Raw genomic sequence first — 82,119 nt, forward strand, 5'->3', positions numbered from 1 at the left:
CCAGTACCATTCCCACGCTTCGGGATTGATCGGCTCGCCGACGGAACCCAGAATGCGTAGTGAAGAACGGTCGGTGCCTTCAATGGCTTTATCGCCTTCCGCCATCAGCGCGCGGATGGCCGTCGGGGCGGTATAGAGAATGTTGACCTGGTGTTTGTCGACCACCTGGCACATGCGAGCGGGCGTTGGCCAATTCGGCACGCCTTCAAACATTAAGGTGGTCGCGCCGCAGGCCAGCGGGCCATACAACAGATAGCTGTGCCCCGTCACCCAACCCACATCGGCGGTACACCAGTAAATATCGCCAGGGTGATAATCAAAGACATACTTAAAGGTGGTCGCGGCGTAGACCAGATAACCGCCGGTGGTGTGCAGCACGCCTTTCGGCTTGCCGGTGGAGCCGGAGGTATAAAGGATAAACAGCGGATCTTCGGCATTCATCGCTTCAGGCTGGTGCTCAGGGCTGGCTTTTTCAATCAAATCGCGCCACCACAGGTCGCGGCCTTCTTGCCAGTCAATGTCGCTGCCGGTGCGCTTCAGGACGATCACATGCTCAACGCTAGTGACATTCGGGTTTTTCAGCGCGTCATCGACATTCTTTTTCAGCGGGATACTGCGTCCGGCACGTACACCTTCGTCAGCGGTGATCACCAGCCGCGAACTGGAGTCGATAATGCGTCCGGCGACGGCTTCCGGCGAGAAGCCCCCGAAGATCACCGAATGCACCGCACCGATGCGGGCGCAGGCCAACATTGCCACCGCCGCTTCCGGCACCATCGGCATATAAATCGCTACCACATCGCCTTTTTTAATGCCCAGATCCAGCAGCGTATTCGCGAAACGGCAGACATCGCGATGCAGTTCGCGATAAGAGATATGTTTACTCTGCGACGCGTCATCGCCTTCCCAGATAATGGCGGTGCGATCGCCATTTTCCTGCAAATGGCGGTCAAGACAGTTCGCCGCCAGATTCAGCGTGCCGTCCTCGTACCATTTAATCGACACATTGCCTGGCGCAAAGGAGGTGTTTTTCACTTTTTGGTACGGCGTGATCCAATCGAGAATTTTTCCCTGTTCGCCCCAAAACGTATCGGGGTCGTTAATAGACTGTTTATATTTAGTCTCATACTGCTCTGGATTTATCAGGCAACGATCCGCAATGTTGGCGGGAATGGCGTGTTTATGTGTTTGGCTCATGCTGTTGTTCTCCTTGTAGGATGTTAATAATATGTCGCATAAACGTTAAATGTAGGGTCTTAATAAGTTTTGTTTAGTATTTGGGCGACAGATCACGCAAAAAGGGAACTGTGCAAATAAGCAGCAATCTATTTTTTGATTGTGTCCCGCAAAATTAGATAAATTTTCGGGATAACATGACGTTATATGAAATTTTTTAAAAAAGTGATCCGTGTCCGGAAATCAGAAAAGAGAGGGAGTTTTGTCCAGGTTACTAACTCTAAAGTGGTATTTTACATACACTTACAATTGATTAAAGACAACATTTTAAGTGTGGTTATTTGTTACACATAGAGGAGATCAATGTAATAACAGTATTTGTGCGGTTGCTGTTATGGAAAACGATAAAAAATCGCCATTAAAGATAATGGCGCAATCTGGATGAGACCTCTATGGCAAGGAAAACACTACGCGCACGCCGTTTCTTCAGCCTTATATTTCCTTTTTTCTTCATTACCTCTGTTTACGCTGAGCAAACGCCTGAATCCGCAAAAACCGTTACTGTTGAAGCGAAAAATGAAACGTTCGCGCCTCAACACCCCGACCAATATCAGTCATGGAAAGCGACGTCAGAACAGTCTGCCCGTGAAGATGCGCTGGCGGAAGACCCTCGTCTGGTGATCCTGTGGGCGGGCTATCCCTTCTCCCGTGATTACAACAAACCACGCGGCCACGCGTATGCGGTAACCGACGTGCGCGAAACGCTGCGTACCGGCGCGCCAAAAACGGCGGAAGACGGCCCGCTGCCGATGGCCTGCTGGAGCTGTAAAAGCCCCGATGTCGCGCGCCTTATCCAACAAGAAGGCGAAGACGGCTACTTCCATGGCAAATGGGCGCGCGGCGGCCCGGAAATTGTCAACGATTTGGGCTGTGCCGACTGTCATAACACCGCGTCGGACGATTTCGCCCAGGGGAAGCCAGCGTTAACGTTGTCGCGCCCCTATGCCGAACGGGCGATGGAGGCTATCGGCAAACCGTTTGATAAAGCGGGACGATTTGATCAGCAATCGATGGTCTGCGGTCAGTGCCACGTGGAGTACTACTTTGACGGTAAAAACAAAGCCGTTAAGTTCCCGTGGGATGAGGGCATGAAGGTCGAAAATATGGAGCAATACTACGACACTATCGCCTTCTCTGACTGGACTAACTCTCTGTCGAAAACCCCGATGCTCAAAGCGCAGCACCCGGAATATGAAACCTGGAGCGCGGGCATTCACGGTAGGAACAACGTGACCTGTATCGACTGCCACATGCCGAAAGTACAGAACGCCGAAGGCAAGCTCTACACCGACCATAAAATCGGCAACCCGTTCGACAATTTCGCGCAAACCTGCGCCAACTGCCACACCCAGGACAAAGCGTCCCTGCAAAAAGTGGTCGCCGAGCGTAAACAGGCGATTCATGACCTGAAAATCAAGGTTGAAGATCAGCTGGTACATGCGCACTTCGAAGCGAAAGCCGCATGGGATGCGGGGGCGACAGACGCGGAAATGAAACCGATTCTGAACGATATTCGCCACGCGCAGTGGCGTTGGGATCTGGCGATTGCGTCACACGGTATTCATATGCATGCCCCGGAAGAAGGTCTACGGATGTTAGGTAGCGCGATGGATAAAGCCGCGGATGCCCGTACTAAACTGGCGCGACTGCTGGCGACCAAAGGTATTACCCATGAAATTCCGCTGCCGGATATTTCAACGAAAGAGAAGGCGCAGAAAGCGATTGGTTTGAATATGCAACAAATCAACGCGGAGAAGCAGGACTTCCTGAAAACGGTCGTACCGCAGTGGGAAGATCAGGCGCGTAAAAACGGTCTGTTAAGCCAATAACCCCATTCCGCCCCATAAGGGGCGGATAACTCAACGGAGTGAATATGAGCGTATTACGTTCGTTATTAACTGCTGGGGTGCTGGCGTCAGGCCTGTTCTGGAGCCTGAGTGGAATTACTGCCACGCCAACGCCGCAGGAGTCGGATCAACGCTGGACGGTCACCCAGCAGCGTAATCCGGATGCTGCCTGTCTGGACTGTCACAAACCGGACACCGAAGGTATGCACGGTAAACATACGGGCGCTATCAACCCGAACAATAAATTGCCGATAACCTGTACCAACTGCCACGGTCAACCGTCGCTTCACCACCGTGAAGGGGTGAAAGATGTGATGCGTTTTAACGACCCGATGTATACGGTAGATCAGCAGAACAGCGTCTGTATGTCCTGCCACTTGCCTGAACAACTGCAAAAAGCGTTCTGGCCGCACGATGTTCATGTTACTAAAGTGACCTGCGCCAGTTGCCATTCCCTGCATCCGCAGCAAGACACGATGCAGACGCTAAGCGATAAAGGACGGATCAAGATTTGCGTCGATTGCCACAGCGATCAGCGTACTAACCCGCACTTTAATCCGGCGTCCGTTCCGTTGCTTAAGGAGCAGCCATGAGTTGCACCCGACGTCAATTTATTACCCGCGTCGGCGCGCTGGCGGCGGTCAGTGGGATGGCAGGACGCGTTGTAGCGAACACGTTGAATATTAATGGCGTGCGTTATGGCATGGTACACGATGAGTCATTATGCATCGGCTGCACGGCCTGCATGGATGCCTGTCGGGAAGTCAACAACGTGCCGGACAGCGTATCGCGCCTGACGATTATTCGCAGCGAGCCGCAGGGGACGTTTCCTGATGTGAAATATCGCTTCTTCCGCCACTCGTGCCAGCATTGCGACCATGCCCCCTGCGTTGACGTCTGCCCGACCGGCGCATCATTCCGCGATGCCGCCAGCGGTATTGTCGACGTGAACCCGGACCTTTGCGTCGGCTGCCAGTACTGCATTGCCGCGTGTCCCTACCGCGTGCGCTTTATCCATCCGGTCAGTAAGACGGCGGATAAATGCGATTTCTGCCGGAAAACCAACCTGAAAGCGGGCAAACAGCCCGCCTGCGTTGAGTCATGCCCGACGAAGGCGCTGACGTTTGGTAATCTGGACGATCCCAACAGCGATATCTCCCGTTTGTTGCGGCAAAAAATCACCTATCGTTACAAGCTGGCGCTGGGCACAAAACCGAAGGTCTACCGCGTTCCCTTTAACTATGGGGAGGTGAGCCAATGACATGCGCTTCTGCATTTCATTTTGCATCACTGGTGTGGGACTGGCCCATCGCCATCTATCTGTTTCTGATTGGCATCTCCGCCGGACTGGTTACGTTGGCGATTCTGCTGCGCCGCTTCCATCCGGAGGCGGGCGGTTCGGACAGTACGCTGCTGCGCACTACGCTGGTGTTAGGGCCGGGGGCGATTATTCTTGGTCTGCTGATTCTGGTCTTCCACCTGACGCGGCCATGGACCTTCTGGAAGCTGATGTTCCACTACAGCTTTACCTCGGTGATGTCGATGGGGGTGATGCTGTTCCAGTTGTACATGGTAGTGCTGGTGCTGTGGCTGGCGAAAATCTTTGAAAAAGAGGTGATTGCCCTGCAGCAGCGTTGGCTGCCGCGGTTAGAGATCGTGCAGAAAGTGTTGGCGCTAATAACGCCGTTTCATCGCGCGCTGGAGACGTTAATGCTGGTGCTGGCGGTCCTGCTCGGGGCGTACACCGGCTTTCTGCTGTCGGCGCTGAAATCCTATCCGTTCCTGAATAACCCGATCCTGCCGGTACTATTCCTGTTCTCTGGAATTTCCTCCGGCGCGGCGGTGGCGCTGATCGCTATGGCGTTACGCCATCGTAGCAACCCGCACAGCACCGAGGCGCGCTTTGTACATCGCATGGAAACCCCGGTGGTATGGCTGGAGATCTTCCTGCTGGCGGCCTTTTTTATCGGGCTGGCGCTGGGCGATGACGGCAAAATGCGCGCGCTGGCGGCGGCGCTGGGCGGCGGATTCTGGAGCTGGTGGTTCTGGCTTGGGGTCGTAGGGCTGGGATTGATTATCCCGCTGCTGCTGAAGCCCTGGGCAAACCGTAGCGTCACGTTTCACGGCGTGCTGGCCGTTTGCGGCGCCAGTTTGACCGGCGTGCTGTTGCTGCGCTTTTTCATTCTTTATGCGGGACAGCTAACGGTTGCATAATCTGGACATCTTCCTTCCTGAAGCCGGATTTCTGGCGCTGTTGTTGGGTCTCGGGGTCAACGTGCTGACCCCGCTGGCGACGTGGTGCGGGATGGGGCTGCACTGGCGCGGCGTCATGCGCCTGACGACCTGCGGCGCGTGGACGGCGTTCACGCTGCTGCTACTGGCGTTTGCGATTCTGGTTAGCTGTTTTCTGACCAGCGATTTTTCGGTCGTTTATGTTGCGCAGCATAGCCATAGTCAGTTGTCATGGGGACTGAAACTGGCGGCGGTATGGGGCGGTCATGAAGGCTCGCTCCTGCTGTGGGCGCTGCTTCTTTCGGGATGGACGGCGCTATTCGCCTGGCGCTCCCGGCATGAATCTGACGCGCTTTTTCCGCTGACCCTGAGCATCTTGTCCCTCATTATGGCTTCGCTGCTGCTATTTATTGTGCTGTGGTCCGATCCGTTCCTGCGTATTTTCCCTCCCGCCATGGAAGGGCGCGACCTTAATCCCATGCTGCAACATCTGGGGCTGATCTTACATCCGCCGCTGCTCTATCTGGGTTATGGCGGCCTGATGACCGCGGCGAGCGTAGCGCTGGCCTCGCTACTGTGCGGCGGCTTTAACGCGGCAACCGCCTGGGTGTGCTGGCGCTGGGCGTTACCCGGCTGGTGCGCTCTGACGCTGGGGATTATTCTCGGATCGTGGTGGGCGTATTGCGAACTGGGCTGGGGCGGCTGGTGGTTCTGGGACCCGGTGGAAAATGCCTCGTTGTTGCCGTGGCTTGCCGCCAGCGCGTTGCTGCACAGTCTGTATGTCAGCCGCCAGCGCGGGAGCTTCCGTCACTGGTCGTTGCTGCTGGCGATACTGACGCTGATCCTCTCGTTGCTGGGAACGCTGATTGTGCGTTCCGGCATTCTTGTTTCGGTACATGCTTTTGCGTTAGATAACGTGCGCGCGGTGCCGCTGTTTACCCTTTTTGCCGCGTTAAGTCTGGCATCGCTTGCTCTGTACGGCTGGCGGGCGCGGGAGCCGTATCCGGCGACGCGTTTGGGCGGCGGAAAGTGCGAAACGCTCATTCTGACGACGCTGCTGCTCTTTAGCGCCGTCTTGTTGATCGTGCTGGTCGGGACGCTCTACCCCATGATTTATGGTTTGATGGGCTGGGGAAGGCTTTCGGTGGGCGCGCCCTATTTTAATCGCGTCACGCTGCCGTTTGGCCTGCTGATGCTGGTGGTTATCGTGCTGGCGACAATCAGAAGCCGCAAAGTCTCTGTGCATCGTCAGCTTCCGGCGTTGCTGGCGCATACGGGCGTATTTATCTTCGCCGCCGGGATCATGGTTTCCAGCGGCAGTCGGCATGAAATCAGCCTTAACCTCAGCCCCGGTCAGCAGGTGGTACTGGCGGGCTACATTTTCCGCTTTGAGCGTCTGGATCTGGAAGCCAAAGGCAACTACACCAGTGAAAAAGCGCGGATCACGTTGTGGCGGAATGAAAAACGCATTGGCAGTCTGCAGCCTGAAAGGCGCTTCTATGCCGCGCGTCGTCAACAGATGATGGAGCCGGGGATTCACTGGAACCTGCTACATGACTGGTACGCGGTGATGGGCGAAAAAACCGGACCGGATCGTTACGCCATGCGCTTATACGTGCAGACCGGCGTGCGCTGGATCTGGGGAGGGGGATTGTTGATGGTGTGTGGAGCGCTGCTGAGCGGATGGCGGGGGAGGAAGCATCCTGAGTTATTGCCTGATGGCGCTGCGCTTATCAGGCCTACGAGTGAAAAGCATGGTAGGCCGGATAAGGCGTTTACGCCGCCATCCGGCAAGACGATGTTACTTGTGGCTTTTCTGATTTTTCTGCCTTTTAGCACCCACGCCCAGGTGGTGGATACCTGGCGCTTTGACAATCCACAACAGCAGGAAAAAGCGCTATCTATTGCCAGTCAACTGCGCTGTCCGCAGTGTCAGAACCAGAATTTGCTGGAATCCAATGCGCCCGTGGCGGTCAGTATGCGCCATCAGGTTTACAGCATGGTGGCCGAAGGTAAAAGCGAAGCGGAAATCACCGCCTGGATGACCGACCGTTATGGTGATTTCGTGCGCTACAACCCGCCGTTGAATGAGCAAACGCTGCTGTTGTGGGCGCTGCCGTACCTGCTGTTATTGCTGGTGGGCGTGGTAGTCTGGCGGGTGAGAAAGCGTCAGCACGCAGGAGAGGGGGAACAATGAGCCAGTCTGAACACTCCACTGCGCCGTTACGTCCCATGCCCGTAAAGCGTCTGGCGGCTGCGGCGGTGTTGATGGTGGCTGCCTGTGTCGGCGGCTATCTGTTGACGCCGAAATGGCAGGCTGTGCGTAGCGAGCAACAGCGTCTGGCCGATCCGCTACGTGACTTTACGAACCCGCAAACGCCAGAGGCGCAGCTTTCCAGGCTGCAAGAAAAAATCCGCGCCAATCCGCAGGATAGCGAGCAATGGGCGCGGCTGGGCGAGTATTATCTCTATCGCAATGCGTATGACAATGCGCTGCTGGCATATCGTCAGGCGTTGCGTCTGCGAGGCGATAACGCGCAGCTTTTCGCCGCGCTGGCAACGGTGCTGTATTACCAGGCCGGGCAACATATGACGCCTGCGACGCGTGAAATGATTAATAAAGCGTTAGCGCTGGATGCAACAGAAGTGACCGCGCAGATGCTGCTGGCGGCGGATGCGTTTATGCAGGCGGATTATGCGCAAGCCGTGTCGCTGTGGCAAACCTTACTGGATGCCAACTCGCCGCGAGTGAACCGCGCGCAGCTGGTAGAGGCCATTAATTTGGCTAAATTGTTACAAAATCGGCAGAAATAATTTTTTCTTTTTTGTGACTTTTGTCATGTGTGCTGTTTAAAAAAACGGCGAATGAGACACAAGTAAAAATTAATTACCTCAGTGTATTATTCGTTTTTGACGAAGTAAAAAACTTTCCATAACAAATAGTTATTCATCATTAACGCCATAAACTCGCGTTATTATGCATAAAAACAGCCAAAAGCCCTGTTATGAAAGGGTTGCGCAAGACGCTATGCAAATGATACTGATTATGCGCGTTAAAAAACTCTACAAACCAACGCAACACAAATCATACCCTTTCAGTATGTATTGCTCTCATGCTTTCGGCGGAGAGCAACGCTTCATCGAGGAAGTCTGTTGTTATGAAAAATTTGAAAGTCAGCCTGGCCTGGCAAATTTTGCTGGCTATGGTGCTGGGCATTCTGTTGGGCAGCTATCTGCATTATCACAGTGACAGTCGTGAATGGCTGATTGCCAACCTGCTGTCGCCTGCTGGCGATATTTTTATCCATCTGATTAAAATGATCGTCGTGCCGATCGTGATCTCGACTCTGATTGTCGGCATCGCCGGCGTTGGCGATGCAAAACAGCTAGGCCGTATCGGCGCCAAAACCATTCTCTATTTTGAACTGATCACCACGGTGGCGATTATCCTCGGCATTACGCTGGCGAATGTCTTTCAGCCAGGCTCAGGCATTGATATGTCGCAACTGGCGACCGTCGATATTTCGAAATACCAGAACACCACGGCGGAAGTACAAAGTCATGCGCATGGGCTGATGGGGACGATACTGTCGCTGGTGCCGACCAATATCATCGCATCGATGGCCAAAGGGGATATGCTGCCAATTATCTTTTTCTCGGTCCTGTTTGGACTGGGGTTGTCATCCCTGCCGGCAACGCACCGCGAACCGCTGGTGACGGTATTTCGTTCCATCTCTGAGACCATGTTTAAAGTCACCCATATGGTGATGCGCTATGCGCCAGTGGGCGTTTTTGCGCTGATCGCCGTCACGGTGGCGAATTTTGGTTTCGCGTCGCTGTGGCCGCTGGCGAAATTGGTGCTGCTGGTACACTTTGCCATTATCTTCTTTGCGCTTGTAGTGCTGGGCATCGTGGCGCGCCTGTGCGGGTTAAGTATCTGGATTCTGATTCGCATTCTGAAAGATGAATTGATTCTGGCGTACTCGACCGCCAGCTCCGAGAGCGTGCTGCCGCGCATTATCGAGAAGATGGAAGCTTACGGCGCGCCAGCCTCTATCACCAGTTTCGTGGTACCGACCGGTTACTCATTTAACCTCGACGGCTCCACGTTATACCAGAGCATCGCCGCCATTTTTATCGCGCAGCTATATGGTATCGACCTGTCGCTGTGGCAGGAAATTGTACTGGTGCTGACGCTGATGGTGACGTCGAAAGGGATTGCCGGCGTGCCTGGCGTTTCCTTCGTGGTGTTACTGGCGACGCTGGGCAGCGTGGGCATTCCGCTGGAAGGGCTGGCGTTTATCGCCGGTGTCGACCGTATCCTCGACATGGCGCGTACTGCGCTAAATGTGGTGGGGAATGCGCTGGCGGTGCTGGTGATCGCCAAGTGGGAACACAAGTTTGACCGCAAAAAAGCGCTGGCCTACGAGCGCGACGTGCTGGGCAAATTTGATAAAACCGCCCAATAACGGATTGCCGGATGGCGCTTTGCTTATCCGGCCTACAGCGAAAGAGAATGTAGGCCGGATAAGGCGTTCACGCTGCCATCCGACAACCTGCTCCGGGTTGCCTGATGGCGCTACGCTTATCAGGCCTACAACGACTACGTTCATCCGACAATAAACATCAGCCATTTGTTAGCGTTTCGAACTCTTCGCAACCGGTATCAAACCCTTCCAGACAGCTTAGATTCAACCAGTGCAACGCCTTCTGCTTGTTCTTTTCAATAAAGCCCGGTTCACCGTTTAAAAACATCATTCCCGCCCAGTATTCTGAATAGCCGGTACGGGAAATGGCGGAACTGCGTTTGAAATACCAGGCGGCTTTTTCATCATCGGCGGCAATGCCCACGCCGTTGGCGTAAATCAGGCCAAGCAACATTTGCGCATCCACCGCGGAGTCGTTATCCAGATCTTCAGAGGCCTTTTGCAGCAGCGAGATGGCTTTTGGGTAGTCCGGACGCCCGGCCTGGGTGTTGACCAGGATCCGCGCCAGCGTAATTTCGCCCGCTTTACTGCCCGCGTTAGCCGCCTTTTCAGCCAGCTTTTTCGCGTCGGGATAATCCAGGCTTACAGGATTAGTGATTTTGATTTGCGCCAGTAGCGCGCAGGCGTCGGCGTCGCCATTGTCGGCGGCTTTTTGCGCCCAGTATTCAGCTTTGTTCAAATCGCCATAGCTCAACCAACTGTCGGCCAGAAAATATTGCGCGCGTCTGTCACCTGCCTCTGCTGCCTGCAAATACTGGCTACCCGGCTCAGGATCTGCGGCATGGGCAAAGAATGTCATAAACAACATCAATGCAAGAAGTGGTTTCATTTTGAATTTTATTTAGGGTACGGAAAAGACAGTATAAAGAGATCGTATGGATAAAAAAACAGCCTCCGGGCGGAGGCTGTTATAGGGAAAATGCCTGATGGCGATGCTAATGCATCTAATCAGGCCTACAGTAGACGCAGGCCGAATAAAGCATTCTGATGCCGCCATCCGGCAGATCAACCCATTGCGCTTTCGCGCAGGCGGGTTTTCAGTTTGTTGTACTCATCAATCACATACTGCTCGGCGGCTCGCTGATCGGCGATCGGCTCAACGCGTACGGCGCAGTATTTGTACTCCGGCGTTTTGGTAATCGGGCTGAGGTTTTCAGTCACCAGCTCGTTACAGGCGCCAATCCACCACTGGTAGGTCATGTAAATTGCCCCTTTGTTCGGGCGATCGCTGACCTGCGCGCGGGTGATGATTTTGCCTTTGCGCGAATGAACCCACACCAGCGCTTCATCTTCAATGCCCAGACGCGCGGCGTCGGCGGTATTGATTTGCGCATAGCCCGGTTCATCGGCCAGCGCGGCCAGCGCCGCACAGTTACCGGTCATTGAGCGGCAGGAGTAGTGGCCGACTTCGCGCACCGTCGACAGTACCATCGGGTACTCTTCGGTGAGTTTATCGATAGGCGCTACCCAGTCGCAGGTGAAGAACTGCGCCAGGCCGTTGGGGGTATCGAACTTCTCTTTAAAGAGGTACGAGGTTCCCTGATCGGCATCCGACGTGTCGCGGCATGGCCACTGGATATAGCCCAGCTCGCCCATTTTCTCGTAAGTGGCGCCGTAGAAATCCGGGCACAGATGACGCAACTCATCCCAGATCTCCTGGGTGTTGTTGTAGTGCATCGGATAGCCCATCCGGGTGGCGATTTCACTGATAATCTGCCAGTCGGTTTTCAGGTCCCACTTCGGTTCAACGGCTTTAAAGAAGCGCTGGAAGCCACGGTCAGCCGCAGAGAAGACGCCTTCATGCTCGCCCCAGGAGGTGGAGGGTAAAATCACATCCGCCGCCGACGCGGTTTTGGTCATGAAGATATCCTGCACGATGACCAGTTCCAGATCCTCAAACGCTTTACGTACTGCAGAGAGTTCCGCATCGGTTTGCAGCGGATCTTCACCCATAATGTACGCCGCGCGCACTTCGCCATGCGCCGCACGGTGCGGCAGCTCGCTGATGCGATAGCCGGTATGCGCAGGCAGACTTTCTACGCCCCAGGCTTTAGCGAACTTCTCGCGGTTTTCCGGGAACTTAACGTACTGGTAGCCCGGATAAGTATCCGGCAGCGCGCCCATATCGCACGCACCCTGAACGTTGTTCTGGCCGCGAACCGGGTTAACGCCCGCGCTTGGCTTGCCGAGGTTGCCGGTCAGCATCGCGAGGCTGGTCAGTGAACGCACGGTTTCCACACCCTGATAGAACTGGGTGACGCCCATACCCCACAAGATCGCTGCGCTTTTCGCGCTGGCATACATCCGCGCCGCCTGACGAATTTCCTGTGCGCTCACGCCAGTGATCTCTTCGACGGACTCCGGCGTATAGCCTTCGACAATCTTACTGTACTCTTCAAAACCTTCGGTACGGCTGGCGACAAACGCTTTGTCGTACAGGTTTTCTTCAATAATGACATGCCCCATGGCGTTGAGCAGCGCGATATTCGAGCCGTTTTTCAACGCGATATGCATGTCAGCGATGCGCGCGGTTTCAATTTTGCGCGGATCGCAGACGATAATTTTCGCCCCGTTGCGTTTAGCGTTAATCACATGATTCGCCACGATAGGGTGGGAATCCGCCGGGTTATACCCGAAGACGAACACTAAATCAGTGTTATCAATTTCGTTAATCGCATTACTCATTGCGCCGTTACCGACCGATTGGTGCAGACCTGCAACCGATGGGCCGTGTCAGACGCGAGCGCAGCAGTCAACGTTATTGGTACCAATAACGGCGCGTGCGAATTTTTGCATTACATAGTTGGTTTCATTTCCGGTACCGCGAGAGGAGCCGGTTGTCTGGATTGCATCCGGACCGTACTTCGCTTTGATGGCGCTCAAACGTTCAGCGACGTAATTGAGCGCTTCATCCCAGGAAACAGATTCCAGTTTGCCGCCACGCTGGCGACGGATCATTGGGGTTTTCAGGCGCGGGGTCAGGATCTGGGTATCATTAATAAAATCCCAGCCGTAGTAGCCCTTCAGACACAGGGTACCCTGGTTGGTTTTCCCCTGCGCCGCCTCAGCCCGGACGATTTTGCCGTTATCGACCACCAGATTGATTTTGCAACCTGATGCGCAATACGGGCAAACCGTGACGACTTTTTTCATCGGTTTCGCTCCAGTTAATCAAATCGCGCATACGCGCTGTCGCCCTCAGTATGCATGTTTTATGCCACTTTTTTAGTATGGGCTTTCCCTGATATTACGGGCGAATTTTGCTCAAAACCCTGACGAAAAACAGGCTATCGTCAGTTTTGACGTGTCGAAAGAAAATGCCGCATGACATTTATTATGGGGAGAAACGCGGAGCGCAGGCCAGATAAGGCGGAGCCGCCATCCGGCAATCTGCTCTGCCTGAAGTGGAAATTACCCGGATGGATAGATTCAAGGCCAGGGAACGCGTTGAGACTAACGCCAGGATAGAACAGGCCGCGGCAGGCAGTTCCATACCGCGGCCCGGCTTCAGAGGAGGCTGAAAAGGATTATCGCGGCAAAAATAGCGGCAATAACGAGATATTTCAGCGCGTAATAGAGAGTGCGGTTTTTCTTTTTCAGCCGTTGCCCGGCATCGCGTGCTGCGTGAACGTATTTAAAGATGCGATTAATCGCACCGGTGCGATCGTTCTCGTCGTTTGGCGAACTGGCGGCGGACATCAACGATGCGCCGACCCAGTGGTTTACGCTCTGCGCCCAGCGCCATTTCATTGGACGCTCAATATCGCAAAAGAGGATAATACGCGTCTGCTCAGTTTTATTTTCCGCCCAATGAACGTAGGTTTCGTCGAAGATGACGGCTTCGCCGTCGCGCCAGCTATGGCGCTGTCGATCAACTTCAATAAAACAGCGGTCGTCATTCGGTGTGCTTAATCCAAGATGGTAACGTACTGAACCGGCATAGGGGTCGCGATGTTTTCCCAGATAGGCTCCGGGAGGCAACTCGGCGAACATCGCCGCTTTGATAGAGGGGATGCTGTTGACCAGCTTTGTCGTTATCGGGCATAACGTTTCCGCCGACGGGTGGGCATCGGAATACCATTTAAGGTAAAACCGTTTCCAGCCGCGCTTGAAAAAGGTGTTGAATCCGGCGTCGTTATTGGACTGCGCGGCTTTTATGTGATGCTGAAGCCGTAGCGCCTCTTCACGAATCACCTGCCAGTTTTCCGTCAGCTTCTGCAGCTCTGGAAATGCCGTGGTATCAAAGTACGGCTGCTTTGCCGGTAACGTTGAGAAGCGAGTCATGAACATATTGATCGGCGCCATAAACGTCGAGTGGTCAAAGAGCTGACGGGAAAGTTTTTGTTTTTCCACCCCGCGTGAATGCGCATAAATGACGCTGATAATAAAAATACCGATAATGATTGCTGCGAACATAACGTCACTGTCCTTCTAAGAAAACCTCATCCCGGGATTTTCAGGCAACCCTCCCGGTGATGCCAAAGAGAAAAGTGTAGTTCGTTGACAATAAATTTACATTTCTACAACTTAAAAGGGCCATTTTTGCTAAAGAAGCGAGTCAGCCCGTTTAACCTTTATCCAGGCTTGCCGACAGTAGAATTGAGATGACTCCGCTACTTCACCCGGTGACGGTTGATTACGTTATGCCTTATCTCCCGATGACGGCTGCCAGATCACAATGCTTTCGTAAACCGAAAATGACTTTGCTTGTAACCTTCGCGAAGATAAAAACGGTGTGCATCGCGGCGTTTAATATTTGTGGAAAGCTCCGTTAGCTCGGCGCCCGCCTGACGTGCTTCTTCTTCTGCCCAGGCCAGAAGCTGACTGCCAATTTTTTGTCCCCGCATCGGCGGTAATACCACCAGCTCCTGAATTTCGCCAATCCAGTTGGCATGATGGAGATGAAACTGCATATGCAGGCTGATCATGCCGACTACCTCTCCGTTGCGCAGCGCTAAACGATAATGAACGTTGGGGGCCAGTAAATTAGCGGCAAATCCATCCCTGAAAGCCTGATAATCAAGCTCATTTTTAAGTAACTCACAGATAAGCGCGTAAACAGAATCGGTATCCTCTGTTGTCGCGTGGCGTAATTCACAGACTGGCATAATGTCCTCCCGACGCTTCATCAGGATCAACCATCTTTCGACAGACTGTAGCAAACTACCGTCATTATTTATTCTATGGCAGTTAAACGGCGGATAACGTGCAGCCAAAGATCACTCTGATGGCAAGGGGGAGGGCGAGCCTCCCGGGGAGTTAGGTGGCAGGCTGATGTTTAACCACGTTAATCATCCACGGCACACCGAAACGATCGCTGACCTTGCCGAAACCCTGCGCCCAGAAAGTCTCCTGCCAGTCCATTTCGATTTGCCCTTGTGCGGCAAGGTTATCAAACCAGCGCTTCCCTTCTGCTACATCCTGGGTATCAAGCACCAGCGTAAAGCCGGAATAATGCGCCGTTCCCGACGGGCTGGCATCACTCATCATGATATCGCTGCCGGCAATGCGCATGTTGGCGTGGGCGATAGCAGTATCGGGAAAGCGCATTCCTGACGGGCAGCCCTCTTCGTTATCCGCCGCCGAGGGGGGCATTTCACCGAAGCTGAGTTTATAAAGCAGTTCTGCGCCTAACGTTTGTTGATAATACGCGATGGCGTCGGCACAGTTGCCGGCAAAAGAGAGATAGGGACTTAACGGCATGATGGTTACCTCAGGTAAGAGATGCTCGTTAAGTGTAGTTCGAAATTGGCACAATATTGTCGGTGGAAGGGCCGCTCAGGCCCGGTAAGCAAGGCGCTACCGGGCAATGACACGGTAAATCAGTTCTTTTTCACGAACTCGGATTTCAGTTTCATCGGGCCAAAACCATCGATTTTGCAGTCGATGTTATGGTCGCCTTCAACCAGACGAATGTTCTTCACTTTGGTGCCGATTTTCAGCATGGAAGAGCTGCCTTTTACTTTCAGATCTTTCACGATGGTGACGCTATCGCCGTCCGCCAGCAGGTTGCCGTTGGCGTCTTTGACAATCAGTTCATCGCTCTCCTGAGCGGGTTCCGCATCGTTCCATTCGTGAGCGCATTCCGGGCAGATGAACATGCTGTTATCTTCGTAGGTATATTCGGAGTTACATTGCGGGCAGTGGGGTAATGACATGTTGGTATCCTCAAAAAGTCAGCAGGGGCAAACGCGCCCAAAAATGGCAGATCGCCGAAAAAGGCCGCAATTATACACAAAATCCTTAGCGTTGTCGGGACTATTGCCGCTTTTATAAAAGGGTCTGCGCCACGCCAGTCAGCAATGGTTTACACTCGAATAACCGCTTTTTTACTGTCACCACAGCGCATTAGGGCGTCCTTATTTACACCTTTTGACCGAATTGACATATATGTGTGAAGTTGATCACATATTTAAACCCTGTTAGGGTAAAAAGGTCATTAACTGCCCATTCAGGCGTCAACAGGTTCGGTTGTACAGTCCGTAACCGGACAGTGTAAGTAAACCTGCTACGCTTGTATGAGGGATAGCGTTCGCGCCCCTCCCTCCGCTCGACGGCGACGCTGGCGCGGTATGCCAGTGCCCGCCGTATATAGCGCTACAGGGCTTAGCCTATGAGGACAGCTATGCTGAAAAGGAAAAAAATAAAACCGATTACACTGGGCGATGTGACCATCATTGATGATGGTAAACTTCGCAAAGCAATTACCGCCGCCTCGCTGGGCAACGCGATGGAGTGGTTTGATTTTGGTGTTTATGGATTTGTTGCCTACGCGTTGGGTAAAGTCTTTTTCCCCGGCGCCGATCCCAGCGTCCAGATGATTGCCGCGCTGGCCACGTTTTCCGTTCCCTTCCTGATTCGTCCGCTCGGCGGGTTATTCTTTGGTATGCTCGGCGATAAATACGGGCGCCAGAAGATCCTGGCGATCACGATTGTGATTATGTCGATCAGTACCTTCTGTATCGGGTTAATCCCCTCTTACGCGACGATCGGTATCTGGGCGCCAATACTGTTGTTGCTGTGTAAAATGGCGCAGGGCTTCTCGGTTGGCGGGGAATATACCGGCGCGTCGATCTTTGTCGCGGAATATTCGCCGGATCGTAAACGCGGATTTATGGGAAGCTGGCTGGATTTTGGTTCCATCGCCGGGTTCGTGCTGGGCGCGGGCGTGGTGGTCTTGATCTCGACGATTGTCGGCGAGGAGAATTTCCTTGAGTGGGGCTGGCGTATTCCGTTCTTTATCGCCCTGCCATTGGGGATTATTGGTCTCTACTTACGCCATGCGCTGGAGGAGACGCCAGCGTTTCAGCAGCACGTGGATAAACTGGAGCAGGGCGACCGCGAAGGGTTGCAGGATGGGCCGAAAGTCTCCTTTAAAGAGATTGCCACCAAACACTGGCGTAGCCTGTTGTCATGTATCGGTCTGGTGATTGCCACCAACGTGACCTACTACATGCTGCTCACCTACATGCCGAGCTACCTGTCGCATAACCTGCACTATTCTGAAGATCACGGCGTGTTGATTATCATCGCCATTATGATCGGGATGCTGTTTGTGCAGCCGGTGATGGGGCTGCTGAGCGACCGTTTCGGTCGTCGTCCGTTTGTGATTATGGGCAGCATTGCGCTGTTCGCGCTGGCGATCCCGGCCTTCATCCTGATTAACAGTAACGTTATTGGCCTGATTTTTGCCGGTTTGTTGATGCTGGCGGTGATTCTGAACTGCTTTACCGGGGTGATGGCCTCGACGTTGCCGGCGATGTTTCCGACGCATATTCGTTACAGCGCGCTGGCGGCGGCTTTTAATATCTCTGTATTGATTGCCGGTCTGACGCCAACGCTGGCGGCCTGGCTGGTGGAAAGCTCGCAGGATCTGATGATGCCGGCGTATTATTTGATGGTCATCGCGGTGATAGGCTTGGTTACCGGTATTTCCATGAAAGAGACGGCCAATCGTCCGCTAAAAGGCGCAACGCCAGCGGCGTCGGACATCCAGGAAGCGAAGGAAATTCTGGGTGAGCATTACGATAATATTGAGCAGAAAATCGACGACATCGATCAGGAAATTGCGGAGCTGCAGATCAAACGTTCGCGTCTGGTACAGCAACATCCGCGTATCGATGAATAAATTTCGCGCTTAAGGTTCGCTTAATCTCTCGCGGGCATACTCTCCTCCATACCTTTGGAGGAGAGCGTCATGAAAAGCTATATTTATAAAAGTTTGACGACCCTGTGTAGTGTGCTGATTGTCAGCAGTTTTATCTATGTGTGGGTCACGACGTATTAAACGCCTGTTATGCCTTTTTCAACAGCACCCAGGCACGGGTGCCTGTTCTTTCCGTACGGTTTTGCAGGAAAAACTGTCCCTGATGTAGCTGGGTGATGCGGCTGACGATACTCAGCCCCAGGCCAATTCCGCCATAACGGCTGTCCATCCGCACGAACGCTTCGCTTAGCTTCCCGCATTTGCTTTCATCAATACCCGGCCCCTCGTCTTCGACCGCCATAATAGCGTCGGGGTCGGCGCTAATGTGGATAGTGATATAGGTTCCTTCAGGGCTATAGCGATGCGCGTTTTCCACCAGATTTCGCAACAGCATACGCAGTAATGTCGCGTCACCGCGCACCACCACGTCCGCCGCGCTTTCCGGCAGCAACAGAGTTTGCTGGCGCGTTTCCAGCATGGTGTTCAGCTCATCGTAGGAGGGGAGGATCACATCTTCCAGCAGTTTTACTTCCTGATAATTCCCGGAAGAGAATGACTGGCCCACGCGCGCCAGTTGCAGAAGCTGGGAGACGCTATCCATCATCTGGTCAAGACGGGCGATAAGCGGCGCGACATCAACATTGTGGGTTTTTGACAATAATTCCAGGTGCAAACGTACCCCCGACAGCGGCGTGCGTAGCTCATGGGCCACATCGGCGGTAAAAAGGCGTTCATTGTCGAGCGTGGTGGTCAAACGCGTAACCAGTTGATTGATCGCCGAGACGACGGACTCAATCTCAAGCGTGGAGCTGTGAATGGCGATCGGCGCCAGATTATCCGCCGTCCGCGCTTCCAGCTCTTTTTGCAGTTCGGCGAGCGGACGGGTAATACGCCGTACCGCCTGGTAACAAATTAGCAGCGTCAGGCTAACCATAAATACGCCGGGGACGATCAGGCTGGCGACCGCCTCGCGAATTTCGTGCATGATATGGCGATCGTTATTGCGATTATCCCGCAGCGCCTGCTCGAACAATTGGATTTGCTCAGTGCTTTCATGCCATAACCAGAAGGTACTGATTAACTGGAACACCAGCAGAATAAGACCAATTGTCAGCATTAAACGCTGGCGAAGGGTCATCGCTCTTCGCTGAAAACGCATCAGGCTCACTTAGCTTTCCTCAGTGGCAACCAGCATGTAGCCAAACCCGCGAACCGTGCGAATGCGCGACTTGCCGACTTTGTCGCGCAAATTATGTATATGCACTTCCAGAGTGTTGGTCGAGGGTTCGTTATCCCAGTTGTAGATATCGTTATAAAGAATTTCCCGGTGCACCGGACTGCCTGCCTTGAGCATCAACCGTGAGAGCAACGCGTACTCCTTAGGCGTCAGCGTCAGCTCCTGTCCATCCCTCCATGCCTGATGGCGGCCTATATTGAGCGTCAGATTGCCAACCGTCAGTTCACTTTCACCCTGATTATTATGGCGGCGCAGCAGCGCGCGGATGCGAGCGTGCAACTCCTCCAGGGCGAAGGGTTTAACCAGATAATCATCTGCGCCGACATCCAGCCCGGTAATGCGATCGTTGAGCGTATCGCGGGCGGTCAGAATGAGTACCGGCAGGGTGTATTTTTTCTGTCGGATTCGCGTCAGGAAATGCAGGCCATCCTCATCGGGCAGCCCTAAATCCAGCACCATCAGACTGTAATGACCAGACTCCAGACTATGCTCGGCGGCACGCGCTGTCGAAACGCCATCACACGCATAGCCTTCGGTTTGCGCGGCGAGTATTAACCCCTGTAATAATAGCGTGTCGTCTTCAACAATCAGTATCTTCATTCGCTTAGTCTCCTGCACGGTTGCAGAATATCATCTGCGGCCTGGTAATACGTCGTTTGTACGCCGGTTAATCCCAGCATGGTTGAGAAAAGATTGTCCTGTGAATAATCCAGCGTGCTCGCCCGTTTTTGCAGGCAGGCCTGATCCACCTGATAACGCTGTTGATAATCTTTAGAAAGCCAAATGAGCATCGGGACATGTTTTTGCGTATCCGGCGCAATGGAATACGGCAAACCGTGTAAATAAACGCCATTTTCACCCAATGATTCGCCGTGATCGGAAAGATAGACCAGGCTGGTGGTGAATTTATCCTGATGAGATTTCAGCAGGTTAATAGCTTTATCTACAATATAGTCCACGTACAGCACGGTATTATCATAGGTGTTGATCAACTGCTGTTGGGAACAGTTCTGAATTTCGTTAGTGTCACAGGTTGGGGTAAATTTTTTAAACTGCGGTGGATAACGGTTGTAATAGGTTGGGCCGTGGCTGCCGATGGTATGTAATACAATAACGCCATCGCCTTTCAAATGGTCGATATAGTCTTCCAGACCGTGAAATAACACTTCATCGTAGCACTCGCCGTTGATACATTGTCCGGGCAGGTTTAGCTCGGTGACATTTTGATGCGGAACGCGATCGCATGCGCCTTTACAGCCGCCGTCATTATCATTCCACAGTACGTTAATCCCCGCGCGCTGGATAATATCCAGCAGCCCTTCCTGGTGATGCGCCAGCTCTTCGTCATAATGTTTGCGCGGCATATCAGAAAACATGCAGGGAACGGAGATCGCGGTCGCCGTACCGCAAGAGGTGGTATGCGGGAAGTAGATCACATCGTCTTTCGCCAGCCGCGGATTGGTGTCGCGCGGATAGCCGCCAAGAGAGAAATCATCGCCGCGCGAGGTTTCGCCAACGATGAGAATCGTCAGGTTTTTGCGATCGCCTTTCAGCATTAATGGATTGCGATGGGCATCCTCGCCAATGCGTACCAGCGGCAAATTCGCCAGCCGTTGATGCGAATACCATGACCAACTGGCAACAATACTGTTCGATGGGCTTAACGCTTTGATCAACTGTTTATTATTTCGAAATAGCGAGGCGTAATCTTTATAGAAAAAGGCGGCGACCAGAATAACTAATAAAATAGAGATCAGGACGCTGGCCAGGCGGTAAAGCCCGCTACGTAAGCGCGGCGTTGCCGGGCGGATTTTGACCCAGAAGGCAATCACGGCTGCCAGAACGCCGCTTAATCCCAGAGTCAGCACCATTTGCGGCGTCATCAGCGCAAAGGTTTCCGCGGGCGTGGTATCCATCATATTGGCGATCATGGAGCGATCGATGATGATGCCGTAAGTCAAAATAAAATACTGCGCGGCAGCGCCGACCAGAATAAAAACGCAGGCCAGCAGTCGGTTTAGCCAAATAAATGAGGCCAGCGTCAGCACACTATTGACCACGCTAAACGCGACGACCGGCATGGAAATAAACACCAGCACATTGCGCAGCGAGTTTAACGGTAGGTCTTGTAGTACCTGCTTGTAGAACGCAATGTTCAGGCAGACGGCAATATAAAAGGAAAAAAGCAGAAGCCAGGCGATTTGCCCAAGAACAGGTCTTTTAAGAAAGCGCTTTAACATGTTGATGCGTCCATCGATTCGGTGACGCTAATCGTGACAAAGTAAAATTAAGTGAACCTTAAGAACTTAATGTTGGAGGCGGCCGGATAACCTGCGCTATCCGGCCTGTTGCGATAACATTAACTACACGTGGTCAATCCTGTTTAACCGGCGCATCCAGCGGATACGGGTTTTTGTGAATGCGGTTGTAGTTCAACGCATACAGCGCGGTGATCACCATCAACGTGACGAACGACCACATCACTTCTTTGGCGCCGGAACCGATGACCGCCCAGATGCAATACACAAACGCGACGAAGGTGATCAGCAGATACAGCGGGCGCGCTTTACCAAAGTGACCGTGGCCCAACAGCAACAGCGCGGCACAGGTGTAAAGATAAGGCACCAGGGTGAAGATAACCGACACGGAGGAGACCAGACCAAACTCTTTCGCGGCGTTCGGCGACATACTGCTGAACTGGAAGATAGTCATCAGCACGCCGACGATAAGCAACCCAGCCACTGGCGTACCGGCTTTATTAACCCGCGCGAAGATCGGCGGGAAGAGACCATCGTCCGCCGCCGCTTTTGCGGTTTGACCGGCAAGCAGCGTCCAGCCGCCGAGAGAGCCCAGGCAACCCGCTGCCGCACAGAAGGAAACAATAGCCCCTGCGGTATCGCCCAGCGCCATACGCGCCGCGTCACCGAAAGGCGATGCCGACACACGCAGCGCCGCGTTGGGGATCATCCCCATAATCGCCGTTGTGGAGAGCACATAGCAGACGGCGGCGATCAGTACCCCGCCGATGGTGGCGATAGGCACGTTGCGTTTCGGGTTTTTGACCACACCGGCCGCAACGGAGGCGCTTTCTACCCCGATGAATGACCACAGCGTAACGTTCAACGTGCTTTGAATCGCCCCGAAGGTATTCATGCCGCTCACGTTCCAGGCCGCCATATAGGTTTCGCCTTTAAACCAGAACCAGCCGAAGACCGCAATCCCTACGATAGGCACCAGCGCCAGTACGGTGGCGACGGCCTGTACGCGGGTAATCATTTTCGGCCCGACGATGTTCAGCAGAACAAAAATCCACAGCACCGCGACGCAGGTAAGCGTTAATACCAGCGGATCTTTCAGAATCGGGAAGAAATAGCTCAGATAGCCGACGCCGATAACGACCATCGCGATATTACCGATCCAGCATGCCAGCCAGTACAGCACGTTCGTTTGATAGCCCAAAAACGGCCCGAAGCAGCGGCGTGCGTAGGCATAGGAACCGCCGGGACTGGGATCTAAGGACGACATTTTGGCATAAACCATCGACAGCGCCAGGGCGCCGATGATAGTGACCAGCCATCCGTAGATTGCAATCCCGCCAGTGGCCGCCAGGTTGGCAGGGAGTAAGAATACCCCTGAACCCATAATATTCCCCGATACCATTAAGGTGACGGGGATTAGGCCCACTTTGTGAGCATCAGCATCCGAAGACATAATTTGGACTCCTGAAAAGGTGACTTCGTTACGATAAATTACGTCGTATCATACCCCCTCAGAATGCCGCTGAATTATGTCGGAGACGGGTTATCGCCAATGCTGTTATTATCGTGTCTTATCGTTGAGTGTAGAAAAATTAGGCAGCCGATCGTTCCCGATGTTGGCTAACATAATGCAGGGGGGTCATACCATAAAACTCTTTAAACACGGAAATAAAGTACGATGTGCTGTTATACCCACACAGCTGTGAGACTTGAGAGATATTCTTTCCGTCCATTAATAATTGGTTTACGGCATAACGCATTCGGCAGGTCGTGATTATTTGGCTATAACTGGTATTCTCGTTTTTGAGCTTTTTCTTTAACAAGCTTGGACTCAGGCACAGGCAACTGGCAACGGCGCTCAGATTCCAGTCTTTATGAATATCGCTCTGAATGATGTGGTAAACGCTGTCACTGATGCGGCTGCGCAGCATGTGCATTAACAAAGAAATAAATTTTTTGTGGTCAAGAAAGCGGGATAAAACGGTGAAAAGGAGCGCACGGGTACGTTCACTAACAATTTCATCCGGTGCTTCCATCGCGCTGTAGCGGGCGGCGACCCTGAAGATATCCGGCGTCAGACAGTTGGCGGTCAATAAGGGATCGGCGTTGCCAGACGGGAAGGTGTGAGAGATCTTTATTCAGGAATTGTAAATAGTCTTTAATATTATTGCGACTCACTTGTATTACTAGCACGCTATTTAATGATGAAATGTCAATAACGTTATTTTCACAAGCCAGAATGGCCATATAATTCGCTTTTAAACTGATTGGCTCCTTACCATTTACTCGTAACCATGTATCTTTTTCGGTTAATAACACTATGCAAGGCTCGTTGCTGCAAATCCTCATACCCGAACTCCTGGAATATGAACATAAAAGACCGGATCTCGCCAAACGGGAGAGATAACGGGGACTGAGTCAATTGTGTGATGAATTGAAACTGCACTAAAATAACTTTCCTGAATAATATTACAATATTTGTACGATGAATTAGGGTGTACAAAAAGTTGTACGCGAGTGGCAACTTGTCATTTTTGTATAAAAAAAGCGCGGGATGGGGCCCGCGCAAAAAGGTATGACAGTATTATTGTTTTGCAGCAATACTCAGGGAATACATGCCATCCTCAAAAAAAAGACTCTTTGTGATTAGGCTTTCACGCACATAACGTGATATACGCCATCAATAATTTCCGTGCCTTCGGTTTCATGCTCAAAGCCAGGGAAGTGATGATCCCAGGATTGCAGTGAGCGTAAGTAACCCACCTGCGGACTGTTTTCATCGCCAAAGTTTTCGCCGGAGAGCAGCATCGGGATGCCTGGCGGGTAAGGAATAACGGAGTTCGCCGCAATGCGACCCGGTAGATTTTCAATCGCCACCATTTCAATATTGTTGTTCACAATCGCGTTGTAGGCGTCGCGCGGGGTAATCTCCGCAACCGGCAGGGTGGAATAGGCGGCGTTGAGACGGGCGCCCGGGTTATTTTCACGTAGCCAGGCAAACATTTTATCGCCCAGGTCATGAATACCCATGTTCGCGTAAGTGTCAGGATAATCCTGCACCAGTTCCGGCATCACCTGCGCCAGCGGCGTATTCGCGTCGTAATGATGTTTGAAGGAGCACAGCGTGTTGATCAGCGTTCCCCATTTCCCGCGAGTTACCCCCATAGAGAACAGGAACATAATCTGAAAGTCGGTGGTGCGGGTCGGCACGATACCGTGGCGGCCAAGCCATGCTGTGACCAGCGCAGCAGGTACGCCGGATGCTTCCAGTTCGCCATCGTCGCCCATACCCGGCGCCAGGATACTGACTTTAATCGGGTCCAGCATACTCCAGTTATCCGGCAGGTCTTTAAAGCCGTGCCAGGTTTCCCCGGGGCGCATGACCCAGCAGTTCTGGTCGGTTGCCAGCAGTTTTGCCGGCGCGTCAGCGAAGTCATATGTTTTACCGGTTTGTGGATCGGTGACGACGTCTTTATTCCACGGTTTAAAGAACCAGTCGCCTTCATCGGTAAACTCTTTATAAAGACGCGCCATCGCCTGACGGAAATCAACCGCTTCGTCAATCACCTCTTGAGTCAGGGACAGACCGCTGTTACCGTCCATCATCGATACCGCCACATCGTTGGATGCGCAGATGGCATATAACGGAGAGGTGGTGGCATGCATCATATATGCCTGGTTGAAGCGGGAGAAATTCACCGCGCCACGGCCTTCACGGACGTGAATGTAGGAAGCTTGTGAAAGCGCATTCAGTAGTTTGTGCGTGGAGTGGGTGGCAAACACGGTCGGACCGTTATGGTCGCCTGGCTCGCCGCGCATCGCGTAGTGATCGCAATAAATCGGGTTGAAGCGCGCATAGCCGTACCATGCTTCGTCGAAGTGAATGCGATCGCTGGTTTTTGCCAGCAGATCCTGCGCCTCTTTGGCGTTATAGCATACGCCGTCATAGGTACAGTTGGTCACCACGCTGTAAGACGGTTTCTGTCCGGATTTGGTTTTGGTCAGCGGGCTGGCGCTGATTTTTTTCTGCAAGGTTTCAGGCTGCATTTCCTGCGGGTAGATTGGCCCGATAATGCCGTAACGGTTACGGCTTGGCACCATATATACCGGTTTGGCCCCAGTGAGGATCAGCCCCTGCTCGATGGATTTATGGCAGTTACGATCCAGTACAACGACATCATTATCCGTCATACAGGCCTGCATAATAGTACGGTTAGAACCGGAGGTCCCGACAACCACGGACCAGGAGCGGTCAGCACCGAATACGCGGGCGGCGTTTTTCTCGCTTTCGCCAAACGCGCCGGTATGGTCGAGGAGTGAACCGAGCGTGGTACGCTCAATCCCCATATCGCTGCGGAACAGGTTTTCGCCATAATAATCGTGATAAAAGCGACCGGCAGGCGTTTTAGTGAAACCGACGCCGCCCTGGTGTCCCGGCGCCGCCCATGAATATTCATGAATGTCGCTGTATTTCATCAACGCGTTAAACAGCGGCGGTAACAGTTGCTGGCGATACCGGGTCATGGCGGCAACGGCGCGTCCGGCGATAAAGTCAGCGGTGTCTTCCAGAATCCAGGCGAATTCATCGACAAGCTCCAGCAGGTCGCGGTCCAGCGATGCCGTCGCTTTTTCCCTGTCGCCTAACAGGAAAACGGGCACGTTTTGCTGACGCTCGTGAAGCTTACCGATCAATTGCCTGACGCTCAGGTGCTCATCCGGTTGTTCCATTTGGTAGCTAAACATCAGACAGTCAATGGCTTCGTTCGCGGACAAGATGGCATAGCCGTCATCGAAGGATGTCGATTTAATGACGGTAACATTTTGTTGGCTCAAGGCATCCGCCAGACGCTCAACCGCGTTGCCAACCCAGGTGTCCTGATGCAGAAACTCACTTTCAACAATTAATACTTTCATCATCTTTTACCCGGTTGTGGAGGCCGTGCAATTTACGCCTTGCCGACCCGCCGTATGAATGTGACGTGGGCAAGTATTACCCCGTCAAATAGGGGGTGTAAAGTGATGGAATAATGGTCAATTATTGATATTATTTTTTAATAAACAATGGGTTAATTATTGATGTCGAGCGATTTCACCCGCGGTTTATCGACAGGTGAATTATTTTTTTGGCTGATAGTGGTATCCGGCTTTAGCCGGGCATCGTCTGGCGTCGTTGCTGACTTAGCTTGCGGTATTGTTGCGGCGACATACCGACAAATTTGCTAAAAGTACTGTAAAAACGGCTGCTGGATCGGAACCCGGCAGTCAGAGCGACATCGAGGATCGTTTTGTCAGTATCGCTCAATAAGGCACGTACGTGATTGATGCGCATCGCCGTGATGTACTGCTTCATCGTCAATTGCATAACCCGCTGGAATATTCCCATCGCGTAATTAGCATTGAGTTTGACATGCTCCGCGACGTCGTTAATGGTTAGCGCCTGATCGTAGTTATCGGCAATAAATCCCAGCATCTGGCTTACGTAAAACTGCGCATGGCGTGAGACGCTATTCTTGTGGGTGCGTGATGTTTTATTGAGCAAAATGGGCTGCCAGCCGGAAAGGCTAAAGCGTTTAAGCATCAGGCCGATTTCATCGATCGCCAACTGGCGAATTTGCTCATTCGGGCTGCTTGTTTCCTGCTGCCAGCGCAACACTTCAAAGGTGCTAAGCTGCTGGGTCGCCAGTGATTTAACCACCATCCCGTGCGTGACGTGGTTGATAAGATCGCGATCCAGCGGCCAGGAGAGAAACAGGTGCATCGGCAAACTGAAAATCGCCATCTGGCGGCAGTTGCCGGGGCGGGTAAGCTGGTGTGGCGTACAGGCCCAAAACAGGGTGATATGCCCCTGCTTTATCTGCACGACTTCATTGTTGATTAAATACTCCACATCGCCGTCAAATGGAACATTCACTTCTACTTGTCCATGCCAGTGACTGCTGGCCATTCTGTGCGGCGGCCTCAGTTCAACGTCCAGTCGTTGATATTCGGAATAGAGCGACAGCGGGCTACGGGTTTGCTTTTCATCGCCGTTGCACATGTGCGGGTCGGGCGGGAGGAGGGATATTGCTTGCGTACTCATCGTCACTCCATTTCCTGAATTATCAGAATTATGCCCCTTTAGCCGGGAGGAAACCGGGAATCCGGACACAGAATCCGTCGATATTGTAGAGCGTAGCCTGACTATCAGGCCGAATACTCTGCTTTTTACGCCATTTTGTCCCAAAAACTCAGATCTTCCGCGCGCCAGCATACGATCTGAGTTTTCGGGAATGCTCATCGGGGAAGACGGAGGTTTTCACCGGGAACGCGTGCCACCATGAAGGTGTTCACTACTGTTCTGGAGAGTCATGATGACGGCACCCAAAATTACCTTTATCGGCGCAGGTTCTACGATTTTCGTCAAAAATATCCTCGGCGATGTGTTTCACCGCGAGGCGCTAAAATCAGCGCATGTCGCCCTGATGGATATTGACGAAACCCGGCTGGAAGAGTCGCACATTGTGGTACGGAAACTGATGGACTCAGCGGGCGCTTCTGGCCGGATTACCTGCCATACCCACCAGAAAGCGGCGCTACAGGATGCGGATTTCGTGGTGGTCGCCTTTCAGATTGGCGGCTATGAACCCTGCACCGTGACCGATTTTGAGGTTTGTAAGCGTCATGGCCTGGAACAGACGATCGCCGATACGCTGGGGCCGGGCGGCATTATGCGCGCGCTGCGGACCATCCCGCATTTGTGGCGGATTTGCGAAGACATGACGGAAGTCTGTCCGAAAGCCACCATGCTCAATTACGTCAATCCGATGGCGATGAATACCTGGGCGATGTATGCCCGCTATCCGCATATCAAACAGGTCGGCCTGTGCCATTCGGTACAGGGAACGGCGGAAGAACTGGCGCGCGACCTGAATATCGATCCCGCCTCGCTGCGCTACCGCTGCGCCGGCATTAACCACATGGCGTTTTACCTCGAACTGGAGCGCAAAACGGCTGACGGGACTTATGTCGATCTCTATCCTGAATTGCTGGCAGCCTATGACGCCGGACAGGCGCCGAAGCCCAATATTCACGGCAATGAACGCTGCCAGAACATTGTGCGCTACGAGATGTTCAAAAAGTTGGGCTACTTCGTCACCGAGTCATCAGAGCATTTTGCCGAGTACACGCCGTGGTTTATTAAACCGGGACGCGAAGATCTGATTGCGCGCTACAAGGTGCCGCTGGATGAATATCCGAAACGCTGCGTAGAACAACTGGCGAACTGGCATAAAGAACTGGAGGAGTATAAAACCGCCGAGCGTATCGACATCAAACCGTCCCGCGAGTACGCCAGCACCATTATGAACGCTCTGTGGACCGGCGAGCCGAGCGTGATTTACGGCAATGTGCGTAATGAGGGGCTGATTGATAACCTGCCGCAGGGAAGCTGCGTGGAAGTGGCTTGTCTGGTGGATGCCAACGGCATTCAACCGACGAAGGTGGGGACGATCCCTTCCCATCTGGCGGCGATGATGCAGACCAACATCAACGTGCAAACGCTGTTGACCGAAGCCATCCTCACGGAAAACCGCGATCGCGTGTATCACGCGGCGATGATGGACCCTCATACCGCGGCGGTGCTGGGTATCGAAGAAATCTATGCGTTGGTTGACGATCTGATCGCCGCGCATGGCGACTGGCTTCCGGCCTGGTTACGCCGTTAATCTCCAGCCGCGCTGGACGGCAGATCCGGCGTTTAACCTCTACTAACAGAAGGCGGGCGCTGGTAACAGCGACCCGGTACCCTATGAGCATCTCTCTGACAACAAAGCTGAGTTACGGGTTCGGTGCGTTTGGTAAGGATTTCGCCATCGGCATTGTGTATATGTACCTGATGTATTACTACACCGATGTGGTGGGACTTTCGGTCGGCCTCGTCGGCACCCTCTTTCTGGTCGCGCGAATCTGGGATGCGATAAACGATCCCATCATGGGCTGGATTGTCAACGCCACGCGTTCGCGGTGGGGGAAATTTAAGCCGTGGATATTGATCGGCACCTTAACCAATTCGCTGGTGCTTTTCCTGCTGTTCAGCGCCCATCTTTTTGAGGGAACCGCGCAGGTTGTATTTGTCTGCGTAACTTACATCCTGTGGGGCATGACGTATACCATTATGGATATCCCATTTTGGTCGCTGGTGCCGACCATTACGCTTGATAAGCGAGAACGCGAACAACTGGTGCCGTTCCCGCGTTTCTTCGCCAGTCTGGCTGGCTTCGTCACTGCCGGTATAACGCTGCCGTTTGTGAACTACGTTGGCGGAGCGGATCGTGGGTTCGGCTTTCAGATGTTTACGCTGGTACTGATTGCGTTCTTTATCGCCTCGACTATCGTGACATTACGCAACGTACATGAGGTGTACTCCTCCGACAACCGTGTAACGGCGGGCCGCCCACATCTGACGTTAAAAACGATCGTTGGATTGATATACAAAAACGATCAGCTCTCTTGCCTGTTGGGAATGGCGCTGGCGTATAACATTGCCTCCAATATTATCAATGGCTTTGCGATCTACTACTTCACCTATGTGATTGGCGATGCCGATCTTTTTCCCTATTACCTTTCTTACGCCGGCGCGGCGAATCTGCTGACGCTGATTGTCTTCCCCCGGCTGGTGAAAATGTTATCGCGGCGGATATTGTGGGCGGGCGCCTCCGTGATGCCCGTTCTGAGTTGCGCAGGGCTCTTCGCGATGGCGTTGGCGGATGTCCATAATGCCGCTTTAATCGTGGCGGCGGGTATTTTCCTGAATATCGGGACCGCGCTCTTTTGGGTGCTTCAGGTAATCATGGTGGCGGATACGGTCGATTATGGGGAATTTAAGCTCAATATTCGCTGCGAGAGTATCGCTTATTCCGTACAGACGATGGTTGTGAAGGGCGGCTCGGCGTTTGCGGCGTTCTTTATCGCTCTGGTGCTGGGGCTGATTGGCTACACGCCGAACGTGGCGCAGTCTGCGCAAACCCTGCAGGGGATGCAGTTTATTATGATTGTCCTGCCGGTACTGTTTTTCATGATGACGCTGGTTCTCTACTTCCGCTACTACCGTTTGAACGGCGATATGTTGCGCAAGATTCAGATCCACCTGCTGGATAAATACCGGAAAACGCCGCCATTCGTCGAACAGCCGGATAGCCCGGCGATTTCTGTGGTAGCGACCAGCGATGTAAAAGCGTGAGCATGGTCTCTCGTGCAGGCCGGATAAGCCGGATAAGCGTAGCGCCATCCGGCAATTAACCGATAACGCGGCCCGGGAGAACGCCGAGCCTGCCAGGTTATTTCGCGCAGTTAGCGCACTGTTTGCTGACAATCTGCTGGAAGAAATCGTTGCCTTTGTCATCCACCAGGATAAAGGCCGGGAAATCTTCTACTTCAATTTTCCAGATAGCTTCCATGCCGAGTTCCGGATACTCGACGCACTCCAGATGCTTAATGCTCTGCTGTGCCAGTACCGCCGCCGGGCCGCCGATACTGCCCAAATAAAAGCCGCCGTGTTTTTTACAGGCATCCGTGACCTGCTGACTACGGTTGCCTTTCGCCAGCATGATCATACTGCCGCCGTGGGATTGCAGCAGATCGACATAAGAGTCCATTCGACCTGCGGTGGTGGGGCCTAATGAGCCAGATGGATAACCTGCCGGGGTTTTTGCCGGGCCTGCGTAATAGATGGGGTGGTCTTTAATATACTGCGGCAGGTCTTCGCCGGATTCAATACGCTCTTTTAGCTTCGCGTGGGCGATATCGCGACCTACGATAATGGTGCCCGTCAGCGACAGGCGAGTCGAGACCGGGTACTGCGATAGCTGGGCGAGGATCTCTTTCATCGGACGGTTGAGATCGACTTTCACCGCGTCGCCTTCGCCCGCCTGACGCAGCGCTGGCGGAATATACTGGCCCGGATTGTGTTCCAGTTTTTCGATCCAGATGCCTTCGCGGTTGATTTTCGCTTTGATGTTACGGTCTGCCGAGCAGGAGACGCCCATCCCCACCGGACAGGAAGCGCCGTGACGCGGCAGGCGAATTACGCGAATATCGTGGGCGAAATATTTCCCGCCGAACTGGGCGCCGAGGCCAAGTTTTTGCGCTTCTTCCAGCAGTTCCTGTTCCAGGTGGAGATCGCGGAATGCCTGGCCGTGCTCGTTACCTTCCGTCGGCAGCGCGTCGTAATAGTGGGTGCTGGCGAGCTTAACGGTTTTCAGCGTGCTTTCCGCCGAGGTGCCGCCAATGACAAAGGCGATATGGTATGGCGGACAGGCCGCGGTGCCCAGCGTGCGCATTTTCTCAACGAGGAAGTTTTTCAGCTTGCCTGGGGTGAGCAGCGCTTTGGTTTCCTGATAGAGATACGTTTTGTTTGCTGAACCGCCGCCTTTCGCCACGCAAAGGAACTTGTACTCGTCGCCGTCGACGGCATAAAGATCGATTTGCGCTGGCAGGTTGCTGCCGGTATTGACCTCTTTGTACATATCCAGCGGGGCGTTCTGCGAGTAGCGCAGGTTATCTTCGGTATAGGTATTAAACACGCCTTTGGAGAGCGCGGCTTCATCGCCGCCTCCCGTCCAGACGCGTTGGCCTTTTTTACCCATGATAATCGCCGTGCCGGTATCCTGGCAGGTCGGCAGAATGCCTTTGGCGGCGATCTCGGAGTTTCTCAGGAATTGCAACGCCACATATTTGTCGTTTTCGCTGGCTTCGGGGTCATGGAGAATGGCGGCGACTTGCTGCTGGTGTTCAGGACGGAGCATAAAAGACGCATCATGGAAGGCCTGCTGAGCCAGCAACGTTAACGCCTGCGGCTCAACGTTGAGGATAGATTCTCCGTTGAATTCACTGACGCTGACATAATCGGAGGTGAGCAGATAATACTCTGTTTTGTCCTCTCCCATCGGGAAAGGCGCCTGATAGATAAACTCTTTTTTCGACATGTGCTTCCAGCCTAATAGTAAGAAAATGTATTAAGAGCCTCATAGGCCAGGCTCTAAGTCGCGCGCCGCGCATAACCGGGCGGCACGCGCGGCCATTACAGGAATCCGTACATTGCGGCAAAGATCCAGCCAAAGACGCAGGAGACGCTCACGCCAATCAAACCCGGCAGAATGAAGCTGTGGTTAATGACGAAGCGGCCAATACGGGTTGTGCCGGAACGGTCAAACTGAATCGCCGCCAGATCGCTTGGGTAGGTCGGCAGGATATAGTAGCCATAACATGCCGGCGCAGAGGCCACGATATACGCCGGATCGACACCGATAGCCAGCGCGACGGGAACAATCGCCGCCAGCGCCGCGGCCTGGGAGTTAACAAACTTGGAGACCAGCAGCAGAACGATGGCGTAGGCCCACGGATACTCTTTGACCATTTCGCCTAGCACGCCCTGAATTTCCGACATATGCGCGCCGAACATGGTTTCCGCCATCCAGGCGATCCCGTATACCGCGACAATCGCAATCATACCGGAACGAAAAACTTCGTTTTTTGAGATAGACGCAGGATTGGTTTTGGTCAGGATGATAATGAGCGCCCCGGTCAGCAGCATAAACATCTGAATGACCAGCACCATCGACAACGGTTTGCCGCCGAAGGTTGGACGTAAGTCGGAGTCCGCGCCCAGGAGAGCGACCACGGCAATCGCCGCCAGGAAGATCCACATCGCCAGCCAGTTGCTTTTCGGCAGTTTTTTATCCAGCAGCGTCGCGGTATCGCCGTACACGTACTGACGGTTTTCCGGTACGGAAATAAATTTCTGAAACGCTTCGTCTTTATCCAGATCTTTACCGCGGAACCAACTAAAAATACCGATTGCCAGGATACCGAGCAGGGTAGACGGGATGGTGATCGACAGCAGATCGAGGAACTCCAGATGTTTTCCGGCAAATGTCACGTTGCCCAGCATCGCTACCAGAGAAACAACGGCGACGGAAACCGGACTGGCGATGATGCCCATTTGCGCGCCAATAGAACTGGCCGCCATTGGACGTTCCGGACGGATATTATTCTTGATCGCCACGTCATAGATAATCGGCAAAATGGTGTAGACCACGTGGCCTGTCCCACACAGAATCGTCAGGGTACAGGTGACGAACGGCGCCACAATAGAGACGTATTTGGGGTTGCGACGCAGCAGCTTTTCGGCAATCTGCAGCATCACATCCAGCCCGCCTGACGCCTGCAACGTCGCCGACGCGGCGACTACCGCGATAATGACCAGCATTACGTCAACGGGCGGTTTACCTGGCTGGAGATGGAAAACAAACACCAGAATGACCAGACCAATACCGCCCAACAACCCGAGCGCGATCCCGCCCTTTCGGGCACCATAAAACAGACATATTAATATTATGAGAAGCTGTATACTAAATAACATTTTTATTTATCCTCGCGATAAACCCAGTCAATTTTGATAAATGGATCACAGCCATCTTCTGATTTGTGTGAATGAGCATCAGGAAATGGCGAATATTCAATGCGCCAGTGGCGACGATTAACGATTAAGCTTTTTACAGAGTTGCTTTAAGTAATTATTTTCTTGCGATGGTGATGTTCAGAGGGGAGTACCCTCTGGCGATGGGCAGGTGGAGTCAGCGAGAGCAGTAAATTATGATTTGTCTGTTTTAAAAACAGGCGTTTATTATTTAATTTTTGTGTCTCGCCATCAGGTAAATCACGAGATAAAGCGAACAGAATGTGACTTATGTGATCATTGTCACGCCATTTTTTTAAATTATTAGTATGGCGTGTGGAGACGCGTATCTGCTCACCAATATACGTATTGTCCATAGGCGTAGCACAAGCTCCATTGCTACAAACATAATTTTATTTAAGTGTCAGGAAAATTCCGGACAAATCCCTTTTTTAATAAAAATACACACTCTCGGCATGGGATAATACTTAATTAACTTTTGTTAGCGTTTTGAAATTAAAAACAGCGCATAGCGCTGTAATAATAGAAAATAACGTTAACAGGCCTGGGGTGAGTATATTTGATCTGACACAATTTCCCAGGTTTGTTATTAATGTGATAGCGTTTTTATTGGCATTGTTATAATAAATGTTACCAGGATATAACGTTTCGCGTCGGCTTTATGCGGTATCCTTACTGACAATATTGTTTCAGTAAAGAGTAATGTTCCGGCTGAACACGGTAGCGGTAAACCGGCCTGCCGGTCACGCCGTAATGAATACTGGTAAACAAGATATGGCAATTTACCAGCCAGATGAGATATTTACGGCAGGAGACGCGCGAGATATTCACTTCGTTGGCCAACTCGTCGGTAGAAAATTCCTGCTCCTGATGCGCATCAATCCACTGGCATAAGGTGCGTAGCGTTTGCTGCGTCAGCCCTTTTGGTAGCCGACGAGGCTCCTGCTCGCTGGATGAATTACCGTGAATGAGCAGGTCAAGCTCAGACTGTTCGTAATACTGGCGTTTTTCCATCGCCGTTTTCTTACGTAGCCAGCCGGTCAACGCTTCTTCAAAGCGCGTGGCCTGAAAAGGCTTGATCAGATAATCCACCACGCCGTAGTGAAGCGAATCTTTAATGGTGGCGGCGTCAGCGGCAGAAGAAATGACAATAACGTCGCTTTTGCAGCCTGCGCTGTGCAGGACAGGCAGCAGATCCAATCCGTTTTCCTGCTGCATGTAGATATCCAGCAGGATTAGGTCAATGTGATTTTCACTGTTGAAGATAAACTCTTTCGCTTTTTCCAGCGTCGAAGCGGTTCCACAACAATGAAAACCGGAGATTTGCGCGACATAGCGGCGATTTAACTCCGCGACCATCGCATCGTCATCGACAATTAATACATTGATCATAGGCTGGTCCTTTTTCCATCCCAGGGTAACTGTACAAAAAATTGTGTGAAGATCCCAGGCTCGGATTCCACGGAAATTACGCCGCCAAGCGCTTCAACCTGCTGTTTAACCAGCGCTAAACCGACGCCGCGTTCGGCGCCTTTCGACGAGACGCCTTTTTCAAAAATCGCCTCGATGCGCTCAGGTTCGATACCCGGACCGTCATCGCTCACTTCGCAATGCAGCCAGCCATGGCGGTAGTGTAACGAGACGCTGATTTCGCCGCCGGATTCCTGGCTCAACGCTTCCAGCGCGTTTTCAATCAAATTACCCAGCGCCGTAATCAGCACCGTAACCTGATCTTCATTGTTATTATCCGGTAACTGGCTGTCGCTGCTTATCACCAGGCTGTGCCCGAAATCAGAGGCGCGAGTAATCTTACTGAGCAAAAAGCCAGCGATAATCGGCGACTTTATTTTACCCAGCAGCAAACCGATCTCTTCCTGATAGTTATTGGCCGTCTTGATAATATACGCTTCAAGCTGCTTATAACTCTTCAGGTGCAATAATCCCAGAATCACATGTAATTTGTTCATGAATTCGTGGGATCGTTCACGGAGCGCATCCGCGTAGTTCACCATCCCGTCCAACCTCTGCATCAGTTGGCGAACTTCTGTTTTATCCCTGAAGGTGGATATCGCGCCGATAATTTCGCCGTTGCTGCGCACCGGAACGGTATTCACCAGCAGCAGGCGGCCTTTGACGATGATCTCTTCATCGCGGCGCGGCGTACCGTCACGCAACACTTCGCTAATGTCCACCACCTGCGACCAGGCATGACTCAGGGTGGATAATCTGGCGTCATCCTGCGTTTTTCGATAATCGAGCAGCGCCTGCGCCGCATGGTTAATTAACGTGACTTCGCCGCTATCATCCACGGCGATAACGCCCTCTTTGATTGACTGCAGCATTGCCTGGCGTTGTTCAAACAGGGTTGAGATCTCATAGGGTTCGAGGCCAAACAGGATACGTTTTAGCACCTTGACCAGCGCATACGTGCCTAATAATCCCACCAGAGCGCCGAACAGAATGGACCAGATAATACTGCCGCGGCTATTGTTGATCTGCTGCGTAACGTGACTGAGTTCCAGGCCAATCGCTACCACGCCGATCTGCCGGTGGCGTTCATCATAAACCGGTGTGAAAACGCGCAGCGCTTTGGCAAGAAAGCCGCGATTAATGGCAACGTTTTCCTTTCCCTGCAGCGCGAGCAGAATGTCATCGCCTTTGAACGGTTGACCGATTCGCTGCGTTTCTGGGTGCGAATAACGGATGCCCTGCATGTTGGTCACCACAATAAACAAAAAGCCATTATGCTGGCTCACCGCTTCGGCGAGCGTCTGAATGCCGCTTTCCGCAGGCGGTTTTTTCAGCCCCTCGCGAATTGCCGGAGAGTCCGCCAGCGAGCGCGCCACCGCCAGCGCTTTATCTGCCAGCGCGTCGCGCGTCATGCTGCTGATTTGCGAAAAATAGATCAGATGGACCACAACGAGCACCGAAAACAAAACAGCGCTGACCATCAGAATGACGGTAGTGCCGAGTTTCATGGGGCGTTTGCGTAACGCCCGGCATGGCAGGGAGTGTTTCATAGTGGACCTGAGCGGACGAATCGTAAGGTTATTATCCCTGATGAGGCGTCTAATTCAAAGGCATAGGCGATGTTGCTCCAGTGTTGAAAGGCCCGTCTTGCCTTGCAGGGGGCGCTACCTGCTCATGTCGACTGGCAAACGTCATGTCGTTAATTAATATCGCCGGATACCGTGATGGGTAATTTATTTTCATCAGAATTACATAAAATAATTTTTCATTAATTTTTATAATAACGTATGCGGTATCACATTTTATTTTTACTGACGTTCAGAATGCGTTTGATCACAATCAATCAGCACAAATATTTAATCTATTATGATTAGTTTTCATTACATATTATTAATAATTATGGAAGCAATGTGAGAAATAAAAAATGGAAATAAAAAAATGGCTGAACACAACCATAACCCGACGTGATGCTATTGTCGCTACTGCAAAAGTAGGGGCGGCGGTGACGCTAAGCCAGGCGATTACGCTGCCTTTTGCTACCACTGCCCAGGCGCAGGATACCCCGATATCGAAGGATGCCAACGGCGAAACCGTCAGGCACAGCGCCTGTCTGGTCAACTGTGGCAGTCGATGCCCGCTTAAGGTTATCGTGAAAAATGATCGCATTGTGCGTATTGAACCGGAAGACGCGAAAGATGACGCGGTATTCGGCGAGCATCAGATTCGTCCCTGCCTGCGTGGGCGTTCCAGTCGCTGGCGCGTCTATAGCCCGGATCGCATTAAGTATCCGATGAAAAGAGTGGGAAAACGCGGTGAAGGAAAATTTAAACGTATTTCATGGGATGAGGCTACGGCCTTTATTGCGGCGGAATTAACGCGCGTTAGCGAAAAATATGGCCGGGAAGCTATTTATTATAATTATCAATCCGGGGCATATTATCATACGCAGGGATCGCCCGCATGGAAACGATTGTTAAATCTCACCGGCGGCTATTTAAATTACCATAATACCTACTCGACCGCGCAAATCGCGACGGCAACGCCCTATATGCATGGTACCTATGTCGGTAGCCATTTTACGCAGATCGCGCATTCCGATCTGGTGGTGCTATTTGGCCTGAATCTCTCAGAAACGCGGATGTCCGGCGGCGGTCAGGTTGAAGAGCTGCGCCGGGCGCTGGAGACCTCGAAAGCCCGGGTCATTATTATCGATCCGCGCTATACCGATTCGGTGATTACCGAACACGCCGAATGGCTACCGATTCGCCCAACCACGGACGCTGCGTTAGTCGCCGGCATAGCGCATACGCTGATTACCGAACAGCTTCTCGACGAGGCGCTGGTAAACCGCTATTGCGTCGGTTATGACCGTAGCACCTTGCCGGACACGGCTGCGCCTAACGCCAGCTATAAAGATTATGTTCTTGGCACGGGCGATGACGGTATCGCGAAAACCCCGGAATGGGCGGCGGATATCACCGGAATTCCGGCAACGCGTATTCGCCAACTGGCGCGCGAAATCGCCTCGGCGCGCGCCTGCTATATTTGCCAGGGCTGGGGTCCGCAGCGTCATGCCAACGGCGAACAAACCGTGCGTGCTATTCAGACGCTGCCAGCGTTAACCGGCCACTTCGGGCGGCCCGGCACCAACAATGGCAACTGGCCTTACGGTACGCCGTATGGCGTGCCATTGTTGCCTGTCGGTAAGAATCCGATCACAACCTCTATTCCTTGCTATCTGTGGACGGACGCCATTCAGCATCCGGAGAAAATGACCGCGACGACAATGGGTGTGAAAGGCGCGGACAGGCTAAAAACCGGGATTAAGCTGTTTTTCAACCAGGCCGGTAATACCTTGCTGAATCAGCACGGCGAAACGAACCGCACCCGACAAATTCTCGCGGATGAATCGCTGTGTGAAACCATTATCGTGATTGAAAACCATATGACGCCCAGCGCGATGTATGCGGATCTGCTGTTGCCGGAGACCAGCTATCTTGAGGCGGAAGACCTGGTGGACAGCTCCTATGCGGCGGGATCGCATAACTATATGATTGCGATTCAGAAAACCGTTAAACCGATGTGGGAAGTGCGCAGCACGTATGACATCTGCGCGGATATCGCCGGGCATCTTGGACTGCGCGAGCAATATACCGAGGGCCGAACTCAGGCGCAGTGGGCGGAGATGCACTATCAGCAGATCCGTGAAAAACGTCCATACCTGCCGGAGTGGAGCGTGGCGAAAGAGATGGGCGTGATTGACCAGCGTATCGCTACCGAGCAGCAGAGCCTTGCGTTTGCCGATTTCCGCGCCGACGCCGAGGCTAATCCACTCTCCACGCCGTCGGGCAAAATTGAAATTTACTCCCAGGCGCTGGCGGATCTGGCGCAAGCGTGGACGTTGCCAGAAGGCGAGCGAATTCCCGCATTGCCGGAATTTTGTCCGGCGAAAGAGTCGCACCTTAACAAAGCGCTGACGGCGAAGTATCCGTTGCAGTTAAGCGGCTTCCATACCAAAGGGCATACCCACTCGACCTACAGCAATGTGCTGATGCTACATGAGGCGGTGCCGGATGAGGTCTGGATTAACCCGATTGACGCCAGCGCCCGCCAATTGAAGTCCGGCGATCGGGTGCATGTATTCAATGACCGCGGCGTGGTGGAGCTTCCCTGTAAAGTGACCCAGCGCATTTTACCCGGCGTGGCGGCGATGCCGCAGGGCGCGTGGACGCGGCTTGACGGCAACGGCGTTGATGTCGGCGGCTGTATCAATACGCTGACCAGCCACCATCCTTCGCCGCTGGCGAAAGGCAATCCGCAGCATACCAATCTGGTTGAAATTAAACGCGCTTAAGGAGTGATGTACGATGAAACAGTATGGCTTTTATGTTGACTCCTCGCGCTGTTCAGGCTGTAAAACCTGCCAGGTAAGCTGCAAGGATAATAAAGATCTGGATGTCGGTCCGAAACTGCGCCGCGTCTATGAATATGGCGGCGGAAGCTGGGTGAAAGAGGGGGAAAGCTGGCATCACGACACCTTTACCTACTACCTCTCTATTGCTTGTAACCATTGTGATGAGCCGGTATGTGTCTCCGGCTGTCCGACCGGGGCGATGCATAAACGCAAAGAAGATGGTCTGGTCGTGGTGGATGACAGCGTATGCGTCGGCTGTCGCTATTGTGAAATGCGCTGCCCCTACGGCGCGCCGCAGTTTGATACGCAGGCGAACGTGATGCGTAAATGCGACGGTTGTCTTGACCGACTGGAGAACAATCTGCGCCCTATCTGTGTGGATTCTTGCCCGCAGCGAGCGCTGGATTTCGGCCCTGTCGATGAATTACGGGCAAAATATGGCACGGAGAATCAAATCGCGCCGCTGCCTTCAGCGTCGTTCACCCATCCTAACCTCATTATTAAACCGCATCCGAAAGCGAGACCCACGGGCGATACGGAAGGCGCAATCATGAACATTCGGGAGGTGCGCCATGCATGAGTTACCGCTGGTCTTTTTTACGGTGTTTACCCAGAGCGCGGTTGGCGCGTTTATTCTGCTGCTGATTGGCGGCGCAATGGGGCTGGTCGCGCCGCGGCGCAAGGCTATTGGTCTGTTCTCGGTGATGTGCCTGTTTGGGCTGGGCGTCATTGTCGGCACCTTCCACGTCGGGCAACCGCTGCGTGCGCTGAATATGCTGCTGCGCGTCGGACATTCGCCGATGAGTAACGAGATTGTCTTGTCGGCGGCTTTTGCGGCGCTCGGCGGGCTGGGGGCGGTCGGTTTGTTGCTGAACCGGGCGACGCCGCTGTGTAACGCGTTGGTCTGGTTGGCGGCGATAGTCGGGGTGGTCTTCTTATACGCCGTTCCGCAGATTTACCAACTGCCGACGGTGGCGACCTGGCGTTCATCTTACACTACGGCAATGATGATATTGACGCCGTTGATTGGCGGCGGCGCGTTGGCGGCACTGTTTGGCGTGCGCCGTCTGGGGCTACTGGTCAGCGTGTTGGCGATTTTGGTGAGCTTTTGTCTGCGCCCGGGCTATATGGCGACGCTGATGAGCGCCGATAGCGCTCTGACCGCTGCGCAGCATAGCTGGTTTACCGCCCAGGCGATATTGCTGGCGGCGGGTGTGGTCGGGGTGGTGGTCTGCGCGCGCCTGAAATCGAGTGCTACGGTGCTGGCCATGACGGCTGTGGTGGTTATCGCGGCGGAGTTGGCGGGTAGGATTGCGTTTTACAATCTGTGGACGCTGCCAATGTAGTTTTTGCCTGGCTTATGCCATGTAAGCCTGATCAGCGTAGCGTCATCAGGCGAGATATTTCAGGAGCTATTGCTATGCTTTCCCGTGCTGTTTTGCCGCGTATCCTCGGCGCACTGTTTTACTACTCCCCTGAGAGGCCGGAGGTGAAAGCGTTGTTCGATTGTTTGCCAACGTTGCCTGAGCTTTACCCCTGGCGCGATCGCGGACCTATTGAATCACTGTGTGCGTCATGGTCGCTACCGGATGATGATGCGCTTACATGGCAATTTTCTGTGTTGTTTGAAGGCCAGGGAAAGATGCCCGTCCCGCCCTGGGGATCGGTCTATCTGGAAAAAGATAATTTGCTGATGGGGGAAACCACCGCCGATTATCGAGCTTTTTTACAGTCGCAGGGAATGGTATTCACTGACCGTGAACGCGAGCCGGAAGATCAGTTTGGCCTGATGCTATTAGCCTGTAGCGATCTGCTGGCACGAGGCGACAACGTGGCGGCCAACCGGTTACTGGAGGCGCATCTGCTGCCCTGGGGATTCCGCTATCTGGAATTGCTGCAACGCAATACCGTCAGCGCCTTCTATGCCCGGCTTGCCGTCGTAGCGACCTGTTATCTGCAGGATGTTCAGCAGCAACAGGGACTACAGCCTGAGAATAAACGGTTGTTTTTCTGAGGTATTGGTCAGGTTTTGATGGCGTGCCATAATGCTTGTGCCGCCATCGTGCCCGCTGTTGCGTCAGCGGGCACAGTTTACTATTACAGCGCCGGCGTCTTTTTGAAACCGGTCAGCATCAGCACCAGGCTCTGTTTTGAGTCCGCTGGCATGAAATCGTAGTGATTTCCCTGACGGTCGCCGCCGATATACCAGGATATTTCCGTTTTCCCTTCCGCCAGCGCTTTGCGCACCGCTTTATCGACATCAACCATACGATACTCATGTGAATGGTCCAGATATAATACGGCATCGGAACGGTAGTTGATCGCCGGTTTATTGTTCCAGGACACGGTACTGACGTGCCAGTCACTGCTGGTCGGGTAAAAGAAAATTTGATCGGCGCCGTTCGCTTCCGTTTTGCCGCCAAAAAGGCGAATACGGTATTTGAATAGCGAAGCGTCCATATTGGCAGGCAGGGGCGGGATCTTAAATTTCACCAGCGTGAGCGTTTCCGGGTGCTGCGTGCGTCCGCCATTTGTCCAGTCATCCTGTACGTACAAGGTATCGACGCTGGCATGAGGCTTGTCGTCTTCGCTGCTTACCCAGGTATTTTCTTCCGCTTTACTGTAGGCGTAAGGAACCGTAGTGCCGCAATCCAGTCCCTGATTCATACACAGATCCGTCATAAACTGCGCGCCATCTTCCGTCCAGCCATTCATAAAATCGGCATGGGCGGTATAAAGACTTCCCCAGCGCTCTTCCCGGGTTTCGCCATGCATTACCGGGTCCATCGACAATTCTACTTTGGACGTATCCAGCGAGGAGATCTGCGGGAGTACCCAGGCGATGTTCATATTCACCGTCGGGATTTTGACCGGATAGTCTGCGGAACATTTCCCGTGGTCGGCATAGATAGCGTTATTGTGGCTATGGGTCGGTTTCAGGTTGACGCCATCCCAACAGTTGGGGAAAGCGATCCCGATATTAAACTGGACGGCATCGCCCGCTTTACGCAGGCCGCATATTTCGCCTACCTTGTTGGTGTAACCTTTGCCGTTGGCACATAAAAAGGTGATTGCGGAACTGGGGCCAGTACCGTGATGATCGCCTGCCAGTAACTCCAGCCCGGCCGGGAATGGATGGAGCGGATATTGCGCTACATTTGTGGATTGATAATAGGTCTTTTGGTAGGCCGGATTTACGATTTCACCATCAGGTAATTTCATGGACGGCGCCCAGTAAGCGGAGCTGTCGGCTTTATTATCACAGGTGGTATCGGGTTGCGCGCGCAACGTCTGGTAGGTAGAGACCGCGTCGGTGTGGGTGTTGCCAAAAAAGTCATGCCACATCGCCTGATTCGCTTTACCAAACATCATAATCGCGTCATCGCCCAGCGTGTGGTGATAGCCGCACACGACATGTGCCTGAGGATCGGCATGGGCCGGGAATGCGCCAGCGGCAACGAGCGTAGCCAGGCTGACGGTAATAAGGTTGAGTTTCATTTTTTTGCTGCCCGGTTGAATAGAAGTGGGAGCAGCAATAGCAGATCAGATTGCGGTGTTACATCTCATTAATTATCACTTTTTGTCATTTGCCCTGCATACAGGGGCGAATTTGCAGACGTACTATTTAAATAATTAGCCGAAACTACCCTCCTCTTGATTATGTCAATTTACAAAAAGGGTACGTTAGTGATTAAAATCGGGCTTTTTGTGATAACCCTCACTATTTCATTTTGCCTATGCTAATGGCGCTCGCCATAACCGAATAACGATTCTATCGGACATCGGCTTTATTTTTAAGAAATGCGTTACGACATCAGTCGTGACGCGATCTGCTATGGATTTTTTATGAGATTACTAAAACGCGTTATTGTGGTTGTACTCTTGGGCGTGATTTTATTTATGGTCAGGGACGATATACGCTATGTTTATCAACTGATCCTCAAATATGGTGATAAACCCTCGGCGCTGGCACTGAGTAGCTATAAAGCGGTTATTCAGCAAAAACCAGTCGCAGGAGTTAAGAGTAACCTTTCAGGTTTGACCTACTCCGCCGAAGACAGGATGCTTTTCGCCGTTATTAATAATCCCCCTGAACTGGTCTGGTTAACGACAGAAGGGCAGCTGGTAGGGCGGATGCCGCTGCAGGGCATCCACGACCCGGAGTCTATTGCATGGAGTGGGGGCAACCAGTTCCAGATAGGCAGTGAGAAAGATGGCGCGGTCTATAAAACACAGGTGGATATTCAGCGCGGCACCATGCAGATAATCTCCATGGTGAAGCTTGAGGGCTATGACAAAGCAAAAAATAAAGGGCTGGAAGGTACGGCATGGGATGCGAAAAATGAGAGATTATATGCCGCCAAAGAAAGAAAACCCATAATGATCAAAGAAGTAGAGATGAGCAAAAATGGTATCACCAGAGCGTTGCCTTCTGCCATCACTGCAAGTGTGAGCGATGTCTCCGGACTTGAATACCATGCCCCAACGGATTCGCTGCTGGTGTTGTCGGACGAGTCAAAAATGATTCTTGAGGTCAGTTCCGAGTGGCGGGTGCGCGATCGATTGTTCCTGACGGCGGAGTGGTCAGGGCTCAGAGACGATATCCCCCAGCCAGAAGGGATTGCCATGGATAATGAAAATAATTTGTATATTGTGAGTGAACCAAATCTGTTTTATAAATTTTCGTGTGATATACAGAATGACTAAAATCTATTTTTACTGTCACAGTATGCTAAAACAGAACAAGGTTATTAATACCATGATTTGACGATTGCTTGATTCGTTGATTCATTGTTGGGGATATTTATGTTTTACTTACCTCAGTAACGGATTACTTTGTGGTGTAGCGTAACGGTAATTGTCCTCCTCATATTTGCGGCAGCGTAGTCTGCCGCTTTTTTTTATAAATTAACTCTCCCTGTAATAATTAACAGACAATAAATATTACTCTGTTTTTTTCAGGAGGCCTTCGAAGAGACCTCGCAGGGTGATGTTTAGTTATCAGGCATAATATTCTTCATCAACACTTACCGAATGCCATGTCGCCTCGCTAAGCGAAATCATTTCATCTACGCCGGAACTCTTGTTAACCGGGTTTTCCGTCGGCGATGTGCCTGTAAATGTTCCATTGGCGGTGGCGCTATTCCCGGCGGGATCGGTGGCCGTAATGATGTACTGATTCTCCCCCCCGACAGAATAGCGGATTGCGGAACAGAAACATGCCAGTTACCGGTATCGTTATCAACACTGGCGGAGTAGAGTCGATCGTCAGCCAGCCGATAGACAGCGAAGAATTACCCATAGCGTTTGTGGAACGAACACTGATTGATCAGCTTTCATTCACTGCTGTTCCCGGAGATTTTGTGGGTATTATCGGTACATCAGGTTCAGGTAAATCTTCTTTAATCAAAGCACTATCAAATTCCAGTCATTGCTATACGGGATCAGTTAAATTATACAATGTTGATATCACACAGATCTCTGAAGATGATATCCAGAATTGCCTTGCCTACCACTCTGGCAACATTTTAGAAAAATTACGTAATATCGACTGATATGTAAAACTCATTCAGCATCAAATGGATTAATTCAACATCAGTAGTAATATCCATTTTTTTATAGGCTGCTCTCTTTTGTGTTGAAATCGTTTTTATATTTCGATCTAATAAATTTGAGCAACTTTTAACAGATAATCCTGCTGCCACGTAATAAATAACTTTTTTCTCGCTCAACGTTAGATCGAATTTTTTAGCGAGCAACAAAATCCCATCTCTTATATTAATGTGTTTTGCTTTGTTCTTATACTGCATTGTCAGATATCTCAATTAACATATTGATGACGAGAGAAAGATAAAAACGCTAAAAATTCTGATGGTGTAGTTTTGAAGTGTTTTTTAAAAACGCATGTAAAATAAGAAGCACTATCATAACCACACATATAAGCCACTCGGGTAATATTATATTCACTATTGCGTAGAAGTTTTGTCGCTTTATTCATTCGCGCATTAAGGTAAACTTCGCTGAATGAAGTGTGCTCTTGTTTCAATTTCCTTTTTAATGTGGAACAACTCATATAGAGTGAGTCAGAAATATCCTTGAGTGCCCATTTTCGACTTATGTCGCTTATAATAATATTATAAATGTTTTCGGCTAATGTATTTTGCGATAGTTCTCTGAAGAGAGCAAATGCTTCGGGTTCATAGATGAACTCTGAAAGGAGAAATCTTATTAAATATTCCTTTTTATCTTGGGATAGTTTTTGGCTTTTATTTGAAGAGTGTAAGAGGTTGAATACTCTTGCTACGCCTGTTTCTATTGGCGCTAACAGATGTTTTGTCATCGGTTTTGTTAATGGGGCCGAAAAGTCTGCATGTTCATACAGAAAAAAATTATAAGCATTTTTTATTGACGCTGAATCTAATTCAATTAAATTATAATTTAACTGTTCATGAGTCTCTTCCATTGTGATATGAATGGTTTGATCTTTAGCTAAAAATATTAACATTGGCCCTGATGCCGTAATATACTCCCCGGACGATGTCGTAATTGAAATTTTACCCGTGGTGAGCTTGATGAGTACGGACTGCAGTAAATTTAATCCCTGAAGTGATAAGGATTTCCTCTGCCAGTTTTGCGCTGATTGTAAACATTCAATGCTCCCCACCTGGACAGGTGAGGGATTAAACACTTTTAGCATGATAATTTCCTTTTATTAAATGTGCGTGTAAATCAAAAATTATTCTGAAAAATATTTCAAAAAAACTAATATATAGCTATATAATTATTTGCGAACTTAAGGTATCAGGTGGCGATCTTTTCATTTTCTATGGAAAATGCTATTTTATATTGCATTTCTACATATTATAGTATCGTTAAAAAACTATGTCGCGTATAAAAAAAAGATGGAAATTTACAAGAATTGGCTCATGTTATTATCAAATTATCTCTTTAAAATTTGAATTAAGTAATAATTGCCTTTATTCTTTTAGAGAATAGCTCTTTAATTTCATGGAGGTAGTTAGCATGAGGTATAAGATCTGATGTTAATTTGTGATAAGGTTTATCCTGGAGGTAAATATTAACGCTCTCGGTTAGGAAAGGCATACAACGCGGTAAATATATACGGCGGCGGGTAGATGGCGTGGCGATATCCGGAAGTTTGAGGGGGAGGGGAAGCATTCAATCGTATGGTTGGCTTTATGAAAAACGGTGTAACACGCTAGTGAGGATCTTTGATCTTACCCAGCAATAGTGGTCACGTGACTAAGTGAGTAAACTCTCAAGCAAGAGGTGACTCATATGAAAAAACCAGCATCAACCACCAAAAAGCCACGCAAGCAGCACACGCCTGAATTTCGTCAGGAAGCCCTGAAACTGGCTGAACGCATTGGGGTGGCCGCTACCGTCCGCGAGCTTAACCTGTATGAATCACAACTCTATAACTGACGAAGCAAACAGCAAAATCAGCTCTCTTCTTCTGACCGCGAACAGGCGATGCCCGCAGAGATCGCCCATCTAAAACGTCCACTGGCAGAAGGGGATGAGGAACTGGCCATTCTCCAGAAGGCCGCGGCATACTTCGCGAAGCGCCTGAAATGAAGTATGTCTTCATTGAAAAACATCAGGCTGAATTCAGTATCAAAGCCATGTGCCGTGTACTTCAGGTTGCCCGTAGTGGCTGGTACGTCTGGCATCAGCGTCGTCATCAGATAAACCAGCGTCAGCAGTTCGGCCTTGTCTGTGATAACGTCGTCCGGGAGGCATTCAGTGACGCAAACAGCGCTATGGTGCGCCACGCCTGACGGATGTATAACATAAAAACCGTGGCGGCCAGCCTGCGATGCGTTACAGATGGTGCAATGGCGGCGTAAACGACTGGGAAAAGTCAGCGTGCATACAGACAGAGGTGGTCAGTACTATTCAACGGATTAGCAGAGCTTACTGAAACGACATAATCTGCGGGGGAGTATGAGCGCCAGAGGCTGTTGTTATGACAATGCCTGTGCAGAAAGCTTCTTTCACACGCTGAAGGTGGAATGTATCTACGGAGAGGACTTTGCCAGCTGGGAAATAATGTGGACAGCAGTGTTTAATGATATCGAGTGTGATTACAATCAATGGCGTCGTCACAGTGCCTGTGGCAGTCTCAGTCCGGAACAATTTGAAAACCAGAACCTTGCTTAGGGTTGTGTCCATATTACGCGGGTAGGATCAGTCCATTTCTGTAGTCTGCCTGTTGTTCTTCATCGTCAGTTGAAGTAACAGCTTTACCTCCGGCTACAGTAAGGATGATTGAAAAAATCATTTTAATGGCTTCAGCCAGCCCATTAAAAAATTACTTTCCAACTATCTGATTTATTAGAGGTATTGTCTTTCATTAAGATAGCGAGTCCTGGTGGTTTAAAAATAAAGACACAGTATTATAATGAAAATAACACATCATTAAATATTGAATTTGCTAACTCGTTGTGTGATGCTGAAATGATTTTATTGCATATTATTAATTTCTGGGATGAATGTTATGAATGGAAAATTTTTGTGTGGTTTATTGGTTTCGCTATTAATTAGCGGATGCGGTGACGATAACACCCCTACAGAGAAAGTCTTGAAAGAACAATTTAGTAATCAATTTCATGGGCGTCTTATCCTTGATTCAATTGATATCAAGGAAACATCGGTTGATGGAAATAAGAGAACATATGCTGCTGATGGCTTACTTTCTACTGGCTACGATCTGTATACGCCAGTTGCCTCGTTAACTGATTATATTGTTGTTCAAAAATCGTGGGATAAAGGCAAAGATATTAAATTCTCAGCAACTTTGAACAGTCTTGGTAATAAAGATACTGGATGGAAAACAATATTTTCTTCATTACAAATGTCAGAAACACCAAAAGGCAATCCAATTCCTAATGTTGAAACTGACGGTAAATATATCATCATGGATGGAGCAGGTTTTGATGATAAAATAAATGCAATTAAAGATGAATATGCCAGGAAGAAATCAAAACTAAACGAATTAAATAATGATATCGCAAAAGTTAAAACTAATATATTAGTTATTAATAAAGAAATCGATGAGTATTGGGGGAAAGGGGAAGATGGAAAAACACAAAGCCGTTATTTTGTTCAGCGTGATTTGAATAAAGAGCTGGAACTCTTTAATAAAGAAAATGCTCCTTATTATTTTGAGAAGAAGTACAATACTGAAGTTTTCGACCCAGCAATGAAGGCTCGCCGGGAAAAATTAAAGAATTACAGGTTGAGTGATTTTGATGACATAAGGGCGGAGAAACGTGCTGTATTAGAAAAACATAAAGAAGAATACTCCGTAAAATATAATGAAATTAATGAGAAGATAAAATCTAAAATGAAGGTGCTCGATGATGGTTTACAAGAGTTGATAGCAAAGAAACGAGGTCTCATACAGCAGCAATCAACCATCTCAGACGAGATTCACAATCTTGATTATCAATATAAAAATTGGGTAAATTTTATGGAAGAGCTAAATAAAAGAAAATAACTGACTATTATTATGGGTGATAAAAAAGAGACTGAAATCTGGTCTCTTTTTTTGAGCCTGTCAGTAATTCTATATAACTGCCAATATATTAAAGGTGATCGCTCAGGCGGTCACCGAATTCGATAATAAAGCGGCCCATCGCCAGTCGCCAGTTCTGGATCGGCATACCCCATTTTTTTGATGCATCCTTGATTGCCAGATAAATAACCTTTCGTACCGAGTCATCCGTCGGGAACACTTTGCGTTTCTTAATCGCGGCACGGATCTCGCTGTTCAGGGATTCGACTGCGTTTGTAGTGTAGATGGTAGATGGTCTTGCAGATATCCGGCGGATAACTGAAGAGCGTATTGAGGTTTTCCCAGTGCGCATGCCAGCTTTTGCTGATTTGCGGATATTTCGGGAAGACGCTGTTTATCGCATCTGGGAAGCCCTTCAGACCGTCCACACAGGCAATCAGGATGTCCTGAAGGCCCCGCTTTTTCAGCTCCGTCAGCACGCTTAGCCAGAACTTTGTGCCTTCATTTCCGGACAGCCACATGCCGGCAACGCTTTCTGACCTTCGGTATTGATCCCCAGCGCAGGGAAAACTGCTTTGTTTATCACACTGCCATTCTGATGAACTTTGACAACATACAGTCCATATAAACAAAGGGATACAGCGTATCCATTTGTCGGTTTTGCCACTCAGTGACCTGCTCTTTTACGGCGTCGGTGACTTTAGATATCAGCGTGGGCGACACATCGGAGTCGTACATTTCTTTGAAGGTGGCAACGATTTCGCGGGTAGTCATGCCTTTGGCGCAGAGGGATAAAATCTGGCTGTCCATCTGCGTAATGCGCGTCTGGTGCTTCTTAATCAGCTGTGGTTCGAAGGTATTTTCACGGTCACGCGGCGTGTTCAGTTCGATCTCGCTGTTATTGCATAACATCGTTTTTGACGAGTAGCCATTGCGGGTGTTTGAGCCTGTTTTGGGCGCATTTTTCTCATACCCGGGGTGGTCAGCCAGCTCCGCATTGAGCGCTGTTTCGACGGTAAGCTTCGTCAACATGCGGGAAAAAGCATGGAGATCGGCTTCGGTTTTAAGGCCTTCAGCCACTTCAGCCGCAAGGGCTTTAAGTTTCTTTTCGTCCATAATTGCCTGTCTCTGTTGTTGGAGTGAACATATCAAAAACAGGCACTTACACAATTTTAATTACAGTCTCACGCCCGGTCGCCCCTACGCAGTTGCACTTCCTTTCATTTGCTGTGGCCAGTTTGCGGGAAGACTTTCACTTTCAGTAATTAAGTTTGGGGTGATCTTCTTTACTCAATAAATTATTTTTGTCGTTCAGCTCCTCACGGACTTTTGCCAGTGACTTCTGAAAAGCCGGGATTGTTTGCAGTCTTGCAAACTCTACTGCTCCCACATAACGGCCAGCATCAACATCACTTTGCCAGTGAGCACCACATATCACTCTGCTTTGCCCGAACTCCCATCCTCGTCTGGCGAGCTCCTGCGCGCGTTCCGGTCTGGCCTGGGATAATACTAATGCCAGAAGTGTACCATAAGCAGTATGCCCGGAAGGGTAAGAGCCATCTTTTCGCAAAGTATCCTCATCTTCAGGACGGCAGGTAGAATGATTAAATAAGACAAAGGGACGAGTACGCATATAATATTTTTTTGCCGAAGCAGTAGCGTAGTAGCCGCCCATTTTCAGAAGATTCTGTAACATATTCCAGGTTTCTGGCGTATCTTTGGGATTAATTTTAGCACCCACTACTGGCGAGAATATTCTGGCTATATTTTCCACGCTTACATCTGCATCCTCAGCAGCTTGTTTCCATCGTGGGGAACCCTTTATCGCATAGCCCTTAAAATAAGCCTCCTTATCATAGCGGAAAGCCGGATCATCATTACCTGGCGGTGGTGGTAAGTAGAACTGACTGTTCACTGATTCTTCAGGAGAATGAAAGGGTTGCACTGTTTCTGCTGATGTATATTTAGCTACGATCAGTGGTAGAAAAAATACTAAATAACGACTTTTCATAAAGACTCACTCCGGATCAGGCAATAATAAACAGATGTAATCCTATAATGATTTATTGCAATGGTTATTCAACATACAGGTAAAAAAGCAGGACGCTGTACTGGCATTATCGTCTGTCCATACCGGACTGACTGCAACGGACAACAGAACAATACTGGTACTTCCGGCTAACAGCATTTTGTTTAACTTTTCTCCCCGGTTATTTTTTATCTGCGTGCCTGACTGACACGCATTAGGTTAAAATCTTTCCGTAATAACAAACTATGAATAAGTATTTTAAAGTATGTGCTCTGTTACCCCGGTAACTACCATCAGTCATGATGTGCTGAGTATTAATTTATGATTATGAACAAGAGTCGAAAGCAGTATTTAAGAATAAAGAAACCGAAAAAGAAAAATACCAAAATTGGCGAAGGGATTATTGTTGTCAGTGATGGAAAAGTTCATGGCGGAGATATTGGACTCACTTGTCGGGGTTAGCGAACCGTCAGATGGAGTGATACGCGTTATTACTGGTAATAATCCCCCTGTAGCTAAGTAAGCTTTTGACCCTGGCCCAAAGGGGAAAAGCTGATCGACGAAGCGCTGGGCGTTGCGCCAGAGAAAATCTGGCCTTCTCGTTATAGCTAGTCAGGCCAGAGATGGGGGCTACGGATTTCCATTCCCAGAAAAGCAAAAACCCAGCCATAGGCTGGGTTTTCTGAATAAGTGGTGCCCGGACTCGGAATCGAACCAAGGACACGGGGATTTTCAATCCCCTGCTCTACCGACTGAGCTATCCGGGCAACGGGGCGCATTAAACCGTAAAGGGGCGCGGTCGTCAACGGCTTTACACGAAAAAAGTGATAAAAGCGCGCTGACTGCCTGCTTTTCAGGCAAAATGCATAAAATCAGTACCCGTCAGGTGAGCGCTCCACCCTGACGGCACTGTGCAAAACGCAGAATATCTGCCGCCAACCGCTGAGCGGTATCTACATCAGCCTGACTGCGGTTGACCAGCATTCGGCTGAGACAACCTTCCAGCACCAGCTCCATCTGCCTTGCAACCATCGCCGGATCGTCAATTTCCAGCGTGGTCAGTAGCTCATGGGTAAAATCATGTGCCGCGCGTTTTTGTTGATTAGCCAGTTGGTGAATAGGATGGGTTGGGTCGGGATAAAACGTACAGGCGGCAATGAACAAGCAACCAGGATAACGGTTATTACTGACACATTCCGAAAGCGCGCTGTAGCGTGCCAGTAGCTTTTGTTCAGCAGAAAGCGTCTCATCAAGAAGAAGCTGGCGTCGCCAGATATCTACCTGCTGACTCAGATAACGTAGCGCGTCATATAAAATGGCTTCTTTATCTGGCCAGAAACGCTGTAATGTGTCGAGTGGGCGATTTACGCGCTCCGCCACCATTTCCAGCGTAGTATCGGCTATCCCTTGCGTCTCCAGTAATTTCAGGGCTTCTCCCAGAATATCTTCACGTTGCACGGTATTCTCCTCCGTCTTTGCTTTTGCAAGTGTCGCTCACGGTTGGCGATCGTGCAAATGCGCGCTAAAGGTGGCGGCGTCCATAAAGCCGGTGACTCGCGCTTGCGGCTGTTCCTGGCCTTGGGCATCAAAGAACAGAATGGTGGGCAGCCCGAGAACTTGCAGATGCTTTAACAGCGCGACGTCCTGCGCATTGTTAGCGGTGACGTTAGCCTGCAAGAGCACCGTGTCGCCGAGCGCCTGCTGGACCTGCGGATCGCTGAAGGTATACTTTTCAAACTCTTTACAGGCCACGCACCAGTCGGCGTAGAAATCCAGCATAACGGGTTTGCCTTTGGCCTGCGCCAGCGCCTGATTGAGTTCGTCCACGGTAGAAATAGCCGTGAAATTGAGGTGCGCTGGAGCTTGCGCGGATGGCGATCCGAACGCCCAATCCTGTAGAGGCCGCACGCTAATGAGCGCTGCCGCCAGCAGGATAATCTGTACGATACGCATCCACGCTCGTCTGGCCTGAAGGCTGGTGATAAAGGCCCAACAAAAGAAAGCGACGCCCAGCAGCGACCACAGACGTAAACCCCAAGCCTCGCCAATAATCCGCTCCAGTAAAAAGACCGGTAACGCAAGGATCACGAAACCAAAAGCGGTTTTAACATGCGCCATCCACGGGCCGCTTTTCGGTAGCAGACGGTTGCCAAACACGGTGACCAGCATTAGCGGCAGACCCATACCTAATGCATACAAATACAGCGTACCGCCGCCCAGCCACATGTTGCCGCTCTGAGCGATATAAAGCAGGATCGCGCTTAATGGCGCTGTGGTACAGGGCGAGCAAATTAATCCTGCAATCGCCCCCATAACAAAAACACCGCCGGGCGAGCCGCCTTGCTGACGATTACTCATTAATGTCAGCCGGGTTTGCAGTGAGGAGGGGAGCTGTAGTGTGAACAGGCCAAACATCGACAACGCAAGCAGGGTGAACACGATGGCAAGGCCGATTAACACATAAGGGTGCTGCAGCGCCGCCTGAAACTGTAATCCCGCCGCGGCGACGACCAGACCCAGTGCGGTATAGGTCAGCGCCATCCCTTGTACATAGATAAAGGCCAGCAGCAGTGCGCGCCCCGTCGACAAACGTTGCCTTCCCCCCAGGACAATACCGGAAATCAGTGGATACATGGGTAAAACGCAGGGCGTAAAGGCGATACCGATGCCGATCAGCAGCGCCCAGAGCGCGGAAAAAGGTAGCTGGGCGGCGGGTTTTGACGTCTCACTCGTCTGGGTGACAGCAGGCGTCGGCGTGGCGTCTATTGCCGCGGCGACTTCACTTAGCGGCACCGTTTTCGTTTCCGGCGGATAACAGAATCCCGCATCGGCGCACCCCTGGTACGTTATCGTTAATGTCGCGCCAGCCGCCGCCTGGTTAACCGTTACCGGAACGTTTAGCCGCTTACGGTAGATTTCGCTTTTCCCGTAGAACTCATCTTCATGCCAGACGCCTGCCGGGAGTTGGACTGCGGCGATATCCGCTTTCGTCGGCGTGATACTGATTTGTTTACGGTAAAGGTAGTAACCCTCTTTTACCTGCCAGGAGAGGGTAAGATCGTGTTGATTTTGCTGAAAATCAAAAACAAACGCCCGGTCTGCCGGGACGAACTGCGAGCGACCCGGCGCGTCGAATAATCCGGCGAAGGCGGATGTGCTGCACAGCAGCAGGATCAGCGTAAAGATGCGTTGAGCCATGAGAGGTAATCAGTATCTCCGTGAGTAACAGGTAAAACCAGAAGTTCAGGCGTTTGATACGGGTGATGAGACTTCAGGCAGTCGATAAGCGCTTGCTGATGTGAAACGGTGGTTTTTAAGATCATTTGAACTTCATACTCCTGCTCCAGCTTGCCTTCCCAGTAGTACAGCGATGTCGCGCCGGGGAGGAGGGTGGCGCAGGCGGCCAGTTTTTCCGCCAGCACTTTGGCGGCCAGATCCTGGGCGGTAGCTTCATCCGGGGCGGTACAAAGCACCACAACGGCCTCGGGGATGGAAATATCCTGACTCTTAACATCAAGCATAAACACCTCGAAAGAACAAAAAGACCCGCAAGTGAACGGTCACTATACAACGGACGAGGGCAGGATGTTAGTCAAAGGGCGGGAGAATGCGGGGCGTGATACGCCCCGCGGGTGAAACACTTACAGCATAAAGCTGCCCAGCAGGAAGCCGAAGCAGACAGCCAGAACGACGCCCAGGGTGCCTGGGATGAAGAACGGGTGGTTAAAGACGAATTTACCGATACGGGTTGTACCGGTGTCATCCATCTGTACCGCCGCAACCAGAGTCGGGTAGGTCGGCAAAATGAACAGGCCGGAAACGGCGGCGAAGGAAGCGACTGCCGTCAGCGGAGAGACGTTCAGCGCCAGCGCCATCGGCATCAGCGCTTTCGCCGTTGCCGCCTGAGAGTAGAGCAGCGCGGAAGCAAAGAAGAAGATGACGGCCAGCAGCCACGGATGCCCCTGGATGACGCTACCCGCAGTGTCTTTGATCCAGTCGATGTTAGCGGATACGAAGGTATCGCCCAGCCACGCCACGCCCAGAATACAGATACAGGCGCTCATCCCTGCTTTAAAGGTACTGGAGTTGAGGATGGCGTCAGTTTCCACTTTACACAGGATGGTGGTCAGCGTTGCGACGCTCAACATGATGATCAAAATAGCGTTGGTGGTGTTCATCAGCGGTTTCTCAACCAGGCCGAGGCTCGGACTGTTGACAATCGCATAAACAACCACGCAGATAACGCCCAGCAGGAACAGCCAGACGGAATTTTTTGCCATTGGTTTGATTTCAATCTGCTTTTCACCACGCAGTTCAATCAGCCCTTCTTCCAGACGCTTGCGGTAAATCGGGTCGTCCGACAGTTTGGAGTTGAACAGCATCGTGACCAGGAAGGACATCACCAGCACCGCCAGCAGCGTAGAGGGGATAACCACGGACAGCAGGTGAATGTAGCTAATGCCATGACCTTCCATAACAGAAGACATATACACCACGGCCGCAGAAATCGGCGAGGCGGTAATCGCAATCTGCGCGGATACCACGGCGGTCGAGAGCGGACGGCAAGGTTTGATTCCCTGCTCCTTCGCGACTTCAGCAATAACTGGCAGCGTTGCCAGGGAAATGTTCCCGGTACCAGCAAAAATAGTCAGGAAATAGGTCACAATCGGTGCGAGGATAGTGATGTATTTCGGGTTCTTACGCAGCAGTTTTTCTGTCTGGTTTACCAAATAATCCAGACCGCCCGCGACCTGCATAGCAGAGATCGCGGCGATAACCGCCATGATGATGGAAATGACATCGAATGGAATTGTCCCTGGCTTCACGCCGATGGCGGCAAGTACCAGAACACCCAGCCCACCTGCGAATCCAATACCGATGCCCCCAAGTCTGGCGCCCAAAAAGATTGCCAGCAAAACAATGATAAGTTCGACAACTATCATATTAGCCTTCCTTGTTGTTTAACAAGTTGATATTAAATTGTTGTTATTTGGTAACTTCTTGTAAGAAAAAAGGCACGTCATCGTGACGTGCCTCTTTGGTACTACCCTATACGATTACTGTTCGCTTTCATCAGTATAACGTTTAGCTTTATAAGCCGGGTGCATCAAGTTCTGTACGGAGAAAATATCGTCCAGCTCGGCTTCCGTTAACAGGCCGCGCTCCAGCACAACTTCACGTACGCTCTTACCGGTTTCAGCACAGATTTTACCGACGATGTCGCCGTTGTGGTGGCCGATGAACGGGTTGAGGTAAGTGACGATACCGATGGAGTTATAAACGTACCCTTCGCACACTTCTTTATTCGCGGTAATGCCGTTAACGCATTTTTCCAGCAGGTTGTAGCACGCGTTGCTCAGAATGTGGATGGATTCGAACATCGCCTGACCGATAACCGGCTCCATAACGTTCAACTGCAACTGACCGGCTTCTGCCGCCATCGTAACGGTGGTGTCGTTACCGATGACTTTAAAGCATACCTGGTTTACGACTTCCGGTACAACCGGGTTCACTTTGGCTGGCATGATGGAAGAGCCCGCCTGCAGTTCCGGCAGGTTGATCTCGTTCAGGCCGGCACGAGGACCAGAAGAGAGCAAGCGCAGGTCGTTACAGATTTTGGACATCTTCACTGCCAGACGTTTCAGCGCGCTGTGAACCATAACATACGCGCCACAGTCAGATGTCGCCTCAATCAGATCTTCAGCCGGAACACAGGCGAAACCAGTGACTTCAGCCAGTTTTTTCACCGCCAGCGGAGAGTATTCTTTCGGCGTGTTCAGACCGGTACCGATTGCCGTTGCGCCAAGGTTGACTTCCAGAAGCAGCTCAGCAGTACGCTCGATGCTTTTCACTTCTTCTTTCAGCAGGATGCTGAACGCACGGAATTCTTGACCAAGCGTCATCGGTACGGCGTCCTGCAACTGGGTACGACCCATTTTCAGGATGTCCTGGAATTCAACCGCTTTACGTTCGAAACCTTCACGCAACTGGTTGATGGCATCGATCAGTTTGACGATAGAGGCGTAAACCGCTACACGGAAGCCTGTCGGATAGGCGTCGTTAGTGGATTGACATTTATTCACGTGGTCGTTCGGGTTCAGGTACTGATATTCACCTTTCTGATGACCCATCAGTTCCAGCCCGATATTGGCCAGCACTTCGTTGGTATTCATGTTGACGGAAGTGCCCGCGCCGCCCTGGTAGACATCTACCGGGAACTGGTCCATGCACTTACCGTTGTTAAGGACTTCATCACATGCGGCAATGATGGCGTTCGCCACACTCTTAGGAATGGTTTGCAGCTCTTTGTTGGCCAGCGCCGCCGCTTTTTTTACCATAACCATGCCACGCACAAATTCAGGGATGTCGCTGATTTTGTTATTGCTAATGTAGAAGTTTTCAATCGCTCTCAGAGTGTGAACACCATAGTAGGCTTCAGCTGGAACTTCCCTGGTACCCAACAGATCTTCTTCGATACGAATGTTGTTTGACATGTGAACCTTCTTTTTCAAGCTGCCAATGATTTTTACTTTAAAACACACAGGATATATGTGATTTCGAATGTTTTCTGACCGACGATTATCCCCTCCATCGGCCTGATAAACGAGATCATATGCTGGTTCAGAATTCCTACCGTAATCTGGATCACTTAAAGTGTGGGAATTTACCCCTTATTTATTATTTTGTGAAATAGGTCACCGCTTTAGTATTACTACCTAAAATAGGTGTACAAACCACTTGAAATTTTGCTACGCACCACCATATCGAATCGATGCGAATCGCACCCCCATTCAAATGGTCGTCGCAGACGGCCATGACTTACAGGAGAGTCCTTTGCGCTGGATACCCTTTTTAGCTGTCTTTCTCTATGTTTACATTGAGATTTCTATCTTTATCCAGGTCGCCCATGTGCTTGGCGTCCTGATGACGTTAATCCTGGTGATTTTTACGTCTGTTATCGGTATGTCGCTGGTACGTAACCAGGGTTTTAAAAACTTTTTGCTGATGCAACAAAAAATGGCGGCCGGTGAGAGCCCGGCGGCAGAAATGATTAAGAGTGTATCGCTGATCATCGCTGGCTTACTGCTCCTGTTGCCGGGATTTTTCACCGATTTTCTCGGCCTTCTCCTTTTGTTACCGCCGGTGCAAAAACATTTGACGCTGAAGTTGCTGCCGCATTTACGTTTTTCCCGGATGCCGGGCGGCGGGTTTAGCGCGGGTACTGGCGGTGGCGAAACATTTGACGGCGAGTATCAGCGTAAAGATGACGATCGCGATCGTATTGAACATAAAGACGATCGTCGGGATTAAAGGTAGAGATGTTGGTCGGATAAGTCGCGTGAGGCGCTATCCGGCCAGCGGATGCGTCTTACGCCATGCGTTTTCGCTTCGGTAAAAATAGCCATAATGCAGCCAGCATGATAATGGCATATAAGCTTTTCCACCCCAGCATTGCCAGCAATAACAGGCACAGTAGACAACCCGTCACCGCCAGTGCATAGCAGCGCCCTTTCAACAGTCGACAGCCCGCCAGCATACAAAGCAGATAGAGCATAATAAAAATACCGTTAGCATAGACGATCAGCGCATTGAGGTTAATCTTCAGGGCGTAGACGACCAGGGAACTCACGCAACAACAGACCAGAATAACGTTTAACGCGTGCAAGGGAAGGCGCCCGGGAGAGAGTTGAGCCAGATAGTGATCGGGCTGATATTGCATTTGCGTCCATATCAGACGCGCAAAACTCTGAGCATACACATTCAGGCTGGCAAAGCAGGTGAGATAACCAATAATGCAGGCTACCCACAACGCCTGGATACCGAAGAGATGAACAATAATAAGCGGTAGCGAGGCTGTTGCCGCTATCTTGTCGCTATAGACGCCAAAATGCAGCACCACGGCGGTACAGGTCCAATAAATGGCGCCGGCCAGCATCAGGCCAATGATCAATGCGCGCGGAAAATCACGTTCAGGATTTTTAAATTCAGACGACAAATGCGTAAACGCCTCAATTCCCACAAATCCCCAGAACATGATCGCCAGGGCGGTACACAGCCGGGAAAAGGTGATTTCGTTTGCGGCTGGGAAGGTGATATCTGCAGGTTTAATCGCGCCTTTCCACAGAATGGCGGCAATAAGCGCGATAATTAATCCAGCGATAATGGCTTGCAGGTTGGCGCTGGAGCTGGCGCCGCGCGATCCCATAAACCATAGCAAACCTAGAGTACCCAGCTCCCCAAATAAGAGCTGTTCGCTTTGCCAGCCAAACAGCGCCTGGCCGAAACCCACCGCAATATGCAAGGCTGCGGGAAAACTAACAGGAATGACTGATAAAAACAGCCAACTGATCACCCGTTGCAGACGCGGGCCAAATGCCATCCCGACAAAATGCGCTACGCCGCCAGCGTGTGGAAAATGACGCCCCAGCACAGCAAAGACAATCGCAATAGGGAAAATCAAAATAATGAGCAGCGGCCATGCCCAAAGGCTGATGTCGCCTGCCGCCAGCGCAGCCAGCTCCGGAAGCGCAAAAACGCCAGTCCCTAATAATGATGTGGTTAACAAGATAACGCCCTGAACCAACCCAAGCTCTTTTTTTAGTTCATTCATCAGCTCATTATCCGGCGGCATTGTAACGTCAGGTGACAACAGGCATTTTTAAGCGTATCACACACGCCTTTTCTTATAGCAGGATGTTCTAAACCTTGGGTAAACGTGAGATAAGTAGCGTTTTTACCGCTTTTTTCGCTCAGAAGAATTTTTTTTCATCTCCCCCCTTGAAGGGGCAAAACCCCATCCCCATCTCTCTGGTCACCAGCCGGGAAACCGTTTACGGGCCGGCGTCACCCATAACTGATAATGACTTTCTCAAAGGAGAGCTATCAATGAGTATTCGTCCGTTACATGATCGTGTGATCGTCAAACGTAAAGAAGTTGAGTCCAAATCTGCTGGCGGCATCGTACTGACCGGTTCCGCAGCGGGTAAATCAACTCGTGGCGAAATCATCGCTGTCGGTAAGGGTCGCATCCTGGACAACGGTACTGTACAGCCGCTGGACGTGAAAGTTGGCGACATCGTTATTTTTAACGATGGCTACGGTGTGAAATCTGAAAAGATCGACAATGAAGAAGTGTTGATCATGTCTGAAAGCGACATTCTGGCAATTGTTGAAGCGTAATCCGCGAACGACACTGAACATACGAATTTAAGGGAAAGAGAAAATGGCAGCTAAAGACGTAAAATTCGGTAACGACGCTCGTGTGAAAATGCTGCGCGGCGTAAACGTACTGGCAGATGCAGTGAAAGTAACCCTCGGTCCGAAAGGCCGTAACGTGGTTCTGGATAAATCTTTCGGTGCGCCGACTATCACTAAAGATGGTGTTTCCGTAGCGCGTGAAATCGAACTGGAAGACAAGTTTGAAAACATGGGCGCGCAGATGGTGAAAGAAGTTGCCTCTAAAGCGAACGACGCTGCAGGCGACGGCACCACCACCGCGACCGTACTGGCGCAGTCCATCATTACCGAAGGCCTGAAAGCCGTTGCTGCGGGCATGAACCCGATGGACCTGAAACGTGGTATCGACAAAGCGGTTGCTGCTGCGGTTGAAGAGCTGAAAGCCCTGTCCGTACCGTGCTCCGACTCTAAAGCGATTGCTCAGGTAGGTACTATCTCCGCTAACTCCGACGAAACCGTAGGTAAACTGATCGCGGAAGCGATGGATAAAGTCGGTAAAGAAGGCGTCATCACCGTTGAAGACGGTACCGGTCTGCAGGACGAACTGGACGTGGTTGAAGGTATGCAGTTTGACCGCGGCTACCTGTCTCCTTACTTCATCAACAAGCCGGAAACTGGCGCAGTAGAGCTGGAAAGCCCGTTCATCCTGCTGGCTGATAAGAAAATCTCCAACATCCGCGAAATGCTGCCGGTTCTGGAAGCCGTTGCAAAAGCAGGCAAACCGCTGCTGATCATCGCTGAAGATGTTGAAGGCGAAGCGCTGGCTACCCTGGTTGTTAACACCATGCGTGGCATCGTGAAAGTGGCTGCTGTTAAGGCACCGGGCTTCGGCGATCGTCGTAAGGCGATGCTGCAGGATATCGCTACCCTGACCGGCGGTACCGTAATCTCTGAAGAGATCGGTATGGAGCTGGAAAAAGCAACCCTGGAAGACCTGGGTCAGGCGAAACGCGTTGTGATCAACAAAGACACCACCACCATCATCGATGGCGTGGGTGAAGAAGCTGCCATCCAGGGCCGTGTTGCTCAGATCCGTCAGCAGATTGAAGAAGCGACCTCCGACTACGATCGTGAAAAACTGCAGGAGCGCGTAGCGAAACTGGCAGGCGGCGTTGCGGTAATCAAAGTTGGCGCTGCGACCGAAGTTGAAATGAAAGAGAAGAAAGCCCGCGTTGAAGATGCCCTGCACGCGACCCGTGCTGCGGTAGAAGAAGGCGTGGTTGCTGGTGGTGGCGTTGCGCTGATCCGCGTTGCTTCTAAAATTGCTGACCTGAAAGGCCAGAACGAAGACCAGAACGTGGGTATCAAAGTTGCGCTGCGCGCAATGGAAGCTCCGCTGCGTCAGATCGTGCTGAACTGCGGCGAAGAGCCGTCTGTTGTCGCTAACACCGTTAAAGGCGGCGACGGTAACTACGGTTACAACGCAGCAACTGAAGAATACGGCAACATGATCGATATGGGTATCCTGGACCCAACCAAAGTTACCCGTTCTGCGCTGCAGTATGCGGCTTCTGTGGCTGGTCTGATGATCACTACCGAGTGCATGGTGACCGACCTGCCGAAAAGCGATGCTCCTGATTTAGGCGCTGCTGGCGGCATGGGTGGTATGGGTGGTATGGGCGGCATGATGTAATTGCCCATACCCTGCATCCTTCAGGCTGCAGATGCGTTGGCTAACCCCAGTCACTTACTTGAGTAAGTGACTGGGGATTAACAAACTGGCCGCCTTCCTGCAACCAGAATGATTTGGATGTTTATCTCCCAGAATTGAGAAACCCCCGGGCAGAAATGACCGGGGGTTTTTCTTTTAGTCATCTTTTTAGTATAAGATTCAGATACGGACAAAACGTCCAGCTCATTGATTATGGGGAATAACATGCACGTGAAATATTTAGCAGGGATCGTTGGCGCCGCGCTGCTGATGGCGGGTTGTAGCTCCAGCAACGAACTCACCGCTGCCGGCCAAAATGTACGCTTTGTCGAAGATAAGCCAGGCGCGGAATGCCAGCTTATTGGTACGGCAACCGGTAAACAGAGTAACTGGTTTTCAGGCCAGCACGGCGAAGAGGGTGGCTCAATGCGTGGCGCAGCGAACGATCTGCGTAATCAGGCGGCCGCGATGGGTGGAAACGTGCTGTATGGCGTAAGTAGTCCGTCGCAGGGCATGTTGTCCAGTTTTGTCCCGACGGCCAGCGAGATGAACGGCCAGGTTTATAAATGTCCGAACTGATATGTCTGAATCGTAACGCCCTCTGAAAGATTCAGAGGGCGATATGGTTAGCGTTTTTCCTGCGATGACGCCATGCGTAGATTATGCAACGCGCGCATGCATTGATCTTGCGTCAGACGCGCTGCTTTACCGGTTCCAAGCGTTCTGACAAAAACCTTACACGGTTTTCCTTCCAGCTTTTTAAGACGCGGGCTGAAATTCAGCAAGCGGCGTGATATCGCTTCAGCTTCTTTAGAGCCTGACTGACTACGGGTCTTAATGATGGTGCCGCAATCATGCGATTGTCCTGCCTCATCCGTATAACGATAAACGAGCGCTAAATAATGGTTATACAGATTATGTTTCCAGTCAGGCTGGTTATAGGTATCGAATTCGATATTACCGTTTTCCAGGCAGTCAGCATCGTATAATGGTAAAAAGTCCAGCATTGAAGAAATACGCAATGCGAGCTCACGCATTTCGGCATTATTAATGGCGTGAATAATAGCCATCACCAGAACTTCAACCTGCCACTCACCGACCTGTAAATCAAGATGGCTACCATTGTGCAGCTTTAACGTAAAGGTTAATACTTTTTCTGTATTATCGCTCAACGCTAAAGATTCAACACGCTGATTAACATCGGCGTTTTCCAGCTCTTCACGGAGTATTGCCGGAATATTCTCATGCATTTTAAGCACATGACTGCTTTTAGCTTTCTGGCGTTTTTCCTGCTCTTGTTCCGGAAGCGAGTGTTGTAGATAAAGCCGGTGTTCAAGGCCGATCAACAAGTCTCGCAGCGCGAGCACAGGAAAGAAAAGCAGTGTTTCTTTATTTCTCAGTGACTTCACCTTAAGCGCCAGCGCGATAAACTTATCATTGTGACGAATAACGCCGGTATTTAGTCCCTTAATCGTTAAGGCCATGTCAATTCTCCACAAATATAAAATAATTAAATGTTTTACTGCAATGTATTTGATATATAAATTGTTTATGCCGTCCTATAAAAAGGAGAACCAGTATAATTCGAAAATGCAGTACACGCTAAGCGAGTCCTAAAACGGACTTTATTGAAAAGAGAGGACCGGAAAGGTGTATTTAACGAAGGTTAGTTTATCCTCGCCAGAGGGTGAGGAGAATCGTGGGGGAATCTCCTCGTAATATTGCGCGGTAATATTTTTCGTCGTCCCTGACGTGCCCGCGAGGATTAGCACTGCCGAAGCTGTAAATCCAGCGGTGTTTTGCTCGGTTCGCCGCCGATTTCACGCGCCAGTCTTGGCACCATATAGCCGGATACCAGCGTGAGCAGTTCGCGCATGATTTGCCGGGCTTCGTCATCGGTGACCATAAAATGCGCGGCGCCCTGCACTTTATCCAGCACATGCAGGTAATAGGGCATCACGCCGGCGTCAAATAGCGCGTTGCTCAGATTCGCCAGCGTTTGCGCGTTATCATTCACGCCACGCAGCAGGACGCTCTGGTTGAGAAGCGTGACGCCCACGTGGCGCAGTTTCTTCATCGCCAGGCAGAACGCCTCGTCCACTTCATTAGCGTGGTTGATATGGTTCACCAACAAAATTTGCAGACGTGACTGGTCAAAGCGGGCGACCAGTTCGTTAGTAATGCGTGCCGGGATGACGATAGGCAACCGGCTGTGGATGCGTAGCCGCTTGACGTGCTTTATGGCTTCCAGTTGCGTGAGCAGCCAGTCCAGCTCATGATCTTTCGCCATCAGCGGATCGCCGCCGGAAAAGATGATCTCATCCAGTTCCGGGTGTGCGGCGATATACTCCAGCGCGACTGTCCAGTTACGCTTATTGCCTTGATTCTCCGCATACGGGAAGTGACGACGGAAACAGTAGCGGCAATTTACCGCACATCCGCCTTTTACCAGCAATAGCGCCCGGTTTTGGTATTTATGCAATAATCCTGGCACCACGCTGTGTTGCTCTTCCAGCGGGTCGGTGGAGAAACCGGGGGCGACAATAAATTCATCCCGGGACGTCAGCACTTGACGTAAAAGAGGATCGTCAGGGTTGCCCTTCTCCATGCGCGCAATAAAAGCGCGCGGCACGCGGAGGGCAAACAAGCGCCTGGCGTCCTGTCCTGCCCGGAGGTTTTCATCAGCTTCAATCTGTAAAAGATGCAGCAGTTCGTCGGGATTGGTCACAACATCGGCAAGTTGCGCTAACCAATCTTCTCGCAATGGGGTATTTAGGGTTACAATATGCGCCATTTTGTGGCTTAGCTACCAGTTAACAATTTCAGAGGGCCTTATGGCGACTTACTATAGCAACGATTTTCGTTCCGGTCTTAAAATCATGTTGGATGGCGAACCTTATGCGGTTGAATCCAGTGAATTCGTGAAACCGGGTAAAGGCCAGGCGTTTGCCCGCGTTAAGCTGCGCCGTCTGCTGACCGGCACGCGTGTTGAGAAAACCTTCAAATCGACCGATTCCGCAGAAGGCGCGGATGTAGTCGATATGAACCTGACTTACCTGTACAACGACGGTGAGTTCTGGCATTTCATGAACAACGAAACCTTCGAGCAGCTGTCTGCAGATGCCAAGGCTATCGGCGACAACGCAAAATGGCTGTTGGATCAGGCGGAATGCATCGTGACCCTGTGGAACGGTCAGCCTATCTCTGTCACTCCGCCGAACTTTGTTGAACTGGAAATTGTTGATACCGACCCAGGTCTGAAGGGCGATACCGCAGGTACTGGCGGCAAACCAGCCACGCTGTCTACTGGCGCAGTGGTTAAAGTTCCGCTGTTCGTGCAGATTGGCGAAGTGATCAAAGTCGATACCCGTTCCGGCGAATACGTATCCCGCGTAAAATAATTTACGTTATCGGGAAAAATGGTGCAGCGTATGCTGCGCCATCCTATTTTTCGCACCTCAATGATGAAACGCTTTATCGGTCTTGTCGCGCTGGTTCTTCTTACCGGCACATTATTAACGGCATGTAATACCGCCCGCGGCTTCGGCGAAGATATTCAGCATCTTGGCCACGCCATCTCCCGCGCAGCCAGCTAATCGCTTCTCGTCTTCCTAAAATTAGTCGATCGCCCGTCATTTTCTGGGATGTTGTCTATTATTAAGTTGCTATACACAAACAACATTGGCTAGAAAAGGAAGACATTATGGTTAAAAAGACAATTGCAGCGATCTTTTCTGTTTTGGTACTTTCCACTGTATTAACTGCTTGTAATACCACGCGCGGCGTGGGCGAGGACATCTCGGACGGTGGTAGTGCGATCTCTGGCGCTGCAACCAGAGCTCAGCAGTAATCATCAACGGTACGGCATGGCGTCGTACCGTTAATCGATTTTCTCCGGAAGCATAAGAAAGGGAGAATATCGGTTATCCATATGAAGTTTCATACGGATATTACGCTTATAGGTGTAAACCGTTTTCCCGTGAATGCCAAGCGCATACGCAATCTCTTTATTGCTGGTGCCTTCCGTCCACATCGCGAGCACTTTTTCCTCCTGCGGAGAGAGCAATGGCGTGGCGCTTTCCGGCGCTTCCTGCAGTGGATGAGTATATAGCGCTCCTTTAATTCGTTGTGCAAGCTCATGTAAAGGCGTGTGTTTAGATAACACTGCATGACTGGCATATTGCGGTCTGTACGGCATATTCCCTGACTGTAATAATACCAACGGCGTCATCCTGCAGGCGGCAAAAAATGCATTGATAGGCTGTTCGGGTAAGGCATCGTTGAGAAAACCATATAAATCAGCGATAACCAGATGGGGCTTCCATTGCAGAATATGTTCTTTCGCCAGTATAAGGTTATTCATCCCGGATACCAGCAGTGAAGAACTGAGCACATCAGTGTGATTAAGCCAGGCCTCCATGCCCGTACGGGTAAAGTGGCATCGGTCTATCACTAAAATTTTCAACATAGTTTTTTGCACCCGGAAGTAGATAAAGCACTTTCTTTCCCAGAAGGCGTTCCATCATAGAGAACTCCTGTGGGCGCTAAATGCGAAAACTACGCGGCTTAAAAGGGCCAATTCCCGCCTTTAGGCGGAAAAAAATAAAAAGGTTGAAATTCATTTTCTCTCAGGCAAGAATGGCTTTTCATCCGTATACGTTACAGGACGACCTGTAAACGCTATTCTCACCGGGGACGGCCCCATTAATTATCTGGAGCCTGCTATGTCCTGGATTATTCTATTAATCGCTGGTTTACTTGAAGTGGTATGGGCTGTCGGCCTGAAGTATACCCACGGTTTTTCTCGTCTGACCCCCAGTATTATCACCATTACGGCCATGGTTATCAGTATGGCGTTACTTTCCTGGGCAATGAAAACACTGCCCGTTGGAACGGCGTACGCCATCTGGACCGGCATCGGCGCCGTCGGGGCGGCAATCACCGGTATCCTTCTGCTGGGCGAGTCTGCCTCACCGGCGCGTTTGCTCAGTCTTGGCTTGATCGTCGCGGGTATCATTGGGCTAAAACTCAGTGCGCATTAATTCGTCGCTGATATTGCTACGAACCTGATTGTTTTACCCAAATTAATTTATTGACGTCAAACCCCTCCCGGGTCGCGACGGCCAGCATTTGCTGTTTTATTTCCTCAGAAAGCGTTGGCGTGCGAGAGAGTATCCACAGATAGTCGCGATCCGGGCCGCACACCAGCGCATGACGGTATTCCCGATCAAGCGCAATCACGTTATAGCCGCCGTAGAACGGGCCGAAAAAAGAGACCTTGAGCGCGGCGCGGTTTGGACTACCGGTAAAATACGCTTTGCCTTCTGTTTTTTGCCACATTCCCCGATCCGGGTTATAGCCTTTATTGATGACATTAATCCCGCCATCGTCACGCAGACTATAGGTGGCCGTGACTTGTTCCAGTCCACGTTCAAATCGATGATCGAGGCGTGCGATCTCATACCAGGTGCCGAGGTAACGTTTGGCATCAAAGTTATTTACCACGGTAACGCCTTTAGGCGGAGTAGGCGAACTACAGGCGACAACCAAAAATGCCGCAGTAACCGCAGCAACGACGGGCAACAAGCGCATAGCGTTTTTCCTTCCAGTGTTTTTTCTAAGTGTAGAACCTGGCGGGAAAATGAGAGGCAGGAAAAGAAAAAATGCCCTCTTATCGGGTAGATAAGAGGGCGTCGTGGCAACTTAGAGAGTGATAACGCCAATCGCCGTCACAACGGTCAGGATTGCCGCCAGACCGTAGAAGACCCATTTGCCCGCAGGCACGTGGATTTTCAGGTCATGCATCGCGTGGTGCATACGGTGTAGGCCACACCATAGCGGCAGCACGATCATCAGGAACAGAAAAACGCGACCAATAAAGCTTTGGGCGAACGTCAGTACGCGCTCAAAACTCAGGGCATCGCCCGGAAATAGCCCCAGCGGCAGCATGATGCCAACCAGTAGCACGATCACCGGCGCGATGATCGCGCCCCACATACCGCCTGCGCCAAACAGTCCCCAGAATACGGGTTCATCAGAACGTTTTGGGTTTGGATTAATCATCCGGGACTCCTTACCAGAACAGGGCAACATACAGAATGACTACGGTGACTACCGCAGTGACCACCCAAAGCCCTTTGATGATTGGCTCTGGCCCCATTTTTTCGTCTTTTACAATGATATTGGCCGCCTTCGGCGCCAGTTCAAACCAGGTTTTGGTGTGCAGCAGCGCGGCCGCCAGGGTGATCAGGTTTAAGATCACTACCACCGGGTTTTGTAAAAAGCCGACGAATCCCATCCAGGATTCCGCGCCGTGTTTGAGCGCAAACAGACCGAAAATCAGTTCAATACTGAACCAGACTGCCGGCACCGCTGTGCCTTCGCGCAGCATATAAAAGCGATAAAACGGCAGTTTTTTCCACCAGGTGGACGTCATCGGCCGCACATAGGGTTTGCGTTTAGTCGTCATGTTGCACTCCTTAGCGTGGTTTCAGGGTGGCGATAAGAAAGTCTTTCGAGCTTTCCACTTTACCCTGCTGAATGGCCGCAGCCGGATCGACATGTTTTGGACAGACTTCGGAGCAGTAGCCCACGAAAGTACAGGTCCATACGCCGTTCGGACTGTTCAACTGCGCCATACGCTCCTTCTTACCGTGATCGCGGCTATCTTCGTTATAGCGATGCGCCAGCGTAATCGCAGCCGGTCCGATAAATTCAGGATTCAGACCGAACTGCGGGCACGCGGCGTAGCACAGACCACAGTTGATGCAACCGGAGAACTGGTGATACTTCGCCATTTGCGCCGGGGTCTGGACATTCGGCCCCTGATCTGGCGTGCGAGAGTTGCCAATAATGTACGGTTTGATCGCTTCCAGGCTTTCGATAAAGTGCGTCATATCGACAACCAGATCGCGTTCAATCGGGAAGTTCGCCAGCGCTTCCACCTTCATACCGTTGGTGTAATCGCGCAGGAAGGTTTTACACGCCAGTTTAGGGACGTTGTTGACCATCATGCCGCAAGAGCCGCAGATCGCCATACGGCAGGACCAGCGGTAGCTCAGGTCTGGCGACAGGTTATCTTTGATGTAGCCCAACGCGTCCAGTAGCGATGTTGTTTCATCATAAGGAACTTCATAGAAAGCACTGTGCGGCGCGGTATCGGTTTCCGGGTTATAGCGCACCACCTCAACTTTCAGGTTTTTCATCTCAGCCATTCGCCTTCTCCTTCTTATCGGCTGCTTCCGCTTCACCGCCGTAAACACGTTTGGCTGGCGGCAGGGTGGTGATTTTCACGTCGCTGTATTCCAGACGGGTCGTGCCATCAGCATCGCGGAAGGCGAGGGTGTGCTTGAGGAAGTTCACATCGTCGCGCTCGGTACAGCCTTCATCCAGACGCTGATGCGCGCCGCGGGACTCTTTACGCGCCAGCGCAGAGTGCGCCATACATTCCGCCACGTTCAGACCATGACCCAGTTCGATGGTATACAGCAGGTCAGTGTTGAACACGCTGGAAGTATCGGAGATACGTACGCGCTTGAAACGTTCCTGAAGCTCGGCCAGTTTATCAACGGTTTTCTGCATCAGTTCCGGGGTACGGTAAATACCGCAACCTTCTTCCATAGACAGACCCATCTCATCGCGGATCTTCGACCAGTTTTCGTTGCCTTCCTGGTTCACCAGATTTTTCAGACGTTGTTCAATATCGGCAACCTGGGCGTCGAGCGCGGCGCTATTTGCGGCGCCTGCCGTAGCAGCGCGTTCCATTGCTTGTTCGCCAGCCAGACGACCAAACACCACCAGTTCCGCCAGTGAGTTGGAACCGAGGCGGTTCGCGCCATGCAGGCCAACAGAGGAGCATTCGCCAACGGCAAACAGCCCTTTGACACGGCTTTCACAGTTCTGGTCGGTTTCAATGCCGCCCATGGTGTAGTGCGCGGTCGGACGTACTGGAATCGGTTCTTTAACCGGATCGACGCCGACATAGGCTTTCGCCAGTTCGCAAATGAACGGCAGACGTTCATGCAGTTTCTTCTCGCCGAGATGACGCAGGTCGAGGTGAACCACATCGCCGCGCGGCGTGGAGATGGTGTTGCCTTTACGCCATTCGTGCCAGAAAGCCTGGGATACTTTGTCGCGCGGCCCCAGTTCCATATATTTGTTTTTCGGCTCGCCCAGCGGCGTTTCGGGGCCCATGCCGTAGTCTTGCAGGTAACGGTAGCCATTTTTATTGACCAGAATACCGCCTTCGCCGCGGCAACCTTCAGTCATCAGGATACCGGAACCTGGCAGGCCGGTCGGGTGATACTGAACGAATTCCATATCACGCAGCGGAACGCCGTGGCTCAGCGCCATGCCCATCCCGTCGCCGGTGACGATGCCGCCGTTGGTGTTATAGCGGTATACGCGGCCTGCGCCGCCTGTCGCCATGACCACGGCGTTGGCGCGGATTTGCACCAGCGTGCCTTCCATCATGTTCATTGCCACCAGGCCGCGCGCATGGTTGTCATCAACCAGAATATCCAGCACAAAATGTTCGTCAAAGCGCTGGATTTGTGGGAACTGCAGGGAAGTCTGGAACAGAGTATGCAGCATATGGAAGCCGGTTTTATCCGCGGCGAACCAGGTACGCTCGATTTTCATACCACCGAAGCGACGCACGTTAACGCTACCGTCCGGACGGCGGCTCCACGGGCAGCCCCATTGCTCCAGCTGCGTCATCTCAGTGGGACAATGGTGGACAAAGTAATCCACGACATCCTGCTCACACAGCCAGTCTCCGCCTGCTACCGTATCGTGAAAATGGTAGTCAAAGCTGTCATGATCCTGGGCGACAGCGGCTGAACCCCCTTCGGCAGCGACGGTGTGGCTGCGCATCGGGTACACTTTTGAGATCAGTGCGATTTTAGCATTGGGATTCGCCTGTGCGGCAGCAATTGCAGCACGTAATCCCGCGCCACCGGCGCCTATAATGGCAAGATCGGCTTGAAAGGTTTGCACGACATTCCTCCAGATTATTGTAATTTCACCCTCGCGCAGCCAGATAAAGCCTCTGGGTTCTGCGAAGTATGAATGCGTTTCCACTGCTCCTTTATGGGTACAACAGTATAGTCTCAGGGATGTGAGGGAAATTTGACGTGTTCGATTTTTTTAGCGTATCAGAGGGATGAATTATCATTGATTTTGATTAATTTAATTACTAAACCATCTGAAATCACTTTTTTTACCCTCCAGAAGGCGCCCGATACGCCTGCGCAAAATTTGTTTCGCCCGCGCGTTGCGAGTAGACTTCGTGACCTTGTCTTAAACTGGAGAAAGAATCATGAGCGAAACGGCAACCTGGCAGCCGAGCGCGTCCATCCCCAATTTATTAAAACGTGCGGCGATTATGGCGGAAATCCGTCGTTTCTTTGCCGATCGTGGAGTGCTTGAGGTTGAGACGCCCTGCATGAGTCAGGCGACGGTCACAGACATTCATCTGTTCCCGTTCGAAACGCGTTTCGTCGGACCTGGCCATTCCCAGGGGATCAACCTCTATTTAATGACCAGTCCGGAATACCATATGAAACGCCTGCTGGCGGCAGGGTGCGGCCCGGTTTTCCAGCTATGCCGCAGTTTCCGTAATGAAGAGATGGGACGACATCATAATCCGGAATTCACTATGCTGGAGTGGTATCGCCCGCATTACGATATGTACCGCCTGATGAATGAAGTGGATGATTTGCTTCAGCAAGTGCTGGATTGTCAACCTGCGGAAAGTCTCTCCTATCAACAGGCGTTTCAGCGCCATCTGGAGATTGACCCGTTATCAGCAGATAAAACGCAACTGCGTGAGGCGGCGGCAAAGCTTGATTTAAGCAATATCGCCGATACGGAAGAAGACCGTGATACGTTGCTGCAACTGCTGTTCACGATGGGGGTTGAGCCGCATATAGGTAAAGAAAAGCCGACCTTTATTTATCACTTTCCGGCAAGTCAGGCATCGCTGGCACAAATCAGTACCGAGGATCATCGCGTCGCCGAGCGCTTTGAGGTGTACTACAAAGGTATTGAGCTGGCGAATGGTTTCCACGAACTGACGGACGCACGTGAGCAACAACAGCGCTTTGAACAGGACAATCGTAAGCGCGCCGCGCGCGGTCTGCCGCAGCAGCCGATTGACCAAAATCTACTGGATGCGCTGGCCGCCGGTCTACCGGATTGTTCCGGCGTGGCGCTGGGTGTTGATCGTCTGGTGATGCTGGCGCTGGGAGCAGAAAGCCTGGCGGACGTGATTGCTTTTACGGTCGATCGGGCGTAAATCTGAAATTCACTCTTTCGCGAGATAAAATGGCGCAATAAGCGCCATTTTGTAGCATATTTTTTCAATTATCCTCTATTTGCCACAACATAAGGCTGGAACTTTGATGCCATTTAGGTATCAATCCTGTGTTGATTTTTTTATCGCTGACCTTTGTAAAAAAGAAGGCGGCGTCAATCGGTGAGCGGCGTCTGGCAAACGCGCTCGAGCGTAAGGGATGGTTGAATGACCCACACGATAAAAAAGATGAGCCTTATTGGGCTTATCCTGATGATTTTTACTTCTGTTTTTGGTTTTGCGAATAGCCCGTCGGCGTTTTATTTAATGGGGTATAGCGCAATCCCGTGGTATATATTTTCTGCCTTGCTGTTTTTTATTCCATTCGCCTTAATGATGGCTGAAATGGGTTCCGCTTATCGCAAAGAAGAGGGCGGGATCTATTCGTGGATGAATAATAGCGTGGGGCCACGTTACGCGTTTATTGGCACGTTTATGTGGTTTTCATCGTATGTCATATGGATGGTAAGTACGGCGGCAAAAATTTGGGTACCGTTTTCTACTTTTGTTTTTGGCGCCGATATGACGCAGCACTGGCGTATTGCAGGGCTTGAGCCTACGCAGGCTGTCGGGCTGCTCGCCGTCGGCTGGATGATTCTGGTGACGTGTGTCGCCGCCAGAGGGATCAATAAAATTGCGCGAATTACGGCGGTCGGGGGTATTGCCGTAATGTGTCTTAATTTAGTTTTATTGTTAGTGAGTGTCGCTATTTTGTTATTAAATGGTGGGCATTTTGCACAAGAGATTAATTTTACCTCGTCACCGAATCCGGGTTATCACTCCGGCCTGGCAATGTTGTCATTTGTGGTATTTGCTATTTTTGCTTACGGCGGTATTGAGGCTGTCGGCGGACTGGTGGATAAAACCGAGAAACCGGAAAAGAATTTTGCGAAAGGTATTGTTTTCGCGGCCATTGTGATTTCAATTGGTTATTCTTTGGCGATCTTTTTATGGGGCGTCAGTACTAACTGGCAACAGATATTAAGTAATAGCGCCGTTAACTTAGGGAATATCACCTACATTCTGATGTCGAGTTTAGGCACGACATTAGGTAACGCGTTAAACCTTTCTCCGGAAGCTGCGATGACGGTGGGCGTCTGGTTTGCGCGTATCACCGGCCTTTCTATGTTTCTGGCTTATACCGGCGCGTTTTTTACGTTGAGCTATTCACCGCTGAAAGCCATTATTCAGGGGACGCCAAAAGCGTTGTGGCCCGCGCCGATGACGACACTGAACGCTAACGGTATGCCGGCGACCGCTATGTGGCTACAGTGCGTGCTGGTGAGTCTGTTTATTTTGCTGGTCTCTTTTGGCGGTGACACCGCATCGGCGTTTTATAACAAACTCACTCTGATGGCGAACGTCTCAATGACCTTGCCATACCTGTTCCTTGCGCTGGCATTTCCCTTCTTTAAAGCGCGTCAGGATCTGGAGCGGCCATTTGTTCTCTTTAAAACCAAAGCCTCTACCCTGGTCGCGACGGGTGTTGTGGTGCTGGTGGTGACGTTTGCCAACGTCTTTACCATCATCCAGCCGGTGATTGAAGCTGGGGACTGGGACAGCGCCTTGTGGATGATCGGCGGCCCGATCTTCTTCTCGCTGCTGGCGATGGCGATTTATCAGAATTACAGTAGCCGCATGAGCGCTGATCCGGAGTGGGCGGCGGAGTAATCTTTGTCCGGATAGCGTTAGCTCATCGGCTTTATGAAAAGGATATTTATAATGAGTCCGAAAATGTTTGCATTGTGCGCTATCTGGATTTTACTGGCTATCCCACTCATCGCTGTATTTTCAGTCCTGGATAAAGAGTGGATGATTGGCGAGAGTGGGATAAACAACATTTGTGATGTGATGAGAACTGTCGAAAATGATGATTCCAGAGGTTTTGGCGCGATGATGACGCTGCCCCTGTTTTTCCCGTTTTTTTACGTTACTGTGTATAAGAAAATACGTAGTTGGTTTTTGTACTGTGTCGCGTTGGTGATATTTGCTTACTGGTCCTGGCAATTCTTCCTGCGCTATCAGTTTTGTGTGTGATCTATGCTAAAAGACCTGATAAGCCTATGTCATCGAGTCTTTTAGCGTCATCCGGCGCCATTGCGTTTACAAACTGCCCGCCGGGCGGCTGGTTTTACCCGCTGACGTTAACGTTCTCCCCGTTTGTTTACCGCCGAGGCTCTCCAGACGCATCTGGAACGGCGGGAACGGCATATCAATACCGTGCTCGCGGAAGCCCGCCAGAATCAATTGGTGGATCTCATGGCGTAATGGCATACGGTGTCCCATTTCCGCGGCATAGATACGCAGTTCGAAAATTTGAATACCCTGCTGGAGATCCACCAGAAAGATTTCAGGCGGCGGGTTGTCCAGCACCAAAGAACAGCGCTGCGCCGCCGTCAGCAGAATTTGCGTCACCTCTTCGCTATTGGCATCCGCTGGCGCCGGGATGGTTAACACCACGCGCGTAACGGAGTCAGACAGCGACCAGTTGATAAACTGTTCGGTGATAAAGGCTTTATTCGGCACGATAATCTCTTTACGATCCCAGTCGCTGATGGTGGTGGCGCGGGTATTGATTTTGGTCACGCTGCCGGTGAGATCGCGAATGGTCACCGTATCGCCGATACGAATCGGCTTTTCAAACAAAATAATCAGGCCGGAGATAAAGTTAGCGAAAATTTCTTGCAGGCCAAAACCAAGCCCGACGCCGAGCGCGGCCACCAGCCATTGTAGCTTCGACCACTCAATGCCGATCATCGAGAAACCGACCAGCCCGCCAATCAGCATTAACAGATATTTGGTGATGGTCGTGATGGCGTAACCGGTACCAGGCGTTAAATCGAGATGCTGTAATAACGCCAGTTCCAGCAGCGCAGGCAGATTACGCACCAACTGCGTGGTGATGATAAAGACCAGAATCGCAATGAGCACCGCCCCGAGGGTAATCGGCTCCAGGCTTTCCACGCCTTGCACCGTAGAGGTGACATCCCACAGCGAAATATTCTCCAGGAAGCCGAATGCCGAGTGGATTTCCGACCACAGTACAATTACCGATAGCAGGGCGATAAGCATCAGAATTGAGCGGACCAGACGCAGCGACTGGGCGCTAATAGCGTCAAGATCGATTTCACTTTCATCGATGTCGACCGCGCCTTCCAGGCTGGAGGAGTGCGCCGGTTCTTCTTCGCCGCGCGCGCGCTGCGCCAGCATTTCCGCCCGACGATGTTTGGCGCGGTCAAAAGCCAGTCGGCGTCGTTGGATCAGCATCCAGCGGCGAATGACGTGATAGATGACCAGCAACAGGAACCAGATGGCGACCGAGGTTTCCAGTCTCGCCAGTAGCGCCTGCGCCGTGGCCAGATAACCCACCGCCGCCGCCAGAATCGCGATAAGCGGCGCGCCCATCAGCATATTCCACAGCAGGCTGTTGACCATGTTGTCGCCGTTGCCTTCTTTATCAAGATAGAGCGGGATGCCCGCTTTTTTCAGACTCAGCGTGACCAGCGCCAGCGCGCCGCATATCAGGATGAAGCAAAGGCGGCCCAACGAGCCGGAAAACTCCCGATCGTTAAGATTATCAAACATGATCACTGCCATAATGAGCGGCACGATCAGCCCAATGCTCATCAGGTAGTAGCGCATCGCTTTCGCTACCCGGTTTCGCGGCCAGCCGAAATGCGCCACAAACAGGCCATTAGGGCGGGCAAAAGCGGCGCAAATCATGACTACCCACAACAGCGGTACTGTCGCCGTCACGCCATCGCCGATGGCGACGGCCAGCGGATACGGCCAGGCTTCCTGCAGACCATAGCCGAGCGTCGCCCACAAGACCGGCAGCGGCGAGGCGACCAGAATCGACCAGAACACCGTTCGCAGCGTCAGCGAGAAGTGATCCTGAGTGACTTTCCCGACGCGCGAGGCCGAGCGCTCAAGGAACCGGTTGAAGTGTTGACGTGAATAGAGGCTAAACCCGACCAGCGCCAGCGCGCCGAATAACGGCAGTAGCGTCTCTTTGCTGGTCAGCATCATGATGCTGGCTTTACCTAACTGATTAAACGTATCTAATGAGATAAGCCGGCGTAAATCCTGAACCAAATCAACAGGCCAGGAGAGCGATAGCGGGCTAACGTCAGCGGTCCAGAACAGATAACGGTGGGTCGCTTCATTAACCTCTTTAAGCGCATCCTCCAGTTGGCTGTTGGAGACTTTCAGTTTGGTCAGCTCCAGGATCAGCGTATCGCCGCCCTGTAACAACGAGTTGAGCAGCTCGCGCTGAGTGCGAAGCTGGGCGTCAAGAATCTGGTTTTGCTCGGCGGTCAGCGGCTGTCCATTGGCCTGACGTATTTGCCGTAGCTGCGGCTGCTTATTGAGTAACTCTTCATAGCGCATACGGTGGACGCGTAGCTGCGCCATTTCCGTATCAAGCTGCTGTGGCTTAGGCATCTCTGGCAGACGGGCGACCTGCGCGCGCAGCGCTTCGCCAAGCATGTTGGACACGCCAAGCCATTGCGACTGCTCCCGCAGCGTATTGAGCGCCTGGCGCACCTGTAACGTTTGGCTGGTGGCCTGTCGCTGCTGCGAGGCGACCAGATCCATCCGCTGCGCTTGTTGATTGAGCGCCTGTGACAGCTCGCGGTTGACTTTAAATTGTTCGACGATGCCTTCCGGCAAACCGGCGCTGTTTTCCGCCAGCAGCTCAGTGCTTTCCAGCGCGCGTTCCGCTTCACGTTGGCGCAGGCTATTGAGCTGATTGCGCAGCGCCTGAAGATACGCATCCAATTGCTGACTCTGTTTTTCCGCCAGCTCGGAACGCAGACGAGCCAGTTCCTGCCGGTTGTTGGCGGACAGTTGCGCCAACTCCAGTTCGTCGACTAACGCTTTTAGTTTGGCGGACTCCGCCTGCATACTGAGACTTTGCGCCTGGCTAAGCGCGGCACTTCCGCCTGCGGCACCGAGTCGTCGCTCAATCTCATTAAGCTGGCGGCGGGCGTCGTTTTGCTGTTGGGGAAGCTGGCTGAGCGAGTCGGCGATCTCCCTGACGCGCTCCTGCTCCTGTTGCGCCTCGCGGGTTTTATCCAGTAGCTGGCTGCTAACCTGCAAGATCTCCTGATTTAACGCTTCGGTGGACATCTCTGGCGGTACGCTGCGAGGTTCATCGCGCAGATTATTCAACTGGGCGCGCAAGGTGGCGGATAGCTTAGGGAAATTATCAATAACGTGTTGATATTGTTTCGCGCGCTCAAGCGAGCCTTTTCGCTCTTCAAGCGCGTTTAACGCAGTCTGGAGCGCCTCAACGGCTTCCGGCTGAGCGGGCTTCGCCGCTTTTGCCTGCTCCAGTTCCTGCGTGATTTGTTTGGCGTCGGGGGCCGTTGCGGCGAACGCCCCCGTGCTGAGGCACCAGGCCATCAGAAAAGCGATAATCAGGCGCACGTCAGCATTCTCTCTTGATTAGGTGTCGTCTTTTTTATTGTCAACCAGCGGGCTGGCGTCGTGTTCAGCTTTAATTTCTTCTGCCGGCAGCGGAGCAGGTTCTACCTCCGGCGCGACGAATGTTTCGGTCGACGTCGCCAGCGGTTGGCCAATTTTGGTAACGGACAGGCTTGCCAGCGACTCGATCAGATTCACTTTCCCCGGCGCAAATAAGTTGATGACCGTGGAACCCAGTTTAAAGCGTCCCATCTCCTGGCCTTTCAACAAGGCGACAGACCCTTCATGTTCGCCTTCTGGCCAGGTCCAGCGCTTGATGATGCCTTCGCGCGGAGGGGTAATGGTCCCCGCCCAGACGGTTTCGATACTGCCGACAATAGTTGCGCCGACCAGAATCTGCGCCATAGGGCCGAACTCGGTATCAAACAGGCAGATAACGCGCTCGTTGCGGGCAAACAGGTTGGGGACGTTTTGCGCGGTCAGATGGTTAACGGAGAACAGATCGCCCGGTACGTAGATCATTTCACGCAGGATGCCGTTGCATGGCATGTGCACGCGATGGTAGTCGCGAGGGGAGAGGTAAGTGGTCACAAACGTGCCGTTGCGGAACTTATCCGCCATCAGGTAGTTACCCGCCAGCAACGCCTCAAGGCTGTAATTATGGCCTTTGGCCTGCAAAATTTTATCTTCTTCGATACGACCCAACTGGCTTATCACGCCGTCAGCAGGCATCACCAGGATGTTAGGATCGGTATTGAGCGGACGCACGTCATCACGCAGCGGACGAACAAAGAAATCATTGAACGTACGATAGCTGGCGGTATCCGGTTTTTGCGCCTCGGTCATATCGACTTTGTAATACTTTACGAAGAGATCGATAACCAGTTTTGTCAGCCATCCTGCTCGTTTGCTTGCGCCCCAGCCCGCCAGGCGAGTGAGCCATAGTTTCGGCAGAATGTATTGTAGCGAAAGTTTAAATGAGTTTAACAAGGTAGCCTCCAGGCCATTGTTGTTCCTGAACCGGCAGTTATACCGGTATCCTGAAAAAAGTGGACGATTCTAACGACGCCTAGCGTATCTGTCAGTCGTCCGTATCAGAAAAGTTTTTACGCGTTTTTACCTGCGCCATACTTTCAAGAATTCGGTGATAATTTTCGAAACGGGTTTCCGCAATAGCGCCGTTCTCTACCGCTTCGCGAATGGCGCAGCCTGGATCGGCGTCATGCTTGCAGTCCCGGTATTTGCAATGTCCCAAATAGTCATGAAATTCGACAAAGCCCTGGGTGATTTGTTCCGGCTCCAGATGCCATAAGCCGAACTCGCGCACGCCGGGGGAATCAATGACATCGCCGCCATGCGGGAAATGATACAGACGAGCAGCGGTAGTGGTATGTTGACCCAGACCGGAGACATTCGACACATCGTTCGTCAGAATCTCGTTCTGTAAGCCGAGTAGAGCGTTTAGCAGACTGGATTTTCCGACGCCGGACTGCCCGGCAAAAATACTGATACGACCGGTTAACGCCTCTTCCAGCGGTTTCAGACCATCCTGCGTATGGCTGGAGACCATCAGCACGCGATAGCCGATATTGCGGTAGATATCCATCTGCTCATTAACGAAGTCCATACCTTCGTCGTCCAGCAGATCAATTTTATTGAGTACGATAAGCGGCTCAACCTGTAGGGTTTCACAGCCGACCAGATAGCGATCGATGATATTCAGCGACAGCTCCGGCAAAATCGCGGAGACGATAACGATTTGGTCAATGTTGGCGGCAATAGGCTTCACGCCGTCGTAGAAGTCCGGGCGCGTCAATACCGAGGTGCGCTCATGCACCGCTTCAACGATGCCTTTTACGTTGACGCCCTCTGCGGCGGCTTTGCCCGGACGCCAGACGACGCGATCGCCCGTCACCAGCGAACGGATAGTGCGGCGGATATTGCAGCGGTGAACCTCGCCGTCAGCAGACTCCACATCGGCATGCATACCAAAACGGCTAATGACGATACCTTCTGCAGGCTCGCCAAACAGGTTGTCATCGTAGTCGGCTTTCTCCACGGACGTTTTTAAACGACGCTGGTGATTGGCGTTCACACGGCGCTGCTGGCCTTTGGAGAGTTTATTTTTGCTCAATCGTACTGGCTCCTGGTCGCCCATAGTGGGCAAAACATCTATGATACACGCAATTGTAGATGAATATAGTCACAGTGAATGTGACCTCTGAAGGGTGGAAAATAGCATGAGTGCCGATGAAAACAACCTGATTTGGATCGATCTGGAGATGACAGGTCTGGACCCCGAGCGCGATCGCATTATTGAGATAGCCACGCTGGTGACGGATGCCAGCCTGAACATTCTGGCGGAAGGGCCGACGATTGCGGTACATCAATCCGATGCGCAACTGGCGTTAATGGATGACTGGAACGTGCGCACCCATACCGGTAGCGGTCTGGTGGATCGCGTTAAGGCAAGTACGATGGGCGAACGAGACGCTGAACTGGCGACGATTGAATTTCTGAAAACGTGGGTGCCTGCGGGTAAGTCGCCGATTTGCGGTAACAGCATCGGTCAGGATCGTCGTTTTCTGTTTAAATATATGCCGGAACTGGAGGCCTACTTCCACTATCGCTATCTGGATGTCAGTACGCTCAAGGAACTGGCGCGCCGCTGGAAGCCGGAGATTCTGGCCGGCTTTACCAAGCAGGGCACGCACCAGGCGATGGATGATATTCGCGAGTCGGTGGCGGAGCTGGCTTACTACCGCGAGCATTTCATTAAGCTGTGAGGCTTAACATGCCGGATGGCAACGCCACAGCGTCTCATCCGGCAGCTCTCCCGCCACTGAATTACTGCGTAAACCATTTCTCCTGCATCTGCGCATATTCCGGCGACGCTTTCACCTTGTCGAGCGCGGCATTAATTTCTTGCAATAGCGCGTCGTTGCCTTTGCGTACCGCAATGCCTAACCCTTTTCCGTAGTAGTCAGGATCGCTGGCGCGTTCATCCATGATGGCGTAATCCGGATTGTTTTTTAGCCACTTACCAATCGCGGCGACATCGCCAAACACGCCCTCAAGACGGTTGTTTTTCAGATCGGTAAAGGCGTTTAGATAGCTGTCATAGGCGACAGGCGTGATGGCTTGTTGTTTATCCTGCAAATAGCGCTGATGCGTTGTACCGTTTTCCAGACCGACTTTTTTGCCTTTCAGATCGGCAAAAGTGTGATAAGCCCCTTTACGCGTGACGACTACCGCCGATAGACCTTCGTAATAGGGTTGGCTAAAGGAGACCTGCTGTTCACGTTTGGGCGTCATATCCATACCGGCGATCACCGCATCAAACTTTTTGAAGCGTAGGCCGGGGATCAGACTATCAAAGCTCTGGTTAGTGAATGAGCACTCCGCTTGCATCTCTTTGCAGACCGCGTTGGCGACATCAATATCGAAACCAACAATTTTATTATCGGCATCGACAAACTCATAGGGCGCATAAGTGGCGGAGGTGCCAAAATGTAATGTTCTGGCGGAAACGGAAGCGGCGTGAACGGAGAGGCTGGCTAACAGCATGACAATAAGTTTTTTTTTCATCTTGATCCCTGATATCAATTGGATGTTGTGGTCACCGTGCTATTCTTTTTTTGGCGCAGGGTGCTATTCTGATTCTGTGCCTTTAGGCGTGGCGTGAAAAGTTTTTTGTTGCATAGCGCACGCTTTGCTCGTTTTTTGTCTTGTTTGGTGATTTAATCAGCATTCAAACAAAAATCGCGAAAAAATGCGTTCAGGGGCTTGCAGCTAAATGGATTTCTCGTATAATGCGCCTCCCGTAACGACGCAGAAATGCGAATTACGACAGCAACAAATTTGCGGGAATAGCTCAGTTGGTAGAGCACGACCTTGCCAAGGTCGGGGTCGCGAGTTCGAGTCTCGTTTCCCGCTCCAAAATTTGAAAGTACTTGTTAAGTACAGACCACCAATCGCAGGATTTCGAATTGCGACAAGGCGGCAACTGAATGAGTCCTCAGGAGCTTACTGAAGTAAG

At 51.5% G+C, this 82,119-nt stretch carries 70 protein-coding genes, 2 tRNA genes and 7 pseudogenes (1 of these 79 cut by a window edge); 33 read left to right on the plus strand and 46 right to left on the minus strand.

Annotation, left to right across the window (positions count from 1 at the left end; genetic code table 11):
• Positions 1–1,197: the 5' portion of an acetate--CoA ligase gene (gene acs / locus NA986_RS21375; protein ID WP_000083877.1), read on the minus strand. It extends 762 nt beyond the left edge of the window; 1,197 of the gene's 1,959 nt are visible here — the first part of the coding sequence; its start codon is at positions 1,195–1,197; the stop codon falls past the left edge of the window.
• Between the two features lie 431 nt (positions 1,198–1,628).
• On the opposite strand from acs, the gene nrfA reads away from it, so the two are divergent.
• The 7 genes from nrfA (at position 1,629) to gltP (ending at position 9,784) form a co-directional block, all read left to right on the plus strand.
• Entirely contained in the window at positions 1,629–3,065 is a 1,437-nt protein-coding gene (gene nrfA / locus NA986_RS21380) for an ammonia-forming nitrite reductase cytochrome c552 subunit (RefSeq protein WP_000101777.1), read from the plus strand.
• A 44-nt stretch (positions 3,066–3,109) separates the two neighbouring features.
• On the plus strand, positions 3,110–3,676 hold the full coding sequence (gene nrfB, locus NA986_RS21385) for a cytochrome c nitrite reductase pentaheme subunit (protein WP_023215911.1): 567 nt from the start codon (positions 3,110–3,112) through the stop codon (positions 3,674–3,676).
• Positions 3,673–4,344, plus strand: a complete 672-nt coding sequence (gene nrfC, locus NA986_RS21390) for a cytochrome c nitrite reductase Fe-S protein (RefSeq protein WP_023215912.1) — start codon at positions 3,673–3,675, stop codon at positions 4,342–4,344. The genes nrfB and nrfC overlap by 4 nt, the downstream gene beginning before the upstream one ends.
• A complete protein-coding gene (gene nrfD / locus NA986_RS21395; protein ID WP_023215913.1) occupies positions 4,341–5,297 on the plus strand; it encodes a cytochrome c nitrite reductase subunit NrfD in 957 nt (318 codons plus the stop codon). The genes nrfC and nrfD overlap by 4 nt, the downstream gene beginning before the upstream one ends.
• A complete protein-coding gene (nrfEF, locus tag NA986_RS21400; RefSeq protein WP_023215914.1) occupies positions 5,290–7,512 on the plus strand; it encodes a heme lyase NrfEFG subunit NrfEF in 2,223 nt (740 codons plus the stop codon). Before nrfD ends, nrfEF begins: the two co-directional genes overlap by 8 nt.
• Positions 7,509–8,129, plus strand: coding sequence for a heme lyase NrfEFG subunit NrfG (nrfG, locus tag NA986_RS21405; protein ID WP_000083232.1), 621 nt, complete (start codon positions 7,509–7,511; stop codon positions 8,127–8,129). Before nrfEF ends, nrfG begins: the two co-directional genes overlap by 4 nt.
• Positions 8,130–8,473: 344 nt before the next feature.
• Positions 8,474–9,784: a glutamate/aspartate:proton symporter GltP gene (gene gltP / locus NA986_RS21410; RefSeq protein ID WP_000793278.1), complete on the plus strand. Its 1,311-nt coding sequence runs from the start codon at positions 8,474–8,476 to the stop codon at positions 9,782–9,784.
• 157 nt (positions 9,785–9,941) lie between these two features.
• Here gltP and yjcO read toward each other — a convergent pair whose 3' ends face one another.
• From yjcO to NA986_RS21440, 6 genes are all read right to left on the minus strand, one after another.
• Complete coding sequence (gene yjcO / locus NA986_RS21415; protein ID WP_000803307.1) at positions 9,942–10,631, minus strand: Sel1 family TPR-like repeat protein YjcO; 690 nt, start codon at positions 10,629–10,631, stop codon at positions 9,942–9,944.
• 176 nt (positions 10,632–10,807) lie between these two features.
• The gene (locus NA986_RS21420) at positions 10,808–12,955 is read right to left on the minus strand and encodes a formate dehydrogenase H subunit alpha, selenocysteine-containing (RefSeq protein ID WP_011233236.1); all 2,148 of its coding nucleotides are present in this window, start codon (positions 12,953–12,955) and stop codon (positions 10,808–10,810) included.
• Between the two features lie 354 nt (positions 12,956–13,309).
• Entirely contained in the window at positions 13,310–14,218 is a 909-nt protein-coding gene (lpxO, locus tag NA986_RS21425) for a lipid A hydroxylase LpxO (protein WP_000457035.1), read from the minus strand.
• Positions 14,219–14,475: 257 nt separating this feature from the next.
• The gene (gene phnO / locus NA986_RS21430) at positions 14,476–14,910 is read right to left on the minus strand and encodes an aminoalkylphosphonate N-acetyltransferase (RefSeq protein ID WP_198889122.1); all 435 of its coding nucleotides are present in this window, start codon (positions 14,908–14,910) and stop codon (positions 14,476–14,478) included.
• A 151-nt stretch (positions 14,911–15,061) separates the two neighbouring features.
• Entirely contained in the window at positions 15,062–15,505 is a 444-nt protein-coding gene (yjdN, locus tag NA986_RS21435) for a VOC family metalloprotein YjdN (protein WP_001131305.1), read from the minus strand.
• A 119-nt stretch (positions 15,506–15,624) separates the two neighbouring features.
• Positions 15,625–15,960 carry a zinc ribbon domain-containing protein YjdM gene (locus NA986_RS21440; RefSeq protein WP_198889121.1) on the minus strand — a complete coding sequence of 112 codons (336 nt, stop codon included), beginning with the start codon at positions 15,958–15,960 and terminating at the stop codon, positions 15,625–15,627.
• A gap of 467 nt (positions 15,961–16,427) precedes the next feature.
• Between NA986_RS21440 and proP the strand changes: the two genes are divergently transcribed.
• A complete protein-coding gene (gene proP, locus NA986_RS21445) occupies positions 16,428–17,930 on the plus strand; it encodes a glycine betaine/L-proline transporter ProP (RefSeq protein WP_070793929.1) in 1,503 nt (500 codons plus the stop codon).
• A 69-nt stretch (positions 17,931–17,999) separates the two neighbouring features.
• Positions 18,000–18,089 carry an LpxT activity modulator PmrR gene (pmrR, locus tag NA986_RS21450; protein ID WP_000844399.1) on the plus strand — a complete coding sequence of 30 codons (90 nt, stop codon included), beginning with the start codon at positions 18,000–18,002 and terminating at the stop codon, positions 18,087–18,089.
• 7 nt (positions 18,090–18,096) lie between these two features.
• Here the strand turns inward: pmrR and pmrB are convergent, their stop codons facing one another.
• The 7 genes and pseudogenes from pmrB to melR all read right to left on the minus strand — a co-directional run bounded on the left by pmrB (position 18,097) and on the right by melR (position 27,582).
• Positions 18,097–19,167 (minus strand): two-component system sensor histidine kinase PmrB, encoded by a 1,071-nt coding sequence (gene pmrB / locus NA986_RS21455; RefSeq protein WP_077951097.1) that lies wholly within the window; start codon positions 19,165–19,167, stop codon positions 18,097–18,099.
• 9 nt (positions 19,168–19,176) lie between these two features.
• Entirely contained in the window at positions 19,177–19,845 is a 669-nt protein-coding gene (pmrA, locus tag NA986_RS21460; protein ID WP_000697899.1) for a two-component system response regulator PmrA, read from the minus strand.
• Complete coding sequence (eptA, locus tag NA986_RS21465; RefSeq protein ID WP_023215918.1) at positions 19,842–21,485, minus strand: phosphoethanolamine transferase EptA; 1,644 nt, start codon at positions 21,483–21,485, stop codon at positions 19,842–19,844. The genes pmrA and eptA overlap by 4 nt, the downstream gene beginning before the upstream one ends.
• A 133-nt stretch (positions 21,486–21,618) precedes the next feature.
• On the minus strand, positions 21,619–22,956 hold the full coding sequence (adiC, locus tag NA986_RS21470) for an arginine/agmatine antiporter (protein WP_000093130.1): 1,338 nt from the start codon (positions 22,954–22,956) through the stop codon (positions 21,619–21,621).
• Positions 22,957–23,095: 139 nt separating this feature from the next.
• Positions 23,096–23,852, minus strand: a pseudogene (locus tag NA986_RS21475) (AraC family transcriptional regulator).
• 297 nt (positions 23,853–24,149) lie between these two features.
• The gene (gene adiA, locus NA986_RS21480) at positions 24,150–26,417 is read right to left on the minus strand and encodes an arginine decarboxylase (protein ID WP_089082250.1); all 2,268 of its coding nucleotides are present in this window, start codon (positions 26,415–26,417) and stop codon (positions 24,150–24,152) included.
• A gap of 232 nt (positions 26,418–26,649) precedes the next feature.
• Complete coding sequence (gene melR / locus NA986_RS21485; protein ID WP_000106992.1) at positions 26,650–27,582, minus strand: transcriptional regulator MelR; 933 nt, start codon at positions 27,580–27,582, stop codon at positions 26,650–26,652.
• A gap of 268 nt (positions 27,583–27,850) precedes the next feature.
• Between melR and melA the strand changes: the two genes are divergently transcribed.
• Together melA and melB are read left to right on the plus strand one after the other, a co-directional pair.
• Positions 27,851–29,206 carry an alpha-galactosidase gene (gene melA, locus NA986_RS21490; protein ID WP_001728428.1) on the plus strand — a complete coding sequence of 452 codons (1,356 nt, stop codon included), beginning with the start codon at positions 27,851–27,853 and terminating at the stop codon, positions 29,204–29,206.
• Between the two features lie 83 nt (positions 29,207–29,289).
• Positions 29,290–30,720, plus strand: a complete 1,431-nt coding sequence (melB, locus tag NA986_RS21495; protein ID WP_023215921.1) for a melibiose:sodium transporter MelB — start codon at positions 29,290–29,292, stop codon at positions 30,718–30,720.
• A gap of 97 nt (positions 30,721–30,817) precedes the next feature.
• Here melB and fumA read toward each other — a convergent pair whose 3' ends face one another.
• From fumA to NA986_RS21520, 5 genes are all read right to left on the minus strand, one after another.
• Positions 30,818–32,464 carry a class I fumarate hydratase FumA gene (fumA, locus tag NA986_RS21500; RefSeq protein WP_023215922.1) on the minus strand — a complete coding sequence of 549 codons (1,647 nt, stop codon included), beginning with the start codon at positions 32,462–32,464 and terminating at the stop codon, positions 30,818–30,820.
• 95 nt (positions 32,465–32,559) lie between these two features.
• Positions 32,560–33,900, minus strand: coding sequence for an anaerobic C4-dicarboxylate transporter DcuB (dcuB, locus tag NA986_RS21505; RefSeq protein ID WP_023205263.1), 1,341 nt, complete (start codon positions 33,898–33,900; stop codon positions 32,560–32,562).
• 146 nt (positions 33,901–34,046) lie between these two features.
• Complete coding sequence (locus NA986_RS21510) at positions 34,047–34,313, minus strand: hypothetical protein (RefSeq protein WP_001519837.1); 267 nt, start codon at positions 34,311–34,313, stop codon at positions 34,047–34,049.
• 316 nt (positions 34,314–34,629) lie between these two features.
• Complete coding sequence (gene dcuR, locus NA986_RS21515; RefSeq protein WP_000611307.1) at positions 34,630–35,349, minus strand: two-component system response regulator DcuR; 720 nt, start codon at positions 35,347–35,349, stop codon at positions 34,630–34,632.
• A complete protein-coding gene (locus NA986_RS21520; RefSeq protein WP_000682903.1) occupies positions 35,346–36,977 on the minus strand; it encodes a sensor histidine kinase in 1,632 nt (543 codons plus the stop codon). The genes dcuR and NA986_RS21520 overlap by 4 nt, the downstream gene beginning before the upstream one ends.
• Before the next feature lie 374 nt (positions 36,978–37,351).
• Between NA986_RS21520 and NA986_RS21525 the strand changes: the two genes are divergently transcribed.
• The 4 genes from NA986_RS21525 (at position 37,352) to NA986_RS21540 (ending at position 41,855) form a co-directional block, all read left to right on the plus strand.
• Positions 37,352–39,781 (plus strand): DMSO/selenate family reductase complex A subunit, encoded by a 2,430-nt coding sequence (locus tag NA986_RS21525; RefSeq protein ID WP_023215923.1) that lies wholly within the window; start codon positions 37,352–37,354, stop codon positions 39,779–39,781.
• 13 nt (positions 39,782–39,794) lie between these two features.
• Positions 39,795–40,421, plus strand: coding sequence for a DMSO/selenate family reductase complex B subunit (locus NA986_RS21530; protein ID WP_000816143.1), 627 nt, complete (start codon positions 39,795–39,797; stop codon positions 40,419–40,421).
• On the plus strand, positions 40,414–41,187 hold the full coding sequence (locus NA986_RS21535; RefSeq protein WP_023215924.1) for a dimethyl sulfoxide reductase anchor subunit family protein: 774 nt from the start codon (positions 40,414–40,416) through the stop codon (positions 41,185–41,187). Before NA986_RS21530 ends, NA986_RS21535 begins: the two co-directional genes overlap by 8 nt.
• A 74-nt stretch (positions 41,188–41,261) precedes the next feature.
• The gene (locus NA986_RS21540) at positions 41,262–41,855 is read left to right on the plus strand and encodes a TorD/DmsD family molecular chaperone (RefSeq protein WP_001519164.1); all 594 of its coding nucleotides are present in this window, start codon (positions 41,262–41,264) and stop codon (positions 41,853–41,855) included.
• A gap of 83 nt (positions 41,856–41,938) precedes the next feature.
• On the opposite strand, the gene NA986_RS21545 is transcribed toward NA986_RS21540, so the two are convergent.
• Positions 41,939–43,339, minus strand: a complete 1,401-nt coding sequence (locus NA986_RS21545; RefSeq protein ID WP_058820872.1) for a CBM96 family carbohydrate-binding protein — start codon at positions 43,337–43,339, stop codon at positions 41,939–41,941.
• Positions 43,340–43,642: 303 nt separating this feature from the next.
• Between NA986_RS21545 and NA986_RS21550 the strand changes: the two genes are divergently transcribed.
• Positions 43,643–44,548 carry an SdiA-regulated domain-containing protein gene (locus NA986_RS21550; protein ID WP_001268200.1) on the plus strand — a complete coding sequence of 302 codons (906 nt, stop codon included), beginning with the start codon at positions 43,643–43,645 and terminating at the stop codon, positions 44,546–44,548.
• A gap of 294 nt (positions 44,549–44,842) precedes the next feature.
• Here the strand turns inward: NA986_RS21550 and NA986_RS21555 are convergent.
• Positions 44,843–44,977: pseudogene (locus tag NA986_RS21555) on the minus strand (hypothetical protein); the annotation flags it as partial.
• A gap of 109 nt (positions 44,978–45,086) precedes the next feature.
• Positions 45,087–45,167 (minus strand): annotated as a pseudogene (locus tag NA986_RS21560) (hypothetical protein); the annotation flags it as partial.
• Between the two features lie 37 nt (positions 45,168–45,204).
• Here NA986_RS21560 and NA986_RS21565 point away from each other — a divergent pair.
• Positions 45,205–45,396 carry an ATP-binding cassette domain-containing protein gene (locus NA986_RS21565; protein WP_024147147.1) on the plus strand — a complete coding sequence of 64 codons (192 nt, stop codon included), beginning with the start codon at positions 45,205–45,207 and terminating at the stop codon, positions 45,394–45,396.
• Here the strand turns inward: NA986_RS21565 and rtsB are convergent.
• From rtsB to NA986_RS21580, 3 genes and pseudogenes are all read right to left on the minus strand, one after another.
• Positions 45,379–45,666 carry a transcriptional regulator RtsB gene (rtsB, locus tag NA986_RS21570; protein WP_072210077.1) on the minus strand — a complete coding sequence of 96 codons (288 nt, stop codon included), beginning with the start codon at positions 45,664–45,666 and terminating at the stop codon, positions 45,379–45,381. The genes NA986_RS21565 and rtsB overlap by 18 nt on opposite strands.
• Positions 45,663–46,538, minus strand: coding sequence for an AraC family transcriptional regulator (locus tag NA986_RS21575; RefSeq protein WP_023215926.1), 876 nt, complete (start codon positions 46,536–46,538; stop codon positions 45,663–45,665). Before NA986_RS21575 ends, rtsB begins: the two co-directional genes overlap by 4 nt.
• A 263-nt stretch (positions 46,539–46,801) precedes the next feature.
• Positions 46,802–47,024, minus strand: a pseudogene (locus NA986_RS21580) (hypothetical protein).
• A gap of 116 nt (positions 47,025–47,140) precedes the next feature.
• On the opposite strand from NA986_RS21580, the pseudogene NA986_RS21585 reads away from it, so the two are divergent.
• Together NA986_RS21585 and NA986_RS21590 are read left to right on the plus strand one after the other, a co-directional pair.
• A pseudogene (locus tag NA986_RS21585) lies at positions 47,141–48,025 on the plus strand (IS3 family transposase).
• 337 nt (positions 48,026–48,362) lie between these two features.
• A complete protein-coding gene (locus tag NA986_RS21590) occupies positions 48,363–49,364 on the plus strand; it encodes a DUF1202 family protein (RefSeq protein ID WP_023216529.1) in 1,002 nt (333 codons plus the stop codon).
• Positions 49,365–49,452: 88 nt separating this feature from the next.
• Here NA986_RS21590 and NA986_RS21595 read toward each other — a convergent pair.
• Both NA986_RS21595 and NA986_RS21600 read right to left on the minus strand, forming a co-directional pair.
• Positions 49,453–50,498, minus strand: a pseudogene (locus NA986_RS21595) (IS256 family transposase).
• A gap of 142 nt (positions 50,499–50,640) precedes the next feature.
• Positions 50,641–51,393 (minus strand): non-specific acid phosphatase, encoded by a 753-nt coding sequence (locus NA986_RS21600; RefSeq protein ID WP_023216532.1) that lies wholly within the window; start codon positions 51,391–51,393, stop codon positions 50,641–50,643.
• Positions 51,394–51,945: 552 nt separating this feature from the next.
• Here NA986_RS21600 and NA986_RS21605 point away from each other — a divergent pair.
• Positions 51,946–52,023 (plus strand): annotated as a pseudogene (locus NA986_RS21605) (helix-turn-helix domain-containing protein); the annotation flags it as partial.
• Between the two features lie 79 nt (positions 52,024–52,102).
• Here the strand turns inward: NA986_RS21605 and NA986_RS21610 are convergent.
• The 6 genes from NA986_RS21610 to aspA all read right to left on the minus strand — a co-directional run bounded on the left by NA986_RS21610 (position 52,103) and on the right by aspA (position 57,905).
• Positions 52,103–52,178: transfer RNA gene (locus NA986_RS21610), tRNA-Phe, on the minus strand.
• Between the two features lie 115 nt (positions 52,179–52,293).
• Positions 52,294–52,869 carry a transcriptional regulator gene (locus NA986_RS21615; RefSeq protein ID WP_023216533.1) on the minus strand — a complete coding sequence of 192 codons (576 nt, stop codon included), beginning with the start codon at positions 52,867–52,869 and terminating at the stop codon, positions 52,294–52,296.
• Positions 52,870–52,905: 36 nt separating this feature from the next.
• Positions 52,906–54,609, minus strand: coding sequence for a protein-disulfide reductase DsbD (locus NA986_RS21620; protein WP_023216534.1), 1,704 nt, complete (start codon positions 54,607–54,609; stop codon positions 52,906–52,908).
• Complete coding sequence (gene cutA / locus NA986_RS21625; RefSeq protein ID WP_000887832.1) at positions 54,585–54,932, minus strand: divalent cation tolerance protein CutA; 348 nt, start codon at positions 54,930–54,932, stop codon at positions 54,585–54,587. The genes NA986_RS21620 and cutA overlap by 25 nt, the downstream gene beginning before the upstream one ends.
• A gap of 120 nt (positions 54,933–55,052) precedes the next feature.
• Positions 55,053–56,354 carry an anaerobic C4-dicarboxylate transporter DcuA gene (gene dcuA, locus NA986_RS21630; RefSeq protein ID WP_000637595.1) on the minus strand — a complete coding sequence of 434 codons (1,302 nt, stop codon included), beginning with the start codon at positions 56,352–56,354 and terminating at the stop codon, positions 55,053–55,055.
• A gap of 114 nt (positions 56,355–56,468) precedes the next feature.
• The gene (gene aspA, locus NA986_RS21635; protein ID WP_000069440.1) at positions 56,469–57,905 is read right to left on the minus strand and encodes an aspartate ammonia-lyase; all 1,437 of its coding nucleotides are present in this window, start codon (positions 57,903–57,905) and stop codon (positions 56,469–56,471) included.
• A 340-nt stretch (positions 57,906–58,245) separates the two neighbouring features.
• On the opposite strand from aspA, the gene NA986_RS21640 reads away from it, so the two are divergent.
• Positions 58,246–58,722 (plus strand): FxsA family protein, encoded by a 477-nt coding sequence (locus NA986_RS21640; RefSeq protein ID WP_001267291.1) that lies wholly within the window; start codon positions 58,246–58,248, stop codon positions 58,720–58,722.
• 58 nt (positions 58,723–58,780) lie between these two features.
• On the opposite strand, the gene yjeH is transcribed toward NA986_RS21640, so the two are convergent.
• Positions 58,781–60,022, minus strand: coding sequence for an L-methionine/branched-chain amino acid transporter (yjeH, locus tag NA986_RS21645; RefSeq protein WP_023216535.1), 1,242 nt, complete (start codon positions 60,020–60,022; stop codon positions 58,781–58,783).
• Between the two features lie 275 nt (positions 60,023–60,297).
• Between yjeH and NA986_RS21650 the strand changes: the two genes are divergently transcribed.
• The 3 genes from NA986_RS21650 to NA986_RS21660 all read left to right on the plus strand — a co-directional run bounded on the left by NA986_RS21650 (position 60,298) and on the right by NA986_RS21660 (position 62,878).
• Entirely contained in the window at positions 60,298–60,591 is a 294-nt protein-coding gene (locus NA986_RS21650; RefSeq protein WP_000027827.1) for a co-chaperone GroES, read from the plus strand.
• 43 nt (positions 60,592–60,634) lie between these two features.
• Entirely contained in the window at positions 60,635–62,281 is a 1,647-nt protein-coding gene (groL, locus tag NA986_RS21655; protein ID WP_000729126.1) for a chaperonin GroEL, read from the plus strand.
• Positions 62,282–62,524: 243 nt separating this feature from the next.
• Positions 62,525–62,878, plus strand: a complete 354-nt coding sequence (locus NA986_RS21660) for a DUF4156 domain-containing protein (protein WP_000558210.1) — start codon at positions 62,525–62,527, stop codon at positions 62,876–62,878.
• A 47-nt stretch (positions 62,879–62,925) separates the two neighbouring features.
• Here NA986_RS21660 and NA986_RS21665 read toward each other — a convergent pair whose 3' ends face one another.
• Both NA986_RS21665 and epmB read right to left on the minus strand, forming a co-directional pair.
• Complete coding sequence (locus NA986_RS21665) at positions 62,926–63,783, minus strand: YjeJ family protein (protein ID WP_001229227.1); 858 nt, start codon at positions 63,781–63,783, stop codon at positions 62,926–62,928.
• Positions 63,784–64,064: 281 nt separating this feature from the next.
• Positions 64,065–65,093 carry an EF-P beta-lysylation protein EpmB gene (gene epmB, locus NA986_RS21670; RefSeq protein WP_023136357.1) on the minus strand — a complete coding sequence of 343 codons (1,029 nt, stop codon included), beginning with the start codon at positions 65,091–65,093 and terminating at the stop codon, positions 64,065–64,067.
• Between the two features lie 40 nt (positions 65,094–65,133).
• On the opposite strand from epmB, the gene efp reads away from it, so the two are divergent.
• The 3 genes from efp to ecnB all read left to right on the plus strand — a co-directional run bounded on the left by efp (position 65,134) and on the right by ecnB (position 66,149).
• A complete protein-coding gene (gene efp / locus NA986_RS21675) occupies positions 65,134–65,700 on the plus strand; it encodes an elongation factor P (RefSeq protein WP_000257282.1) in 567 nt (188 codons plus the stop codon).
• Positions 65,701–65,760: 60 nt separating this feature from the next.
• Positions 65,761–65,895, plus strand: a complete 135-nt coding sequence (locus NA986_RS21680; RefSeq protein ID WP_000977686.1) for an entericidin A/B family lipoprotein — start codon at positions 65,761–65,763, stop codon at positions 65,893–65,895.
• A gap of 107 nt (positions 65,896–66,002) precedes the next feature.
• Complete coding sequence (gene ecnB / locus NA986_RS21685; RefSeq protein WP_000239598.1) at positions 66,003–66,149, plus strand: lipoprotein toxin entericidin B; 147 nt, start codon at positions 66,003–66,005, stop codon at positions 66,147–66,149.
• Between the two features lie 30 nt (positions 66,150–66,179).
• On the opposite strand, the gene NA986_RS21690 is transcribed toward ecnB, so the two are convergent.
• Positions 66,180–66,767, minus strand: a complete 588-nt coding sequence (locus tag NA986_RS21690) for a helix-turn-helix transcriptional regulator (RefSeq protein ID WP_000912959.1) — start codon at positions 66,765–66,767, stop codon at positions 66,180–66,182.
• A gap of 256 nt (positions 66,768–67,023) precedes the next feature.
• Between NA986_RS21690 and sugE the strand changes: the two genes are divergently transcribed.
• Positions 67,024–67,341 (plus strand): quaternary ammonium compound efflux SMR transporter SugE, encoded by a 318-nt coding sequence (gene sugE, locus NA986_RS21695; protein ID WP_000118469.1) that lies wholly within the window; start codon positions 67,024–67,026, stop codon positions 67,339–67,341.
• Between the two features lie 16 nt (positions 67,342–67,357).
• Here sugE and NA986_RS21700 read toward each other — a convergent pair whose 3' ends face one another.
• The 5 genes from NA986_RS21700 to frdA all read right to left on the minus strand — a co-directional run bounded on the left by NA986_RS21700 (position 67,358) and on the right by frdA (position 71,296).
• Positions 67,358–67,891, minus strand: a complete 534-nt coding sequence (locus tag NA986_RS21700) for a lipocalin family protein (protein ID WP_001238398.1) — start codon at positions 67,889–67,891, stop codon at positions 67,358–67,360.
• A 111-nt stretch (positions 67,892–68,002) separates the two neighbouring features.
• Complete coding sequence (frdD, locus tag NA986_RS21705) at positions 68,003–68,362, minus strand: fumarate reductase subunit FrdD (protein WP_000609650.1); 360 nt, start codon at positions 68,360–68,362, stop codon at positions 68,003–68,005.
• Positions 68,363–68,372: 10 nt separating this feature from the next.
• A complete protein-coding gene (gene frdC, locus NA986_RS21710) occupies positions 68,373–68,768 on the minus strand; it encodes a fumarate reductase subunit FrdC (RefSeq protein WP_000208749.1) in 396 nt (131 codons plus the stop codon).
• A gap of 10 nt (positions 68,769–68,778) precedes the next feature.
• A complete protein-coding gene (gene frdB, locus NA986_RS21715; RefSeq protein WP_000829509.1) occupies positions 68,779–69,513 on the minus strand; it encodes a fumarate reductase iron-sulfur protein in 735 nt (244 codons plus the stop codon).
• The gene (gene frdA / locus NA986_RS21720; RefSeq protein ID WP_001192954.1) at positions 69,506–71,296 is read right to left on the minus strand and encodes a fumarate reductase (quinol) flavoprotein subunit; all 1,791 of its coding nucleotides are present in this window, start codon (positions 71,294–71,296) and stop codon (positions 69,506–69,508) included. The genes frdB and frdA overlap by 8 nt, the downstream gene beginning before the upstream one ends.
• Positions 71,297–71,618: 322 nt before the next feature.
• On the opposite strand from frdA, the gene epmA reads away from it, so the two are divergent.
• From epmA to NA986_RS21735, 3 genes are all read left to right on the plus strand, one after another.
• On the plus strand, positions 71,619–72,596 hold the full coding sequence (gene epmA, locus NA986_RS21725; protein WP_000004794.1) for an elongation factor P--(R)-beta-lysine ligase: 978 nt from the start codon (positions 71,619–71,621) through the stop codon (positions 72,594–72,596).
• A 225-nt stretch (positions 72,597–72,821) separates the two neighbouring features.
• Entirely contained in the window at positions 72,822–74,324 is a 1,503-nt protein-coding gene (yjeM, locus tag NA986_RS21730; protein WP_023216538.1) for a glutamate/gamma-aminobutyrate family transporter YjeM, read from the plus strand.
• 51 nt (positions 74,325–74,375) lie between these two features.
• Positions 74,376–74,690, plus strand: coding sequence for a YjeO family protein (locus tag NA986_RS21735; RefSeq protein WP_000074655.1), 315 nt, complete (start codon positions 74,376–74,378; stop codon positions 74,688–74,690).
• A 66-nt stretch (positions 74,691–74,756) separates the two neighbouring features.
• On the opposite strand, the gene mscM is transcribed toward NA986_RS21735, so the two are convergent.
• The 3 genes from mscM to rsgA all read right to left on the minus strand — a co-directional run bounded on the left by mscM (position 74,757) and on the right by rsgA (position 80,214).
• On the minus strand, positions 74,757–78,083 hold the full coding sequence (mscM, locus tag NA986_RS21740) for a miniconductance mechanosensitive channel MscM (protein ID WP_001236755.1): 3,327 nt from the start codon (positions 78,081–78,083) through the stop codon (positions 74,757–74,759).
• An 18-nt stretch (positions 78,084–78,101) separates the two neighbouring features.
• Positions 78,102–79,070 carry an archaetidylserine decarboxylase gene (asd, locus tag NA986_RS21745; RefSeq protein WP_000934951.1) on the minus strand — a complete coding sequence of 323 codons (969 nt, stop codon included), beginning with the start codon at positions 79,068–79,070 and terminating at the stop codon, positions 78,102–78,104.
• Positions 79,071–79,161: 91 nt separating this feature from the next.
• The gene (rsgA, locus tag NA986_RS21750) at positions 79,162–80,214 is read right to left on the minus strand and encodes a small ribosomal subunit biogenesis GTPase RsgA (protein WP_000041988.1); all 1,053 of its coding nucleotides are present in this window, start codon (positions 80,212–80,214) and stop codon (positions 79,162–79,164) included.
• A 106-nt stretch (positions 80,215–80,320) separates the two neighbouring features.
• Between rsgA and orn the strand changes: the two genes are divergently transcribed.
• Positions 80,321–80,866, plus strand: a complete 546-nt coding sequence (orn, locus tag NA986_RS21755) for an oligoribonuclease (protein ID WP_001271546.1) — start codon at positions 80,321–80,323, stop codon at positions 80,864–80,866.
• Positions 80,867–80,927: 61 nt separating this feature from the next.
• On the opposite strand, the gene NA986_RS21760 is transcribed toward orn, so the two are convergent.
• Positions 80,928–81,668, minus strand: coding sequence for an arginine ABC transporter substrate-binding protein (locus NA986_RS21760; protein ID WP_000727892.1), 741 nt, complete (start codon positions 81,666–81,668; stop codon positions 80,928–80,930).
• Positions 81,669–81,943: 275 nt separating this feature from the next.
• Here NA986_RS21760 and NA986_RS21765 point away from each other — a divergent pair.
• Positions 81,944–82,019, plus strand: a tRNA-Gly gene (locus NA986_RS21765).
• The last annotated feature ends 100 nt before the right edge of the window (positions 82,020–82,119 follow it).

Source organism: Salmonella sp. NW177 (genome assembly GCF_051811585.1).
Classification (GTDB): Bacteria; Pseudomonadota; Gammaproteobacteria; order Enterobacterales; family Enterobacteriaceae; genus Salmonella; species Salmonella enterica.

Excerpts from the sequence above, each read along its gene's own strand:
- nrfA (WP_000101777.1), top strand. The coding sequence starts at position 1,629 with ATGGCAAGGAAAACACTACGCGCACGCCGTTTCTTCAGCCTTATATTT.
- nrfB (WP_023215911.1), top strand. The coding sequence starts at position 3,110 with ATGAGCGTATTACGTTCGTTATTAACTGCTGGGGTGCTGGCGTCAGGC.
- nrfC (WP_023215912.1), top strand. The coding sequence starts at position 3,673 with ATGAGTTGCACCCGACGTCAATTTATTACCCGCGTCGGCGCGCTGGCG.
- nrfD (WP_023215913.1), top strand. The coding sequence starts at position 4,341 with ATGACATGCGCTTCTGCATTTCATTTTGCATCACTGGTGTGGGACTGG.
- nrfG (WP_000083232.1), top strand. The coding sequence starts at position 7,509 with ATGAGCCAGTCTGAACACTCCACTGCGCCGTTACGTCCCATGCCCGTA.
- gltP (WP_000793278.1), top strand. The coding sequence starts at position 8,474 with ATGAAAAATTTGAAAGTCAGCCTGGCCTGGCAAATTTTGCTGGCTATG.
- yjcO (WP_000803307.1), bottom strand. The coding sequence starts at position 10,631 with ATGAAACCACTTCTTGCATTGATGTTGTTTATGACATTCTTTGCCCAT.
- lpxO (WP_000457035.1), bottom strand. The coding sequence starts at position 14,218 with ATGTTCGCAGCAATCATTATCGGTATTTTTATTATCAGCGTCATTTAT.
- phnO (WP_198889122.1), bottom strand. The coding sequence starts at position 14,910 with ATGCCAGTCTGTGAATTACGCCACGCGACAACAGAGGATACCGATTCT.
- yjdN (WP_001131305.1), bottom strand. The coding sequence starts at position 15,505 with ATGCCGTTAAGTCCCTATCTCTCTTTTGCCGGCAACTGTGCCGACGCC.
- NA986_RS21440 (WP_198889121.1), bottom strand. The coding sequence starts at position 15,960 with ATGTCATTACCCCACTGCCCGCAATGTAACTCCGAATATACCTACGAA.
- proP (WP_070793929.1), top strand. The coding sequence starts at position 16,428 with ATGCTGAAAAGGAAAAAAATAAAACCGATTACACTGGGCGATGTGACC.
- pmrR (WP_000844399.1), top strand. The coding sequence starts at position 18,000 with ATGAAAAGCTATATTTATAAAAGTTTGACGACCCTGTGTAGTGTGCTG.
- pmrB (WP_077951097.1), bottom strand. The coding sequence starts at position 19,167 with ATGCGTTTTCAGCGAAGAGCGATGACCCTTCGCCAGCGTTTAATGCTG.
- pmrA (WP_000697899.1), bottom strand. The coding sequence starts at position 19,845 with ATGAAGATACTGATTGTTGAAGACGACACGCTATTATTACAGGGGTTA.
- eptA (WP_023215918.1), bottom strand. The coding sequence starts at position 21,485 with ATGTTAAAGCGCTTTCTTAAAAGACCTGTTCTTGGGCAAATCGCCTGG.
- adiC (WP_000093130.1), bottom strand. The coding sequence starts at position 22,956 with ATGTCTTCGGATGCTGATGCTCACAAAGTGGGCCTAATCCCCGTCACC.
- adiA (WP_089082250.1), bottom strand. The coding sequence starts at position 26,417 with ATGAAAGTATTAATTGTTGAAAGTGAGTTTCTGCATCAGGACACCTGG.
- melR (WP_000106992.1), bottom strand. The coding sequence starts at position 27,582 with ATGAGTACGCAAGCAATATCCCTCCTCCCGCCCGACCCGCACATGTGC.
- melA (WP_001728428.1), top strand. The coding sequence starts at position 27,851 with ATGATGACGGCACCCAAAATTACCTTTATCGGCGCAGGTTCTACGATT.
- melB (WP_023215921.1), top strand. The coding sequence starts at position 29,290 with ATGAGCATCTCTCTGACAACAAAGCTGAGTTACGGGTTCGGTGCGTTT.
- fumA (WP_023215922.1), bottom strand. The coding sequence starts at position 32,464 with ATGTCGAAAAAAGAGTTTATCTATCAGGCGCCTTTCCCGATGGGAGAG.
- dcuB (WP_023205263.1), bottom strand. The coding sequence starts at position 33,900 with ATGTTATTTAGTATACAGCTTCTCATAATATTAATATGTCTGTTTTAT.
- NA986_RS21510 (WP_001519837.1), bottom strand. The coding sequence starts at position 34,313 with ATGGACAATACGTATATTGGTGAGCAGATACGCGTCTCCACACGCCAT.
- dcuR (WP_000611307.1), bottom strand. The coding sequence starts at position 35,349 with ATGATCAATGTATTAATTGTCGATGACGATGCGATGGTCGCGGAGTTA.
- NA986_RS21520 (WP_000682903.1), bottom strand. The coding sequence starts at position 36,977 with ATGAAACACTCCCTGCCATGCCGGGCGTTACGCAAACGCCCCATGAAA.
- NA986_RS21525 (WP_023215923.1), top strand. The coding sequence starts at position 37,352 with ATGGAAATAAAAAAATGGCTGAACACAACCATAACCCGACGTGATGCT.
- NA986_RS21530 (WP_000816143.1), top strand. The coding sequence starts at position 39,795 with ATGAAACAGTATGGCTTTTATGTTGACTCCTCGCGCTGTTCAGGCTGT.
- NA986_RS21535 (WP_023215924.1), top strand. The coding sequence starts at position 40,414 with ATGCATGAGTTACCGCTGGTCTTTTTTACGGTGTTTACCCAGAGCGCG.
- NA986_RS21540 (WP_001519164.1), top strand. The coding sequence starts at position 41,262 with ATGCTTTCCCGTGCTGTTTTGCCGCGTATCCTCGGCGCACTGTTTTAC.
- NA986_RS21545 (WP_058820872.1), bottom strand. The coding sequence starts at position 43,339 with ATGAAACTCAACCTTATTACCGTCAGCCTGGCTACGCTCGTTGCCGCT.
- NA986_RS21550 (WP_001268200.1), top strand. The coding sequence starts at position 43,643 with ATGCGTTACGACATCAGTCGTGACGCGATCTGCTATGGATTTTTTATG.
- NA986_RS21575 (WP_023215926.1), bottom strand. The coding sequence starts at position 46,538 with ATGCTAAAAGTGTTTAATCCCTCACCTGTCCAGGTGGGGAGCATTGAA.
- NA986_RS21590 (WP_023216529.1), top strand. The coding sequence starts at position 48,363 with ATGAATGGAAAATTTTTGTGTGGTTTATTGGTTTCGCTATTAATTAGC.
- NA986_RS21600 (WP_023216532.1), bottom strand. The coding sequence starts at position 51,393 with ATGAAAAGTCGTTATTTAGTATTTTTTCTACCACTGATCGTAGCTAAA.
- NA986_RS21620 (WP_023216534.1), bottom strand. The coding sequence starts at position 54,609 with ATGGCTCAACGCATCTTTACGCTGATCCTGCTGCTGTGCAGCACATCC.
- cutA (WP_000887832.1), bottom strand. The coding sequence starts at position 54,932 with ATGCTTGATGTTAAGAGTCAGGATATTTCCATCCCCGAGGCCGTTGTG.
- dcuA (WP_000637595.1), bottom strand. The coding sequence starts at position 56,354 with ATGATAGTTGTCGAACTTATCATTGTTTTGCTGGCAATCTTTTTGGGC.
- aspA (WP_000069440.1), bottom strand. The coding sequence starts at position 57,905 with ATGTCAAACAACATTCGTATCGAAGAAGATCTGTTGGGTACCAGGGAA.
- yjeH (WP_023216535.1), bottom strand. The coding sequence starts at position 60,022 with ATGAATGAACTAAAAAAAGAGCTTGGGTTGGTTCAGGGCGTTATCTTG.
- NA986_RS21650 (WP_000027827.1), top strand. The coding sequence starts at position 60,298 with ATGAGTATTCGTCCGTTACATGATCGTGTGATCGTCAAACGTAAAGAA.
- groL (WP_000729126.1), top strand. The coding sequence starts at position 60,635 with ATGGCAGCTAAAGACGTAAAATTCGGTAACGACGCTCGTGTGAAAATG.
- NA986_RS21660 (WP_000558210.1), top strand. The coding sequence starts at position 62,525 with ATGCACGTGAAATATTTAGCAGGGATCGTTGGCGCCGCGCTGCTGATG.
- NA986_RS21665 (WP_001229227.1), bottom strand. The coding sequence starts at position 63,783 with ATGGCCTTAACGATTAAGGGACTAAATACCGGCGTTATTCGTCACAAT.
- epmB (WP_023136357.1), bottom strand. The coding sequence starts at position 65,093 with ATGGCGCATATTGTAACCCTAAATACCCCATTGCGAGAAGATTGGTTA.
- efp (WP_000257282.1), top strand. The coding sequence starts at position 65,134 with ATGGCGACTTACTATAGCAACGATTTTCGTTCCGGTCTTAAAATCATG.
- NA986_RS21680 (WP_000977686.1), top strand. The coding sequence starts at position 65,761 with ATGATGAAACGCTTTATCGGTCTTGTCGCGCTGGTTCTTCTTACCGGC.
- ecnB (WP_000239598.1), top strand. The coding sequence starts at position 66,003 with ATGGTTAAAAAGACAATTGCAGCGATCTTTTCTGTTTTGGTACTTTCC.
- NA986_RS21690 (WP_000912959.1), bottom strand. The coding sequence starts at position 66,767 with ATGTTGAAAATTTTAGTGATAGACCGATGCCACTTTACCCGTACGGGC.
- sugE (WP_000118469.1), top strand. The coding sequence starts at position 67,024 with ATGTCCTGGATTATTCTATTAATCGCTGGTTTACTTGAAGTGGTATGG.
- NA986_RS21700 (WP_001238398.1), bottom strand. The coding sequence starts at position 67,891 with ATGCGCTTGTTGCCCGTCGTTGCTGCGGTTACTGCGGCATTTTTGGTT.
- frdD (WP_000609650.1), bottom strand. The coding sequence starts at position 68,362 with ATGATTAATCCAAACCCAAAACGTTCTGATGAACCCGTATTCTGGGGA.
- frdC (WP_000208749.1), bottom strand. The coding sequence starts at position 68,768 with ATGACGACTAAACGCAAACCCTATGTGCGGCCGATGACGTCCACCTGG.
- frdB (WP_000829509.1), bottom strand. The coding sequence starts at position 69,513 with ATGGCTGAGATGAAAAACCTGAAAGTTGAGGTGGTGCGCTATAACCCG.
- epmA (WP_000004794.1), top strand. The coding sequence starts at position 71,619 with ATGAGCGAAACGGCAACCTGGCAGCCGAGCGCGTCCATCCCCAATTTA.
- yjeM (WP_023216538.1), top strand. The coding sequence starts at position 72,822 with ATGACCCACACGATAAAAAAGATGAGCCTTATTGGGCTTATCCTGATG.
- NA986_RS21735 (WP_000074655.1), top strand. The coding sequence starts at position 74,376 with ATGAGTCCGAAAATGTTTGCATTGTGCGCTATCTGGATTTTACTGGCT.
- orn (WP_001271546.1), top strand. The coding sequence starts at position 80,321 with ATGAGTGCCGATGAAAACAACCTGATTTGGATCGATCTGGAGATGACA.
- NA986_RS21760 (WP_000727892.1), bottom strand. The coding sequence starts at position 81,668 with ATGAAAAAAAAACTTATTGTCATGCTGTTAGCCAGCCTCTCCGTTCAC.